Source organism: Hydrogenophaga sp. NFH-34, assembly GCF_021401345.1.
Classification (GTDB): domain Bacteria; phylum Pseudomonadota; class Gammaproteobacteria; order Burkholderiales; family Burkholderiaceae_C; genus Hydrogenophaga; species Hydrogenophaga electricum.
Genome location: NZ_JACBGE010000019.1, coordinates 1 through 108,418, shown reverse-complemented (window position 1 = coordinate 108,418; position 108,418 = coordinate 1). Strand labels below are relative to the sequence as shown.

Below are 108,418 nucleotides of genomic sequence, written 5' to 3'. Positions count from 1 at the left end.
GTGGCGGTGGGTGCCGAAAACGAAGGGCACGTCGGCCGCGTGCGGCGTGCTGGGGCGGTCACCGGGCAGGGGGTAGGCGAATTCGTAGGCCCACGCGGGCTGGCCGTGGGCGGCCTGGCGGTTTATCAGTTGCAGGATGGGGGCGCGGAACACCAGGTCGGTGTAGAGGTCGCGCCAGCGCTGCGGCACACCGCCGCTGGCCGTGTAGGCGTCGAGCACGGCCGCGGTGTCGGGTGCCGGGGTGAAGGCGTAGTGCTGCGCCATCAGGCGTTGCACCCGGGGGGCCAGTTCGGCCGCGTCGTCCGGCTCGCGCAGCGGGGCCAGCGAGTGGCCTTGGCCATCCTGGAGGTGGAACCAGAAGTCGGCCTCGTGGCGCGTCCAGCCGGCCAGCAGGGGCACGCCGATGGCGGGCGCGTCGAACGGCCAGTGGCGCAGCAGGCGGCCGTCGCGCACCGGGGCCGTGTGCGGGCGCCGGCCCTCGGCGGTCAGGGTGCGGGCCAGCGCCTGCTCTTCGGTCTGCAGCACGCTGCCAGCCACCTGGCGCAGCGCGGGCACGGCCACGCCCAGGCGGCGCGCCAGGGCTTCGGTGTAAGCGGCAGCGTCGGCCAGTTCAGCGAACATCGGCGGCCGGAACAGGGGCGGGCTCTGCGCGATGAGCGCGTGGAAGTGCCCGCTGGCCAGGCTGTTCTGCGCCAGCATCACGGCGTTGGCGGCGCCGGAGGACTGGCCGGCGAGGGTGACGCGGCCCGGGTCGCCGCCGAAGGCGCCGATGTGCTCGGCCACCCAGGCCAGCGCCGCCAGCTTGTCTTGCAGGCCCCAGTTGGCGCAGAAGCCGGTGGCGGGGTCCTCCAGCCCGGGGTGCGCGAGGCCGCCCAGGGCCCCGAGGCGGTAGTTGATCGTCACGACCACCACGCCGAGCGCGGCCAGGGCCTGGCCGTCGCTGGCGGGCGAGGCCCCGTGCCCGTTGCGGGTCTGGCCGCCATGGATCCACACCATCACCGGGTGCCGGCCGGTGAGCGAGGGCGTCCAGACGTTGAGGAACAGGCAGTCTTCGGACAGGTGTTCGATGGGGGCGTTCAACCACTGCTGCTGGCCGGCCAGGGTCTGCAGGCTGGCGGCACCGGCGTCGTGCGCCGGCCGGATACCGGTCCAGGGCAAAGGGGGCTGGGGTGACCGCAGCCGCAGCGGCCCGACCGGGGGCCGAGCGTAGGGCACCCCCAGAAAACGGTGGATGCCTCCGGTGCAGAGGCCGGACAGCCGGCCCAGCGGGGTGGTGACGAGGGAAGGGTTCATGAAGCAGCTTTTCGGTGGCCGGGCGCGATGACCGGGAGACGGTGAAAAGATGCTAGGCGGGCTGGCGGCCTACCGGGCCGCCCTTTGTTTTGCGCGCAGGCGCTTTTGATTTGCCAGCCGGCCGCTCAGGGCGCGGGCGCTCGGATCGACGCGAACTGTTTGGGCGGGCGGCCGAAGTGGCGGGCGAAGGCGGTGCTGAAATTGGCCGGGTGCCGGTAGCCCACCTGCCAGGCGGCCTGGGCCACCTGGCAGCCGCCTTGTAGCAGGCGCAGGGCCTGTTCCATGCGGGCTTGCAGCAGCATCTGGCCGGGTGATGTGCCAAAGCATTCGCGAAAGCCCCGCTTCAGCCGCGTTTCGCTCATGCCGGTGGCCTGGCAGAGCTCGGCCAGCCGCAGGTCGCGGTGCCACTGGCTGTGGATCAGGTCCCGCGCTTGCTGGAGCCGCTCGCTGTCGCGGTGTGGGGGCACGGGTGGGGCCTCGGGCGGTACCCAGCCGAGCGTGCGCAGCTGTTCGGTCAGCAGGCCCAGCGCCAGGGCCTGGCCGTCCAGGTGGTCGAGGGCGCTGGCGCAGCGGTGGCGGTAGAGCGCGAGCGCGCGGGCGGCGCACGCGGGCGGGGTGGGCAGCAGGGCCAGCGCGCGCACCCCGTGCCGCGGCAGCAGCCGGGCCAGCGCGGCCGGGCCGATGAGGCGCTCGGCCAGCGGGCCGTCCACACGCAGGCGCAGTTGGGCCACGGGCCGGTCGCCCGGAAAGCGCCGTTCGCCCTCGCTGCCGCGCAGCGTGGCCACCGTGGTGTGGCCGGCGCGGAACTGCAGGTGCTCGCCGTCGCGGCTGCGGTATTCGGACGCCCCGGCCAGGCCGAAGGTCAGCACCAGGGCGGTGGCGTCGCCTGGGTGGGTGTGGCGTTCGTGCTGGCGGCCCGGGCTGCGCGAGCGGATCGCGCTGAACCCCGGCACGATGTCCAGGCGTTCGCTGACCGGGCCGGCCGTCGCCGCCGGTGGCGTGAGCGGTTGCCAGCCACCGGGGCCCGGTTCCGCCAGCGGGGACGCGAAGGCCTCAGTCATAGCGCCGGGTGAAGATCAGGTCGACCGCGTTTTCTTCGCCGGCGCGTCCGCGCAGCGTCAGCGAGCGCGTGAGGTCGTAGAACAGCGACACGGTGCCCAGCGTGCCGATGAGGCTGCGCTCGTAGCTGATGTAGAGCTGGCTCGACAGGCGTTTGCCCACCGAGACGGCCGCAGCGTTCACGGTGCCGTCGGTGTTCTGCGTCTGGCCGCGCAGCCCGATGTCGTCCAGCCCCAGGCTCTGGGCGAGCTGGGTGCCCCGGTCTTCGCCCCGGCTGGACAGCAGCGCCAGCGCGGCCTGCTGGAGGATGGCGGCTTCGGCGCCGGTGCCCGTGGCGGGCCGGCCCAGCACCAGCCAGGCGAGCTTTTCGCTGTCGGGCATGTCGGGGTCGGCGAACAGGCGCACCGTGGGCGACTGGGCACTGCCCGAGACGCGCACGCCCACGCGCTGGTCGCTGCTGCCCTGCGGCCGGATGGCCACGATCTCCAGCGTCGGGTCGTCGTACGGGCCGCTGAAGCGCAGCGCGCCGGATTCGATGGTGAGCTGCTGGGCGTAGGCGCGGTAACTGCCGCTGGTGGTGCGCACCTCGCCCAGCACGCGGGGCGTGGGTTCGGCGGGGGTGCTGCGCACTTCGAGCTTGCCGCCCAGGCGGGCCTGCAGGCCGCGCCCGCGCACGTCGAAGCGTTCGCCGAGGTCGATCTCCAGCCGGGCATCGGTGTGGACCTGCCGCCCGGGTTCGGTGGGGGTGGTGGCCTGCCGGCCACCGCGCACCACCACGTCGGTGTCGAGGCTGGGGGTGAACTCGTCGGGCAGCACGAACAGGGCTTCGTCGGCGCGCAGGTTGCCACGCACTTCCAGCTGGTCGCCCTGCAGGCGGGCCTGGGTCTGGCCACTGAGCACCAGGCGCCGGTCGGGCCGGTTGGACACGCGCAGGCGGTCGGCCTTGGCCTGCAGCGTGATCGCCGGCCAGAGCGCACCGCCGGCGGGCTGGGTCTGCCAGCGCGCTTCGCCCGAGGCTTCGAGCGTGCCGCCTTCGGCCGCCCCACGCGGGCCTTCGAGCCGCAGGCTGTCGATCGCCAGGTGTTCGCCGTCGGCGGTGATCCGCAGGCGGCCGTTGCTGAAGGCGATGCCTTCGATGAGCGAGATCACCGCCACGTCGTCGGCCTGCAACTGGCCGCGCCAGTCGGGTTGGCCGCGTGTGCCGGCGATCTGCACCTGGGCCGCCAGCGAACCGCGCACGCGCCAGCCGGGTGGCGCCAGCGCCGACCACACGCCGACCTGGGGCATGCGCGCTTCCAGCGAACCCTGCAGCGGTGCCGACGCGGGCCAGCCCGCGGCCAGCCCGTCGGCAGCCGGGTCGATGCGGGTGCCGATGTCGGCACTGGCCTGGCCGAGCCGTTCGCTGTCCCAGCGCAGCGTGGCCTGGGCGCGGTCGCCCTGCACGTTCAGGTCGAGGCGGGCTTCCCGCACCTGCGCGGGCACCGGCGCGCTGGCGCGGCGCTCGGTGTTGCCGGTCACGGCATCGGCCTGCAGCAGCAGGTCGCCGCCGGTGCGGTGCAGCGAGGCGGCCACTTTCCAGGGCGCGCGCGTGGCCACGGGCAGGCTGACGTCCCAGTCGGCGCCGAGCTGCAGATCGCCGCTGATGCCGGCGCGGGCGAGCGCACCGACCGGCTGGCCGGCGGCGATGGCCAGCGCTTCCATCCAGGCCAGCGACAGGCCTTCGAGCCGGCCCTGGGTGGTGAGCAGGCCGGCGTCCCAGCGCAGGGCATCCCAGGCGATGCGGGCCGGTGCCAGCGCAGTGCTGCCCGCCGGGTTGCGGCCCAGCCACGCCCAGTTCAGCTGGCCCGGGTCGGCCGCCACGCTGAGCGCGGCGTTGGCGCCCGTCTGCCAGCGCACGGCCAGCGGGGCGGCCAGTTGCCAGGCCGTGGCCGGCAGTCCCGCGGTCGACGCGCTGGCGTCCGCCGGGGGCGCCCCGGGAGCGTGTTCGATGCGCAGGCGTTCGATGCCCACCTGGCCCGCCGCAGGCGGCCAGGTGGCCGGGGAGCGCGTGCCGGTTTCCAGCGGCCAGCGGGCCTGGCCGGCCGCGGACAGCGTCCAGGGCCCTTGGCCGCCGCTGCCTGTCCATTGCAGTTGCAGGCGGTCGAGCGGGCCTTGCGCCCGGACGCGCAGGTCCTGGAGCGACGCCTGCGTGCCTTGTGGGTCGCGCAGCCGCAGGCCGGGAATGCGCAGTTCACCGTCCAGACGCGGCCAGGCCGGGCGCGCACCAGCGGGTTGCCAGGCGGCCAGTTCGGCGGGCAGGGGCCAGGCTCCTTGCCAGGCCAGTTGCAGCTGGCCCGCGCCTTCGAGCTGGCTGGCCGACCACGGGGTGGCCGCAGCCAGGGCCGAGCGCACGGGCGGGCCGATCAGGGGCAGGTCGCCGAGGCTGTTCACCCAGGTTTGCAGGGCCCGGGCGTCGGACAAGTTCATCGCCAGTTGCCCACGGTCGGCGGGCTGGCCCTGGCTGCCGGCCAGGGTGATCGCCAGGCCCGGAGCCTGCACGCGGGCGTCGATGCGCAGGCGGTGGGCGCCCAGGTCGACCTCGCCCTGCGCGTCCAGCTGGGCACCGGCCACGGTGGTGCGGGCGCGGTCGAGTTGCAGGATCTGGCGCTCCGCCTGCCACTGCCCTTGCACCTGGGTCGGCCCGAGCAGCAGTGCCCGGCTGGCCGCTGCGCGCGCAGCGCCTTGCGGTCGCAGGTCGGCGTCGAACGCGAGTGTCGTGCCGGCCGGCGCATCGGCCTTCAGGCGGCCGTCGATGCGTTGCGGGGCGAGCGTGTGCCAGAGGCGCGAAGGGTCGATGCCGCTGAGTCGCGCTTCGCCCTGCCCGCGCCAGGGGGCGCCGGCGGTGCCCGGGTCGAGCTGGCCCTCGGCCTGGAGCCGGCCACCACCGAGCGCGGCGTCCAGTTGCGCCAGCGTCCAGCGGCCGTCTTGCAGCACCACCTGGGCCTGCAGGGCTTCGAGCGGCAGCGCGCCGGTGTCCCACGGTCCGGGCTGGGTGTTGCGCAGATGGGCGCTGGCGCGCCAGGCCGCCCCATCGGGCCGCGCCGTCACGGTGCCGCTGAGCGCGCTGCGCGGTGCGCCCGGCCAGAGCAGGGCGAGGTCCAGGCCGCGTGCGTTCAGGTCCAGCGTCTGCACCGGCTGCGGGAGCGGGGCCCACGGCAGGATCTCGGCCCGGGCGTCGAGGCCGATGTCCTGGCTGCCATCGGCCGTCGCGAGGGCCGCGGTCACCTGCAGCTGGGCGGCAGCGCCGGCCAGCGTGCCCGTCGCCTGGGCCTGGGCGTTCAGCGCCAGCGGTGGGGCGTCCGGGCGGTCGAGCGTGGCGAGCCCGGTCAGTTGCAGCGCCAGGGGCATGGGGGCTTGCGCGCCCAGCACGGCGGTGGCCTGGTATTGCCCCTGGGCGAGGTGCACCTGCTCGATGTGCAGGGCGTGCGCAGGCTGGCCGGCGGCCAGGCCTTCGGTGGGCAGGTCCGCATCGGGCGTGAAAGCGCCGTAGCGGTAGCGGCCGCGCAGGTCCTGCAGACTGACGCTGGGCGCGACCGGATCGCTGCCGTAGCTGAATTGCCCCACCTGCCAGGCCAGGCTCACGGGCAAGGGCAGTTCCAGGGCCTGCAGCGGCTCGGTCGGGGTGGCGGTGGGCGGGCGCTGGTCCACGATGCGCAACGTGCCGATGCTGAGCGGCGGCAGGTGCAGGCCCTGGCCGGTCAGGGCGTCGAGCCAGAGCGCGCTGTGCCAGGGCGCCAGCACCCGCTCGGCCTGCACGTCGAGCCCGTTCTGCGACCAGTGCAGGCGCCCGATGTGGCCGCCGCCGCGCAGGCTGCCTTGGGCATCGCTCACGGTCAGCGTGCCGAAGGTGTCGGGGTGGTTCTGGCTCCAGTCGGCCACCCATTCCAGCGCCTGGGGCAGCGAGCCGTCGCGGCCGGCCCAGAGCCACAGCGCGAGCAGGCTGGCCAGCAGCAGGCCGGCCAGGGGGCCGAAAATGCCCAGTACCCGCAGCGCCCACCGGCCGCGTGGGCGGCGGGCGGGCGGCGGCGGGGGCTGCGTGGCGGGGGGCGGTGCGGCGTGCGTGGGGTCCATGGTCAGAAGTTGAAGCCCACGTTCAGATGCAGGCGCCAAGCGCGCGTGCGCTCACCCCAGGCCAGGTCCACCTGCAGCGGGCCGACCGGGCTGTTGTAGCGGATGCCGGTGCCGATGCCGCGGTCGATGCGCCAGTCTTTCACGCTGTCGGTGATGGAGCCGGCGTCGATGAACACCACGTGTTCCCAGTTGCCGCCCGGGGCGCCGACGGGGCGCTGCCATTCCACGCTGGCCACGGCCTTGTAGCGGCCTGGCGAGACGCCACCGTCGCTTTGCGGGATGCCGATGGCGCGCAGGCTGTAGCCCCGCACCGTGGTGTCGCCGCCGGTGAGGAACAGCAGGGTTTGCGGAATGCGCGCATCCTCGGCGGCCCAGACCGCTCCGCCTTCGAGCCGCAGCACCACCCGGCCGGCGCGGCTGCTGGCCTCGTCGGACAGCGGCCAGTAGCCCAGCCAGCGGGCCTCGCCGCGTGTGAAGGGCTGGCGTTCGCTGCCCAGCGTGGTGCCCACGCCCAGCTCGAACCCCAGGCCGTACCCGGCACGCGGGAAGGGCAGGGCATCGAAACGGCGCTGGGTCCAGGCCATGTTGGCCGACACGGACGCGTCGTAGCCGTCGGTGCCCAGGGCGCGGGTGGTTTCGTGTTCGGTGCGGGCGCGGTCGTATTGCAGGTAGTAGCTGCGGTCGAGCGACTGGCCGTCCTGCGAGCGGCCCCAGCGCAGCCGCTGGCTGGTGGTGGTTTCCAGACCGTCCAGCTGGCGGGCGGCCTGCGCGCTGGTGATCCAGCGCCAGCCGTTTTCGGCCAGCGGCGACGACCATTCGGAGCGGAACACGCTGTCCTTGCGCTCCAGCTTCAGCGTGAGCTGGCTGCGCCAGTCCAGATAGGGCACGCGGTGGTGGGTGTGTTCGAGCGTGAAGCGCGCGCCGTTGTCGGTGCTGGCACCGATACCGACCGACAGCTGCTGCTTGCGCGCTTCGCGCAACTGCACCAGCACGGTCGCGGGCTCGCCGCTGGCCGAAGGCTCGACGGTGACGTAGGCGGCTTCGTAGTAGCCGGTTTCCGACAGGCGCTGTTGCGCGGTCTGCAGCACGGCGAGGTCGTAGACGCTGCCCTCGCGCAGGCCCGCCAGCGCCAGCACGTGGCGGACGGTGGCGGGGTCGTAGCGCTCGGCGCCTTCGATGCGCAGGGCGCCCAGTTGCACCGGCGGACCGGAGTCGAATTCGACCGACAGGTGCGCGGCGTGCTGGGTCGGGTCGATGTCGGCCAGGCTGTTGTAGACCCGGGCCAACGGGTAGCGGCGGGTGGTCAGGCTGCGCAGCGCGTCGGCCTTGGCGCTCGACCAGGCCGACTGCGTGAAACGCTCGCCAGTCTGCAGTGACCAGTTCGCCGTGATGCCTTCACGCTGGGCCGCGGCATCCGTGCGGTGGGCAATGTCGCCCCGGAAGTAGACGTTCACGTCGGCCACGCGCGTGGCCGGACCGGGCTGCACCCGCAGCCGCACCGTGCCCATTGGCGCAGAACCCGCCACCGGCGGTTCGATGTGGATGTCGGGCGCGAAATAGCCCTGGGTGCCGAGCAGGCCTTCGATGTCGGTGCGCGCCTGCGCCAGCAGGCGGTCCAGCTCTTCGGCGTCCAGGTCGGGCAGCGTGCGGAAACGCTGCAGGGCCATGTGGCGCAGCAGCAGGTCGCGCAACTCGTCGGGAGCCTCCAGGTCGATGTCGAAGCGCGGGCGCGTCTCGGCGTCGCCTTCCGGGGCGGTCGGGGTGTCCGCAGCGGCGGCCTCGACCGGCGCCTCAGACGCCGGGTCTTGGGCCTGGGCGGGCGCAGGGAACTGCCCCAGGCAGACGCCCGCCAGCAGCATGCCCCACGCCCGGCCCACGGCGCGTGGGGTGAGCAAGGTCATCGGTGGTTCATTTCGACAGCAGACGCATCGCTTCTTCCAGGCCCTTGAGGGTCAGCGGGTACATGCGCTGGCCCATGAGCTGCTGGACGATGCTGATGCTCTGTCGATACTGCCACACGCCCTGAGGTTCCGGATTGATCCACGCGAATTTCGGGAAGGCATGTGTAAGCCGTTGCAACCACTCGGCGCCGGCCTCTTCGTTGTTGTATTCCACGCTGCCGCCGGGCTGCAGGATTTCGTACGGGCTCATGGTGGCGTCGCCCACGAAGATCAGCTTGTAGTCCTTGTTGTACTTGCGGATGATGTCCCAGGTCGGGAATTTTTCCGCGTAGCGGCGCTTGTTGTTCTTCCACATGTAGTCATACACGCAGTTGTGGAAGTAATAGAACTCCAGGTGCTTGAACTCGCCCTTGACGGCCGAGAACAGCTCCTCCACGCGCTGGATGTGTTCGTCCATGGTGCCGCCCACGTCCATCAGCAGCAGCACTTTCACGTTGTTGTGCCGCTCCGGAATCATCTTGATGTCCAGATAGCCGGCATTGGCGGCCGTCGCGCGGATGGTGTCGGGCAGGTCGAGTTCGAGGTCGTTGCCTTCGCGCGCGAACTTGCGCAGCCGCCGCAGCGCCACCTTGATGTTGCGCGTGCCCAGCTCCTGCGTGTCGTCGTAGTCGCGGTAGGCGCGCTGGTCCCACACCTTCACCGCCGACTTGTTGCCGCCCTTGCCGCCGATGCGGATGCCCTGCGGGTTGTGGCCGCCGTGGCCAAAGGGCGAGGTGCCGCCCGTGCCGATCCACTTGCTGCCGCCTTCGTGGCGCTCCTTCTGCTCTTCGAGGCGCTTCTTCAGCGTCTCCATCAGCTCGTCCCAGTCCATCTTGGGCGCGTTGGCCTTCTGCTCCGCGGAGAGGATGCGCTCCATCTCCTGGCGCAGCCAGTCGGCGGGAATGGGCTTGGTGAAGTCGGCGATCATCTCGACGCCCTTGAAATAGGCGGCGAAGGCGCGGTCGAACTTGTCGTAGTGCTTCTCGTCCTTGACCAGCGCGGTGCGGCTGAGGAAGTAGAAGTCGTCCATGCTGCAGGCGTCCGGGTTGGTCGGCCCGACCACGTCGGCCTTCAAGGCTTCCAGCAGCGTCAGGTATTCCTTGACCGACACCGGCAGCTTGGCCGCGCGCAGGGTGTAGAAGAAGTCGATCAGCATGGCAATGCTCCGTTCAGCCGTGCCGCCCACGCAGGTACAGCAACTGCGCCCGGGCCTCGGGCCATTCGCCGGCGGTCATGCTGTACATGACGGTGTCGCGGATGGTGCCGTCGCGGCGCAGCGCGTGGCCGCGCAGCACGCCGTCTTTTTGGGCCCCCAGACGTTCGATGGCGCGCTGGCTGGCGAAGTTGTAGTTGTCGGTGCGCCAGCCCACCACGCGGCAGCCCAGGGTGTCGAAGGCGTGGCCCATCATGAGCAGCTTGGCGGTGGTGTTGACGTGACTGCGCTGCACGCTGCGGGCGTACCAGGTCCAGCCGATTTCGACCCGCTGCACGGCCGGCACGATGTCGTGGTAGCTGGTGCTGCCGAGCACGCGGTCGCTGGCGTCGTCGATCACGGCGAACGCGAAGCGGTGGCCTTCTGCGCGCATCTTCAGCGCGGTTTCGATGTAGGCGCGGGTGTTCTCGGGCTCGGGCACCGAGGTGATCCGCAGGGTCCAGAGCTCGCCGTCGGCCGCAGCGGCGCGCAGGCCATCTTCGTGCGCCAGCGCCAGGGGCTCCAGGCGCAGGCCGTGGTCGCGGAGGGTGACGGGCTGGACGAACATCACCGGTTGCGCTGGTTCATGAACACCAGCTTTTCGAACAGTGTGGTGTCCTGTTCGTTCTTGAGCAGGGCGCCCACCAGCGGCGGGATGCTGACCTTGCTGTCGGCACTTTGCAGCGCTTCGACCGGGATGTCTTCGGCCATCAGCAGCTTGAGCCAGTCGATCAGTTCGGAGGTAGAGGGCTTCTTCTTGAGGCCGGGCAGGTTGCGCACGTCGTAGAAGGTCTTCATGGCCGCCGTCAGCAGGTCCTGCTTGAGGTCGGGGAAGTGCACGTCCACGATCTTCTTCATCGTGTCGGCCTCGGGGAACTTGATGTAGTGGAAGAAGCAGCGGCGCAGGAATGCGTCGGGCAGTTCCTTCTCGTTGTTCGAGGTGATGAACACCAGGGGGCGGTGCTTGGCCTTGATGAGTTCGTGCGTTTCGTAGCAGTAGAACTCCATGCGGTCGAGCTCGCGCAGCAAGTCGTTGGGGAACTCGATGTCGGCCTTGTCGATTTCGTCGATCAGCAGCGCCACCGGCTGGTCGGCGGTGAAGGCCTGCCACAGCACGCCCTGCACGATGTAGTTGCGGATGTCCTGCACGCGCTGGGCACTGTCGGCGGTGTTGAGCTGGCTGTCGCGCAGACGGTTCACCGCGTCGTATTCGTACAGACCCTGCTGCGCCTTGGTGGTGCTCTTGATGTGCCACTGCAGCAGCGGCATGTTCAGCGCCTGCGCCACTTCTTCCGCCAGCATGGTCTTGCCGGTGCCGGGCTCGCCCTTGACGAGCAGGGGACGCTTGAGCGTGATGGCGGCGTTGACGGCCAGCATCAGATCCTGGGTGGCGACGTAGTTTTCAGAGCCTTGGAATTTCATGGATGGGCAGGTGACGCGAAGGGGACTGGAGGGGTCTGGCTCAGGGTTATCAATAAGCTTGAGCTGATAACCTAGTCTATATAATCGACTGTTGATTTTTATCAATCGACCATTTCATTGTGCTTGCAAAATGAATTCACTGTTGCCCACGATCGTCCGTACCGTTGTCGCCGTTGCGACCCTTTCCGCGGCAACGCTCACTGCGCATGCCCAGGGCGTGACCGGTGATGTGCAGGCAGGTCACAAGAAGGCCGAGATGTGCATCGGGTGCCACGGCATCCCCGGCTACCAGAACAGCTTCCCCGAGATCCACAAGGTACCGAAGATTTCGGGTCAGAACGGTGCGTACATCGTGTCCGCGCTGAATGCCTACAAGAAGGGTGACCGCAAGCACCCGACCATGCGCGGCATCGCCGGCTCGCTGTCCGAGCAGGACATGGCCGACCTGGCGGCGTTCTACGCCAGCCAGGCCGGTCAGACGCCGGCCGACACGCCCAAGACGGCCAGTGCCACGGCCGCGGCGCTGATCGAAAAGGGCGCCTGCGCGTCCTGCCACGGGGCCAACTTCGCCAAGCCGATCGACCCGAGCTACCCCAAGATCGCCGGCCAGCACGCCGACTACCTCTACGTCGCGCTCAAGGCCTACACGGTCGAAGGCAACAACGTGGTGGGCCGCTCCAACGGCGTCATGGCGGGCATTGCCAAGCAGTTCAAGCCGGCCGAAATGCGCGAGATCACCAAGTACCTGAGCACACTCGACGGCGACCTGCAGACGGTGCCGCAATCGCGTTTCCGCTGAACGCGTGCGGGCCGGTTTGCCGGCACGCTGCATGAAAAAGCCACCTCATGGGTGGCTTTTTTTGTGCCTCAGTCGCGTGTGGCGCGGCGGCGGACTTCGTCGATATAGGCCTGTCCGTCCGGCGGACGCCCGGCGCGCTGGCTTTCCCAGATCATGCGGCCCAGGCATTCCATCACCTCGTGATGCGCCACGTGGAGGTCGCCCCGGCGCGCGGCCAGCAGTTCCACGGCCTGGCGGATGCCCGGAGGCTGGTCGATGCTGCACTGCTCGCTGATCGACAGGTGCATGGACAGGTGCAGGAAGGGGTTGTCCTGCGTGCCGTCGCCCGGCTGGCCCAGTTGCGCCAGGGCGGCGTCCACATCGGCCAGTGTGGCGTGGTATTCGGGGTGCTCACCGATCCATTGGCCGGCCAGCACTTCGATGGCCTCCATGGTTTCGCCAGCCAACTGCTTGGCGTGGACCGCGCAAAAGAAGCGCCGGACATCGGCTTGAGAGGGGCTGAACATGGGATGCATTATCCTGCATGTTTTCGAGGAGACATTGCATGCCCCCAGCCTTCATCTGCGACGCGATCCGCACCCCCTTCGGCCGCTACGGCGGCGCCCTCAGCAGCGTGCGCACCGACGACCTCGGCGCCATCCCGCTCAAAGCCCTCATGGCCCGCAACCCCGGCGTGGACTGGGCCGCCCTGAGCGACGTCATCTACGGCTGTGCCAACCAGGCCGGCGAAGACAACCGCAACGTCGCGCGCATGAGCGCGCTGCTCGCCGGCCTGCCGCTGCAGGTGCCCGGCGCCACCGTCAACCGCCTGTGCGGCTCCGGCCTGGATGCCGTGGGCACCGCCGCGCGCGCCATCAAGGCCGGTGAAGCCGGCCTCATGATCGCCGGCGGTGTCGAAAGCATGAGCCGCGCCCCCTTCGTCATGCCCAAGGCCGAAACCGCCTTCAGCCGCACCAACGCGGTCTACGACACCACCATCGGCTGGCGCTTCGTCAACAAGCTGATGAAAGCCCAGTACGGCGTCGATTCGATGCCCGAGACGGCCGAGAACGTGGCCACGGACTACCGGATCGAGCGCGAAGCCCAGGACCGCATGGCCCTGGCCAGCCAGCTCAAAGCCGTGGCCGCCCAGAAGGCCGGTCACCTGGCGCGCGAGATCACGCCCGTCACCATCCCCCAGAAAAAGGGCGAGGCGCTCGTGGTGGACACCGACGAACACCCGCGCGAGACCAGCCTGGACAAGCTGGCAGCGCTCAAAGGCGTGGTCCGCCCCGACGGCACGGTGACCGCGGGCAACGCCAGCGGCGTCAACGACGGCGCCTGCGCGCTGCTGCTGGCCGATGAAGCCACGGCCGCTCGCTACGGCCTGACGCCCAGGGCCCGGGTCGTGGGCATGGCCACGGCCGGGGTGGCCCCGCGTGTGATGGGCATCGGCCCGGCACCGGCGACCGAAAAGGTGCTGGCGCTGACCGGGTTGTCCCTGGCGCAGATGAACGTGATCGAACTCAACGAAGCCTTTGCGGCGCAAGGGCTGGCGGTGCTGCGCCTGCTGGGGCTGGCGGACGATGATGAGCGGGTCAACGCCTGGGGCGGTGCCATCGCGCTGGGCCACCCGCTGGGGGCCAGTGGCGCGCGGCTGGCGACGACGGCGGTCAACCGGCTGCACACCACGGGCGGGCGCTACGCGCTGTGCACCATGTGCATCGGGGTCGGGCAGGGCATTGCGCTGGTCATCGAGCGGGTCTGAGCTTGAGCGGCGAAGCGCGGGGATCAAAAACCTGCCCCAAGGCAACTGCAGCCTCATTGGGAACAGCGACCCGCGCAGCGGCGGAGCGTGGGGGCCCGGGATTCAAGCGCCGGGCCGCCCCAAGCTGAATCCGCACTCCCTCGGGGAATAGCGACCCGCGCAGCGGCGGAGCGAGGGGGCCCGGGATTCAAGCGCCGGGCCGCCCCAAGCTGAATCCGCACCCCCTCGGGGGGCAGCGACCCGCGCAGCGGTGGAGCGTGGGGGCTCTATGTTTTCCAGGCAGGCAACTGCCAGTTGCGCCACAGGCTCAATGCCCGCAGCCCGGCGGTGACACCCACACACGACACCAAGGCGACCCAGCCCGGGGCGTCTGCTTGCCACAGGCCCACATAAACCCAGCCGCCGGCAAAGGCGCAGACCGCGTAGGGGCGGTGGTCGTGGAAGGCGGCGGGAATCTGGTTGCAGACCACGTCGCGCAGCACGCCGCCAAACACGCCGGTGATCAGGCCCATGAGCACGGCCACCAGGGCCGGCAATTCGAGCAGCAGGGCCTGGTGCACGCCGGTGGCGGCAAACAGGCCCAGGCCCAGCGCGTCGGGCCACTGGATGGCGCGTTCGGTCAGGGCAAAATGGCGCGTCCGCAGGAACAGCATGGCCAGCACGCACAGCGCCAGCACGCCCCAGAGCATCTCCACATGGCGCACCCAGAAGAAGGGGCGCTGGTCGAGCAGCAGGTCGCGCAGCGTGCCCCCGCCGAATGCGGCCAGAAAGCCCACCACGCACACCCCCACCGCATCCAGCCGCTTGCGCGCCGCCTCCATGATCCCGGAGAGGGCAAAGGCGGCGGTGGCGGCCATTTCCACCAGCAAGCGCAGGGTTTCGCCCCAGACCTGAACGTTTTGCATCGCCCGATTGTCCATGCCCGCCCTGCCGCTGATCACCGATCCGTTTTTTTATGCCGTGGCGATCCCGGCCGTGCTGCTGCTGGGCGTGAGCAAGAGCGGCTTTGGCGCCGGCTTCGGGTCGCTGGCGGTGCCGCTGATGGCGCTGGCGATCAGCGTGCCGCAGGCAGCGGCCATCCTGATGCCGGTGCTGCTGGTGATGGACCTGATGGGCATCGCCGCCTTCCGGCGCCACGTGGATGTCCGGCTGTTCCGCTTTCTGCTGCCGTTCGGTCTGCTGGGCATTGTGGTCGGCACCCTGGCCTTCCGCCTGTTGGACGCGCGCATGGTGGCCGGCATCGTGGGCGTCGCGACGTTGCTGTTCCTGGCGCAGCGCCTGCTGTTCCCGCCCCGTCCCGACAGCCCGCCGCCACCGCGCTGGCTGGGTGGTTTTCTGGCCATGACGTCCGGCTTCACCAGCTTCATCGCTCACGCTGGCGGGCCACCGATCAACGCCTACGTGATTCCGCTGAAACTGCCGCCCCTGCTGTTCACCGGCACGATGGCCTTTTTCTTTTTCTTCGTGAACCTGGCCAAATGGCTGCCTTACGCCTGGCTCGGCCTGCTGGACTGGCGCAACATGGCCACGTCGCTGGCGCTGCTGCCGTTCGCGCCGATCGGGGTCTGGGTCGGGGTGCGCATCGCGCACCGCATCAACCCGGTGCTGTTCTACCGCCTGGTGTACGCGGGCATGCTGCTGACCGGGTTGAAGCTGGTTTGGGACGCATGGCGATAACATAGCCTCCGGTTCAAGCAACAGGAGGTCGGTATGCCGGTGGTGGTGGTGGCCAATCCCAAGGGCGGTGTGGGCAAGTCCACGCTGTCGACCAACGTGGCGGGGTATTTCGCCAGCCAGGGGCATGCGGTCATGCTCGGTGACGCTGACCGCCAGCAATCGTCCCTCCTGTGGCTGGGGTTGCGCCCGCCCGCGGCCCGCCCGATCCAGACTTGGGAGATTTCCAGCGATTTCATCGCCCGGCCGCCGCGCGACGTTTCGCATGTGGTGCTGGACACCCCGGCGGGCCTGCACGGCTGGCGCTTCAAGGACGTGCTCAAGCTGGCCGACAAGGTGCTTGTGCCGCTGCAGCCAAGCATCTTCGACATCTACGCCACGCGGGCTTTCCTGGACGAACTGGCCGAGTCCAAGCGCGGCCAGACGCTGGAGGTGGGCATCGTCGGCATGCGGGTGGACGAGCGCACCATCGCCGCGGACAAGCTGCGCGAGTTTGTCGAGGGCCTGGGGCTGCCGGTGCTGGCATACCTGCGCGACACGCAGAACTACATCCATCTGGCTGCGCGCGGGCTCACCCTGTTCGACATCGCGCCCAGCCGGGTCGAGAAGGATCTGGGCCAGTGGGCCGGTCTGTGCCGCTGGCTGGCCGACTGACGCGGCCTGTCGGGCCTGAGTCTGCGGGAATACCCGGAGTTGTCCCGGGCCTGACACGTTCGACGGGCCCGCGGTCGCCAGAATGGCCAGCATGAAAGTCTTTGAAACCCTGGCCGATCTGGCCGCTTGCGTGGGACAGGAAGTCGCGGTCAGCGACTGGTTCACCATCACCCAGGAACAGGTCAACCTGTTCGCCCAGGCCACGGGTGACCACCAGTGGATCCACGTGGACGTCGAGCGCGCCCGCCAGGGACCGTTTGGTGCGCCGATCGCCCATGGTTTCCTGACGCTGTCGCTGCTGCCGCTGTTCTTCGAGTCCAGCTTCGTGGTGCGCCAGACCCGCATGGGCGTCAACTATGGTCTGAACAAGGTGCGGTTCACGGCGCCGGTGCCGGTGGGCAGCCGCTTGCGTGGGCGCATGACCCTGCTGTCGGCCGACCCGATCGAGAACCAGGGGCTGCAGATGACCTGGCAGATGCTCGTGGAGCGCGAGGGCAGCGACAAGCCGGTTTGCGTGGCCGAGGCGCTGGTGCGGCAATACCCTTGAAAGGGGGGCTGACGGGGTGGTCGCCGGCTATTTGATGCGCAGCAGCTGCTTGGCGTCGACCCAGCCTTCGAAGACCGGCATCAGGGCGTTGATGCGCTGGGCCGCTTCCGACTGGCTGTGCCGCTGGGAGACGAGCTGGTAGATGTCGTTGCGCAGCAGCCAGAGCTCCTGCGGCGCCCTGGCCTGGTAGAGGCGCTGGCGCAGACGGTCGGCCCCGCTGCTTTCGCAGTCGTTCATGGCCGAGAGCATGGCTTCACGGATCTGGTACATGTCCCGGGCGGTGGGGAAACGCCGGGGCTTCTGGGCGCGCTGGAAGCGCGCACGCAGCAGACGGGTCAGCGTGCGGATCATGGCTTTCACGATCCCATGCCGGCAAAGCCCTGTTGGCGCCAGGCTTCAAAAACCAGCACCGCCACGGCGTTCGATAGGTTGAGGCTGCGCTGGCCTGGGCGCATCGGCAGGCGCAGCCGCTGCGAGGCCGGAAACGATTCGCGCAGGGTTTCCGGCAGACCGCGGGTTTCGGCCCCGAAGACCAGCCAGTCGCCGGGCTGGAAACGCTGCTCGAAGGCGTTGTGGCTGCCTCGGGTGGTCAGCGCGAACAGGCGGGACGGGTCGGGTTGGGCCTGCTGCACGAAGTCGGGCCAGCTGGCGTGGCGTTGCACGCTGGCGTATTCGTGATAGTCGAGGCCGGCGCGCCGCATCTGCTTGTCTTCCATCGAAAAACCCAGCGGTTCGATCAGGTGGAGTGTGCAGCCGGTGTTCGCGCTCAGGCGGATCACGTTCCCGGTGTTGGGCGGGATCTCCGGTTCAACGAGGACGATGTGAAACATGCCGGCGTGCCGAACCCTGGGGCTGCATGGCCCTTGTGCAACCAGTGAACTGGTTTTTTTGCTCTCCCTGTGCAGCCGATGATAGCCGCGCGGGCGAAGCCCTCCTCACAGGGTATCGCGTGTTTCGTGAGCTTCGGCGCGCAGGCCCCGATCATCGGGTGTGCGGGCAAAGACGCAGGCGCGCACCGACCGGGCGCCGGCTGCACGCAGGGCCTGCGCGGCGGCTTCCAGGGTGGCGCCGGTGGTGCAGACGTCGTCCACCAGCAACACCCGCCGGCCATGCAGGCGCGCTGCGTGTTCCGGGTGCGCGGCCAGGGTGCCCCGGGCATTGCGCAGGCGCTCGGCGCGCGGCAGGTCGTGCTGGGCGCGGGGCGTGCCCAGACGGACCAGACCCATGGGCAGCGTGTCGATGGCCGGCGAGGGGCTGCCGCGACGCAGCGCCTTGGCCAGGTTCCAGGCCGGGTTGTAGCCCCGGGTGGCCAGGCGTTGCGGATCGGCGGGAATGGGTACCAGCAGGTCGTCCTCCTGCAGCCAGGTGTTCAGCCGTGCTGATCGGCGCAGGAGCCGGGCGAAGGTGCCGGCCCAGGCCGGCTCGCCCCGGAATTTGAAGCGCGCGACCAGGCCGTCCCAGGGATAGGCGTAGTCCACGGCGGCTTCACAGGCGTCCAGGCCATCGTGGGCTGCGCAGGCAAGGCATTCGCCGCAGAGGGGGCCGGCCTTGGGCGGGAGCGGCAGGGCGCAGCGCTCGCAGCGCGGCCGGGGTATGGCAAAACGGTGTTCGCAGGCGGCGCAAACCGGCGCGGCGGGCCAGCGGCCGCAGACCTGGCAAGTGCCGGCCAGGGCTTCCCGGGCGGGTGTCCACATCCTCCACATGGGGCCAATATACTGGCCGGCCGGCGTTGCCGTTCCGTTCGTTTTCCTTCTTCCTCTGCCCTGCGCCGTGTCCACCCCGTCTGTTTCTGAAATGCCCGTGTCGGAGGTGCCTGGTCTGGATGCGCTTGCCGCTCACCGCTGGTTGCGGCGCCCGGCCGAGGGCAGTGCCTGGCTGCACGAAGAGGTGGCCCGGCGCATGATGGACCGGCTGGGGTGGTTCCGCACCCTGCCGGACAGCTGGTTGCACTGGGAGCCGGTGCTGGGGGGGCTGCGGGCGCATGCGGCACTGGTCGAGCGCTTGCCGCAGGCGCAGGCGCTGGTCTGGGCCGAACACCTGGATGCCGCGCTCGCGGCCACAGGCGCACGCCGGCCGGGGCCGGCCTGGCACCCTTCGCAGTGGCTGCGCCGGGACACGCGCACGCGCGCCTGGGTGCCCGACGAGACGGTGGGCATGCTCTGGTCCAACCTGGCGTTGCACGCCGAACCGCAGCCTCAGGCGCTGTTGCGCCGTTGGCAGGGGCTGATCCGGACCGACGGTTTCCTCATGTTTTCCTGTCTGGGGCCGGACACGCTGCGCGAGTTGCGCGCGCTGTACGCGGCCCGGGGCTGGCGTCCGCCGGCCCAGGCCTTCACCGACATGCACGACTGGGGCGACATGCTGGTGCAAAGCGGCTTCGCCGAGCCCGTGATGGACATGGAGCGCATCGTGCTCACCTATTCCAGCGGCGCCGCGCTGCTGGATGAGTTGCGCACCCTGGGCCGCAACCTGTCCACGGATCGCGCTCCCCGTTTGCAGGCGCCGGGCGGACGGGCAGCGCTGGTGGAGGCGCTGGAGTCGGGGTTGCCGCGGGGCGATGACGGCCGTCTGCAGATGACCTTTGAAATCGTCTACGGCCACGCCTACAAGCCGGTGCCCAAGGACCGTGGCACCCAGACCGTCTCGCTCGACGAGATGCGCAACCAGTTGCGCCAGCGTCCGCCGCGCTGAGCCCGCATCCCTCGCGGGTGGCAGCGTCGCCCAGGTGTCCGGCCGGGCCGGCACCCGCTTCGGACGCCGCTACAATTGATATAAATCAAACTTTCGAGGTTGACTTCTGCTTCACCGGTCACAGCCGGTGTTTTTCTGGGTGGTGTCAGCAATGGGTGTCGGGCAGCTGGAGGCTTCTGCAGCGCCCGCCGGTGCGGCCGGCGGATGCTGGCTCATGCGGCGCAACTGCTCGGCAACACCCGCGCAGTTGGGGGCGGGGCTGGCGGTTGTCGGGCTGTCTTCGTTGCTGGTGGCCAGTCTGTTCTGGTGGCAGGGGGCGGTGCTGGTATTGCCGTTCGCGTTGCTCGAAGTGCTGGTGCTCGGGACGGCCTTTGTGGTGCACGCCCGCCATGCCACCGATTTCGAGCGCATCTGGCTGGATGGCCAGCGCTTGGTGGTGGAGCAGGAAAGTGCCGGTCGCATGCGTCGGGCCGAGTTCGTGAGGGAATGGGTTCGCCTGAGGGCTGCCGAAGGCGAAGGGCGGCTGGTGGAGGTCGCAGCCGGCGCCCAGATCGTGCGGGTGGGGCGTTTTCTGCGCCCGGACCAGCGCGCGGTGTTGCTCAATGAGATGCGCCAAGCATTGCGGATGGCCTGAATGTGGGTTATCCCTGAAGGGCGATTCGGGGAAAGTTTGTTCTAATCGGTTGATATAAATCAATACTTATATTTGAGGCGGTGAACGTGAGTATGACGAAGACAACAGCTGGTTCCCTGCGTGGGCGACTGTCGGGCCTGCACGGGATGGTTTCGGGGGCTGTGCTCGGTTTTGGTGCCTGGGCGGGAGCGACCGCCCACGCCCGGGTCAATGACCTTCCGGGCGGCCCGGCCGTCAACCAGCTGAACTTCGCGCCGCCCGCCACCCGCATCGCCGAAGAGCAGCACTGGCTGCACTGGTTCATGCTGGTGATCTGTACCGTCATCTTCGTGCTGGTGTTCGGGGTGATGTTCTATTCCATCGTCAAGCACCGCAAGTCGGTGGGGCACAAGGCGCAGGAGCTGCCCGAACCGATCTGGGTGGAGCTGGGCTGGACCATCGTGCCGCTGCTGATCGTGATCGGCATGGCCCTGCCGGCCACCAAGGTGCTGGTGGCGCAGAAGGACACCACCGCCAGCGATATCACCATCAAGGCCACCGGCATGCAGTGGAAGTGGGGCTACGACTACCTCAAGGGGGAAGGCGAGGGCATCGGCTTCCTGTCCACGCTCGACGTGACCCACCGCGAAATGTCCAACAGCGGCAAACCCGCCCCGACCGACGACTACCTGCTCAAGGTCGACAACCCGCTGGTGGTGCCGGTGGGCAAGAAGATCCGCGTCATCACCACGGCCAACGACGTGATTCATGCCTGGATGGTGCCGGCCTTTGGCGTCAAGCAGGACGCGATCCCCGGCTTCGTGCGCGATACCTGGTTCCGTGCCGAAAAGACCGGTGACTTCTACGGCCAGTGCGCTGAGCTGTGTGGCAAGGAACACGCTTACATGCCCATCCACGTGAAGGTGCTGTCGGCCGAGGACTATTCCGCCTGGGTTGATGGCGAGAAGAAGAAGATGGCTGCCGCCGCAGACGATCCGAACAAGGTCTGGGTGCTGAGCGATCTGGTCAAGCGAGGCGAATCGGTGTACGCCGCCAACTGCGCAGCTTGCCACCAGGCCAACGGCAAGGGCGCCGGCCCGATCAAGCCGCTCGACGGCTCGGCCATCGTGACCGATACCGATCACGCCAAGATGATTCAGGTGCTGCTGCACGGCGCGGCCGGAGGGGCGATGCCTTCCTGGAAACAGCTGTCCGATACCGAACTGGCGGCGGTGATGACCTACGCCAAGAACAGCTGGTCCAACCAGACCGAGCAGATCGTGCAGCCCGCCGAAGTGGTCGCCGCCCGCCAGTGAGCGCGCCGCACCCAGGAATTTGAGCATCAAAGGAAAACGACATGAGTGCAGTGCTTGACCACCACGACGCGCACGACCACGATCACCACCATGCGCCCGCCGGCTGGCGGCGCTGGGTGTTCGCGACCAACCACAAGGACATCGGCACCCTGTACCTGCTGTTCTCGTTCACCATGCTGATGGTGGGCGGCGTGCTGGCGCTGGGCATCCGGGCCGAACTGTTCCAGCCCGGCCTGCAACTGGTCAACCCCGAGCTGTTCAACCAGCTCACGACCATGCACGGCATCATCATGGTGTTCGGGGCCATCATGCCGGCCTTCGTGGGCTTCGCGAACTGGATGCTGCCGCTGCAGATCGGCGCTTCCGACATGGCTTTCGCCCGCATGAACAACTTCAGCTTCTGGCTGATGATTCCGGCGGCCGTGATCATCGTGCTGTCGTTCTTCATGCCTGGTGGTGCTCCCGCCGCCGGCTGGACGCTGTACGCGCCGCTGACGCTGCAGATGGGGCCGTCGATGGACGCGGCGATTTTCGCCATGCACATCCTGGGCGCCTCTTCCATCATGGGCTCGATCAACATCATCGTGACCATCCTGAACATGCGCGCACCTGGCATGACGCTGATGAAGATGCCCATGTTCGCCTGGACCTGGCTGATCACCGCCTACCTGCTGATCGCCGTGATGCCCGTGCTGGCTGGCGCCATCACCATGACGCTGACCGACCGCCACTTCGGCACCAGCTTCTTCAATCCCGCCGGTGGCGGCGACCCGGTGATGTACCAGCACATCTTCTGGTTCTTCGGCCACCCCGAGGTCTACATCATGATCTTGCCGGCTTTCGGCATCGTGAGCCATGTGGTGTCGACCTTCTCGCGCAAGAAGCTGTTCGGCTACGCCTCCATGGTGTATGCCACCGGCTCCATCGCCATCCTGTCCTTCGTCGTGTGGGCGCACCACATGTTCACCACCGGCATGCCGGTGACGGGCCAACTGTTCTTCATGTATTCGACCATGCTGATCGCCGTGCCCACGGGCGTGAAGATCTTCAACTGGATCGCGACCATGTGGAAGGGTTCGATGACCTTCGAGACCCCGATGATGTGGGCCGTGGGCTTCATCTTCGTGTTCACCATGGGTGGCTTCACCGGCCTGATCCTGTCGATGGCGCCCATCGACATCAACTTCCAGGACACCTACTACGTGGTGGCCCACTTCCACTACGTGTTGGTGGCCGGTTCCCTGTTCGCCATGTTTGCGGGCGTCTACTACTGGCTGCCCAAGTGGACCGGCGTGATGTACAGCGAAACGCGCGGCAAGATCCATTTCTGGTGGTCGATGATCTCGTTCAACATCACCTTCTTCCCGATGCACTTCCTGGGGCTGGCCGGCATGCCTCGCCGGTACGCCGACTACCCCATGCAGTTCGCCGACTTCAACATGATCGCGTCGGTGGGGGCCTTCTTCTTCGGTTTCGCACAGGTTTACTTCTTCCTGTTCGTGGTCGTTCCGGCCATGCGCGGCAAGGGTGAAAAGGCCCCGCAGAAGCCCTGGGAGGGCGCTGTGGGCCTCGAATGGGAAGTGCCGTCGCCGGCGCCTCATCACACCTTCGAAAACCCGCCCAAGCTGGACGCCACCGCCACCCGCGTGGTGGGCTGACCCGGATCGGACACCTCGTTATGGACAACGACCTGCGCCGCAAGAATGTTCGCCTCGGGCTGATCCTGGCCTCGGTGGCGCTCATCTTCCTGCTGGGCTTCATGGGCAAGATGGCCCTGCTCGGCGGCTGACGCCGGCGACCACCTCGGACGGACATGGCACTGCACCGCGAAAACTGGAAGATGCTCGGCAAGCTCGGCGTGATCACGCTGGGCATGTTCGGCTTCGGTTACGCATTGGTGCCGATGTACCGTGCGATCTGCGATGCCCTGGGCATCAACGTGCTGGCGGTGGCCGAGCGCCAGATTCCTGGCGTGGCCCGAGGTCTGCCGGCCAATACCCAGGTGGATACCTCGCGCACCGTGACGGTGGAGTTCGACGTCAATGTCCGTGGTCCGTGGCATTTCAAACCCGAAATGCGGTCGATCGACGTGCACCCGGGTGAGCTCAAGACCGTGATGTACGAGTTCCAGAACATCCAGAACCGCACCATGGCGGCGCAGGCCATTCCGAGCTATGCCCCCAAGCAGTCGGAGGCCCATTTCAACAAGCTGGAGTGTTTCTGTTTTTCGCAGTACACCCTGGCGCCGGGCGAGAAAAAGTCGTGGCCGGTGGCTTTTGTGATTGATCCGAAGCTGCCCAAGGACGTGCGGACCATCACGCTGTCCTACACCTTCTTCGAAGTCGGCATGCAGACGCCGCCGGCGCCGCAGGCCACGTTGACCCGCCCGCCAGTTCCGGCCGCACAGGGGGCTGTATGAGCACACAACAGCCCACGCCGCCGGCACGCAAAGGCAGCCTGAAAGACACGGTCAAGGCCGTGCTCTGGGGCTTCCTGGGCGTGCGCCGTCAGGCCGACTACCAAAAAGACATTGCCCGCCTCAACCCGCTGCACATCATGGCGGTGGGGGTGGTTCTGGCTTTCCTGTTCGTGCTCCTGCTCATGGGCATCGTCAACTGGGTGGCCGGCGGGTGACGCCACGGATCTCAGACCTTATTTCTCACAGACCATAAAAGCGAAGGCATTCAGGAGCGAGCATGACCGCAGCATCCCACGGCACCACACCTTATTACTTTGTTCCTGGACTCTCCCGCCATCCGGCGCTCGCTGCCCTGGGGCTGTTCTTCGTGATCCTGGGCGCGGGGCAGTGGATCAACGGCGCGCAATGGGGCATGTACTCGCTGGTCTTCGGCCTGGCGTTCTGGCTGATCGTGCTGTTCCAGTGGTTCCGCGACGCCGTGGGTGAGAGCGAGGGCGGCCTCTACGGTCGCAAGATCGACATCTCGTTCCGCTGGAGCATGAGCTGGTTCATCTTCTCCGAAGTGATGTTCTTCGGCGCCTTCTTCACCGCGCTGTGGTGGGCACGGGTGCAGGCGATTCCCAATCTGGGCAACATCGAAAACGCGCTGCTCTGGCCCGACTTTTCGGCCATCTGGCCCAGCGCGCAGGCGGGCGCCACGGCATCGCCGGGCGGCATCGTCGAGCCCTTCCAGACCGTCGGTCCGTTCTGGTTGCCGACCATCAACACCGCGCTTCTGCTGACCTCGGGCGTCACGCTGACCATCGCTCACCACGCGCTGCAGGCTGGCAACCGCGCCAAGACCATCGCCTTCATGTGGATGACGGTGCTGCTCGGTGTGATCTTCCTGTTCGTGCAGGGCTATGAATATGCGCACGCCTATGCCGACCTGAACCTCAAGCTCAGCTCGGGCATCTTCGGCTCCACGTTCTTCATGCTGACCGGCTTCCACGGCTTCCACGTTTTCGTGGGCATGCTGATGCTGCTGTTCATCACGCTGCGTCTGCAGAAGGGCCACTTCACCCCGCAACGCCATTTCGGCTTCGAAGGGGCGGCCTGGTACTGGCACTTTGTGGACGTGGTCTGGCTGGGTCTTTACATCCTGGTCTACTGGATGTGACCGCCGCGTGATCCATTTCCAACAAGGCGCCTTCAGGGCGCCTTGTTGCTTCTGGCGGGAGGTGGCGCGGTGTCAGCGCAAGGGCAGGCCCGTCGGCTGGATCCAGCCGAGCAGGTAGCTGACCAGCACCGCGACGAAGAGCAGCACGGAGAAGGCGACCCGCAGTGCCAGCGCCCGTGCCATGCGGCGATTGGGGGCGGGCGCTTCACCGCCTTCACCCTCGGCCGGTGGCGCATGGCCTTTCATCATGAACACGAGCGCGGCTCCCAGGCTGGCAAGGATGGCCACGAATGCCACAATGACGAGGTACTTCATGGCCGCCATTATCGATCGCTTGTCTTCCCCAACGCTGTCCCGCCATGCCTGAACCGACCGCTCCGTCTGCGCGTTTTCGCAGTGCCCGTTTCTGGCTGATCACACTGGCGGCGCTGGTCGTGATGGTGGTGACCGCCTCGCTCGGGCGCTGGCAGTTGGGGCGGGCGCAGCTCAAGCTGGATCTGCAGGCGTCGATCGAGGCGCGTGGTGCGCAGCCCGCGCTGGATACGCCGGCGGTGTTGGCGGTCGCGTCGACCGAGGCGCTGTTGCACCGGCAGGCGCAGTTGCAGGGGCAGTGGGTGGCCGCGGCCACGGTCTGGCTGGAGAACCGGCCGATGGCCGGGCGGAGTGGATTCATCGTGGTCACCCCGTTGCGCCTGGAAGGCTCCGAGCGCACGGTTCTGGTCCAACGTGGCTGGGTGCCGCGTGATTTCCAGGACCGCACGCGGTTGCCGGCACTGGACACACCGCAGGGTATGGTGCAGGTGCGCGGCCGCCTTGCCCCGCCGCCATCGAGGCTGTTCGAGCCGGGAGCGGCGGCGCCGGGGCCGATCCGGCAAAATATCGAGTTGGCCGCTTATGCCCGGGAGACGGGACTGGCGTTGCTCGACCTCTCTCTCTTGCAGACCGGTGACGCAGGCGATGGCCTGCTGCGGGACTGGCCGCGCTTCGCGGCCGATGTGTCCAAGCACCACGGTTATGCCTTCCAGTGGTTTGGTTTGTGTGCCCTCACGGGCTTGCTGTATGTCTGGTTCCAATTCATCGCCCCCCGCCGACAACGGCACCGCCCCGCCCCGTGACGAACCGCTGACGCTGACCGTGCACTCGCTGCCGGCGGCCGATGCGCAGACGGTGCGCTCGGCAGTCGACACGCGTGCCGGGCGTTGGAAGATGGTGCTGCTGCTGTTGGTCAGCGCGGCGCCGGTGATCGCCTCCTACTTCACCTATTACGTGATCCGGCCGCAGGGGCGGACCAACTATGGCGAACTGGTCGATCCCCAACGCCCCTTGCCCGCCTGGACCGGCCGCGATGCGGCAGGTGCCGAAGTGCCGCTGACGGCGTTGCGCGGTCAATGGCTGTTGCTGAGCGTTGCGGACTCTTCCTGCGCCCAGGTCTGTCAGGACCATCTTTATCTGCAGCGCCAGTTGCGCGAAAGCCTGGGCAAAGACAAGGACCGCATGGACTGGGTCTGGCTGCGCACCGGCGAAGCGGCCGTGCCGGAAGCCCTGCGCGCCGGGGTCGCTTCGGCCACCGTGCTGCAGGTCGATGCTGCGGCGGTGGCGCAGTGGCTGCAGCCTGCCCAAGGCCAGCGCCTGGAAGACCACCTGTACGTGATCGACCCCCTGGGCAACTGGATGATGCGGTTTCCGGCGAACGTCGAGCCCAAGCGTGCCCGCCGTGACCTGGAGCGGCTGATGCGCGCGTCCTCGTCGTGGGACCGTGCCGGCCGTGAAAGCGCGGCGGGCCACTGAGCCGGTCCGGAGCGCTTGCCATGGAAGCTTCGATGGACGTCCCGCTGTACGACCTGGCCCCGGTCGCCCGGATGATGTTGCTCGGCGTGGTGCTCGCCCTGGGCCCGCTGACCTGGGTCTGGTTGCGCAACCGCCAGGCGCCCGTGGCACGTCGGCTGCAGGTGCTGACCCTGGTGACCTTGTTCCTCACCTTCGACCTCGTGCTGTTCGGCGCCTTCACGCGCCTGACCGATTCGGGGCTGGGCTGTCCGGACTGGCCTGGCTGTTATGGCAGTGCGAGCCCGGTGGGCGCCAAGGCCGAGATCGCGGCCGCCCAGTCCGCCATGCCGACCGGGCCGGTGACGCTGTCCAAAGCCTGGATCGAAATGGTTCACCGCTATCTCGCGACCGGCGTCGGGGTCCTGATCCTGGTGCTGACGGCCGTGAGTTGGGTCGAGCGCCGGCGCCTGTCGGTCTCGCCCTGGTGGCCGACGGTCACCTTGTTATGGGTGAGCCTGCAAGGGGCCTTCGGGGCCCTGACGGTGACCATGAAGCTGTTCCCCGCCATCGTCACGCTGCACCTGCTCGGGGGGCTGGGGTTGCTGGCGCTGCTGCGCTGGCAGGCATCGCGCTACGCGCAGGCGGCCCGCCCGGCAGCGCCGGTGCCGGCGCGTCTGTGGTGGGCCGCGCTGGCCGTCTGGGGGCTGCTGTGGCTGCAGATCGCGCTGGGTGGCTGGGTGAGCACCAACTATGCGGTACTGGCCTGCACGGAATTTCCGACCTGCCAGGGCCAGTGGTGGCCGACGATGGACTGGCACGAGGGCTTTGCGCTCTGGCGCGAACTGGGTCAGGGCCGTTCGGGCGCCTCGATCCCGTTTGCGGCTCTCACGGCCATCCATTACGCCCACCGCCTGGCCGCCTATGCCGTGCTGGCAGCGCTGCTGGCGCTGGTGTGGGCCCTGTGGCGGCAGCCGCCGCTGCGCGGGGTGGCCCGCTGGCTCGCGGCACTGGCCGCCTGGCAACTGCTGACCGGCCTGTCCAACGTGTTGCTTGACTGGCCCCTGCTGTCCGCCGTGGGCCACACCGGTGGCGCCGCCGCGCTGGTGCTGGTGCTGACCGGCCTGCTGGGCGATGCGCGCCCCGCCGCGACCGCCCGCCGCACTTTTTCCGCCTCTCCTTCCCGTGCCCGCCGATGAGTGACGCCGCCCCTTCCCCCGCTGCCGCCCTGCCGTCCACCTGGCGGCAGTTTCATGCGCTGACCAAGCCCCGGGTCATTCAGCTCATCGTGTTCTGCGCGCTCATCGGCATGGTGCTGGCCGTGCCGGGTCTGCCGCGCTGGGCCGATGTCCGGCTCGCCGCCATCGCCTGCCTGGGCATCTGGCTGGTGGCCGGTGCCGCCGCGGCGTTCAACTGCGTGGTCGAACAGCGCATCGACGCGCGCATGAAGCGCACCGCCTGGCGCCCCACGGCCAAGGGCGAACTGACCAACCTCCAGACCCTGAGTTTCTCGGCCGTCCTGTGTGCCATCGGCTCGGCCATTCTGTACGTTTGGGTCAACCCACTGACCATGTGGCTGACCTTCGCCACCTTCGTCGGCTACGCGGTGATCTACACGGTGGTGCTCAAGCCGCTGACGCCGCAGAACATCGTGATTGGCGGGGCTTCGGGCGCCATGCCGCCGGTGCTGGGCTGGGCGGCGATGACGGGCGAGGTCGCGCCCGAGGCACTGATCCTGTTCCTCATCATCTTCCTGTGGACGCCGCCGCACTTCTGGGCGCTGGCGCTGTACCGGGTGGAGGACTATCGCAAGTCGGGGCTGCCCATGCTGCCGGTCACCCATGGCTCCGAGTTCACGCGTCTGCAGATCCTGCTCTATACCTTCGTGCTGTTCGCGGCCTGTCTCATGCCCTTCGTGATGCGCATGAGCGGCTGGTTCTACCTGGCGGCGGCCGTGGTGCTGTCGATCGGCTTCTGTGGCTACGCGGTGGCGCTCTGGCGCCAGTATTCCGACGCGCTGGCCCGCAAGACCTTCCGTTTTTCGCTGATCCACCTGTCGCTGCTGTTCGCGGCCCTGCTGGTGGACCATTACCTCTGATTTTTCTGGGAGCGCGCACCGTTATGAACCGCCGACATCTTCTGGCCCTGGGCGTGAGCGGCCTGTTTCTGGGCGCCTGTTCGGACAAGGCCGCCGAGGCACCGGCCTCGGCCTTCAAGGGCATCGACATCACGGGTGCCCCGTACGCGGACGACTTCCGGCTCGCCGACCACAACGGCCAGATGCGCACCCTGGCCGATTTTCGCGGCAAGGTGGTGGTGATCTTTTTTGGCTACACGCAGTGCCCCGATGTCTGCCCGACCTCGATGGCCGAACTGGCGCAGGCCAAACAGCTGCTGGGTGCCGACGGGGACCGGCTGCAAGGCCTGTTCATCAGCGTGGACCCGGAGCGCGACACGCCCGCGATCATGAAGGAATACATGGCCAGCTTCGACCCGAGCTTTCTGGCGCTGCACGCCTCGCCGGAAGAACTGCCCGAGCTGGCCAAGCGTTTCAAGATCTACTACAAGAAGGTCGACGGCCAGACGCCCACCAGCTACACCATGGACCACTCCGCAGGCAGCTACCTCTACGACCCGCAGGGCCGGGTGCGGGTGTACCACCGCTATGCCAGCGGCGCCCCTTCGTTGGCGGACGACGCCCGGATACTGCTGGCCGAGCCGGCTGCTGGTGGCTGAAAACGCTGCAGATCCACAAAAAAGCCCCACGCAGACGGTACTGCGCGGGGCTTTTTTCATGAGGGCGGTTGTGGCCCGCCCGAACGCGGCTTCAGTCCACCTTGGCGCCGCTGATCTTGACCACGCGCTGGTATTTCGCGCGTTCGCGGGTCATGAAGGCGGCAAAGGCGTCGGGCGTGTTGGGAGCCGGATCGGCCATCAGGGCTGCGAAGCGGTTCTTCACCTCGGGCGTGGCCAGCGCCTGGGTGAAGGCGGTGTTCAGGCGCGCGGCGGTGTCTGCCGGGATACCGGCCGGGGCGACGAGGCCCCACCAGGTGTCGATCTCGAAGTCAGGCAGGGTTTCGGCCAGTGCCGGCACGTCGGGCATCACCGGGCTGCGCCGCGCGGTGGTCACCGCCAGGGCCTTGAGTTTGCCGGCGCGGATGTTGGTGGCGGCGGCAGCGAGGTTGTCGAAGTTGAAGTCGACCTGGCCGGACAGCAGGCCGAGCTGGGCCGGGTTGGCGCCGTTGTAGGGAATGTGCAGGGCGAACACGCCGGCCTGGAACTTTAACAGCTCGCCAGCCAGGTGCCCGGCGCTGCCGTTGCCGCCGGAGCCGTAGTTCAACACGCCCGGGTGGGCCTTGGCGTAGCGGATCAGGTCGGTCACGGTGCGGATGCCCAGGCGCTGCGCCGTGTCCGCGTTCATGACCAGCACGTTGGGCACGCGCAGCATCTGGGTGATGGGCGTGAAGTCTTTCTGTGGGTCGTAGGGCAGCTTGCTGAACAGCCAGGGGTTGATGGCGTGCGAAGCGGTGGTGGCGATGCCGATGGTGTGCCCGTCGGGGGCCGACTTGGCGACCGCGCTGATGCCGATGTTGCCGCCCGCACCAGGCCGGTTTTCCACGATCACGGTACCCAGGCTGTCCTTCACCGCTTCGGCCAGGATGCGCGCGGTCACGTCGATCGGCCCGCCCGCGGCGAACGGGACGACGATGCGGGTGACCTTGTCAGCCTGGGCCAGGGCAATACCGGGAGCAGCCAGCGAGGCGGCGGCGAGCGCTCCGAGGACTTGGCGGCGTGCAATCATGAAGGGTCTCCTGTCAGGTTTTGTCGGCCGCGCTGGTGAAGGCGTCGGCATAAAAGGCTTCTTCCGGCAAGCCGGCCGCGACGTAGTCGCGCCGGGCGGATTCCACCACGATGGGCGCACCGCAGGCGTAGACCTCGTGGCCCGAGAGATCGGGAATGTCCTGCAGCACCGCCTGGTGGACGAAGCCGGTGCGGCCTGACCAGGCGTCTTCGGGCTGGGCGTCCGAAACCACCGGGACGTAGTGCAACTGGGGCAGCGTGGCCTGCTGGGCAGCGATCCAGTCCGACTGGTACAGGTCGGCCGGGCGGCGCCCGCCCCAGTACAGCGCCACAGGGCGGGTGATGCCCTGGTGAGCCATGTGTTCCAGAATGGCCTTGATCGGGGCGAAGCCCGTTCCCGAGGCCAGCAGGACGATGGGCTTGTCCGAGTCCTCGCGCAGGAAGAAGCTGCCGTAAGGCCCTTCGATGCGCAGGATCTCCTTTTCTTTCATCGCGCCGAAAACGTGGTCGGTGAATTTGCCGCCGGGCATGTGCCGGATGTGCAGTTCGATGTGCGGGCCGCTCGCCTGGGTGTGCGGCGCATTGGCCATCGAATAGCTGCGGCGGTCGCCGTCGCGCAGCAGGAATTCCACGTACTGGCCGGCGTGGTACTGGAAGGTGTCGGCGGCCGGCAACTGGAGCTTGAGCACGATCACGTCGTGCGACGCACGCGCCATCGTGTTCACGCGCACCGGCATCTTCTTGATGGGGAAGGCGCCGGCCTCGGTGACCTGGCGCGACTCGATCACCACGTCGCTGTGCGCGGTGCCGCAGCAGGTCAGCACGTAACCGGCGGCCTCTTCTTCGGCGCTCAGCGCTTTGGCCTGGTGCGGGCCATGGGTCACGCTGCCGCTGACCAGCTTGCACTTGCAGGAACCGCAGGCGCCGTCCTTGCAGCCATAGGGGAGCCCGATGCCCTGCCGGATGCCGGCGGCCAGGAGGGTTTCGGTGGGTTCGGCGGCGAACGCACGCACGCTGGGCGTGACGGTGATGGTGAATGTCATACTGTGAGGCTTGTCTGGCGGGCTCGACACGTGGGCGCGGACCGGTGTCCGGGTCGGCCAGCCGCCATTCTCTCAAATACCCCATGGGCATCATCTTTCAGGGCGCATTGCCCGCGCGCTTCCGCCGCGAGCGGGTGCTGATCGTCGGTTGTGGCGATGTCGGCCTGCGCGCCGCGCGCGAACTGGGTGCGGGCCGCCGCGCCCGGCTGCTGGCGCTGACCTCCAGCCCGGAGCGCCACGACGCCTTGCGCAGTGCCGGCATCGTGCCGCTGGCGGGCAACCTAGACGCGCCCGCCAGTCTGCGCCGCCTGGCCGGTCTGGCGTCGCGCGTGCTGCATCTGGCGCCGCCGCCAGCCGGCGAAACCGGGAACTGGTGGCTGGATGGGCGCACACGCGCGCTGACGCGGGTACTGGCGTTGCGGGGGCGACCGCTGTCGCTTGTGTACGGATCGACCAGTGGGGTCTATGGTGACCGGGCGGGTGCCTGGGTGCGCGAAACCGATGCCCTGCAGGCGCAGTCGCCCCGCGCGCTGCGCCGGGTCGATGCCGAGGCGGCAGTGCGCTGGCTCGGCCGGGCGTTCGGCGTGCGCTGCACCACGCTGCGCATTCCCGGCATCTATGCCCATGACCGCGCCGGTGGTCCGCGCGACCGCCTGTTGCGCGGTACACCCGTGCTGCGCGTGGAAGATGATGTGTTCACCAGCCACATCCATGCCGACGACCTCGCGCGGGCCTGCGTGCGGGCGTTGTGGCAGGGGCGCGCCCAGCGTTGCCTGAACGTGGCAGACGACACCGAACTGCGCATGGGCGACTACTTCGATGTTGCCGCCGACCTGTTCGGGCTGCCCCGGCCGCCGCGCCTGGCGCGGGATGCGGCACGCGAGCAACTGCCGGTGTCGCTGCTGAGCTTCATGAACGAATCGCGCCGGCTGCGCAACGATCGCCTGAAAGCCGAATTGCGCCTGCGCCTGCGCTACCCCACGGTGGCCGAGGGCCTGTGCGCACAGGCGGCCGGCAGGACTCAGGTGCCGCCGCCGGGCACCAGGGTCGCCAGCAGCCAGGCCAGATAGGCCCCATAGGCGAACAGCAGGGTCAGGGCCTCGGGGCGGCGCAGCAGGCCTTCGCCGCGCCGCCGGGCGAGCACGAACAGCGCGAGGGTCATGCCGGCCAGTACCGGCAGGTCGCGCGTGAGGGCCTGGGGTTCGATGTCGGCGGGCGCAATGGCTGCGGTCAGGCCGACCACGGCCAGCAGGTTGAACAGGGCCGCACCCAGCACCGTGCCCAGCACGACATCGTCGTCACCCTGGCGCGCCGCAGCCACACAGGCGGCCAGCTCGGGCAGGGCGCAGCCCAGGGCGATCACGCTCAGGCCCATGGCCAGATCGCTGATGCCCAGCAGCCAGGCTGCGGCCGCAGTGCCCCAGACCAGCAGGGCCGAACCACCGGCCAGCACGGCGGCGGCCACCAGGCTTTGCAGCAGCGCTGCGCCGAGGGAGCGGGTGGGGGCGGGGGCATCGTTGGCCGCGATTTCCCGGGCCAGGGCATCGTCGGCATGCCGCCGCGGCTGCCGCACCGTCCAGACCAGCAACGCGCCCATGGCCGCCAGCAGCACGAAGGCGTCGGCTCTGGAGAGTGTGCTGTCGGCCACCAGCACGGCGGTCAGAGCGGTCGCTGCCAGCAGCATTGGCGCTTCCCGGCGCAGCACCTGCGAGCGCAGGCGCACCGGCGCCAGCAGTGCTGTCACTGCCAGGATGAGGCCAATGTTCACGATATGGGCGCCCCAGGCATTGCCAAGGGCCAGGCCCGGGCGTTCCAGCCAGGCCGACCAGATCGCCACCGCCAGCTCGGGCACCGAATGGCCAAAGCCGACCACCACCAGTCCCACCAGCAAGGGCGGCATGCGCCCGTGGCGGGCCAAGGCCCGCGCGCCCAGGACGAACTGCTCGCCGCTCCAGGCCAGCATCAGCAGTCCGGCAAGCAGGGCGGCGATGGGCAACAGCATGGTAACAACTTGGGCATTCGGGCTGGAGGACAATGGCATTGTGTCAGTGCCCGGGGCCCGTTTCGGCGCCAGGGCCCCCTGGGATCAAGACTTTGCCGGACCATCCTCCCCCGCACGCATTGCGGCACGCCCCTTCCCGTCAGCGCGATTTCTGGAGCCTGCCCTGGCTGGCGCGGGGGGCGCTGACCGCTGTCGGGGTGCTGCTGCTGCTCGGGCTGATCTGGTGGTGGCGTCCGGCGTTTCTGCTGCCGGGCACCCAGTCGCTGGTGATGGAGGGGGGCGACCCTTATATCCGGGCGCTCATGCGCACGATCTCGGCCAGCGAATCCAATGTGCTGCGCCCTTATCACGTCTTGCATGGCGGTGAACTGGTGGGCACGCTGGACCGCCACCCCAACCGGTGCGAGGCCATCGGCAAGGGGCCCAACAAGGGCAATTGCTCCACGGCCGCAGGCCGCTACCAACTGCTGTATGGCACCTGGGTCGAGCTGGCGGCCAAGTACCACCCGCAGCGGACCAGCGATCCCCTGGATGCCACCGAACTGAGTTTTGCGCCGATCTACCAGGATCTGGTGGTGCACGCCTGGCTGAGCGAGCCGCGCTGGGGCGGCAGCCTGGCGACCCAGCTCCAGCAGGGGCGCATCCAGGTCGTGCTCCGGCGCCTTTCCGGTACCTGGACCAGTCTGGGTTATGGGATCGAAAACAACACAATGAGCCGTGAGCTGCCGCGTATCTACCGCCAGTTGGTGGAAGAAGAATTGCAGCGCGCCGGGGTTGCTCGCCCGGCCGGTTGAAGACCGGCCGGCCTGCGCCATCGGGCACTCATTCCAGCGGCAGGGCGGTGGTGCACTTGAGTTCGTCGAGGCAGATGCTGGAACGCACGCTGCTGACACCAGGCAACTGGGCCAGGGTGCGGAGCAGGAAGTCCGACAGCGCCTTGAGATCGCGCGCCACCACCTTGCACACGTAGTCGAAGTCGCCCGTGACGGCGTAGCACTCCAGCACCTCGGGCATCTTGCCCACGGTGCGCTGGAACTTCACCAGTTCCCTGTGCTGCCCCCGCTCCATCGAGACGTGCACGAAAGCCATCACGCCCAGGCCCAGGCGCTGCGGATCGAGCCGGGCTTCGTAACCGCGGATGTAGCCCGCGCTTTCCAGCCGGCGGTGGCGGCGGTTGCTCTGCGCGGGAGACAGGTGCACGGTCTGCGCCAGTTCCTGGTTGCTGATGCGGCCGTTGGCCTGCAAGGCCGCCAGCAGGCGCCGGTCCAGGCGGTCGAGTGTCTCGCTGTGCAACGAAATTCCGCTGTTGTCGGCATTCATGAAAGGGTCTCTCGGTGTTTGCCCGGAGTGTGGCCGAAAACGAGAGCAAATTGTCCGAATCGTGCCGCAAACTCTGCGGCATCAAACGACAGGAGACACCCCATGCCCGCTCTGACCCCCGAGGCCGTGCGCGAACAACTGGCCGCCTTGCCCCACTGGACCCCCGAACCTCTGGGTGACGCCATCTGCCGCAGCTTTCTGTTTCCGGACTTTGCCCACGCCTTCGGTTTCATGGCCGAGATGGCCCTGGTGTCGGAGAAGATGGATCACCACCCGGAGTGGAGCAATGTGTACAACCGGGTCGAGGTGCGGCTGACCACCCACGATGTGCACGGGCTGTCGGCGCGCGACATCGCCTGGGCGCAGCGGGCCGACGCGGCCTTTGAGCGGCGGAGCGCCTGACATGGCGGCCGCCTCGAAAGACGCGGCGCCGGCGCTGCACGGCTTGGCGGCTGGCGAAGCCGGTCGCCCCGAGCGCGCCGACTGGACCATCGACCAGGGCTGGGAGCGCTACTCCGACGCCGACCATGCCACCTGGAAGACCCTGTTCGAGCGCCAGACCCGCCTTTTGCCCGGGCGGGCTTGCCGGGAGTTCGTGCAAGGCATGCAGGATCTGCCCATTGGTGCCGATCAGATTCCGGACTTTCGCCGCCTGTCCGAGGTGCTGATGCCGCGCACCGGCTGGCAGATCGTGGCTGTGCCAGGCCTGGTGCCCGACGACGTGTTCTTCGAGCACCTGGCGCACCGGCGCTTCCCGGCCGGCAACTTCATCCGTCGGCCGCAGGAACTGGACTACCTGCAGGAGCCCGACGTGTTTCACGACGTGTTCGGCCACGTACCGCTGCTGCTCAACCCCGCCATGGCCGACTTCATCCAGGCCTATGGTGAAGGCGGGCTGCGGGCGCAACGTCTGGGCCACCTGTCCCATTTGGCCCGGGTCTATTGGTACACGGTCGAGTTCGGCCTGCTGCGCCAGGACGATGGGTTGCGGCTCTATGGCGCCGGCATCGCATCGTCTTTCACGGAGACGCGTTTCTGTCTGGAGAGCCCGTCGCCGAACCGGGTGCGCTTCGAGCTCGAACGGGTGATGCGCACCGATTACCGCATCGACGACTTCCAGGAAACCTATTTCGTCATTCGCGACCTGGACGAGTTGCTGGAGTTCACCCGGATCGACTTTGCGCCGCTGTACGACCGCACGGGAGCGGCGCCCGTCATCGCACCGGGTGAACTGCTCGCATCGGACGGTGTGATCGACCGGGGTGACGGCGCCTACCACCGGGCCCGTCAGTCTGCGGGCGTGGTTTGACCGGCGCCGGTCTTGGCATACTCGGGCGCCAGGCGCGCCGTGTGGATCGGGTGCCAACCACCCTTTGTTCCGCCCACCCGCCTTGGCCCGACTGCCCCGACTCACCCTGCCCGGTTTGCCGCACCATGTGATCCAGTGGGGCAACAACCGGTGCGCCATCGTCCAGGACGACGAAGATCGGCAGCAATGGCTCGATCTGGTGGCGGAAAACGCGGGCCGGCACCGGGTGGCCTTGCACGCCTGGGTGTTGATGGATGACCACTTCCACCTGCTGCTGACACCGGAGACCGCCGATGGGCTGCCGCTGATGCTGCAGGCCGTCGGGCGGCGCTATGTGCGCTATTTCAACGACCGGCATGGTCGCAGCGGCACGCTGTGGGAAGGGCGCTACCGCGCCACCGTGCTGCAGCCCGAGCGGTTCGTGTTGCCGTGCATGGTGGGTATGGACCTCAACCCGGTGCGCCGCGGGTGGGTGGTCGAGCCCCAGCAGTATCCCTGGTCGAGCCACCGCCACTACATCGGTCAGTCGGTGGACCGGCGCCTGGTGCCGCCCGCGCCGGTCTGGGCACTGGGCAACACCCCATTCGCCCGGGAAGCGGCGTACGCCGAAATGGTGCATGCCGGGTTGCCCGCCGGCCAGATCGACACGCTCATGCAGGCCACGCTGCACGGCTGGGCTCTGGGAGACGAGGCGTTTGTGGCCGATCTGCAAAAGCAGACCGACCGCCGAATTTCGCCCCGTCGTCCTGGGCGACCGGCGAAAAATCCCCTCTGATGCCGTAATGCATTGATATATCAAGATTTTTTGGCTTTCATTGATGTGTCCCCAATTTATTCCGTATAGGTTCTGTGATTTTTTAAATTGTATCTGACCCCTATTTATTGGCTTGGCATTCTTGTTGCAATGCACTAAGCTTTGCTCCCCGCGTAATTTTGCGAGCCCACGTTCCAGAAAAGGATATGCCATGACCACGGCAGCCGAACAGCAGCAACTCCAGCAACAAGGTTTGTACGATCCCGCTCACGAGCACGACGCCTGCGGCGTGGGTTTCGTGGCCCATATCAAGGGCGAAAAGCGGCACGACATCGTGGCGCAGGCGCTGAAGATTCTGGAGAACATCGACCACCGCGGTGCCGTTGGCGCCGACAAGCTGATGGGCGATGGTGCCGGTATCCTGATCCAGATCCCGGACGAGCTCTACCGCGAAGAAATGGCCAAGCAGGGCGTGGCGCTGCCGCCGGCCGGCGAGTACGGCGTCGGCATGATCTTCCTGCCCAAGGAGCACGCTTCGCGCCTGGCCTGTGAGCAGGAAATGGAGCGCGCCATCAAGGCCGAAGGCCAGGTGTTGCTGGGCTGGCGCGACGTGCCGGTCAACCTCGACATGCCGATGTCGCCCACCGTGCGCGAGAAGGAGCCGGTGCTGCGCCAGGTCTTCATCGGGCGCGGTTCCGACGTGATCGTGCAGGACGCGCTGGAGCGCAAGCTGTACGTGATCCGCAAGACGGCGAGCGCCAACATCCAGCGCCTCAAGCTCAAGCACAGCAAGGAATACTACGTGCCCAGCATGTCCAGCCGCACGGTGGTCTACAAGGGCCTGCTGCTGGCGGATCAGGTCGGCACCTACTACTACGACCTGCAGGATCCGCGCTGTGTGTCGGCCATCGGTCTGGTGCACCAGCGTTTTTCGACCAACACCTTCCCGGAGTGGCCGCTGGCCCACCCGTACCGTTATGTCGCCCACAACGGCGAAATCAACACGGTGCGCGGCAACTACAACTGGATGCTGGCCCGCGAAGGCGTGATGTCCTCGCCGGTGCTGGGTGCCGACCTCAAGAAGCTCTACCCGATCAGCTTCGCCGGCCAGTCCGACACAGCGACCTTCGACAACTGCCTCGAACTGCTGACGATGGCGGGGTACCCCATCAGCCAGGCCGTCATGATGATGATGCCCGAGCCCTGGGAGCAGCACGAAGGCATGGATTCGCGCCGCCGCGCCTTCTATGAATACCACGCGGCGATGATGGAGCCGTGGGACGGCCCGGCGGCGGTGGTGTTCACCGACGGCCGCCAGATCGGCGCCACGCTGGACCGCAACGGCCTGCGCCCGGCGCGCTTCTGCGTCACCGACGACGATCTGGTGATCCTGGGCTCCGAATCGGGCGTGCTGCCCATTGCCGAAAGCCGCATCGTGCGCAAGTGGCGCCTGCAGCCGGGCAAGATGCTGCTGATCGACCTCGAACTCGGCCGCATGATCGACGACGAGGAAGTCAAGGCCAACCTGGCCAACGGCAAGCCCTACAAGCAGTGGATCGAAAACCTGCGCATCAAGCTGGAAAACGTGCCGTCGCCCGCGACAGATGCGGTGGCGCAGCAGGCCACGCCCGATGCGGTCAGCCTGCTTGACCGCCAGCAGGCTTTCGGCTTCACGCAGGAAGACGTCAAGTTCCTGCTGTCGCCGATGGCGGCGAATGGCGAAGAGGGCATCGGCTCCATGGGCAACGACAGCCCGCTGGCCGTGCTGTCGAGCAAGAACAAGCCGCTGTACAACTACTTCAAGCAGATGTTCGCCCAGGTGACGAACCCGCCGATCGACCCGATCCGCGAGGCCATCGTCATGTCGCTGGTGTCGTTCATCGGTCCGAAGCCGAACCTGCTGGACATCAACCAGGTCAACCCGCCGCTGCGTCTGGAAGTGCCGCAGCCGATCCTGGACTTCGAGGCCATGGCCAAGCTCAACGGCATCGAGGCCGCCACGCAAGGCAAGTTCAAGAGCCACCGGCTGGACATCACCTATCCGCTGGCCTGGGGCCATGAAGGGGTGGAAGCCAAGCTGGCGTCGCTGTGTGCCGAAGCGGTCGACGCGATCAAGAGCGGCCACAACATCCTGATCATCAGCGACCGGGCCGTCAGCCCGACGCAGGTGGCGATCCCGGCGCTGCTGGCGCTGTCGACCATCCACCAGCACCTGATCCGCGAAGGCCTGCGCACCAGCGCCGGCCTGGTGGTGGCGACCGGGTCTGCGCGCGAAGTGCACCACTTCGCGGTGCTGGCCGGCTATGGCGCCGAGGCGGTGCATCCGTACCTGGCGCTGGAAACGCTGGCCGAGATGCACAAAGACCTGCCGGGCGAGCTGTCGGCCGAGAAGGCGATCTACAACTACATCAAGGCGATCGGCAAGGGCCTGTCCAAGATCATGTCCAAGATGGGCGTGAGCACGTACATGAGCTACTGCGGCGCGCAGCTGTTCGAGGCGATCGGCCTGAACGGCGAAACCGTGGCCAAGTACTTCACCGGTACTGCCAGCCGGGTGGAAGGCATCGGCGTGTTCGAGATCGCCGAAGAGGCCATCCGCATGCACAAGGCGGCTTTCGGCGATGACCCGGTGCTGGCGAACATGCTGGATGCCGGTGGCGAATACGCCTGGCGCGCGCGTGGCGAAGAACACATGTGGACGCCCGATGCCATCGCCAAGCTGCAACACAGCACCCGGGCCAACAACTGGAACACCTACAAGGAATACGCGCAGATCATCAACGACCAGAGCCGCCGTCACATGACGCTGCGTGGCCTGTTCGAGTTCAAGGTCGATCCGGCCCAGGCGATTCCGGTCGAGGAGGTCGAGCCGGCGAAGGAAATCGTCAAGCGCTTCGCCACGGGTGCCATGTCGCTGGGCTCGATTTCGACCGAAGCGCATGCCACGCTGGCCGTGGCCATGAACCGCATCGGCGGCAAGAGCAACACCGGTGAAGGGGGTGAGGATCCTGCGCGCTACCGCAACGAGCTCAAGGGCATCAAGATCACCAAGGGGGAAACGCTCAAGTCGGTCATCGGCGACGACGTGGTCGAGGTGGACCTGCCGCTGGAAGACGGCGACAGCCTGCGCTCGCGCATCAAGCAGGTGGCTTCAGGCCGCTTTGGTGTGACGGCGGAATACCTGTTCAGCGCCGACCAGATCCAGATCAAGATGGCCCAGGGTGCGAAGCCGGGCGAGGGTGGCCAACTGCCGGGTGGCAAGGTGTCCGAGTACATCGGCAAGCAGCGTTACTCGGTGCCGGGCGTGGGCCTGATCAGCCCGCCGCCGCACCACGACATCTATTCGATCGAAGACCTGGCCCAGCTCATCCACGACCTCAAGAACGTGGCGCCGCACAGCTCCATCAGCGTCAAGCTGGTGTCGGAAGTGGGGGTGGGCACCATCGCGGCGGGCGTGGCCAAGTGCAAGGCCGATCACGTGGTGATCGCCGGTCACGACGGTGGCACCGGGGCGTCGCCCTGGTCGTCCATCAAGCACGCCGGTGGCCCGTGGGAAATCGGCCTGGCCGAAACCCAGCAGACCCTGGTGCTCAACCGCCTGCGCGGTCGCATCCGTGTGCAGGCCGATGGCCAGATGAAGACCGGCCGTGACGTGGTGATCGGTGCACTGCTCGGCGCCGACGAATTCGGCTTTGCCACCGCGCCGCTGGTGGTCGAGGGTTGCATCATGATGCGCAAGTGCCACCTCAACACCTGCCCGGTGGGTGTGGCCACGCAGGACCCGGAGCTGCGCAAGAAGTTCTCGGGCAAGCCCGAGCACGTCGTCAACTACTTCTTCTTCATCGCCGAAGAAGCGCGCCAGATCATGGCGCAGCTGGGCATCCGCAAGTTCGACGACCTGGTCGGCCGGGCCGACCTGCTGGACATGAAGAAGGGCGTCGAGCATTGGAAAGCCAAGGGTCTCGACTTCAGCCGCCTGCTGGCCACGCCGGCGGTGCCGGCCGATGTGCCGCGCCTGCACGTCGAAGCTCAGGAGCACGGTCTGGAAAAGGCGCTCGACAACGTGCTGATCGCCAAGGCCAAGCCGGCCATTGAAAAGGGCGAGCGCGTGCAGTTCATCGAAGTGGCGCGCAACGTCAACCGCTCTGTGGGCGCGATGCTGTCCGGCGCGGTGACCCAGGTGCACCCGGAAGGCCTGCCGGACGACACGATCCGCATCCAGCTGGAAGGCACGGGCGGTCAGTCGTTTGGTGCCTTCCTGGCGCGCGGCATCACGCTGTACCTGATCGGCGATGCCAACGACTACACCGGCAAGGGGCTTTCGGGCGGGCGCGTGATCGTGCGTCCGAGCATCGATTTCCGCGGCGACGCGACGCGCAACATCATCGTTGGCAACACCGTGATGTACGGCGCCACCACGGGTGAGGCCTTCTTCAGCGGCGTGGCCGGCGAACGCTTCGCGGTGCGCCTGTCGGGTGCCACGGCGGTGGTGGAGGGCACGGGCGATCATGGGTGCGAATACATGACGGGCGGTACCGTCGTCGTGCTCGGCAAGACCGGTCGCAACTTCGCTGCTGGCATGAGCGGTGGCGTGGCCTACGTGTACGACGAAGATGGCCAGTTCGCCACGCGCTGCAACCCCGCCATGGTGAGTCTGGACAAAGTGCTGTCGGCCGCCGAACAGGAAGCCTCGGTCGACAAGGCCGTCTGGCACCGGGATCAGACCGACGAAGCGCAGTTGCGCAAGCTGCTGGAAGACCACAGCCGCTGGACCGGCAGCCGCCGTGCCCGCGAGCTGCTGGACAACTGGGCGGTGGCGCGCGCCAAGTTCGTGAAGGTGTTCCCGAACGAGTACAAGCGTGCGCTGGGCGAGATCAACGCCAAGAAGGCGGCCTCGGCCGTCACGGCCAAGGCCCAGACCAGCGCGAAGAAGTCGGCTGTGCCGGCCAAGTAAACAGAACGACAGAACCACCCACGAAGGATCAGAGATCATGGGAAAAGTCACCGGCTTCATGGAATACGAGCGCCTGGAAGAAGGCTACAAGCCCGTAGCCGAGCGCCTGAAGCATTACAAGGAGTTCGTCGTCGGTCTTGATGACGGCCAGGCCAAGATCCAGGGCGCGCGCTGCATGGACTGCGGCACGCCTTTCTGCAACAACGGCTGCCCGGTCAACAACATCATTCCGGATTTCAACGACCTGGTGTACCAGGGCGACTGGCAGAACGCCATTGCCGTGCTGCACAGCACGAACAACTTCCCGGAATTCACTGGCCGCATCTGCCCGGCGCCGTGCGAAGCGGCTTGCACGATCAACGTCAATGGCGACGCGGTGGGCATCAAGTCCATCGAGCACGCCATCATCGACAAGGCCTGGGAAAACGGCTGGGTCCAGCCGCAACCGGCCAAGCACAAGACCGGCAAGAAAGTGGCCGTGGTCGGCTCCGGCCCGGCCGGTCTGGCGGCTGCACAGCAGCTGGCACGCGCCGGCCACGACGTGACGGTGTTCGAGAAGAACAGCCGCCTCGGCGGCCTGCTGCGTTACGGCATTCCCGACTTCAAGATGGAGAAGTCGCATATCGACCGCCGCGTGGCGCAGATGGAAGCCGAGGGCGTGGTGTTCAAGACCAGCACGCTGGTGGGTGCCATGCCCGAGGGCAGCAAGATCACCAACGATGCCAAGACCGTGATCAGCGCCGAGGAGCTGAAGGCGCAGTTCGATGCCGTGCTGCTGACCGGTGGTTCGGAGCAGAGCCGCGATCTGTCGGTGCCCGGCCGGGAACTGGATGGCGTGCACTTCGCCATGGAGTTCCTGCCGCAGCAGAACAAGGTCAACGCGGGCGACAAGCTGAAGAACCAGTTGCGCGCGGACGGCAAGCACGTCATCGTGATCGGTGGCGGGGATACCGGCTCCGACTGCGTGGGCACCAGCACCCGCCACGGCGCCCTGAGCGTGACCCAGTTCGAGGTCATGCCCCAGCCGCCGGAGCACGAAAACAAGCCCCTGGTCTGGCCTTACTGGCCGCTGAAGCTGCGCACCAGTTCCAGCCACGACGAAAGCGCCGAAAAGGGCATCCTGGCGCGCGAGTTCGCCATCTCCACCAAGGCGTTTGTCGGGAAGAACGGCAAGCTGACCGGCCTGAAGACCGTGAACGTCGAGTTCAAGGACGGCAAGCTGGTGGAAATCGCCGGTACCGAAAAGGAATACCAGGCGGATCTGGTGCTGCTGGCCATGGGGTTCGTGAACCCGGTGGCCACCGTGCTCGATGCCTTCGGCGTCGAAAAGGATGCCCGTGGCAACGCCAAGGCTTCGACGGAATTCACGGGCGGCTACGCGACCAGCGCGGACAAGGTGTTCGCGGCCGGCGACATGCGTCGCGGCCAGTCGCTGGTGGTCTGGGCGATTCGCGAAGGCCGGCAGGCCGCGCGCGCGGTCGACGAGTTCCTGATGGGGTATTCCGACCTGCCGCGCTGATGGCCGAAGAGGGCCGGCAAGTGCTGCCGGCCCTGTTTGATCGCTCGGGGCGAAAGCGCCTTGTAACAAATAAGGGTACTTCGTGCATGAGACAATCCGGGTTTTTCCCGGCCCCATGAACGACAGTCACCGTCCTTTCATCGAGATTGATCACGTGACGTTCGGCTACGACAGCCGGCGCACGATCCTCAACGACATTTCCTTGCGTTTTGCCCGTGGCAAAGTGACGGCGGTGCTGGGTGGCTCCGGGTGCGGGAAAACCACCTTGCTGCGCCTGATCGGCGGCGTGCATGCGCCCGGCAGTGGGCGGGTGGTGTTTGACGGTGAGGTGGTGAACATCCGCGACAAGGCGCAGCTCCAGCGCCTGCGGCGTCGCCTGGGCATGCTGTTCCAGTTCGGCGCCCTGTTCACCGATCTCAATGTGTTCGACAACGTGGCGTTCCCGCTGCGCGAGATGACGGACCTGCCCGAGCCGCTGATCCGCGACATCGTCCTCATGAAGCTGCAGGCCGTGGGCCTGCGCGGAGCTTCCGGTCTGCGCATCAGCGAGGTGTCGGGCGGCATGGCCCGGCGCATTGCCTTGGCCCGCGCGATTGCGCTGGACCCCGAACTCATCATGTACGACGAACCGTTCGCCGGGCTGGATCTGGTGTCGATGGGCGTGACGGCCCGCTTGATCCGGACCCTGACCGATGTGACCGGGGCCACCACCTTGCTCATTTCCCACGACATTCCGCAATGCATGGCGATCAGTGACTGGGTGGTCCTGCTGGCCACCGGTGGCCGTGTGGTGGCGCAGGGCACCCCCGCAGAACTGATGGCGAGTGCCGACCCCGAAGTGCGCCAGTTCGTGCGCGGAGAGCCGGACGGTCCGGTGAAGTTTCACTATCCCGCGGCCTCGGTCGAGCAGGATTTCGGCGTGGGAGCCGCGTCATGAACCTGTTGCAGCAATTGGGCCAGCGCACGCTGGCCATCATTTCGGCATGGGGGCGCGGCGCGCTCTTTTTCCTGGAACTGCTCAAGGCCCTGCCGGCCGCCTTCGGCCGGTTCGGGCTGGTGGTGCAGCAGATCCGTGCCATCGGCAACCGCTCGCTGGTGATCATTCTGGCCTCAGGCACGGCCGTGGGCTTTGTGCTGGCGTTGCAGATGTACTACGCGCTGGTGACGTTTGGCGCCACGGGCACGTTGGGCCTGATCGTCAACCTGGCCCTGGTGCGCGAACTCGGGCCGGTGGTCACGGCGCTGCTGTTCGCCGGTCGGGCGGGCACCTCGCTGACGGCCGAAATCGGGTTGATGAAAGCCGGCGAGCAGATCGCCGCGATGGAGCTGATGGCCATCGACCCGCGTCGCCGGGTGCTGGCGCCGCGCTTCCTGGCCGGCATCATCGCCATGCCCCTGCTGGCCGCGCTTTTCTCCGCGGTGGGTATTCTGGGTGCCTGGGTGGTCGCGGTCGGCCTCATCGGCATCGATGCCGGCAATTTCTGGGCAATCCAGCAAAGCAGTGTCGACGTCTGGCGCGACGTGGGCAATGGCGTGGTCAAGAGCGCCGTGTTCGGCGTGATCTGTACCGCAGTCGCGCTCTACCAAGGCTATGAAACCGAAGCCACGCCCGAAGGGGTGGCCTATGCGACGACCCGGACGGTGGTCATCGCTTCGCTGGGCACCCTGGCCATGGATTTCCTGCTGACCGCCCTGATGTTCTCCACCCCCTGATTTCCGGTATCCATCCATGACCAAAAAAAGCACTGAAATCCTGGTCGGCCTGTTTGTCCTGCTGGGCGCACTGGCGCTGGTATTCCTGGCCTTGAAGGCCGCCAACCTGGGCAGCTTCAGCCGGGGTGGCGACACCTACACCGTGCAGGCGCGGTTTGACAACATCGGCGGCCTCAAGAACCGCTCGCCGGTGCGTTCGGCCGGGGTGACCGTGGGGCGCGTGTCGTCGATCACGCTGGACCCGCACACCTACCAGGGCCTGGTGACGCTGGAACTCAACAAAGGGGTGGTCTTTCCCAAGGACTCTTCCGCGAAGATCCTGACGGCGGGCCTGCTGGGCGAGCAGTACATCGGCATCGAGCCCGGCGCCGATGAAAAGAATCTGGCCGCCGGCGACATGATCAACCAGACGCAGTCGGCGGTGGTGCTGGAAAACCTCATTGGTCAGTTCCTCTTCAGCAAGGCGGCTGAAGGCGGCGAGAAGCCTGCGCCCTGAGTGCGGGCGCGGCCGAAAACCATCTCATACCAAATCCATGACCCACGACGGAGTTACACGCATGATGGCAGGGTGGATTCGCAAAGCGCTGGCCGTGGGGCTGGGCGTGGTTTTGCTGGCAGGGTGTGCGAGCGCGCCGGATGCGCACCCGGCCGACCCCTGGGAGGGCTTCAACCGCCAGGTTTCCGGGTTCAATGATGCGGTCGACACCGCGGTGCTCAAGCCGGTGGCCACCACCTACCGCGATGTGGTGCCGAGTTCGGTTCGCACGGGGGTGAACAATTTTTTTGGCAACCTGGGGGACGTCTGGTCGGCCGTCAATGCCATGCTGCAGTTGCGGCCGCGTGAAGCGACGGAGAACCTCCTGCGCTTCAATGTCAACACCATTCTGGGCCTGGGCGGTTTGCTGGACATCGCCAGCGAAATGGGCATTCCCCGCACCAAGCTGGATCTGGGGCTGACGCTGGGACGCTGGGGTGTGCCTTCCGGGCCCTATCTGGTGTTGCCGATTTTTGGTCCCTCGTCGGTGCGGGATGCGGGTGGGTTCGTGGTCGACCTGACGGCAGACCCGCTGTCGCAGGTGTCCGACGTGCCCGTGCGCAACTCGCTGACAGTGCTGCGCGTGGTCGATACCCGTGCGGGGCTGTTGCGGGCCACCTCCATGCTGGGTGACGTGGCGCTGGATCCGTACAGCTTTACGCGTGATGTGTATCTCCAGCGCCGGCAGACGCTGATCGAAGACATCGTCGACCAGGGCATTGGCGTGCCCCCCATCGACCGGGAGTGATCCCGTTGACGGCTACAGGCCGTCACATTTTGACGGCAAGCCCTTACCGTCCCGAAACAAAACCGGCGGTTGAGGGTCTTACAGTGACACCGTGTCAGGCGCGCCAACCGGGCGGGCGCTGACCAAGCTCAGAAAGGAACTGCAACATGAAACGACGTCAATGGCTCTCCCAGGCAATGGCCACGGTGGTGCTGGCCGTGGCCCCTCTGGGGTACGCCGTCGCTGCGGACGAGGCGCCGGATGCCCTGATCAAGCGGGTTTCTACCGAAGTGCTCGAAGCGGTCAAGGCCGACGCCGCCATCCAGAAGGGCGACGTCAGCCGGATTTCCTCGCTGGTGGATACCAAAATCATGCCGAACGTGAACTTCACGCGCATGACCTCGTCGGCTGTCGGGCGCTTCTGGCGCCAGGCCACGCCCGAGCAGCAAAAGCAGCTGCAGGACGAGTTCAAGACTCTGCTGCTGCGCACCTATTCCGGTGCGCTGGCCGAAGTGAAGGACCAGTCGCTCAGTTTCAAGCCGTTCCGGGCGGCACCCAACGACACCGAGGTGGTGGTGCGCTCCGAAGTCCGGGGCAAGGGCGATCCCATCCAGTTGGATTACCGCCTCGAAAAGACGGCTGACGGCTGGAAGATCTACGACTTGAACGTGCTGGGTGTCTGGCTGGTGGAAACCTACCGCGCGCAGTTTGCGCAGGAAATCAATGCCAAAGGCATTGACGGACTGATCGCCACGCTGGCGCAGCGCAACAAGTCGGCGGGCAAGGGCTGAGCATGGGCGAATCCGTTGCCGATGCCCAGTTGCCGGAAAAGCTGACGCTGGAGGTGGCGGCTGCCACGCTCACCCAGTTGCAGCCGGTCCTGTCCAGCCGTTCTGGGGAAGAAGTCACCCTGGATGCGGGAGGGCTCAAGGAGTTCGATTCGTCGGCGGTGGCGGTGCTGCTGGAGTTGCGTCGCGAGCTGTTGCGTCAGGGGCGCCGGCTCAAGGTGCTCAATTGGCCGTCCCGTTTGCGGGAGCTGATTGCGCTGTACGGCGTGGCCGAGTTGCTGCCCGCCTGAGCGGGCTGGCCGCCTGTAGCCCACCGGGCAGCAGGCCCATGGGCTTCCCCTTAAAATACCCGGTTCTCCCGCCGGCCGCAGCCGTGCTGCGGCCGGCGGCTGTCTTTCTGGGTTGCCCTTTTCATGCCCGCAGTTTCCTTTCAGAACGTCTCCAAGAGCTACCGCACCGCGCGTGGCGAGCTGCAGGCGCTCAAGGGTGTCAGCTTCGACATCGAGCCCGGTGAGTTTTTCGGTCTGCTGGGGCCGAACGGTGCTGGCAAGACCACCCTCATCAGCATCCTGGCCGGCTTGGCAAGAGCCTCTTCGGGCGCTGTCCGTGTGCATGGGCACGATGTGCGCCAGGACTACGCGGCGGCGCGCCGCCACCTGGGGGTGGTGCCCCAGGAACTGGTGTTCGATCCGTTTTTCAGCGTGCGCGAAACCTTGCGCATCCAGTCGGGCTATTTCGGGATCCGTCACAACGACGCATGGATCGACGAGTTGCTCGACGGTCTGGGGCTGGCCGACAAGGCCGGGGCGAACATGCGCCAGCTTTCGGGCGGCATGAAGCGCCGGGTGCTGGTGGCGCAGGCACTGGTGCACAAGCCGCCGGTGATCGTGCTGGACGAACCGACGGCCGGGGTCGACGTGGAGCTGCGCCAGACCCTCTGGCAGTTTGTGTCCCAGCTCAACCGCCAGGGGAGCACGGTGCTGCTGACGACGCATTACCTGGAAGAGGCCGAGGCTCTGTGCGGCCGCATCGCGATGCTCAAGCAAGGGCAGGTGGTGGCGCTGGCTACCACGTCCGATCTGCTGCGTGGTGCTTCGTCCAATGTGCTGCGTTTCAAGACCGACGACGCACTGCCACCCGACCTGGCCGCCCAGGCGCGCGTGACCGGCCGCGTGGTGCAACTGCCGGCGCAGAACGCGCTGGACGTCGAGCGCATTCTGGCGCGGGTGCGCGAAGCCGGTGCGACGGCGGAGGACATCGAGATCCGCAAGGCCGACCTGGAAGACGTGTTTCTGGAGGTTATGACGGGTGCGGCCGCATCGACGGCCGCCGTGGCTTCCCCTCTGCCCACCGAGGAGCTGAAGGCATGACCGGCTGGCAGACCCTGTTCTACAAAGAGGTGCTGCGCTTCTGGAAGGTTGGCTTCCAGACCGTGGCGGCGCCGGTGATCACGGCCATCCTCTACATGATGATCTTCGGCCATGTGCTGGACGGCAGCCAGAAGGTGTATGGCCAGGTGAACTACACCGCCTTCCTGCTGCCGGGCCTGGTGATGATGAGCGTGCTGCAGAACGCTTTTGCGAACAGCAGTTCATCGCTCATCCAGAGCAAGATCATGGGCAATCTGGTGTTTCTGCTGCTGACGCCGCTGTCGCACCGCGCCTGGTTCGTGGCCTATGTGGGCTCGTCCATCGTGCGCGGGCTGGCGGTCGGTGCCGGGGTCATGGCGGTGACCTGGTGGTACGCCCGTCCGGCCATGGTGGCGCCGCAGTGGATCGTGCTGTTTGCGCTGCTCGGCGCCGGTCTGCTGGGGTCGCTGGGCCTGATCGCCGGGCTCTGGGCCGAGAAGTTCGACCAGATGGCCGCTTTCCAGAACTTCATCATCATGCCCATGACCTTCCTCTCGGGCGTGTTCTACTCGATCCATTCGCTGCCGGCCTTCTGGCAGCAGGTGAGCCACCTCAACCCGTTCTTCTACATGATCGATGGGTTCCGCTACGGCTTCTTCGGCGTCAGCGACGTCTCGCCGTGGTTGAGCCTGACGATCGTGGGGGGGGCGTTCGCTGGGGTGAGCGCCCTGGCGCTGCACCTGCTCAAGACCGGCTACAAGATCCGCCACTGACTTCTCCCCCCCCCATGTCCATGACCGCCGAACAACTCCAGGCCCTCATCAGCGCCGGCCTGCGCTGCGACCACATCGAGGTCACCGGTGACGGCCGCCACTGGGCAGCCGTGATCGTCTCGCCGGAGTTCGAGGGCCTGCGCCCCATTGCCCGGCACCAGCGCGTCTACGCCACGCTGGGCGAGAAGATCCGGACCGATGAGGTGCATGCCTTGTCGATGAAGACCCACACCCCCGCCGAATGGGCGGCCAACCAGGCCTGAGAACCCGCCCCATGGACAAGCTTCGCATCATCGGTGGCCAGCCCCTGCACGGGGAAGTGGTCATTTCCGGCGCCAAGAACGCGGCCCTGCCCGAGCTTTGCGCGACGCTGCTCACCGCGGATGCGGTGACGCTGACCAATGTGCCGCGCTTGCGCGACATTGCGACCATGCGTTCGCTGCTCGATCACATGGGGGTGCAGACGCAAACCCATGGCGAACGCGGAGGCATGGGTTTCCAGGCGCCCGATACGCTCAACCCCGAGGCACCCTACGAACTGGTCAAGACCATGCGCGCTTCGGTGCTGGTGCTCGGCCCGCTGCTGGCCCGTTTCGGGCGCGCCCGCGTGTCCTTGCCCGGCGGGTGTGCGATCGGGGCCCGCCCGGTGGATCAGCACATCAAAGGGCTGCAGGCCATGGGGGCCGAGATCGGTGTCGAACACGGGTACATGGAAGCGCGCCTGCCTGCCGGCCGCACGCGGCTGAAAGGCGCCCGCATCACCACCGACATGGTCACGGTGACGGGTACCGAGAATTTTCTGATGGCTGCCGCACTGGCCGAGGGCGAGACGGTGCTGGAAAACGCTGCCCAGGAGCCCGAGATTCCCGATCTGGCCGAGATGCTGATCGCGATGGGGGCACAGATCGAAGGTCACGGCACCAGCCGCATCCGCATCCAGGGGGTCGAGCGGCTGCACGGTTGCAGCCACCAGGTGGTGGCCGACCGCATCGAGGCGGGCACCTTCCTGTGCGCGGTGGCGGCCACCAGCGGTGATGTGGTGCTGCACCACGCCCGCGCTGACCATCTGGACGCGGTGATCGACAAACTGCGCGAAGCCGGCGCCAGCATCGAAGCCGGTGAAGGCTTCATCCGCGTCAAGAGCCAGGGGCGTCTGAAGGCCCAGAGCTTTCGCACCACCGAATACCCGGGCTTCCCGACCGACATGCAGGCCCAGTTCATGGCCCTCAACTGCGTGGCGCAGGGCAACAGCACGGCCACCGAGACCATCTTCGAAAACCGCTTCATGCACGTGAGCGAGCTCATGCGCCTGGGCGCCAAGATCCAGATCGACGGCAAGGTGGCCGTGGTCGAAGGTGTGGAGAAGCTCTCGGGCGCCACCGTCATGGCCACCGATCTGCGGGCGTCGGCCAGCCTGGTGATCGCCGGGCTGGTGGCCGACGGCGAGACCATCGTCGACCGTATCTACCACCTGGACCGTGGCTACGACCAGATGGAAGCCAAGCTGCGCACGATCGGCGCGAACATCGAGCGGGTGAAATGAACACCCCCGCCGCTCTGCGCGCGACCCCTTCAAGGGGGCAACACCTGCGGTCTGGCAAAACCAGTCCCGCGGTGTTCCCGGTCTGCGGGTACACCGCTTTTGGAGTGAAGTCTTGATTACCTTAGCCCTGTCCAAAGGCCGCATCTTCGACGAAACCCTGCCGCTGCTCGCGGCCGCAGGGATTGAGGTGCTGGAAGATCCCGAAACCTCGCGCAAGCTCATCCTGCCGACCAATCAACCCGGCGTGCGCGTGGTGCTGGTGCGGGCCACCGACGTCCCCACCTATGTGGAGCACGGCGGCGCCGACCTGGGCGTGACCGGCAAGGACACACTGATCGAGCACGGCGGCCAGGGCCTGTACCAGCCGCTGGACCTGCAGATTGCCAAATGCCGCATGAGCGTGGCGGTGCCGGCCGATTTCGACTACGCCTCGGCCGTGCGCCAGGGCTCGCGCCTGACGGTGGCGACCAAGTACACCACCATCGCGCGCGAGTTCTTTGCTGGCAAGGGTGTGCACGTGGACCTGATCAAGCTCTACGGCTCCATGGAGCTGGCGCCGCTGACCGGCATGGCCGATGCCATCGTCGACCTGGTGTCCACCGGCAAGACGCTCAAGGCCAACAACCTGGTCGAGGTCGAGCGCATCATGGACATCAGCTCGCGTCTGGTGGTCAACCAGGCCGCGCTGAAGATCAAGCGCGAAGCCCTTCGCCCCATCATCGACGCCTTCGCTGGCGCCATCACACCCGTTGCATCATGAGCCTGTCTGCAGCCCCGCTTCGCCTGAGTACCGCTTCGTCCGACTTCGAGACGCAGTTTGCGGCGCGGCTGCATTGGTCTTCCGATACCGATCACGCGATCGAGCAGCGCGTGGCCGACATCCTGCGGGACGTGCGGACCCGGGGTGATGCGGCCGTGCTGGAATACACCGCGCGGTTCGATGGCCTGCAGGTGGCGTCGATGGCGGCGCTGGAGTTGACGCAGGCTGATTTCAAGGCGGCTTTTGACGGTTTGCCCGCCGCCCAGCGCGAAGCGCTGCAGAGCGCGGCACGCCGTGTGCGCAGCTACCACGAGGCGCAGAAAAAGGCGTCCGGCGAGAGCTGGACCTACCGCGATGAAGACGGCACCCTGCTGGGCCAGAAGGTCACCCCGCTGGATCGCGTCGGCATCTACGTGCCCGGCGGCAAGGCCGCCTACCCGTCAAGCCTGATCATGAACGCCGTGCCGGCGCACGTGGCAGGCGTGAGCGAAATCATCATGGTGGTGCCGACGCCGGTGCGTGGCAGCGTGGCCACCGGTGGCAGCGGCGCCGCGACGGCCGCGCGTGGCGAGCGCAACGAACTGGTGCTGGCCGCTGCTCACGTGGCTGGCGTCACCCGTGCCTTCACCATCGGCGGCGCCCAGGCCGTGGCCGCACTGGCGTATGGCACCGCCACCGTGCCCAAGGTGGACAAGATCACCGGCCCCGGCAACGCCTACGTCGCCAGCGCCAAGAAACACGTCTTCGGGACCGTGGGCATCGACATGATCGCGGGCCCGAGCGAGATCCTGGTGCTGGCCGACGGCACCACGCCGCCCGAATGGGTCGCCATGGACCTGTTCAGCCAGGCCGAACACGACGAACTGGCGCAGTCGATCCTGCTGTGCCCCGATGCGGCCTACATCGACGCTGTGCAGGCCGAGATTCAGCGCCTGCTGCCGACCATGCCGCGCGCGGCCATCATCGCCAAGAGCCTGAACGACCGCGGTGCGCTGATCCACACGCGCGACATGGAAGAGGCCTGCGCCATCAGCAACCGCATCGCGCCCGAACACTTGGAGGTCTCCAGCCGCGATCCGCACCGCTGGGAGCCGCTGCTCAAGCATGCGGGGGCCATCTTCCTTGGCGCCTACACCAGCGAAAGCCTGGGCGACTACTGCGCTGGCCCCAACCACGTGTTGCCCACCAGCGGCACGGCGCGTTTTTCGTCGCCGCTGGGCGTGTACGACTTCCAGAAACGCTCCAGCCTGATCGAGGTCAGTGAGGTCGGCGCCCAGGGACTGGGCGCCGTGGCCGCAGAGCTGGCCTATGGTGAGGGGCTGCAAGCCCACGCCCGCGCAGCCGAGCTGCGCCTGTCCACCGTGCCGCCGATGCGGTCGCCGACATGAACGCACCGCTCGACCCGAACCCGCTGCGGCACATCCGTGAGGACGTGCAGTCCCTGCATGCCTACGCGATCCAGGATGCGACCGGCCTGATCAAGCTGGACGCGATGGAAAACCCGTTCTCGCTGCCGCCGGCCTTGCAGGCCGCGCTGGGCGAGCGTCTGGGGCGGGTGGCCATCAACCGCTACCCGGGGGATCGCATTGAGGATCTCAGGCAGGCCCTGGCCCGGCACATCGATCTGCCCGCCGGGCAGGCGCTGATGCTGGGCAACGGCTCCGACGAGCTGATCTCGCTGCTGGCCATGGCTTGCGACCGCCCGGGTGCGGCCATCGTGGCGCCGGTGCCGGGCTTCGTGATGTACGCCATGAGTGCCCAGTTGCAGGGCCTGGCGTTTCAGGGCGTGCCGCTCACGGCCGCATTCGAACTGGATGAGGCGGCGATGGTGGCGGCTTTGCGCGCGCACCGTCCGGCCATCACCTACCTGGCTTATCCGAACAACCCCACCGCCAACCTTTGGGACGCGGCCGTGATTCGGCGCCTGATTGCCGAAGCGGCCCGCTTCGGGGGGCTGGTGGTGATGGACGAGGCCTACCAGCCCTTTTCCAGCCGCAGCTGGCTGGATGAGATGCGGGCGGACCCGGTGGCCAATGCGAACGTGCTGCTCATGCGCACGCTGTCCAAGTTCGGCTTGGCCGGCGTGCGTCTGGGTTACCTGGTCGGTCCATCGGCGCTCGTGCACGAGATCGACAAGCTGCGCCCGCCCTACAACGTGAGCGTGCTCAATGCGGAGTGTGCGCTGTTCGCGCTGGAGCACGCCGACGTGTTCGCCCGGCAGGCGGTGGAGATCCGCAGCGAACGCGACCGGCTGGCTTCCGCCCTGGCGGCCATGCCAGGCGTGCACCCGTTCCCGAGTGAAGCCAACATGCTGCTGGTGCGCGTGCCCGACGCCGACCGTGCCTTTGCCGGTCTCAAGGCGCGTGGCGTGCTGGTCAAGAATGTTTCTAAAATGCACCCGTTGCTGGGCCAATGCCTGCGCCTGACGGTGGGCACACCGGAAGAGAACACGCAGATGCTGAACGCCCTGCCTCCCAGCTTATGACTACCCCGACCCCCCTCAGCGCCGCCGCATCCGCTGCCGCCCGCATTGCCGACGTTCAGCGCCACACCGCCGAGACGAAGATCCGTGTTCGTGTGAACCTCGATGGCACCGGTGAGGCGCGCCTGTCTACTGGCATCGGCTTCTTCGATCACATGCTCGACCAGATCGCCCGCCATGGCCTGATCGATCTGGAGATCGACTGCCAGGGCGATTTGCACATCGACGGCCACCACACGGTGGAAGACGTGGGCATCACCCTGGGCCAGGCCTTTGCCAAGGCCGTGGGCGACAAGAAAGGCCTGCGCCGCTACGGCCATGCCTATGTGCCGCTGGACGAGGCGCTTTCGCGCGTGGTGGTCGATTTTTCCGGCCGTCCGGGTCTGCACATGCAGGTGCCGTTCAAGGCCGGCATGATCGGGGCCTTCGACACCCAGCTCACGTTCGAGTTCTTCCAGGGCTTTGTCAACCATGCGGGGGTGACCCTGCACATCGACAACCTCAAGGGGGAAAACGCCCACCACCAGGCCGAGACCGTGTTCAAGGCGTTCGCCCGGGCACTGCGCATGGCCCTGGAGCGGGACGCCCGCTTGGGAGATGCGATTCCCTCGACCAAAGGTTCGCTCTGATTCTTTCTGCCTTTTTCTGGCCGGTTCGATGACATCCAAGACAGTCGCCGTGGTGGACTACGGCAGTGGCAACCTGCGCTCCGTGTCGCAGGCGGTGGCGCACGTGGCCGCCGCCGAGGGGTTTGTGGTGCAAGTCACTTCGGACCCGAATGTGGTGCGCGGCGCCGACCGCGTCGTGCTGCCCGGACAAGGCCACATGGGCGACTGCATGCGCGAGCTGGCCGCCTCCGGCCTTAAGGGCGCGGTGCTTCACGCGGCCGCGAACAAGCCTTTGTTCGGTGTGTGTGTGGGCATGCAGATGCTGCTGCAGCGCAGTGAAGAAGGGCCCACCGATGGCCTGGGCCTGTTCCCGGGCGAGGTGGTGCGCTTTCGGCTCGAAGGCCGGCTGCAGCCCGACGGTAGCCGCTTCAAGGTGCCGCAGATGGGGTGGAACCGTGTTCACCACGCCCTTGGGCGCGGGCCGGCGCACCCGGTGTGGGCCGGCGTGCCCGACGGTGCCTGGTTCTATTTCGTGCACAGCTATTACGCCCGCCCGGCAGAGCCCTCCCACACCACGGGAGAGACGGACTACGGTGGTCGGTTTGCGGCCGCCATCGCCCGCGATAATATTTTTGCCACCCAGTTCCACCCCGAAAAGAGCGCCGACCAGGGTCTGGCGCTCTACCGCAATTTCCTCCTCTGGAAACCCTGAGGACTTTCTGCCTTTCCTGGCTTCTTCATCATGCTGCTGATTCCCGCCATTGACCTCAAAGACGGCCAGTGCGTTCGCCTCAAGCAGGGCGACATGGATCAATCCACCGTATTCGGCGAAGACCCGGCCGCCATCGCCCGGCAATGGGTGGACAAGGGCGCGCGTCGCGTGCACCTGGTCGACCTCAACGGGGCATTCGCCGGCAAGCCCAAGAACGAGGCCGCCATCCGCGCCATCCTGCAGGAGGTGGGCGACGAGGTCGACGTGCAGCTGGGCGGCGGCATCCGCGACCTGGACACCATCGAGCGTTATCTCGATGCAGGCCTGCGTTACGTCATCATCGGCACGGCTGCGGTCAAGAACCCGGGCTTCCTGCAGGATGCCTGCACCGCTTTTGGCGGCCACATCATCGTCGGCCTCGATGCCAAGGATGGCAAGGTGGCGACCGATGGCTGGAGCAAGCTCACCGGCCACGAAGTGGTCGATCTGGCGCGCAAGTTCGAGGACTACGGCGTCGAAGGCATCATCTACACCGACATCGGCCGCGACGGCATGCTCACCGGCATCAACATCGACGCTACCGTGAAGCTGGCCCAGGCCCTGTCGATCCCGGTCATCGCGTCGGGTGGTCTGTCGAACATCGACGACATCCGCCGGCTCTGTGCGGTCGAGAGCGAGGGGGTCGAAGGCGTGATCTGCGGCCGCTCCATCTACAGCGGCGATCTGGACTTCGAAGCCGCGCAGCGGCTGGCCGACGAGCTCAACGGATGAAACCCGCCGGAGCCACCCCGGTGCATGAGCGGGTGGCCCTGCAGCAGCTCGCCTGCCACCGTCTGTACTGGCCCGGCGGTGATGCGGTCTGCGTGGCCGAACACGGTGCCCAGGTGCTGTCGTGGATGGCCGGGGGCAGCGAGCGTCTCTACCTCAGCCCACGTGCCGTGCTCGATGGCAGCGCGGCCATCCGCGGTGGCATTCCGGTGTGCTGGCCACAGTTTTCGGATCGGGGCCCGTTGCCACGCCATGGCTGGGTCCGCCAGGTGCCGTGGCGTTTCGCGCGGGCAGAACTCGGTGTGGCCGAGGCCAGCCTGCGCTTCGAAATCGACCCGGCGGCGTGCCGCCCGGCGGGTGTCGACTGGCAGCACCGGTGCCGGCTGGCGCTGACCGTGACGCTGTCATCGGGCTGTCTCACCGTTTCTTTGGCCATCCACAACGAAGGCCCTACGGTGCTCCCGTTCACCGGCGCATTGCACACCTATCTGGCGCTTGATGACGCCAACAGGGCTTCCGTTTCCGGCTGGCCGGACGGTGGCCGTGGTTGGGATTCGGTGCGTGGCGCGCCCTGTCCGGTGCTGCCGGCGCTGCCCCTGCAGGGTGAGATTGACCGTATCCTGCCCGCCGCCCCCGAGGGCCTGGGCGTGGACGATGGCACGAAGCGCCTAGCCGTCACCCAGGTGGGGTGGTCCGACACCGTGGTCTGGAATCCGGGGCCCGACAAGGCGGCGGCCATGGCCGATCTGCCCCCGGGTGGTGAGCGGCGTCTGGCTTGCGTGGAGGCCGCGCAGGCACTCGCTGTCGCCGAAGTGGCACCTGGCGCGACCTGGGTGGGCCACCAACGGCTGGTGCTGGCCTGAGTGGCCGGCTTTTTCAATCGCTGACACAAGGTTTTCCATGCTGGCGAAACGCATCATCCCCTGCCTGGACGTGACCGGCGGTCGCGTCGTCAAAGGCGTCAACTTCGTCGAACTGCGCGATGCCGGTGATCCGGTCGAGATCGCGGCGCGCTACAACGAGCAAGGTGCCGACGAACTCACGTTCCTGGACATCACCGCAACCAGCGATGGCCGCGATCTGATCCTGCACATCATTGAAGCGGTGGCCTCGCAGGTCTTCATCCCGCTGACGGTGGGGGGCGGTGTCCGCACGGTGGAAGACGTGCGCCGCCTGCTCAATGCCGGCGCCGACAAGACCAGCTTCAACTCGGCCGCCATCGCCAACCCGCAGGTGATTCGCGAGGCGTCCGACAAATATGGTGCCCAGTGCATCGTGGTGGCCATCGACGCCAAACGCCGTCAAGGGGATGACGTGGCAACGCGCGGCGAGGGCTGGGATGTCTACAGCCACGGCGGGCGCAAAAACACCGGACTGGATGCCGTGGCCTGGGCCCGGCAGATGGCCGAATTCGGTGCGGGCGAAATTCTGCTGACCAGCATGGACCGCGATGGCACCAAGTCGGGCTTCGATCTGGCGCTGACGCGGGCGGTGTCCGACGCGGTGAGCGTGCCCGTCATCGCTTCCGGCGGGGTGGGTGATCTCGACCATCTGGCCGACGGGGTGCAGCAGGGTGGCGCCGACGCGGTGCTGGCCGCCAGCATCTTCCACTATGGCGAATACACCGTGGCCCAGGCCAAGCAACGCATGGCCGAGAGAGGCATTCCCGTCAGGCTCTGAGCAGGCGGCTCAGGCGCCCGGTGGCGGGGCCAGCCGCTCCTGGCGCTCCAGCCGGTCTTCCAGTTCGCCGAGGCTGGCGCTCAGACCGTTGCTGGTCTGCTCGAACAGGCGGGCGAGTTCGGCGTGTGATCGCTCGATCTGCTGCTGCAGCGCGTTGGCTTGGGTCTGCTGCTGGTTCTCGAGATGCGCCACCTGCGACCGCAGATCGTCCCTCAGTTCGGCAATGCGGGAGGCCTCGGCCTTGTCGGCCAGTTGCCGCTGTTCGGCCGCCTCGCGGCTGATGCGGCGCACCTCCATCAGGTGGGTGGTCTGGTTGAACACCAGAGCCAGCAGAAAGACCACGAGCACCAGGGCCAGCAGGCCCAGCAGCACCAGACCCATCGGGGCCTGCACTTCGGTGACGGCGAAGTTCAGGGTGGTCGGCCGGAAGATCTCGTCCAGATTGAGGGCCACGAAACCTGCCACGAGCAGCAGGCAGGCAACGAGGATGAGGGTGCGGGCTTTCATGGGCGTCTCCGGAAATGCAAGGCCGGACCATGGTACCCCGAAGGCCCGCGGCGATGGGGGAGGACGCGTGATAGATTCACGGGATGAACTGGTTGGATGACGTGAAATGGGATGCGCAGGGCCTGGTGCCCGTGATCGCGCAGGAACAAGGCAGTGGCGACGTGCTCATGTTTGCCTGGATGAACCGCGAAGCGCTGCAGAAAACGGCCGAGCTCGGGCGGGCGGTGTACTTCAGCCGCTCGCGCAGCAAGCTCTGGTTCAAGGGCGAAGAGTCCGGGCACGTGCAGACCGTGCACGAAATCCGGCTCGACTGCGACAACGATGTGGTGCTGCTGAAGGTGACCCAGCTCGGGCACGAACCCGGTATTGCCTGCCATACCGGGCGGCACAGCTGTTTCTACAGCGTGCTGCGCGATGGCGCCTGGACGCCGGTGGACCCGGTGCTCAAGGATCCCGAATCCATCTACCAATGAACGCATGACTTCTACCGACTCGCTGGACCGCCTCGCTGCGGTCATCGAAAGCCGCAAGCCCGCCCATGGCGGTGACCCGGAGAAAAGCTATGTGGCGCGTCTGCTCCACAAAGGGCCGGATGCCTTTCTGAAAAAAATCGGTGAAGAGGCCACGGAATCGGTCATGGCCGCCAAGGACATTGACCACGGCGGCGATCCGCAAAAGCTGGTGAACGAAGTGGCCGATCTCTGGTTCCATTGCATGGTGGCGCTGGCCCATTACGGCAAGTCGCCAGCTGATGTGGTGGCCGAACTGGCGCGGCGCGAAGGCCTCAGTGGCCTGGAAGAAAAAGCGCTGCGCAAGGCACAAACCCGGGAGGCCGGGGAGTGAGCCAGCACCCTTTTCTGGAGAGATCGTGATGAACGACCCGCGTAATGTGATCGATGTGCAGGACAAGAGCGACGAGGCAGCAGAATCGCTGCGCACGATCGGCTGGGTGAGTTACCTGTTGCACCTGGTCGTGGCCATTGCGGCCGTCGTGCCGGGCGCCCAGGTGGGGATCGGTATTCTGCTGGTGGCCCTGGTCATCGATTTGGTCAAACAGTCCGACGCTGCGGGCACCTGGCAGGCCAGCCATTTTTCATGGCGGATCCGGTCGGTGCTGTGGGCGGGCATCCTGTACCTCGTCACCTTGCCATTGTGGCTGCTGTTTTTGCTGCCAGGCATGCTTGCCTGGGTGGTGATTTCCGTCTGGTTCCTCTACCGCATCGTCAAAGGCATGGTGCGGATGAACGCCGGGCAGGCCATGCCCGATTGATACCTCTTTTGTGCCCACCATGAGTGCCCACGACCCCGACTGCATTTTCTGCAAGATCATTGCTGGCCAGATCCCCTCGCGCAAGGTGCACGAGGACGACGAACTCTACGCCTTTCACGACATTGCGCCCTGGGCGCCCGTGCACTTCCTGATTGTGCCGAAGCAGCACATCCCTTCCATGGCGCAGCTGACGGTTGAGCACGAGCGCTTGCTGGGTCGGATCATGGTGCTGGCGCCCAAGCTGGCCATGGAGCAGGGCTGCAACCCGTATCCTGAAGGCGGGTTCCGCATCGTGTGCAACACCGGCACAGAAGGGGGGCAGGAAGTCCACCACCTGCACGTCCATGTCATGGGTGGCCCCCGCCCCTGGGCGCGCGGTTGAATCCGTGCGCGCTGAACTCCGGGGCGGCGCGTAGAATCCCAGCAACGGTACCCGTAGCTCGGGTACGACCTGAATCAAATATTGTTGGAGAGCGACATGGGTTCCTTTTCGATCTGGCATTGGTTGATCGTGCTGCTGATCGTGGTCATGGTGTTTGGCACCAAGAAGCTGAAGAACATCGGCTCCGATCTCGGCGGGGCGGTGAAGGGCTTCAAGGACGGGATGAAAGAAGGGGGTGCCGATGCACCACCGGCTGCCGGCCAGGTCACCCAGGACGCTTCGCGTGCCGACAAGGCCGCGATCGATGTCGAGGCCAAGCAAAAAAGCTGACCGAAAACGATGGCCTCCCTGCCGGGAGGCGATGGCGGTCTGGGCTTCTGATGCCGGGCTGCGGCTTTCCCACGGGTAATCTTGCATGATTGATCTGGGCATTTCCAAGCTCGCGCTTATTGGCGCAGTGGCGCTGATCGTCATCGGCCCCGAAAAGCTTCCGCGCGTGGCCCGCACTGTGGGGACCTTGCTGGGCAAGGCACAGCGGTATGTGGCCGACGTCAAGGCCGAAGTCAATCGGTCGATGGAACTTGACGAGCTGCGCAAGATGAAAGAGTCGGTCGAAAGCGCGGCCCGCGACGTCGAGACTTCGGTCGGCAGTGGCGTCAATGATTTTGAAAAATCGTGGTCGGAAGCGACGGCTGGGCTGGATGGTCAGGCTTCTTCCGGCATGGACGACGCCCTGAGCGCGTTGGGCGCGCCGGTCTACCCGGCCTACAAGCACCCCGGCAAAAACTGGCGCATCAAACAGACCGCCATGCCCCAGTGGTACAAGGCCCGTTCTGGCGTGCGCACGCGCGCCCTGTCTGGTGCGGCTCGTGTGGCGCGCTATCGCCCACGCTCATCTTCTGCGTCCCGCTGATGTCCGACTCCAAAGACCCCGCCGACGAACTGGCCGGCACCGAGCAGCCCTTTGTCCAGCACCTGATGGAGTTGCGTGATCGCCTGCTCTACGGCATGGCGGGATTGGGCATTTGCATGGCATTGCTGGCGATCTGGCCAGGGCCCAGTGGTCTGATCGATCTGATCGCCGTGCCCATCCTGTCGCACATGCCTGCCGGCACGGAGAAATTGATCGCGGTGGGCGTGTTCTCGCCGTTCTTTGTGCCCCTCAAGGTGTTGGCCATGGCGGCTTTGCTGATGTCGCTGCCCTGGTGGATGTACCAGATATGGGCGTTTGTGGCGCCAGGCCTGTACAGCCATGAGAAGCGCTTTGCCGTGCCTCTGATCATCGTGGGCAGCCTGCTGGCTTACATGGGCATCGCCTTTGTGCAGTTTTTTGTCCTGGACAAGATGTTCGGCTTCATTCAGCAGTTCACGCCCAAAAGCGTGGCGGCCACGCCAGACATCGCTTCCTATGTCGAGGCCATTCTGTCGCTGTACCTCGCCTTTGGCCTGGCTTTCCAGGTGCCGATCGTGGTGGTGCTGCTGGTCAAGATGGATCTGGTCACCGTGGAAAAGCTCAAGGAATTCCGGGGTTATTTTGTCGTGCTGGCCTTCATCATCGCGGCGGTGGTCACGCCGCCCGATGTGATTTCCCAGCTGGCGCTGGCCGTTCCCATGTGCCTGCTGTACGAGCTGGGCATCTGGGGTTCGCAGTGGTTTGTCCGGAGCACCCAGGCACCGGCCACGCCCGAAGATTCAGCTTCCTAAGGCGTCGCAGGCGGTGCGGTGGCAAGAGCCACAACACCGCTCCTCCCCAAAGCTTCAGCGCTGGCCGTTGGTTTGCCGGGGCAGATTGCGCCTACCCGGGACCACTTGCAGGTGCTGCGCGCCTTCTTTGCGGACCACCTCCAGAGATGCCGGCTGACCCGGCGGAAGGGCCGCGACTGCCGACAGCAGCTGGGCGACGTTGTTGACCGACTTGCCTGCCACCTGGGTGATGACGTCTCCCGGGCGGAGGCCGGCCTGTGCGGCAGGGCCGTTCTGGAGCACGCCCGTGATGATGACGCCGGTACCCGGCGGCACACCGAAGTTCTCGGCAAGTTCGGAAGTGAGGTCCTGGGGTTCCACGCCGATCCATCCCCGGGTGACTTGGCCGTCCCGCACGATGGCCTCCATGACGCTGCGGGCGGTGGAGGTGGGGATGGCAAACCCAATGCCCATTGATCCGCCTGAGCGGGAATAAATGGCCGTATTGATGCCCATCAGGTGGCCGTTGGTGTCTACCAGTGCGCCACCGGAGTTGCCGGGGTTGATGGCCGCGTCGGTCTGGATGAAGTTCTCAAAGGTGTTGATGCCCAGTTGCGTGCGTCCCAGGGCGCTGACGATGCCGCTGGTGACGGTCTGCCCCACACCAAAGGGGTTGCCGATGGCCAGGACAGCATCGCCGATGGCCAGTGCGTCCGAATCACCCAGCGTGATCACGGGCAGCGATTGAAGGTCGACCTTGAGCACGGCCAGGTCGGTGTCCGGGTCGGTACCGATGACCTGGGCGGGACTGCGTCGGCCGTCATTGAGCAGAACCTCGATCTGGTCGGCTTCCTCGATCACATGGTTATTGGTGAGGATGTAGCCGGCGGGACTGACGATGACGCCTGAACCGAGGCCGCTTTGCCGCTGGGATTGGCCCTGGTCGCCAAAAAAGAAACGAAACCAGGGGTCAGAGGCCTGAGGATTGGTTTCCGTGGCTTTGCTGGTGTTGATGCTGACCACGGCGGGCGAAGCGGCCTGGGCTGCCGAGCGGAATCCCGCCGTCGTGGCCTGGGCGCCATCTCCCGGAGGGGTCGAAGACTCCAGAACCGGCACGATCATGGGCAGAGAGGGCTTGCGGTTGAGCCATTCGGGCCGCAAGGTGGCGACCACAAAATAAGCTGCCAGCAGCACGGTGACGGATTGGGCGAAGACCAGCCAGAGTCGTTTCATGAGAAGCGCAGCAAAGTTCTGTTGGCGAAGAGACGCAAACGTGATGCGCATTGTCCTGCATCTGCATTCTGTTTCACGGGTTCATGCGAATTGATGCAGATCAACGCACCTGAACAGGGCATGGCTTGCAATGGTGCTCCCCTCAGTATCTCTAAGGAGAGAAGACGATGAAAGCATTGGTGGATCTGTTCTCGACCGACTACGGCCTCTTCAGCATTGCCGGCATCATTTTCATGATCGGTATGGCAATCTGGTTCATCCGATTTTTTCTGCGCAAGGTGAATGAGGCGCCGCGCAGCGAGGGGTAAGGTTCCGACGCGGGCGAGTGCGTCCCGCACGCTGTCAGAATGCGGGCATGCAAGCACCCGCTGATCGCACGCTTTTGTTGCAAACCCTCGATACGCTGCTGCAGCCAGCCCAGTTTCGCGACTACGGTCCCAACGGCCTCCAGGTCGAGGGCCGGGCTCGGATCAGGAAGCTGGTGTCTGGTGTGACGGCCAGTCTGGCACTGATCGATGCCGCTATCGCCGAAGGGGCCGACGCCATTCTGGTGCACCATGGCCTTTTCTGGCGGGGGCAAGATGGCCGGGTCGTCGGGTGGATGAAACAACGCCTGTCCCGTCTATTGGCGCACGACATCAGTTTGTTCGCCTATCACCTTCCGCTGGATGCCCACCCCACGCTCGGAAACAATGCCCAACTGGCCGCCCGGTTGGGTCTGGAGCGGTTCGGTGGCTTGGAGGGCTGCTTCGGGGACCAGGCGCTGGGCTGGTTGGGGTGCACCGCTCCCGTCACCGCGCAGGCCTTGGCGGATCGGATCGAAGGCTCTTTGGGACGTGCGGTGACTTTGGTGGCCAATGAGGCCAGCCGGCCGGTGGAGCGGGTGGCGCTCTGCACCGGCGGTGCGCAAGGCTACTTCGAGGCGGCGATTGCGGCCGGCGCAGACCTGTTCATCACGGGCGAAATATCCGAGCCACAAGCCCACTACGCTCGCGAAAGCGGCGTGGCCTACGTCGCCTGCGGCCATCACGCTTCGGAGCGCTATGGGGCGCCGGCGGTGGGCGCGCATGTGGCCGGGGAGCTCGGCATGGAGCATGTGTTCATCGATATTCCCAATCCTGCCTGAAGGGGTTGCGCATGCAGTCCGAACGCCCTTCCCGCCCCATCGTCCTCACCATGGGCGATCCGGCCGGTGTGGGGCCGGAAATCATTGCCAAGGCCTTGATGCAACGGCCGGAATGGGGTCAGCGTGTTCTGGTGGCGGGCGATGTGCCCTCGCTGAAGCGGGCGCAGGCCTTGCTGGGGGCTGGGCCGGAATGGGTGGAGGTGTCCGATCTGAATGCGTGGCTGCATGTGCCGGTAGGGGCTCCGGTGGTGATACAGGCATGCGCTTTGCATGAGCCTGTGTCCTGGGGGGGGATTTCTGCCTCTGCGGGGCGGGCTGCAGCGGATTGCATCGCCTGGGGTGCAACGGCGGTGCTGGCCGGGCGGGCGAGGGCTTTGGTGACCGCGCCCATCCACAAAGAGGCCTTGCATGCGGCAGGTGTTCCTTATCCCGGGCACACGGAAATGCTGCAGGCGCTGTCAGCGGCTTATGCGGGGGTCTCGTCGGATCGTATGCCGGTTCGCATGATGCTCAGCGCGCCAGGGCTGCGTACTGTGCTGGTGAGCATCCATGTGGCGTTGCGGGAGGCCATAGCGGCGGTGACGTTCGATCAGGTGTTGGAGACGTTGCGCATTACGGCCGACTATTTTGCGCGCCATGGTCTGCCGCAGGCACGCATTGCGGTGGCTGGACTGAACCCCCACGCCGGAGAGGGGGGGCTGTTCGGACGAGAGGAACTGGAAGTGATTGCGCCAGCAATCGCGGCTGGCAGGGATCGCGGCTGGAACGTGTCAGGTCCGTATGCACCTGATACGGTGTTCATGCGGGCCCGGCAAGGGGCGTTCGATGCCGTGGTGGCGATGTACCACGACCAAGGGCTCATTCCGGTCAAGCTGATGGGGTTGGAGCACGGCGTCAACACCACGTTGGGCCTGCCTCTGATTCGCACCAGCCCTGATCACGGTACGGCCTTCGATCTGGCAGGGACAGGTCAAGCCAGTGCGGCGAGCCTTTTGGCTGCGCTTGACGAAGCCTGGCAGACCGCTGCCCGGTCGCCTGGGCCTGGCGAGCTCTGAGGCAGTCGCAAAAAAAGCTGCCGACTCCGGCAGCGGCCATGGATGTCCGAGGGGTTTATTTGCGCAGGCTATCGCGGATGTCTCGCAGCAACTGCACCTCCTCCGTCGGGCCTGCTGGCGGCGGCGGAGGGGTCTCGCGCTTGAGGCGGTTGACCTGCTTGACCATCACGAAGATGACAAACGCCAGGATGATGAAGTTGAGTGCGATGGTGATGAAGTTGCCGTAGGCGAGCACTGCGCCAGCTTCCTTGGCCTTGGCCAAAGGCAAGCCCGCAGCCTGTCCCGCCAGAGGGACGTAGTAGCTGGAAAAATCCAGCCCGCCAAAAATCTTGCTGACCACCGGCATGATCACGTCATCCACCAGAGAGCTGACGATCTTGCCAAACGCCCCCCCAATGATGACGCCAACTGCCAAGTCCATCACATTGCCCTTCAGGGCGAATTCTTTGAATTCACTCGCTATGCTCATCATCGCGCTCCGCGGCGAGGGCTGCACCGTGCAGCCCTCTTGTTTTCATTTTCTCACAGAGCACCTTGGTATTAACGGAGGGGCTCTTTTGCCGAAGGCAAGGGGCTGACCCTGGCTGGTGCTGTGTCCCGAAAGGTTCGGGAGGCGGTTTTGGGCTTCGGTACAATGCAATGTTGACCTTGGTATTGCCCCGTTTCGAAACGTCATTGAAAGTTCCCCATGAGTGAAGCAACCGTCGATGCGACTGTGGACAGCAGTCGCCGAACCTGGCTGATCACTTCCTGCGCCATGGGTGGCGTGGGAGCCGCAGCCGTTGCCGTGCCTTTCGTGAGCACCTTCCAGCCGTCGGAGCGGGCCAAGGCCGCTGGCGCTGCGGTCGAGGTCGATATTTCGGCCGTCCAGCCTGGCGAGAAAATCGTTGTGGAGTGGCGAGGCAAGCCAGTGTGGATCATGAAGCGCACGGCCGAGCAGCTCAAGTCGCTGGAAGAGGACGAGGCGCAACTGGCCGACCCGAATTCCGATCGCAAGGCGTATCCCACGCCGGAGTACGCCAAGAACCGCCACCGCTCCATCAAGCCCGAGGTGTTTGTGGGCGTGGGCATCTGTTCGCACCTGGGGTGTTCGCCTATCGACAAGTTCGCCGTTGGTGCGCAGCCTTCGTTGCCTGAAGACTGGAAGGGCGGTTTCCTCTGCCCTTGCCATGGTTCCACTTTCGACCTGGCGGGCCGGGTGTTCAAGAACAAGCCGGCTCCGGACAATCTGGAAGTGCCGCCGCACTACTACGTGTCGGACACGGTGCTGCTCATCGGCGAAGACAAGAAGGCCTGACAGGCCCTGGCGCACCGACCAACAGAGGCTGACATGGCTGAATTCAAAGAACTCCCCCCCGATGCTCCCGCTGGCCAGAAGGTCGTGAACTGGTTCGAGAACCGGTTTCCTACCGCTTTCTCGGCTTACCGCGTTCACATGTCGGAGTACTATGCTCCGAAGAACTTCAACTTCTGGTACATCTTCGGTTCGCTGGCGTTGCTGGTGCTCGTGATCCAGATCGTCACTGGCATTTTTCTGGTGATGCACTACAAGCCCGACGCCAACCTGGCGTTTGCCTCTGTCGAGTACATCATGCGCGATGTGCCCTGGGGCTGGCTGATTCGCTACATGCACTCCACCGGGGCATCGGCCTTCTTTGTGGTGGTGTATCTGCACATGTACCGTGGCCTGATCTACGGCTCCTACCGCAAGCCGCGTGAGTTGGTCTGGGTTTTCGGTTGTGCCATCTTCCTGGCACTGATGGCCGAGGCCTTCATGGGTTATCTGCTTCCCTGGGGCCAGATGTCCTACTGGGGCGCGCAGGTGATCGTGAACCTGTTTTCCGCCATCCCCTTTGTCGGCCCTGATCTGGCCATCCTGATCCGTGGCGACTTCGTGGTGGGCGATGCCACGCTCAACCGCTTCTTCAGCTTCCACGTGATTGCTGTGCCCCTGGTTTTGCTGGGTCTGGTGGTGGCGCACTTGCTGGCGCTGCACGATGTGGGTTCCAACAATCCGGATGGTGTGGAAATCAAGGCCGGTCCGAAGGGCAACCGCTGGTCCAAGGATGCACCGGCCGATGGCGTGCCGTTCCATCCCTACTACACCGTGCACGATGTGTTTGGTGTGGCTGTGTTCCTGATGGTGTTCTCGGCCATCGTGTTCTTCGCGCCTGAGTTTGGCGGCTACTTCTTGGAGTACAACAACTTCATCCCGGCCGATCCGCTGAAGACCCCGCCGCATATTGCACCGGTCTGGTACTTCACACCGTTCTACTCCATGCTGCGTGCGATAACGACCGAAATGATGTACGCCCTCATGGCTTGTGTGTTGGCTGGCGCCGTTCTGGGCGTCGTCAAGACCAAGCTCGGCGGTTTGGCCAAGGGCGTGGTTGTCGGCGCTGCGCTGGTGCTGATTGCCCTGATGTGGGCGATCGATGCCAAGTTCTGGGGTGTGGTGGCCATGGGTGGTGCGGTCATCATCCTCTTCTTCCTCCCTTGGCTGGACCACAGCCCGGTCAAGTCGATCCGCTACCGTCCGAGCTGGAACAAATGGCTCTACGCCGTCTTCGTGATCAATTTCCTGATCCTCGGCTACCTGGGTATTTTGCCGCCGTCGCCTATCGGTGAGCGTGTGTCCCAGGTGGGTACGCTGTTCTATTTCGGCTTCTTCCTGCTGATGCCCTGGTGGTCGCGTCTGGGTGAATTCAAGCCCGTGCCCGCGCGCGTGAACTTCACGGCCCATTGAGTCAAAAGTCCCAGCGGAGAAATATCCCCATGAAAAAGATGCTTCTGGGCTTTGTGCTCACCTTGGGTCTTGCCGGTGCCGCGCAGGCTGCGGGTGGTGGCTTCCCGATCGACAAGGCTCCCAACCGAACCAACGACATGGCGGCGCTGCAAAACGGCGCCAAGATCTTTGTCAATTACTGCCTGAGCTGCCATTCCGCGGCGTTCATGCGCTTCAACCGCTTGCGCGATATTGGGCTGGATGACAAGCAGATTGCTGAAAACCTGACCTTCACTACCGACAAGATCGGTGAGACGATGAAGGCGGCTATTGATCCCAAGCAGGCCAAGGAGTGGTTCGGCGCCAACCCGCCCGACCTGACGGTGATCGCACGGTCGCGTTCGGGCCCGGGCTACACCGGTGCCGACTACATTTACACCTTGCTGCGGACTTACTACCGCGATGACACCAAGGCGACCGGCTGGAACAACATGGTGTTCCCCAGCATCGGCATGCCCAACCCACTTTGGGAGCTGCAGGGCGAGCGCGCCCCGGTTCAGGAAAAAGTGGGGAGCCATGGCCATGAGGTCGACGTTCTCAAGGGCTGGCAAGATGTAAAGCCTGGCAAGATGACGCAGGCCGAGTTCGATCAGAACGTAGGCGATCTGGTGGCGTACCTGCAGTGGATGGGGGAGCCGGCCCAGAACAGCCGTGTGCGCATCGGCGTCTGGGTCATGATCTTCCTGGCGGCCTTTGCCCTTGTGGCTTGGCGCCTGAACGCAGCGTTCTGGAAAGACGTCAAGTAATTTTCCTCTGGAGCCGGCCTGCCGCCGTCAAGGCGTCGGGGTTGGCTGCCCACAGTGGCAGGGCCGTGTCGAGCAAATGCTCTCCAGGTCCTCCACTGTTTTTTGCATTAAGGAGTCTCTCACATGATGGTCTTGTACTCGGGCACCACCTGCCCTTACTCCCACCGTTGCCGCTTCGTGCTGTTCGAGAAGGGCATGGATTTCGAGATCCGCGATGTGGATCTGTACAACAAGCCCGAAGACATCAGCGTGATGAATCCTTACGGGCAGGTGCCGATTCTGGTCGAACGTGATCTCATCCTGTACGAGTCGAACATCATCAACGAGTACATCGACGAGCGCTTTCCGCATCCTCAGCTGATGCCGGGCGACCCGGTGGACCGTGCGCGCGTGCGCCTCTTTCTGCTGAACTTCGAGAAAGAGCTGTTCACCCATGTGTCCGTGCTGGAATCGCGTGCAGCGAAGGGCAATGACAAGGCGCTGGAAAAAGCGCGAGCGCATATCCGTGACCGTCTGACCCAACTGGCGCCGGTGTTCCTGAAGAACAAGTACATGCTGGGTGACAACTTCTCGATGCTGGACGTGGCCATTGCGCCGCTGCTGTGGCGCCTCGATTTCTATGGCATCGAGTTGAGCAAGAATGCGGCGCCGTTGCTGAAGTACGCGGAGCGCATTTTTTCCCGTCCGGCTTACATCGAGGCGCTCACGCCCTCGGAAAAGGTCATGCGCAAGTAACAAGGTTGTGGCACCCGGCCAATCTGGGTGCCCATCTGATGGATTCCATGAGTCTGAGTCAACAGGAACTCCCTTCTACGCGTCCCTATCTGCTGCGTGCGCTGCACGAGTGGTGCACCGATCACGGGTTTTCTCCGTACATCGCTGTACAGGTCGATGCGTCGGTGCAGGTTCCGCAGGAATACGTGAAAAACGGCGAGATCGTTTTGAACGTGAGTTTTGACGCCACCAACGGCTTGCGTCTGGGCAACGATTACATCGAGTTCAAGGCGCGATTCGGAGGGGTTGCCCGCGAGATCATCATTCCCGTGGGCCATGTGATCGCCATCTACGCCCGTGAGAACGGGCAAGGCATGGCCTTTCCTCCGCCGGCTGTCTCCGAGGTCCTGCCCACAGCGGCGGCCGATGCGGAGCGGACGCCCTTGCGTGCGGTTCCCAGTGATGAAGGGGCGGTGTCGGATGAGGCTGGTGAGCTACCACCGGATGGCCCGACTTCGGGTGGTGGCGGGCGATCGCACCTCAAGCGCGTCAAGTAGAATTCTTAACCTCGGAAACGGGGTTGTGGCCGCTTTAGCTCAGTTGGTAGAGCACTCGCCTTGTAAGCGATAGGTCGTCTGTTCGAGTCAGACAAGCGGCACCACGGTCTGCCCACCGAGCGTTGAGATGCGGCGGGAGTCAATTTCCCGTTCCGTGGGGCCTCACTCACCGCGATGCCGCTTGGATTTTGATGCGGATCGAGGTAACCTTTGCCCCCTTTTGGTTCAGTTCCTGCTGGATGGCGGGGACAAGCTGTCTCAGTTTGGATGCGGCGGTGGCATTGCCGACCAACAGACACCAGTCGTCGTCTTGCAGGGGCCCCGCTTTGACATGGCGCCGCAAGGGTGCGGGAATCAGCTGCTGGATCATGGTCAAGTGGCGGCTGGATTCCTGGATTCGTTGCTGAAGGCTGGCCAGGGTCGGAGCGTGGGTGACGGCTTCTTCGAGGCTCACCATGCCGCTGCGACGAGGTGTTGCGTTCATGGGCAGCAAGTGCGGTCGTTGGGAAAGGTTCAAGCGTGCACATCATTATCACGGATGCTTGGTTGGCTCAGAGCCGGGCTCTGCATCTCAATGGGTGGAAATTGCTGGGTGCTGCAGCGTTGGGCTCTCTGATGTTGATGCTCGGAGCGGTCGCGGCATACCACTGGGTTTTTCTGGAAGGGGTGCGCAAAGGCTGGCCGGGTTTTGCTTCGGTGGCGCGTATCGTGACGCAGGGGGAGCTCGATGCCCGGTCGCTGTATATGCGAGAAAACCTGGACGTGATGGCGCGCCGGCTGGGTGAAATGCAGGCCCGCATGATGCAGATCGAGTCGCTGGGGGAGCGAGTGGCCGGTTTGGCGGGCTTGAATCCGGCGGACTTCAAGACCTTGCCCGGAGCTGGCGGCATGCTGATCGGCGAGCGCGCGCTGACCGTGGACGAACTCGGACAGGCGATGGATCAACTGGATGTGTCGAGCGGCTCCCGTATTGACTGGCTGACAGCGGTGGAGTCGCGGCTGTTTGACCAGAAGATCCAGCGCAGTCTGGTGCCCACACAGGAACCCGTGACGGGGGGGCGTGTCGGTTCTCCGTTCGGATTCCGGATCGACCCCTTCACGGGGCGTTCGGCGCTGCACACCGGCCTTGATTTCCCCTCGGACGTCGGGACGCCGATCTTGGCCGCTGCCGGCGGCGTGGTGGTGGTGCAGGAGTACCACCCGGCTTACGGGAACATGGTGGAGATCGACCATGGCAACAACCTGATTACCCGCTATGCCCACACCTCGAAGGTACACGTCAAAAAAGGTGATCTGGTCAAGAGGGGTCAGCGAATTGCGGACGTGGGGTCCACGGGCCGTTCCACCGGCCCGCACCTCCATTTTGAGGTGTGGGTTTCGGGGGTTCCGCAGGATCCGCGCCGTTTTCTGGATGCGGGGGAAAACATGGCGGCAGCCGAAGTGTCCAGCAAGGCGTCGGTGGTCCGGCGTTGACCTCGTGGGCGAGCAGCAGGAGCGGCAGCTAAAATGCCTGTTTGCTCTTGAATATCTTGCGTCGGCGGGCATCTGAGTCGTTTCTGGCTTTCCGACAGCCCTTTTCGGGACTTCCGATCTTTCTTGCCCTGGCAGCGCGCATTCGGTGCGCCTGCGGGCCCGCACTATGGCCACAAACTTCCTCACCAAGATCTTCGGTAGCCGCAACGACCGCCTGATCAAGACCTACCGCAAGACTGTTGAGCGCATCAACGCACTGGAGCCGAAGTTCGAAAAGCTCAGCGATGCCGAACTGCAGGCACAGACCGGTACGCTCCGCCAGCGTGTGGCCGCTGGCGAGACTCTGGATGCCCTGTTGCCGGAAGCCTTTGCGGTGGTGCGTGAGGCCAGCAAGCGCGTGATGAAGATGCGGCACTTCGACGTGCAGCTCATCGGGGGCATTGCCCTGCACTCGGGCAAGGTCGCTGAAATGCGTACCGGTGAAGGCAAGACCCTGACGGCGACACTGCCGGTGTACCTGAATGCCCTGGCAGGCAAGGGCGTGCACGTGGTGACGGTGAACGATTACCTGGCCACGCGCGATGCCCAATGGATGGGGCGCCTGTACAACTTTCTGGGCTTGTCGGTCGGGGTCAACCTGCCCCAGATGCCTCGTGAAGACAAGCAGGCAGCCTACCAGGCGGACATCACGTACGGGACGAACAATGAGTACGGCTTCGATTACCTGCGGGACAACATGGTCTACGAGTCGGGTGACCGGGTGCAGCGCCCGCTGCACTACGCCATCGTCGACGAGGTGGACTCGATCCTCATCGATGAAGCTCGCACTCCCCTGATCATCAGCGGCCAGGCCGAAGACCAGACGCCCGTTTATGTGACCATCAACAAGCTGGTGCCCCATCTGGTGCGCCAGGAAGGCGAAGCCGACCCGCGAACGGGTGAGGGCGTGATCAAGCCCGGCGATTTCACGGTCGACGAAAAATCGCACCAGATCCACTTGACCGAACAGGGACATGAAAATGCCGAGCGCCTGCTGGCGCAGGCGGGCCTGCTGCCCGAAGGGGCATCGCTGTACGACCCGGCCAACATTGCGTTGCTGCACCATCTGGTGACGTCGCTCAAGGCCCATCACATCTATCACCGCGACCAGCATTACGTGAACCAGAACGGCGAGATCGTCATCGTCGACGAGTTCACTGGCCGCCTCATGGCGGGCCGCCGCTGGAGCGATGGTCTGCACCAGGCGGTGGAGGCCAAGGAAGGCGTGGCGATCCAGCCCGAGAACCAGACACTGGCATCGATCACATTCCAGAACTACTTCCGCCTTTACACGAAGCTTTCCGGCATGACCGGTACGGCCGATACCGAGGCGTATGAATTCCAGGAAATCTATGGCCTGGAAACGGTGGTGATTCCGCCCAACCGGCCGAGTCAGCGCGATGACCAGCTCGATCGCGTCTACAAGACCACCAAGGAGAAATACGAAGCGGCCATCGCCGATATCCGTGAATGCCATGAGCGCGGTCAGCCCGTGCTGGTGGGGACTTCGTCGATCGAGAACTCCGAAATCATTGCGCAGTTGCTGGTGGCGGCCAAGCTGCCGCACGAAGTGCTCAATGCCAAACAGCACGCACGCGAAGCCGACATCATCGTGCAGGCGGGACGGCCCGGTGCCATCACCATTGCGACCAACATGGCTGGTCGTGGCACCGACATCGTGCTAGGTGGCAATCTGGAAAAAATGCTGGCCGCTGTCGAGGCGGATGCGTCACTTGATGAGGCGACCAAGGCCACGCGCATGGAGACGCTGCGTCAGCAGTGGCAGCAGGATCATGACAAGGTCAAGGCATTGGGTGGTTTGCGCATCATCGCGACCGAGCGTCACGAAAGCCGTCGCATCGACAACCAGTTGCGCGGCCGGTCCGGGCGTCAGGGCGACCCCGGTTCGTCGCGTTTCTATCTGAGTCTGGACGATCCGCTGATGCGGATCTTTGCGGGTGACAAGGTCCGCGCCATCATGGACCGGCTCAAGATGCCGGAGGGCGAGGCCATCGAGGCCGGTATCGTCACTCGAAGCATCGAGGGCGCACAGCGCAAGGTGGAGGCGCGCAACTTCGACGTACGCAAGCAGCTGCTGGAGTACGACGACGTGGCCAACGACCAGCGCAAGGTGATTTACCAGCAGCGCAACGACATTCTGGATGCCGCCAGCCTGCGTGCCCAGATCGATGGCTTGCGCGACGGCTGTATGGCCGACGTGGTAAGCCAGTATGTGCCCGAGGGCAGTGTGGAAGAGCAATGGGATCTGCCCGCTCTCGAACGCGTCCTGCGTGGGGAATGGGCGCTGGAGGCCCCGGTCGCGAACTGGGTGGCAGAAGCGGAGGCGATCGATGCCGACGATATCGTTATCCGTGTGCAGGCGGTGGCCAAGGAGGCATTTGATGCCAAGGTCGCCCTGGTGGGTGAAGAGAACTTCACCCAGTTCGAGCGCATGGTGCTTTTGCAGACACTGGACAGCCAGTGGCGGGACCACATCGCGGCTCTCGATTACCTCCGGCAGGGCATCCACCTGCGTGGCTACGCCCAGAAGCAGCCCAAGCAGGAATATAAGCGCGAGGCCTTTGCGCTGTTCGGTCAATTGCTCGACAGCGTTCGCAATGACGTGAGCCGTGTCCTGCTGAATGTGCGTGTGCAGACGCCTGAACAGGTGAGCGAAGCGGCACAGCAGATGGAACAGCGTGCCGAAAGCATTGCCAACGTGACCTACACCGCCCCGACCGAGACGGGTGAGGCCGAGTCGCAGGTGGATGAGGCCACGGTGGCCTCGGCGGTGCCGCGCGTAGGCCGCAACGACCCTTGCCCTTGTGGCAGCGGCAAGAAGTACAAGCACTGCCACGGTGCATTGAGCTGACAGCGCATCCCGTGCGGGGCACGGGGGCATGATCGGTTACCGAACGGGGCCCGGGTGGTTCCCGCAGGGTGTACGACGAGTTTCTTTGATCGGAGATTGTTGCCATGGCCGTGAACTACAACGCGCCGCTCGCCCAGGATCTGTTGCCCGTTGCGGGCGTGCGTATCGGTGTGGCGGAAGCGGGCATCCGCAAAGCCCACCGCAAAGACCTGACGGTGTTTCTGCTGGACGAGGGGGCGTGCGTGGGGGCCGTTTTTACGCGCAACCGCTATGCCGCCGCGCCCGTGCAGGTCTGCCGCGAGCATTTGTCGAGCCAGGCCGGCGTGCGCGCCATGGTCATCAATACCGGCAATGCGAATGCGGGTACTGGCGAGCCCGGTCTGCACCATGCCCGCCAGACAGCGAGTGCGCTGGCATTGGCGCTGGGTGTGCAGCATGAACAAGTGCTGCCGTTTTCCACCGGTGTGATCATGGAACCCCTGCCGGTGGACCGCTTGCTGGCGGGCCTGCCTGCTGCCCTGGCCGATGCGGGGGGCGTGGATGGCGCTTCGGGGGCGCAGTGGCTCAAAGCGGCCGAAGGCATCATGACCACGGACACCGTGCCCAAAGCCATGAGTTCCCAGGCCACGGTTGACGGACAGACCATCACGGCCAGCGGTATTGCCAAAGGGGCAGGGATGATCAGGCCCAACATGGCCACCATGCTGGGCTTTCTGGCGACCGATGCGGTGGTGGCGTCGGGGGTGATGAACGATCTGGCGCGCCGACTCGCCGACGCTTCGTTCAACCGCGTCACTGTGGATGGGGACACCTCCACCAACGATTCCTTCGTGGTCGTGGCCACCGGCAAGGCTGGCCATGCAGCGGTGACGGATCTGGACAGCCCGCAAGGGCAGGCCTTGCTGGCGGCACTGCTGCCCGTGGCGCGTTTCTTGGCCCATGCCATCGTGCGCGATGGCGAAGGGGCCACCAAGTTCATCACTGTGCAGGTGGAGGGCGGGCGCGATGCGCAGGAGTGTCTGAAGGCTGCGTATGCCGTGGCGCACTCGCCGCTGGTCAAGACTGCCTTCTTCGCCAGCGATCCCAATCTGGGCCGCATTCTGGCTGCGGTGGGCTACGCGGGTATCGACGATCTCGATGTCGCTGGCATCGATCTGCATCTGGGGGATGTGCACGTGGTGCACCAGGGCGGGCGCCATCCAGCTTATCAGGAGGCGGACGGCCAGCGTGTGATGAAAGCCGCTGAGATTCTGGTGCGCATCGGGTTGGGTCGGGGTGAGGCCACTGAAACCGTCTGGACCTGCGACTTCAGCCACGATTACGTGTCGATCAACGCCGACTACCGCTCGTGAAATCTCTCGCCGACTGCGGCGTGTCTTTGGTGCCGCCCGCGCAGGCTGCAGACCTGCGGGGTGATCTGGCAGAAAATCCATGAACGAAAAATTCGAACGCCTGATCGAGCGGGCTGAACAACTGATCGGCCGCATCGAGGCTGTGTTGCCCCGCCCGATGGGTGCCCCCGACTGGAATGCATCGGTTGCGTTTCGTTATCGCAAGCGCGCGGGGGGACATGGCTGGCTGGAGCCGGTGCGCCATGTGGCGCAGATGCGCTTGGTCGACCTGCAGGAAATCGACGGCCAGAAGGCCAAAATCCAGCGCAACACCCAGCAATTCGTTCAAGGCCTGCCTGCCAACAACGTGCTTCTTACAGGGGCGCGTGGCACCGGCAAATCGTCGTTGGTCAAGGCTTGCCTGAATGAATACGCGCCGCACGGCTTGCGCCTGATCGAAGTGGACAAGGCCGATCTGGTGGACCTGCCCGACATCGTCGACGTGGTCGCGGGGCGGCCGGAGCGGTTTGTCGTGTTCTGCGATGACCTGAGTTTCGAAGATGGCGAAGCGGGGTACAAGGCGCTCAAGTCCATCCTGGACGGATCGGTGTCGGCAGCCAGCCAGAACGTGCTCATCTACGCCACGAGCAACCGTCGGCACCTGTTGCCCGAATACATGAAGGAAAACCTCAGCTACACGCACACGGCGGATGGAGAGGTTCATCCGGGCGAAGTGGTGGAGGAAAAAATTTCCCTGTCGGAGCGTTTCGGGCTGTGGGTGAGTTTCTACCCCTTCAGCCAGGACGAATACCTGGCGATCGTCGGTCAGTGGTTGGCATCGTTCGGCGTGTCGCCTGAGGATATCGAAACCGCCCGGCCGCAGGCACTGGTGTGGGCGCTGGAGCGGGGTTCACGCAGTGGACGGGTGGCCTATCAGTTTGCGCGGGACTACGCGGGTTCGCACGGTGTGCAAGGCTGACGGGTGGCGCGCATGACCTCAGAAACACTCGTGGTCGATGGCGGTGGCGCGGCCCAAGGGCAACCGGTTCGTCCGGTGACGGAAGTGGCTGTGGGTGTGCTGGTCGGGCGCGATGGCCGATTTTTGCTGACCTCACGGCCGCCTGGCAAAGTCTATGCAGGGTACTGGGAGTTTCCGGGCGGCAAACTCGAAGCCGGGGAGACGGTGGAGCAGGCGCTTCGACGCGAACTGCAGGAAGAGCTTGGGATCAGCATTGGGCCGGCGCACCCCTGGCGCGACACGCTGGTGGATTATCCGCATGCGCTGGTGCGTCTGCATTTCTGCAAGGTATTCGACTGGGTCGGCGAGCTGCAAATGCGGGAAGGCCAGCAGCACGTCTGGGAGCACTTGCCCGTGGGGTGTGAGCCGGTGCTGCCTGGCGCGATCCCGGTACTGGCGTGGTTGACCGAAGAGGCTGCCGCGCGCGATTGAGGCAGTCCCGAGGGTCGGGTGCCTCAGCTCAGTGCGCGGGCGTGGGCCAAGGGGCGGTATCGGGATCTGAGGGCGGCTCGGCCTGCACCCTGAACTGTTCGCTTGCCCACGCCCCCAGATCGATCTGTTTGCAGCGGGCGCTGCAGAAGGGACGGTAGGGGTTGCTCGCCGCGTAGTGGCTGTCGCCGCTGCACGCAGGGCAGGCGACGATCTTGGTCGTCTCGTTGGAACGGCTTTCACTCATGCGCAGAGCGTCAGTTCAAAGGTCGCGTCTTCGCCTGCAGGGTGCAGGCGCAGGTCTTCACCGGTGCGCATCAGCCGCACCGACACCAGCAGGCGGTTGCCACTGATCTCGGGAATCAACCCCGTCGAAGGATCGAGTCGCAACCGCAGCAGTTGAAAGGTGCGTCCCTGGGGCAGGTTTTGCTGGAACTGCCCGCCTGGAGCCACCACACGCTGTGCAGCACCTGAGTCGCGCAGCATTTTCAACAGCAGCACGATGGACTCTGCCAGCGGCGCCAGCGTTTGCGCCCAGCTTTGCAGGTCGGCCTGTCGATGATTGGTGTCGAGGTGTTGCCAGTGAAAGTAAGCGGGAAGGTCGAATTCGCAAGTACCACCCGGAATGCCGATGCGGCTGCGGATCCCCATGAGCCAGTCGTTTTCGGTGAGTGACTGTCCAGCCTTGCCGTTCGAGGCATTCAGCCCTTCGAAACAGGCATCCAACTGGGCCACGACGCCATCAAGGGCTCGCTCAGAAATGGCTGGATTACCGCGGTAGCTGTTGAGGATCTGCTTCTGCTTGTCGAGATCCTTCAGCACATCGGACTTCATGTCCACGCGTGAGGCGACATCCATGATTTCGAAAATCGTCTGGATGGCAAAGTGGTGGTCCAGCGGCTGGTCGCGAGCCATGAGTTCGGCAAGGCGCCGGAACAGTTGTTCGAGCCGCAGGTAGGTGCGAATGCGTTCGTTGAATGGGTATTCGTACAGGATCACGGCGGCGGATGGGACGAGGGGCGGGCCATCGGGCGGGGGCTCGGGCATCATAGCCCGAACCGGGCCCCCAACTGAAGGACCAGCGCGCGCAGTTGCACCAAATCGTGTCCATCATTGTGGACGACAAGGTCGGCCGCCGCCAACCTTTGAAGCCGAGGGCTTTGTGTGCGCATCACCGCCTCGATGGTGTCGTCATCCCAGGCATTGCGCTGGCGCACCCGCGCTCGCTGGGTGGCTTCGGAGCAATCCACCACGATGACGCGATCCAGTTGCGGGCGCCAGCGTGGTGACTCGACCAACAGTGGAATGTCGAGCACGACGCAGGCGGCAGGCCTCGCCGCTTCGAGCTGGCGCTGGATCTCTTGGCCCACGAGTGGATGGACAATGGTTTCCAACTGCTGGCGCGCTTCAGGATGCCGAAAGACGTGTTCGCGCATGCGCTGGCGGTCCAGCGCGCCAGTGGCATCAATGAAGTCGGGGCCGAACTCTCGCCGGATGGGGGCAATGGCGCTGCCGTTCGATTGGGTGCTGGCGCGCGAGATGGCATCGGCATCTATAAGCACGGCACCTTGCTGCTGGAGCACGCTGGCTACCGTGCTCTTGCCGCTACCGATGCCCCCTGTCAGCCCGAGCCGCCACTGCGCCATCAGAGGCCGAACAGACGGAGGATGGCCATGGGACCAAAGATCATGGCGGTCAGTCCGGCGAGAGCCAGAAACGGCCCGAAGGGGACGTAGCCCCCCTCGCGCAACTGTCCAACGAACTTGATGCCGATGCCGATGCCGGCGCCAATGATGGAGGCCATCAAAATAATGGGAATCAGCGCTTGCCACCCGAACCAAGCACCCAGGGCGGCAAACAGCTTGAAGTCGCCGTAGCCCATGCCTTCCTTGCCGGTCAGAAGCTTGAAGCCCCAGTACACCAGCCAGAGCGAAAGGTATCCACCCACCGCACCCCAGAGGGCATCGGGCAGTGCGGTACCGGAGAACCCCAGGGCCGCGGCACACAGACCCGCCCAGAGCAGGGGCAGGGTGATGTCGTCGGGCAGCAGCGTGGTGTCCCAATCGATGAAGGCCAGGGTCACGATGGCAGCGGCAAAGCCACACCACACGGCGGCAGCTGCGGTCAAGCCCCATTGCCAGCCACACCAGGCAAACAGCCCGCCAGTCAGGATCTCCACCAGAGGGTAACGGGGACTGATGCATGCCCGGCATTCCGAGCAGCGACCGCGCAGCACCAGATAGCTGATCACGGGAACGTTTTCATACCAACGGATCGCGTGGCCGCAATGGGGGCAGCGCGAACGAGGGGTGGTCAGGCTCAGCGGTGGCTGAACCGGGGGCTGCTCGCCTTGCAGCTCGGCGCATTCTGCAGCCCAGCGCCGTTCGAGCATCAAGGGCAGCCGGTGGATCACCACATTGAGAAAGCTGCCGATGAGCAACCCCAGCAAACCCAGCAACAGCGTGCTGGTCAAGACGTCATCGGGCATCAGACGACCTGGCCGAGCTTGAAGATGGGCAGATACATCGACACCACGATACCGCCGATGATCACGCCCAACACCACGATGATGATGGGCTCCATGAGGCTGGACAGGCCAGCGACCATGTCGTCGACCTCGGCCTCGTAAAAATCTGCCGCCTTGCCCAGCATGTGGTCGATCGAGCCGGACTCCTCGCCAATGGCGCACATTTGCAGCACCATGGACGGGAAGATGTTGGCATTGGTCATGGCATTGGTCAGGCTGGTGCCGGTAGACACCTCCTGCTGGATCTTGTCGGTGGCGCGTGCGTAGACGGAATTGCCGGAGGCACCTCCCACGGAATCCAAAGCTTCCACCAACGGAACGCCGGCGGCGAACATGGTGGACAGCGTGCGGGTCCAGCGCGCGACAACGGCCTTTTCCACCAGCGGACCAAAGATTGGCACTCGCAGCAGCAATCGGTCCATGAACATCTGGACTTTTTCACTGCGCCGCCAAGCTTGCATGAAGAAGTAAGCGCCGCCGCCGATGAGCCCAAAGATGAGCCACCAATACGCGACAAAGAACTCACTCATCGCGATCACGAAGAGGGTGGGCGCTGGAAGGTCGGCGCCGAAAGACGTGAATACCTCCTTGAAAGAGGGAATCACGAAGATCATGATGATGGTCACCACCACGCAAGCGACGATAAGCACCGAGGTCGGGTACATCAAAGCCGAGCGGACCTTGGACTTGATGGCCTCGGTTTTCTCCATGTAGGTGGCCAGCCGGTCCAGCAATTCTTCCAGGATACCCGCAGCCTCACCGGCTTCGACCAGGTTGCAGTAGAGGCTGTCAAAGTACAGAGGGTGCTTGCGGAAGGCCGAACTCAGCGAGGTACCCGTCTCGACGTCAGAACGAATGTTGTTCAGCAGCCGGGTGACATTGGGGTTGGGGTTGCCACGGCCGACGATATCGAAAGCCTGCAACAGTGGGACGCCGGCCTTCATCATCGTGGCCAGTTGCCGGGTGAAGATGGCAATGTCCTTGGGCTTGATGCGCTTGCCGGAGGACATCCGGCGTTTTTTGATCTTGTTGAGGACAATGCCCTGACGGCGCAGCGAGGCGAGCACCTGGTTCTCGCCGCCGGCGCGGGTTTCTCCGCGCACGGTCTTGCCGTTGCGGTCCTTGCCTTCCCATTCGAAGACGAATTCCTTGGCGCTTTTGGTAGCTGCAGTGGCCATCTTGTCCCTGTGTCCGGTTGCGGGTTACCCCGTCATTCGTTGGTCACGCTGAGGACTTCCTCCAGGGAAGTCATGCCTTGCTTGACCTTGAGCAGGCCCGATTCGCGCAGCGTGCGCACGCCTTCCAGGCTGGCTTGTTTGGCGATGTCCAAGGCACTGCCGCCGCGCAGGATGATCCGCTGGATCTCTTCCGAGATCGGCATCACCTGGTAAATGCCGAGCCGCCCCTTGTACCCATTGTTGCATGCAGAACAACCGACAGGCCGGTAAGGCGTCCAGGTGCCGTCAAGCTCCTCGGCTTGAAATCCCGCATCCAGCAGGGCTTTGCGCGGGGCTTCCAGTGGGGCCTTGCAGACAGGGCACAGCCGCCGTGCCAAGCGCTGGGCGGTGATGAGAATCACGCTGGAGGCGATGTTGAACGTGGGGATGCCCATGTTCATCATCCGTGTGAGCGTGGTGGGGGCGTCGTTGGTGTGCAGCGTCGAGAGCACCATGTGGCCCGTCTGGGCGGCCTTGATGGCAATGTCGGCGGTTTCCAGATCACGGATTTCACCCACCATGATCACATCGGGATCCTGGCGCAGGAACGCTTTGAGCGCCGCCGCGAAAGTCAGCCCGGCCTTTTCGTTGACGTTGACCTGATTCACGCCGGGAAGGTTGATTTCCGACGGGTCTTCGGCCGTGGAAATGTTGACGCCCGCCTTGTTCAGCAGATTCAGGCAGGTGTAGAGCGACACCGTTTTGCCCGAGCCTGTCGGGCCGGTGACCAGAACCATGCCATAAGGCCGCTCGATCGCTTCCAGCAGGCGCTCTTTTTCTTCGGGTTCGTACCCGAGGGCGTCAATGCCAAGTTTGGCGCTGCTCGGGTCGAGAATCCGGATCACGATCTTTTCGCCGAACAGCGTGGGCAGCGAACTTACCCGGAAGTCGATCACCCGGTCGGGTCCGACCTTGAGCTTCATCCTGCCGTCCTGCGGTACCCGTTTCTCGGAGATGTCCATCCGAGAGATGACCTTGATGCGGGAAGCCAGCTTGTCCTTGATGGCCACAGGTGGCGAGGCGATTTCCCGCAACTCGCCATCGATGCGGAAGCGCACCCGGTAGTTGTGCTCGTAGGGTTCGAAGTGCAGGTCGGATGCGCGCATGTTGAACGCGTCCAGCAGCATCTTGTGCAGGAATTTGACGACCGGCGCATCGTCAACCTCGGAGGCTGCTTTGTCGTTGCCACTGTCCGAGATGGCCGCCTCTGCCGCCATTTCGTCGAATTCGAACTCGCCACCGATGATGTTGTCCATCGTGTCGTTGGCGGAGGTCGCCTGCGCGTCGACCAGCTTGCTCAACTTGTCGAATTCGGCAATGACCCAGTCCACCCCCATCTGGGTGGCGAACTTGATTTTCTCGGCAGCCTGGAGGTCGGCGGGATCGGCCGTGGCCACCATCAGGCGGTTGTTGCGCTTGCTCAGAACGACGATGCGGTAGTCTGCGCAGATCTTGGTGTCCAGCAGGCCTTTGGGCAAACGCTGGGTGTCGATGGCATCCAGGTCGAGCAGCGGCGCGCCAAACGCCACCGACATGGTATGAGCCAGATCGTAGGGGGAGACCGCTCCGGAGCCGGTGAGCTCGGCAATGAAGCTGGTGCGGCTGCTCTGGGCTTTTTTATAGAGGTCTTCCGCCGCCCGTTGCCCCAGCATGCCGGCGGATACCAGCGCACGTCCCAAGCCGGGCAGAGCCATGGAAGACGGTTCCTGGGTGGGCGTGTCGACAGAAGCCATAACGTCTAATTTATCTTAAATCAACGACTTGCGAATCATTATTGACAGACTTTGTGTCTCGCGGCGTGTCGTGCCGTGCATTTGCACCGGTCATGTTGTATTCAGCCCCCACGGTGCTCACCACCAACAAAAAAACCCGCAGAGGCCAAGCCTGTGCGGGTTCTCTCATGGCGATGTCCAAAGCTGGTGCCCGGGGTCGGACTCGAACCGACACGCCTTGCGGCGAGGGATTTTGAATCCCTTGCGTCTACCGATTTCGCCACCCGGGCCACGGTCATGCCAAGCTTCAAATTATGGCACAGTGAGGCCCATGAACTACGCGACCATCGAAGACGCGATCGGCAACACCCCCCTGGTGGCATTGCAGCGGATCGGCGCAGAAGACAACCGGGCCCGGGGCAACGTGGTGCTGGGCAAGCTTGAAGGTAACAACCCCGCGGGTTCGGTCAAGGATCGGCCGGCAGTGTCGATGATCAAGCGGGCTGAGGAGCGGGGGGATATTCGGCCCGGTGACACGCTGATCGAAGCCACTTCGGGCAACACCGGTATCGCGCTGGCGATGGCCGCTGCGATCAAGGGCTATCGCATGGTGCTGATCATGCCGGAGGACCTTTCCATCGAACGCGCCCAGACCATGAAAGCCTTTGGCGCCGAGTTGGTGCTGACCCCCAAAAGTGGCGGCATGGAGTACGCGCGCGACTTGGCCGACAAGATGGAGAAAGAGGGCAAGGGGCGGGTGTTGGACCAGTTTGCCAACGCCGACAATCCGCGCATCCATTACGAAACCACTGGTCCCGAACTCTGGGAGCAGACTGGCGGGCGCATCACGCATTTCGTGAGTGCCATGGGGACCACGGGCACCATCACTGGTGTTTCGCGCTTCCTCAAAGAAAAGAACCCAGGCATCAGTGTCATCGGGGCGCAGCCCAGTGAGGGTTCGCGCATTCCGGGCATACGCAAATGGCCGCAGGAATATTTGCCCAAGATTTATGACCCTTCGGGCGTCGATGAGCTGGTCTACGTGAGCCAGTCCGACGCCGAAGACATGTGCCGGCGCCTGGCGCGCGAGGAGGGCATTTTTGCCGGTATTTCCGCGGCGGGGGCCTGCTGGGTGGCTCAGCAGATCGCCCGCAGTGTGGAAAACGCCACCATCGTGTTTGTGGTCTGCGATCGGGGTGACCGGTACCTGTCGACCGGCGTTTTTCCGGCTTGATCGGTACGCCCCATGGACACCGCTGCCTACCGGTTCTGCCCAGCTTGTGCCACCGCGCTCGCTCCCATCACCCAGATGGAAGATGGGGGAGCGAAGGAGCGCTGGCGTTGTCCGGCCTGCGGGTTCACCCACTGGAACAACCCGACGCCTGTGCTGGCCGCCATCGTCGAGCTGGATGGGAAGGTGCTGCTCGCCCGCAATGCGGCCTGGCAGCACCGGATGTTTGCGCTGATCACCGGATTCATGGAGGCCGGTGAATCGCCGGAGGAGGGTATCCGGCGGGAAATCCGTGAAGAAACCGGGCTGGAGACGCTGTCGCTGTCGCTGGTCGGGGTGCACGACTTCCAGCGGATGAACCAGGTGATCATCACTTACCACGCCCAGACGCAGGGCCAGGTCCAGCTCTCGCCCGAGCTGGCCGAATACAAGCTGCTGGCCCCCGAGCAGGTGCGCTGCTGGCGTGCGGGTACCGGGTTGGCGCTGGCGCAATGGCTGCGCGGGCGTGGTTTGGAGCCGGTTTTCATGGACCCGCCAGCCGCTTGATCTTAAAATCCTCCCCATCCTGGGACCTTGCCATGCACACAGACAAAGAACTTGACGCCCGCGGGCTGAACTGCCCCCTGCCTATTCTCAAGGCCAAAAAAGCCCTGGCCGAGATGACCAGTGGCCAGACCTTGCGCGTCATTGCGACCGACGCCGGTTCGGTCCGGGATTTCCAGGCCTTCGCCAAGCAGACGGGCAACGAACTGGTCGAGCAGCAGACTGTCGGGGCTGACCACATCTCCATCCTCAAGCGCCGCTGAGTCTGTCGCCAGCGGTCGGGCAGCCCAGCCATGGAAATCCTGCTGATCGATCCGCTGGTGCCGGAGGCGCTCAACTGGCTGCAGGAGCGCTACGACGTCAGTTATCACCCGGAACTGGGGGACGACCCCGTGGCCCTGCGCAAGGCCATGTACAAGACGCGGGCCATCGTGCTGCCGCCGCACGTCATCGTCTCCAAGGAGTTTCTGGATTTTTCGCCCAAACTGCAGGTGGTGGCCCGCATGCAGATGTCGAGCGACAACACCGATCTTGACGCCTGTGCGCGGCGGCGAGTGCGTGTGGTTCAGGCACGCAGTGCCACGGTGCGCTCCAATGCCGAGTACCTGCTTTACGGCTTGTTGATGCTGTATCGGCGAGGCATGGTCAGTGCGTTGCTGGGGCGCAAGCTGGCCCAGGTTCGCATGGGGCGGGAACTGGCGGGCAGCACCGTCGGCCTGGTCGGGCTGGCGCCCGTGGCGCACACGCTGGCGCCCATGCTCCGGGGGCTGGGTGTCCGGCTGGTGGGATACGACCCCGCTGTGCACCATGCGGCTGCCATCTGGAGCAAACTGGGCGTCGAGCCGATGCCGATCCAGAACCTGCTGGCACGCGCCGACGCGGTGTCGCTCCAGATGGTCTATGCCTCGCGATTCAAAGGCTGGCTCAACGACCACCTGCTCAGCCGCTGCCGCCCTGGGCAACTGTGGGTCGGTGTCAGCCGCAGTTCGCTGTTCGATCCGGATGCGCTGGCGACGGCGTTGACCGATGGGCGGATCGACGCCTGCCTGCTCGACGGGGCCAATCCCCAATTCGCGGCGGAGGGCACGCCGCTGTATGGCATTCCGAATCTTCACCTGACACCCCGGCTCGGGGCGCACACCCGGGAGGCCAAACTGCGCGCCAGCTGGTACGTGGCCTACCGCATCCACGAAACGCTGTCACCCCAGCAGGCACACGGGGAGGCCCGGCCGCGCGACTTTGCGTCCACCCTCGATGGCATGGACAGCGGTGGCCAGGAGGTGCTGGACGGGGAGGATCCCCAGGTCATTTCGCCCTCGCAGTGGGGCTCGATCCAGTCTTATCAGCACTGAGCGGTCTGGATCGCCCCGCTTCGGTGTGACTGCGGCGGCTTCCGCCGCCGATGCTCAGCCCAGCCGACTCAACTGTTCGCGCACCTTGACCAGCGTGGCGCCGAAGTCGGCAACACGCTTCTTTTCCTGCTCGATCACGGCCGGCGGCGCCTTGGCCACGAAGGCTTCGTTGGACAGCTTGCCGCTGGCCTTGGCGATCTCGCCTTCCAGTCGGGTTGCTTCCTTGGCCAGGCGGGCCTTTTCGGCGGCGACGTCGATCTCCATGAACAGGCACAAGCGGGCCTCGCCGACCACGGCCACCGGCGCAGCCTGCGCGGCCGCTGCCCAGGCCGCCTCGTCGTCGAACACCTTGACCTCGGCCAGCTTGGCCAGGCCCTGCAGCACGGCGGCGTTCTCGCGCATGAAGTCGGCGTCGCCGACCACGAACATCGGCAGTCGGGTGGCGGGTGAGACGCCCAGCTCGCCGCGCAGCGTGCGGCAGGCGTCCACCAGACTCTTGAGCTTGGCGACCTGGGCCTCGGCGTTTTCGTCGATGCGTTCGGGCTGGCTGACCGGGTAGGCGGCGATGCTGACCGATGCGCCGACGCGGCCGGTGTCATCGGATGTGGCCGGCCAGCGGCCGGCCACGGGCGCGACCTTCTGCCACAGCTCTTCGGTGATGAAGGGCGTGATCGGGTGCGCCAGGCGGAGGATGGTCTCCAGCGTGCGGATCAGGGTGCGGCGGGTGGCGCGCTGCTGCGCTTCATTGCCGGTCTGGATCTGCACCTTGGCGATTTCCAGGTACCAGTCGCAGAACTCGTTCCAGACGAAGTCGTAGATGGCGTTGGCCACGTTGTCCAGGCGGTACTCCGCGAAGCCTTGCGCGACCTCGGCCTCGACACGCTGCAGGCGCGAGACGATCCAGCGGTCGGCGTGGCTGAAGCTCATGTAGCCGTGCGCTTTGCCTCCCACGGCGCAGTCGGCCTTGGTGTGTTCCATCAGGCCGCAGTCCTGGCCCTCGCAGTTCATCAGCACGAAGCGGGTGGCGTTCCAGAGCTTGTTGCAGAAGTTGCGGTAACCCTCGCAGCGCTTGCTGTCGAAGTTGATGCTGCGGCCCAGCGAGGCGAGTGCCGCGAAGGTGAAGCGCAGGGCGTCGGCGCCGTAGGCCGGGATGCCGTCGGGGAATTCCTTCTCGGTCTGCTTGCGCACCTTGGGCGCGGTCTCGGGCTTGCGCAGACCTGTCGTGCGTTTGTCCAGCAGCGGGGCGAGCGAGATGCCGTCGATCAGGTCCACCGGGTCGAGCACGTTGCCTTCGGACTTGCTCATTTTCTGGCCCTGCGCGTCGCGCACCAGGCCGTGGATGTAGACGTCCTTGAACGGCACGCGGCCGGTGAAGTGCGTGGTCATCATGATCATCCGGGCGACCCAGAAGAAGATGATGTCGTAACCCGTGACGAGCACGGTCGAGGGCAGGTAGAGGTCGTAGTCCTTGAGGGTGTCGTCGTCTTCCAGTGCCTGCGGCCAGCCCAGCGACGAGAACGGCACCAGGGCCGAGGAGTACCAGGTGTCGAGCACGTCGGCGTCGCGCGTCAGTTCGACGTCGGCACCGGCTTGCAGCTGGGCTTCCTCCTGGTTGCGGGCCACGTAGACCTTGCCGTCCTTGTCGTACCAGGCGGGGATCTGGTGGCCCCACCAGAGCTGGCGGCTGATGCACCAGTCCTGGATGTTGTTCATCCACTGGTTGTAGGTGTTGACCCAGTTTTCGGGCACGAAGCGCACCTGGCCCGACTGCACGGCATCGATGGCCTTCTGGGCGATGCTCTTGCCGGTCGGGTCCTGGTCGCTGACCTTGCTCATGGCGACGAACCACTGGTCGGTCAGCATGGGCTCGATCACCTGGCCGGTGCGCGCGCAACGCGGCACCATGAGCCTGTGTTTCTTGATCTCCACCAGCAGGCCTTCGGCTTCGAGCTGCGCCACGATCTGCTTGCGCGCGACGAAGCGGTCGAGACCGACATAGGCATCGGGAATGTCGTCGGCCTCGTCGCAGCAGACCTTGGCCGACAGGTCGAAGATGGTCAGCATCGGCAGGCCATGGCGCAGGCCAACCTGGTAGTCGTTCTGGTCGTGCGCGGGCGTGACCTTGACCACACCGGTGCCGAAGGCCTTGTCCACGTAGGCGTCGGCGATCACGGGCACCAGACGGCCGGTGATGGGCAGCTTGACCTGTTTGCCGATCAGGTGGGTGTAGCGCTCGTCCTCCGGATGCACCATGACGGCGGTGTCACCCAGCATGGTTTCGGGCCGGGTGGTGGCCACCACCAGCGATTCGGCGCTGCCGTCCACCGGGTAACGGATGTGCCAGAGGTGGCCGTCTTCCTCCTCGCTCTCCACCTCCAGGTCGGACACGGCGGACTTGAGGATCGGGTCCCAGCTCACCAGGCGCTTGCCGCGGTAGATCAGGCCCTGTTCGTACAGGCGCACGAAGGTCTCGGTCACCACGGTGGACAGCTTGTCGTCCATGGTGAAGTACTCGCGGCTCCAGTCCACGCTGTCGCCCATGCGGCGCATCTGGGTGGTGATGGTGTTGCCGCTCTTTTCCTTCCATTCCCAGACCTTGGCGACGAAGTTCTTGCGCGCTTCGGGCGGGGTGGGGCCCATGTCGTGGCGGCTGATGCCCTGTTCCTGCAACTGGCGTTCCACCACGATCTGGGTGGCGATGCCGGCGTGGTCGGTGCCTGGCACCCAGACGGTGTTGAAGCCGCTCATGCGGTGATAGCGCGTCAGCGAGTCCATGATGGTCTGGTTGAACGCGTGGCCCATGTGCAGCGTGCCGGTCACGTTGGGCGGCGGCAGCTGGATGGCGAACGAGGGTGTTTCGGCCTGCGGTACGCCGGTGCCCTGGAAGCCCGCGACGCCGTAGCCCCGCTTTTCCCACTCGGGGCCCCAGTGGGCTTCGAGCGCGGCGGGCTCGAAGGACTTGGACAGGCTGTTCAGACCGGGTTGCTGCAGGGTGTCGGACATGGTGGGACCAAAAGTGCAACGGCGCCCCGCAGGGCGCCGTCAGGGTGTGCTCGGGAAACTCCCGATTTTATTCGACCGCCTCGCGCGCTGCGTCGATGCAGTGGGCCAGCACCTGGGCGTTGCCGACCTGATTGGCCAGCAGCAGGATCAGGCGGGCGTTGAGCAGTTCGGACTGCTCGCGCGACAGGCCCTGGTGGGCGTCGAGCAGGCGCTCGTAGAAGCCGTCGGCGTCCTGGAAGTTCGGGGTGGTGTTCATGCAGGTCTCCAGGGGACTCAGCGCAGGCCGAGTGAACGTTCGAGTGCGGCGATCAGTCGGCCGTCGATGCGGGCGCCGGTGGCGGCCAGGTAGCCGTCGGGCCGGACCAGCGCCCAGCCGGTGGGGAGGACCTGGCAGGCCGCGCGCAGATGGCCTTCGGGGTCGCGCACATGTTCGGCGGCCTGAGCGCGTTCGCGCCCGGCCGCTACCTGCACCGCACGCAGCGGCGCACCGGCGGTCAGCGTTCTCAGCCGGCCCAGGTCGGCCCGGGTCAGTGGCCCGAAGGCCAGCAGTAGCAGGTCACCACCGGCCCACCGGAGCAGGTCATTGGCGCAACCGGTCGCGCCGTCGGCCCAGCGCAGCGCCACGTTCTGCACCGACTGCCCCGCAGCCGATCCCTCGGCGTAGCTGCAGGCGCGCGAGCGGCTGTAGGGGTTGGCCACCGCCATGCGGCCGGTGTTCATCAAGGTGCGGGCGAACGGGTACTTTTTCGCCAGGCCGATGGCGGCGTGGCGGAACAGGCGTTCCACACCGTCGGCCGGGCGCAGGAAGCGCGCGGTGCGGCTGGTCACCAGCACGTTCTGCTGCGCGGCTTCGAGGCGCTCGTCGCCGTAGCTGTCCAGCAGCGCAGGGTGGGCTCGGCCGCGCTGCACGGCGGCGAGTTTCCAGGCCAGGTTGTCCGCGTCGGACACCCCGGTATTGCCGCCGCGCGCGCCAAAGGGGCTGACCACTTTGGCCGAGTCGCCCATGAAGAACACGCGGCCCTCACGCATCCGGTGCACGCACTCGCTGCGGTAGGCATAAGGGCCGACCCAGACGATCTGCACCTCGGTGTCGGGGCCGAACTGGCGCGTCAGGCGCTCGCGCACCACGTCTTCGCGGCTCACGTAGGCCGGGTCGCTGTCGGGCGCCATCTGGTAGTCGATGCGCCAGACATCGTCGGCCATCAGGTGCTGCCAGACGGCGCGGTTGTCGTTGAAGGGCGCTTCGACCCAGGTGTGGCGCTCGACCGGCGGGTGTTTCGTGAAGCGCACGTCGGCGATGCACCAGCGGTCGTCGCCGCGTTTGGCGGTGAAGGGCACTTGCAGCCATTGGCGCAGCGGGCTGTTCGAGCCGGTGGCGTCGATGACATGGTCGGCCTCAATGGTGTAGCGCCCCGCCGGGGTCTCGACGGTCAGGGTGGCGGTGTCCTCGCCCTGCTCGAAGGCCACCAGCCGGTTCTGCCAGCGCAGCTCGACATGGCCGAGTTCGGCGATGCGCTCGACCAGAAAGCCTTCGATGTAGAACTGCTGGATGTTGATGAAGGGTGGTTGCTGCGAGAGGTTGTAGGCGCCTTGCTGGCGCAGGTCGAAGCTGTAGACCTCGTCGTCGCCGGCGAAGGTGCGGCCCACACTCCACTGGATACCTTTGGCGGCGATGCGCTCGTAGATGCCGAGGCGCTGGAAGATTTCGAGCGATTTCTGGGTGTAGCAGATGCCGCGCGAGGAGGCGCCCTTGACGCCGACGGTGTTGTCTTCGTCGAGCAGGATGGCGGGCACGCCCAGGTTCGCCAGGGAGCACGCGAGGGTCAGGCCGGTGATGCCGCCGCCGACGATGACGATGGGGTGCCTTCTGGTGCGTGTTTCGCCGAGTTCGGGCGGGGGGACAAAGGGGTACTCGGGCAGTTGGTAGCCGCTGCCTTGGGTGAACTCGTAGCTGTTGGTGTGGGCGGCTTGTTTGTAGCTGTTCTCGTTCATCTGCAGTCTCCGGGTGCTCTGTCTGTTGTCTGTTTTCTCTCATCGACCTCGCGGGCTCGGAAGCGACGGGTGCACTGTTCCGCTCATGTCCCCCGGCCCGGCTGCGCCGGGCCTCCTCCTTTACTTCGCTGCACAGTACACCCATCACTTCCGGCCTGAGGCATTGCGGGTGCTTGATGTTGGCGCGCCAACGAGTGTGGTTAGGGCTGGGGTGACCGGCGCAGCGAGGTAAAAGGAGGAACCAGCGGCGCAGCCGCTGGCGGGGGACACGAGCGGAGCCGGTCGCCCCAGCCCTCACCACACGGAACTGCGCCAACGCCAGCACCGACCAAGCCGAACTCAGGCGGAGGGAGGCACAAACTCCGGCCGATCATTCGCCTGCGGCTTCAGCGGTACAGAAGATTGACCCGACGCCCGCTCCTGGCGCCACTGTTCCTTGCGCGCATTCCACTCCGCCAGCCGCACATGCGCCGTCTTGCTCTCCTGCAGCATCTGGAACTCGTCCGCCAGCTGCGCCGTCAGCTCCAGCCGGATGCCGTTCGGATCAAAGAAATAGATGCTCTTGAAGATGTGGTGGTCGGTCACGCCCAACACCTCGATGCCGTGCGCCTGCAACCGCGCTTTCGTGTTCTCCAGTTCCTGCACCGTGTTCACGCGGAAGCTGATGTGGTTCACCCACTTCGGCGTGTTCGGCGACGGCTCGGCCGCCACGTCGTCGCCCAGGTCGAAGAAGGCAATGAACGAACCGTCCTGCAGACGGAAGAAGAAGTGCGTGTACGGGCAGTACTCGCCCGTGCTTGGCACGTAGTCGCTCTGGATGATGTGGTACAGCGGCAGGCCCAGGATGTCCTCGTAGAAATGCCGCGTTTCTTCGGCGTCGCGGGCCCGGTAGGCGTAGTGGTGCAACTGCTGAACCGGGGCGGGTGGGGGCAGGGGGGTATTCATGGCGTCTCCTGTTCTTCAATGCGTAATGCATTTAACCAAACGGAATGGTATCCGGGGATCGAAACCCGGCCACCGGCAGGGTCTCCGCCGTGCCTCTGCCGTGTGTACCCGGGGCGGCGGGCGATAGGCGGGGGCAATGTGATGCATAGCGTCGAACAATTAGACGCTGCCCGGCGACGGGGGTATGTTGGAGGCCGACTCGACGGGGCGCGCCACCCGTTTGGCGCCTGCTGGTCGGTCGATCACCCACGATACACCACAAGGAGACCCCCATGTCCGCGCTCAAAGGTTCCAAGACCGAACAGTGCCTGAAGGACGCCTTCTCCGGCGAATCCCAGGCCAACCGCCGCTACCTGTACTTCGCCAACAAGGCCGACGTGGAGGGCCAGAACGACGTGGCGGCGCTGTTCCGCTCCACCGCCGAAGGCGAGACCGGTCACGCACATGGGCATCTGGAGTTTCTGGAGCAGTCGGGCGATCCGGCCACCGGCCTGCCCATTGGCAACACGCGCCAGAACCTGGCGTCCGCCGTGGCCGGCGAAACCCACGAGTACACCGACATGTACCCCGGCATGGCCAAGACCGCGCGCGAAGAAGGTTTCGACGAAATCGCCGACTGGTTCGAGACCCTGGCCAAGGCCGAACGCTCGCACGCGAACCGCTACCAGAAAGCCCTGAACGAGCTGGTGGACTGAACGGGTCACCCCCTGCGCCGCTGACGCGGCTTCCCCCTGACAGGGGGACGACACCTGCGGCCCGGCAAAGCCGGTTCCGCGGTGTCCCTGGAAGGGGAGCCTTTCGCTCCGGGCGCCGTTTTGAATGCGCTTTGCCGAGCGCTTTCAAAAAACCACGAGCCAGCCCGCACAGACGAGGACCCGAGACATGGCCACCGAAGGCAACCTGCAGGCGCCGACGCGCCACCCGCTGGATTGGCAGAGCCCCGATTTCTACGACGAAGCGAAGTGCTTCCACGAGCTGGAGCGCATCTTCGACATCTGCCACGGTTGCCGCCGCTGCGTGAGCCTGTGCGGCTCATTCCCGACGTTGTTCGATCTGGTCGACGAAGGCCCGAGCGGCGAGGTCGACGGCGTGCAAAAGGCCGACTATTGGAAGGTGGTGGACCAGTGCTACATGTGCGACCTCTGCTACATGACCAAGTGCCCGTACACCCCGCCGCACGAATGGAACCTGGACTTCCCGCACACCATGCTGCGGGCCAAGGCGATCAAGTTCAAGAAGGGTGAGGTCAAGACCAGCGAAAAGCTGCTCGCCTCCACCGACGTGCACGGCCAGTTCGCCGGGATTCCGATCGTGGTGCAGGTGGTCAACGCGGTGAACAGGACCAAGGCCGCTCGCGGCGTGATGGAAAACGTGATGGGCGTGGACAAGGACGCCTGGCTGCCCGATCTGGCGACCCAACGCTTCCGCTGGGCCGCGCCCGACGCCAAGGCCACCCAGGTGGTGGACGGCGAGAAGACGCCCGGCAAGGTGGCGATCTTCTCCACCTGCTACATCAACCACAACGAACCCGGTATCGGCCTGGACCTGCTCAAGATCCTCGACCACAATCACATCCCCTACACCCTCGTCGAGAAGGAAAAGTGCTGCGGCATGCCCAAGCTGGAGCTGGGCGACCTGGACTCGGTGCAGGCCAGCAAAGAGGCCAACATTCCGGTGCTGGCGAAGTACGCCCGCGACGGCTACGCCATCCTCGCTGCCGTGCCGAGTTGCGCGCTGATGTTCAAGCAGGAAATCCCGCTCATGTTCCCCGACGACGCCGACACGCAGCTCGTCAAGGAACACATGTGGGACCCGTTCGAGTACCTGATGGCGCGCAAGCGCGATGGTCTTCTGAAGACCGAGTTTCCGCAGAAGCTGGGCAACATCAGCTACCAGATCCCCTGCCACGGCCGGGTGCAGAACATCGGCCGCAAGACCGAAGAGATGCTCAAGATGGTCCCGGACACCACGGTGAACACCATCGAACGCTGCTCGGGCCACGCCGGCACCTTCGGTGTCAAGAAGGGCTCGCACCAGCAGGCCATGAAGATCGGCAAGCCGGTGTTCAAGGCCATGGCGACCATGAAGGATGGCAGCCAACCCGACTACATCAGCTCCGACTGCCCGTTGGGCGGCCACCACATCGCGCAGGGTTTTGACGTGAACGGCCACGGCGCACCCGAACTGAACCACCCGCTGACCCTGGTCCGCAAGGCCTATGGACTGGAGTGACCCCCACGCTCCACCGCTGCGCGGGTCGCTGCCCCCCATGGGGGCGCGTTTGCCTTGGGGCGGCCCGGCGGCAAAACCATGAAGGACCACACCATGCAACTGACCGGACACATCACCGCCGACAGCCTGATGAGCCTGGAGGCCTACAGCAAGTGGCGCAAAGTGCACAAGGCCGAGGTCATGGCGCACCGCAAACGGCGCACCGTGCATCTGGGCGAGCACATCACGCTGAACTTCGAGTCCGAAACGACCATGCGCTACCAGATCCAGGAGATGCTGCGCATCGAAAAGATCTTCGAGGAAGAAGGCACCCAGAGCGAAATCGAGGCCTACGCGCCGCTGGTGCCCGACGGCAGCAACTGGAAGGCGACGATGATGATCGCGTACACCGACATCCCCGAGCGCCAGCGCGAACTCGCGCGCCTGATCGGCGTGGAGGACCGCATGTTTGTCGAGGTCGAGGGCCACCATCGGGTCTACGCCATCGCCGACGAAGACCTGGACCGCGAAACCGCGGAAAAGACCAGCGCCGTGCATTTCCTGCGCTTCGAGTTCACGCCCGCGATGCGCGCCGCCATCCGCGCTGGCGCCGCGGTCAAGCTCGGCTGCGACCACACGCACTACCCGGCGCATGTGCAGGTGCCGGCGGAGGCGCTGGCCAGTCTGGCGGGGGACCTGGCGTAGCGCTCAGGCGGCCGGCCAGCGGGCCCAGTCGTCGTCGCGGGGCGCCTCGATGCGCAGCGCGTGCCCGCTGACGGGGTGCGCCAGCGCCAGACCGCTCGCATGCAGCCACAGCCGCTGCACCCCCAGCCACGCAGCCACCGCCCGGTTCAGCGGCCCTTTGCCGTGCGTGGCGTCGCCGATGATCGGGTGGGCGATGTGCTTCAGGTGGCGCCGCAACTGGTGCCGCCGGCCGGTCAACGGTTGCAGTTCGACCAGCGCGCAGCGCGTGGCGGGAAAGCCGCCATACGGCAGCGGCAGGGCGTAGCGCGCCAGCGTGGCAAACCGGGTCTGCGCGGCCTGCACCTCCTCGCGGTCGGTGCGCATGTCGTCGGGCATGCGCCGCAGCGGGTGGTCGATCAGGCCCCCGTCGGCCGGCCAGCCGCGCACGATGGCGTGGTAGGTTTTCTGCAGGCCCTGGCCCGCTTCGAACGCCCGGCCGAGCTGGCCTGCTGTCGTGGCATCCAGCGCGAACAGCAGCACGCCGCTGGTGCCCTTGTCGAGCCGGTGCGCCGGCCAGACCGGCTGGCCGATCTGGTCGCGCAGCCACTGCACCGCAAAGCGCGTTTCGCCCGCGTCCAGTCCGGTGCGGTGCACCAGCAGGCCGGGAGGCTTGTGGATGGCGATCAGGTGCGCGTCGCGGTACAAGATCGTCAGGGGGGCATCGGCGTTCACGCGGCGCATTGTCCGCCAGGGCACCGCGGCCCGCGGGCCGCACGGGTAAACTTTCCGCGCCGCTGGCGGGCGTGCCCGTCTTCTCCACTTTTTTCTTCTGCTCTGAACATGGTCTGGGTTCCCCCAACTTTCCGGATGGCGTGCGGGCTGCTCCTGTGTGCGGTGCTGGGCCTGGCTGGCTGCGGCAAACAGGGCGTGGAGCTGGGCGAAGGGGGCTCGGTGGTCCAGGGTTCGGCCGGCCCGCAAGGGGCGCACAACGCCGCCACCGACCTGCGTACCTGTCCCGCGCCGGTGGCGGTGGTCGCGCTCATGGAGAACCCCGGCGGGTACGTGGGCATTGGACAAGGCGGGCTGCCGAATTCCCCTTTGCCGCTGGTGCGGGTGCTGATGCAGCAAAGCGGCTGCTTCCGGGTGGTGGACCGCCACTCGGGCCTGAAGGCCACGGTGCGCGAACAGGAACTGAAGGAAGACGGTGTCCTGCGCCAGGACGACACCACGGTGCAGAAGGGGCGCGGTATCGTGGCCCAGTACACGCTGGTGCCGAGCCTGACGTTTTCCGAGCAGGATGCGGGCCGGCAGATCGGCGGCATCCTGGCGCGCATTCCCGGGCTGGACATGCTGGCCGGCGCGGCCGAACAGGTCAAGTTCAAGGAGGCGCAGGTGGTGCTGCTGCTGACCGACAACGAAACCACCGAACAGCTGTCGGCCGCCACCGGCGCCGCGCGCAGCACCGACCTCGGGCTGGGCGGGCTGACTTTCGGCAAGGGCGGCGGCCTGGGTGGGCTGGGGTGGAGCAATACCCATGAAGGCAAGGTCATCGCTGCGGCATTCCTGGACGCGCACAATCAACTGGTTGCCGAGCTGTCGCAGCTCGTGGCCAAACCCCTGCCCGCCCCCGTGCCCACCCGTTCGCCGGGGTGAGCTGGGCGCGGCGCCTGCTTTCTGACGACCGACATGCTGTTTTTGATTTCTCCCGCGAAGGCCCTGGACTACGAGACGCCCCCGCACGTGGCCACCCACACCCAGCCGCTGTTCGTGAAGGACGCAACCGAGCTGATCACCGTGTTGCGCGACAAGAGCCCGCAGCAGGTGGCCGAGCTGATGGACCTGTCCGACCAGCTTGCCGGCCTGAATGTGGCGCGTTACCAGGCCTGGCGGCCGAAGTTCACGGCCCGCAATGCCAAGCAGGCGGTGCTGGCCTTCGATGGTGACGTGTACGGCGGGCTGGACGCGTGTTCGCTGGGCGAGCCCGAACTCGACTGGCTGCAGCAGCATCTGTGCATTCTCAGCGGCCTCTACGGGGTGCTGCGGCCGCTCGACTGGATGCAGCCCTACCGGCTGGAGATGGGCACCCGTCTGGTCACGCCCCGGGGCAAGAACCTCTACCAGTTCTGGGGTACCCGGATCGCCGACTACCTCAATCAACGGGCCCGGGCCGACAAGACGCCGGTGGTGGTCAACCTCGCCAGCGAGGAGTACTTCAAGGCGGTCGACCGCCGCGCGCTGCAGCCGCGTGTGGTGACCTGCGTGTTCGAAGAGCGCAAGGGCGACGCGTACAAGGTGATCAGTTTCATGGCCAAGCGTGCGCGCGGGCTGATGGTGCGCCACGCCGTGCAGCACCGCATCACCCGGGTCGAGCAGCTCCAGAGCTTTGATCGGGAGGGTTACCGCTTTGTGCCGGCCGCGTCCGAGGCCGACCGGCTGGTGTTCCGCCGCGACGCCAAGGCTTGAGAGGCTTGCCGTGAAAGACACCTTGAGTCAGGCGATCACCCCGGAGCTGCGCCAGTGGATCGTCGAGCAGGCGTCGGCCGGTTTCCCGCCCGACGCCGTGCTGCAGGCCATGATCGCGGCCGGCTGGCGTGAGGACGTGGCGGGGCAGGCGCTGGAAGCGACCCTGCGCGAACACCTGCGCACCCGCACGGAGGGGCGGCCGGTGCCGGTTGTGCCCAGCCAGCCGGTGCAGGCCGGGGCGCTGTCCCCGGCCGTCGAGCCGGGGGCCTTGCCCGAAGTCCGGCTCGGCGGGTCGCCGCGACAGATCGATCTGGGCGACCGCGTGGTCGAGGTGCTCGCGACGCTGCAACTGCCGCGGGTCGTGGTGCTGGGCGGGCTGCTCAGTGCCGAGGAGTGCGAAGGCCTCATCGAGGCGGCGCAGCCGCGCATGGCGCGTTCGCGCACGGTGCAGACCCGCACCGGTGGCGAAGAGCTCAACCCCGACCGCACCAGCGACGGGATGTTTTTCAACCGGGGTGAAAGCGCGCTGCTCGAACGCATCGAGGCGCGCATCGCCCGCCTGGTGGCCTGGCCGGTCGAAAACGGCGAAGGCATGCAGGTGCTCAACTACCGCGTGGGCGCCGAGTACAAGGCGCACTACGACTACTTCGATCCCGCCGAACCCGGCACCCCCACCATCCTGCGCCGCGGCGGCCAGCGTGTGGCCACCCTGGTGATGTACCTGAACGAGCCGGTGCGCGGCGGCGGCACCACCTTCCCCGACGTGGGGCTGGAGGTGGCGCCGCAGCGCGGCAACGCGGTGTTCTTCAGCTACGACCGTCCCCACCCGGCCACCCGCACGCTGCACGGCGGCGCGCCGGTGCTGGAGGGCGAAAAATGGGTCGCCACCAAGTGGCTGCGCGAGCGGGTGTTCGTCTGACCCCGCCACCGCATTCCCGGCGCTGCCCGAGTCCTCCCTTCTGCTGTTTTTCATGAGCCTGCACACCCCCGAACAATCCCAGTTGGGCAAGGCGTCGGCCTATGCCGACCAATACGACCCGGCGCTGCTGTTTCCGTTGCCGCGCGCGCCCAAGCGGCAGGAAATCGGTATCCACGGCAGCGTGCCTTTTCTGGGGGCCGATCTCTGGACGGCCTTCGAGCTGTCGTGGCTGAACCCGCGGGGCAAACCGCAGGTGGCCATTGCCCACATCACGGTTCCCTGCGAAAGCACGCACATCGTCGAAAGCAAGTCGTTCAAGCTCTACCTCAACAGCTTCAACAACACGCGCTTCGAGGACGCGGACGCGGTGCGCGACCGCCTTCGCAGCGACGTGAGTGCGGCCATCTGGCACGGCGATCCGGTGCGTTCGAGCGCCGGGGTGCGCCTGCTGACGCCACCGCTGTTCGAGTGCGAGCCGGTGCGAGAACTCGAAGGCCTGTCGATCGACCGGCTCGACGTGGAGTGCACGCGCTACCAGCCCGCGCCCGACCTGCTGACGGCCGCGCTGGATGAAAAACCCGTGACCGAAATCCTCACCAGCGACCTGCTCAAAAGCAACTGCCTGGTGACCGGTCAGCCCGACTGGGGCAGCGTGCAGATCAGCTACACCGGGCCGCAGATCGATCAGGCCGGGCTGCTGCAGTACATCGTGAGCTTTCGCAACCACAACGAATTCCACGAGCAGTGCGTCGAGCGCATCTACATGGACATCTGGGCGCGCTGCCGGCCGGCCAGGCTGTCGGTGTACGCGCGCTACACCCGCCGCGGCGGGCTGGACATCAACCCCTGGCGCACCAGCCACCCCCAGCTGCCGCCGGCCAATGTGCGCACGGCGCGCCAGTGACCGGGGCGCGTAGCCTGGCGGCGCTCAGAGCATTTTTTCGATCAGCGCGCCCTGGAACAGCACCGGGCCCGTCGGGCCGCCCTCGCCGGGCACGCCGCCCTGGGGCTCCAGGCTGATGGCCAGCGCCGGCACCTGGCGCACCTGGCCTTCGCCGGCCGTGAGGTGGAGCAGGGGATCGCGCCCCAGCACGCCGAGCGAGCGGGGCGCGCCGCCCGGCGGCAGGGCCCAGAGTTGCAGCGACTTGTCGGCCGCTTCCTGATAACCGCCCACGCGCTGCAGGGTCAGCGTCTGGCGCTGGGGGTCGAAGGTGACCAGCATGGCCGGGTGCGCGCTGTCGTCGTTGAGCACCGCGACGTAGGCCACCTGGGGTGTGGCGGCCAGGCGGGCCTGCAGGTTGAGCACCTGGCCGCCCAGATCGTTCTTCACGCCGACCGTGGTCACCACCGCCAGCACGGTGGCCAGGGCGCCCGCGCCAGCGGCGCCGCGCCACAACGGCAGGCTGGACCACCAACTGCGCCGTGCCGGTGTGGGCGTGGCGCGCGCGGCGGCCATGGCCTGGCGTTCGCGCTCGGCCTGCACCAGGTTGTGCACGCGGGGCCACACGCTGGCCGGTGCTGCGACCGGCGCTTGCAGCTCGTTGAGGCTGGCGACGCGGCTCTGCCAGATCAGCGCGGCGGCCCGCACGGGGGCGCGCTCGCGCGCCAGGGCTTCGAAGCGCCGGCGTGCCGCGCCGCGCAGGGTGCCCAGCGCGTAGGCGGCGGCCAGGCGGTCCAGCAGGTCGGGGTGGCGATGGATGTCCATGGTCCGCTCCGGCTTCAGGCAAAGCGGGCCATGCAGGCCCGCAACTGGTCGAGCCCGCGCCGGATCCAGGTCTTGACCGTGCCCAGCGGCAGTTGCAGGTGCTGGGCCAGTTCGCCGTGGCTGAGGTCGCGCAGGTAGGCCAGGTTCACCACCTGGCGCTGCTTGTGTTCCAGCCGGCCCAGGCACTGGTGCAGGGCCCAGGCCTGCTGGCTCGCCAGGCTGGTGTCCAGCGGGTTGGGGGCATCGCCTTCGAGCGTCTCGACCAGGGCCTCGTCATCGAGGTCCGTGCGCAGGTGTTCGCGTTCGGCCTTGCGCCGGCGCAGCAGATCGAGGGAGCGGCTGCGCACCATCAGGCCGAGCCAGGCCATCGGGGGGCTGAGGCTGGCCTGGTAGTCGCCCGCCGAGCGCCACACCTGCAGAAAGGTCTCCTGCAAGGCGTCTTCGGCGCCTTCCGCGTGGCCCAGGACGCGCAGGGCCAGACCGTAGAGCTTGCCGGAGGTGTGGTCGTACAGCGCTTTGAGGGCGGCTTCGTCCTGTGCCGCCACGCGGCCGATCAGGTGGATCAGGTGGTCGTCGGTGGCGTCGGGCATGGCCGCATTGTGGGCCATTTCGAGCCGGCGCCACCGTGCCGACGGGTGCACACCCACCATCGTCCGCAGGGTGGCGGCGGTGGCTGCCGGCGGGTGCCAGGCGGGCAAGGGAGGGTGGGTCAGAACGGGCATCGCGGGATTCGGCAAAGGGTATGGGCAGGTACGCACAGCAGCCCCGGATGGATGCCGGCAACCAATACCCCTTCGATTTTTGGGTGTTTGTGAATCCGGGGGTGGTGGTGCCGGCGTATTGGGGACACCAGCGCGCTGTGGCGGCTGGCGATGACCCCCACGAACCTTTCAGACCTGAGGAAACACCATGCAAACAACCACCGCTCCCCTGTCTTCCATCGCTTCGCGCCGCCGCTTCATGGGCCAGGGCGCCACGCTGTCTGCCGTCGCGGTCGCCCTGCTGGCCGGCAAGGACGCGCTGGCCCAGGGCCAGAAGGCCGACACGTCCAAGGATGTGGGCATCCTCAACGTGGCCCTGGGCCTGGAGCACGAGGCGATCAACGCCTACCAGCTGGGCGCCGCCAGCGGCCTGCTGCAAAAGCCCGTGCTCGACGTGGCCGTGCAGTTCCAGGGTCACCACAAGACCCACCGCGACGCGCTGATCGCCACCATCCAAAAGCTCGGCGGCACGCCGGTGGCCGAAAAGAAGCTGGACGACTACGCCAAGGCGCTGAACGCGGGTGCGCTCAAGGGCCAGGCCGATGTGCTGGACCTGGCGGCCCGGCTGGAGCTGGGCGCCACCAACGCCTACCTGAGCGTCATCCCTGCGCTGGGCGATCGCGAGCTGGCCAAGGTGGCGGCCCGCCTGGCCGCCGACGAAACCATGCACTTCACGGTGCTGAACGGCGCGCTGGGCCGCCCGCTGCCGCCCGGGGCGCTGTCGTTCGGCGCCTGATGCCGCCGTTGCCCAGCCCTTCGCTGCCCATTGCCTTGTCTTTTCCCCCACTTCACAGGAGTCTCTCCATGTTCTTCCAAACCGCTTCCGTCGCCGTCGCCGCTCTGGCCCTGTCGGCCTGCGCCAGCCCGATGGGCGGCATGTCCACCCCGTTTTCGCAGGCCGGTCTGCCGGCTGCCGTGCAGGTGCCGGCCGGCCACCAGGTGGCCATGGAAACCGTGGGGGTGGGCCGCATCACCTACGAATGCCGCGCCAAGAAGGACATGGCCGGCCAGTTCGAGTGGGTGTTCGTTGGCCCCGATGCGAAGCTGATGGACCGCGCCGGCAAGACCGTGGGCAAGTACTACGGCCCGCCCGCCACCTGGGAGAGCATGGACGGCTCCAAGCTCACCGCGACGCAACTCGCGGTGGCACCGGGGGGCGCCGGCAACATTCCGCTGCAACTGGTCAAGGCCAACCCGGCCATGGGCATGGGCGCGATGCAGGGCGTGGCCTACATCCAGCGTGTGGCCACGCAGGGCGGTGTGGCACCGGCCGCGCCCTGCGGCGCGGGCAACACCGGCAGCCAGCAGGTCGTCAACTACCGTGCCGACTACATCTTCTGGAAGGCGGCCTGATCAGACGGCGCGGCCGAAGCCTTCGAGCAGGTTGACGGCATTGATGCCTACTTCGGCGACCGCATAACCGCCTTCGAAGGTGAACACCGTGGGCAGTCCGGCACCCGCCAGGGCCTGGCCCACGGTGGCGTAGTCGGCGCTGCGCAGGTGGAAGCCGGAGATGGGATCGCCCTCGAAGGTGTCCAGGCCCATCGGCACCACCAGCGCGCTGGCACCGAAGTTGGTCACGGCCTGCAGGGCCGTGTCGAGCGCCACTCGCCAGTCGGTAAAACCGGTGCCCCGTGGTAGCGGCAGGTTGAGGTTGGCGCCTTCGCCGGCGCCGGCACCGCGCTCGTCGGCGTGGCCGAGGAAAAACGGGTATTCGGTGCGCGGGTCGCCATGGATCGACACCGTCAGCACGTCGGCTCGCTCGTAGAAGATGGTCTGTGTGCCGTTGCCGTGGTGGTAGTCCACATCGAGCACGGCCACCCGGTGGTGACCGCCGTCGCGCAGTGCCTGGGCTGCGAGGGCGGCGTTGTTCAGGAAACAGTAGCCGCCGAAGAAGTCGGGGCCGGCGTGGTGGCCCGGCGGGCGGGTGAGCGCAAAGGCGCTGCGGGCGCCGCCGAGCACCTCGCCCGCGGCAGCCAGCGCGCAGGCTGCTCCGCTGCGCGCGGCGGCCCAGGTGCCCGCCATCAGAGGCGAGCCCGCATCGAAGCCGTACAGGCCCAGCCGGGCCGCGAAGTTGGCTGGCGGCGTGTCGGTGCGAAAGCCGTGGCGGCTGGGCAGCGGCCAGACCGAAGGCAGCACGTCGCGCTCGGCGTTGGCCGGGTCCATGGCCACCCAGTCGGCCCAGGCGGTGGCCAGGAACTGCAGGTAGTCCGGGCGGTGCACGCGGGCCAGGGCCGCGTCGAGCGTGGCGTCGCCGATGGCAGGCGAGAGCAGTTCGCCCTGGGGCCGGCGACCGAGTTCGGCCAGCACGTGGTCGAGCCGCGCGGGCACCTCGTGGCAGGGCACCATCCGGCCCCGGAACATTTCCTGCCGCCCAGCGTGGCGGTGGTGGTCGGCGTTCAGAAAGATCTTCATCCCGCCAGTGTCGCACCGCGCGGCGCGGGTGCCGGCGCGGCAGGGGGAAAAGCCTCTTGTGAGGCGGTGGTGGGCCTGCTAGGGTGGCCTGACTGCCCCGGCAGTGCCCAGGCAGTGCGTGCGTTCTCCGTGACTTTGCAGAAAGCGAGTGAGCCGTGAACACCCAGCCCCTTCACACCTTCCATTTCCCCGAGGGCACCTGCATCGCCCAGGCCCAGCCCCCCACGGGCGTGCCGGTGACGCTGTCGTCGCCCGGCCGCGCGGTGATGACCGACCTGACGCATGCGCGCGCCGCCACCATCGCGCCCGACATGCCGCTGGCTGAGGCCCGCCAGACCATGATCCACCAGGGCGTGCGGCTGCTCTTCGTGGTGGGTGCGATGCCCTGTGTCGATGGTTTGATCACGGCCAACGACCTCGAAGGCGAACGGCCGATGCAGGTCATCAGCCGGCGCCAGGTGCGCTACGAAGACCTGACGGTGGCCGACGTCATGGCGCCGCTGGCGGCGCTCGACGCGATCGGTCTGGAAGACCTGTCGCACGCCAACGTGGCGCAGGTGGTGGCCACGCTCAAGCAGGTCGGGCGGCGCCACCTGATCGTGGTGCAGAAGGCCGGGAACGGCCACGGTGCGCGGGTGCGCGGCGTGATCTCGCAGACGCAGGTGGAGCGGCAGCTCGGCCAGCCCATCGCGCTGATCGAGACGGCCAACAGCTTCGCCGAAATCCGCAGCACGCTGGCCGCCTGAGCGCAGGCGCGCAGCCCTGACCGGTGCCGGGGCTCAGCCCAGCGTCTTGAACGATTGCAGGGGCGACAGCGGCGGGAACTGGCCCTCGCGCCGCGCCTTCTGCGCGGTGATGGATTCGCGCACGTGGGCGTTGCTCCAGATCGCGCCCTGCAGCCAGCCCATCTGGCGCAGGCTGTCTTCCACGCTGTGGTCGCGCGCGTAGGCCACTGCCTGTTTGGTGCCCCAGATGGCGATGGGCGGCTTGGCGGCGATCTCGCGGGCGCATTGCAGCGCGGCGGCCAGCGTGGCTTCGGCGGTGTCGAAGACCTCGTTGACCAGCCCGTACTGCGCGGCGCGGTCCGCCGGCAGGCGGCGGCCGGTGTAGGCCAGTTCCTTGACCACGGCGAAAGGCACCAGCTTGGGCAGGCGCTGCAGCGTGCCCACGTCGGCCACCATGCCAATGTTGATTTCCTGGATGCAGAAGAAGGCATCGGCGCTGGCGTAGCGGATGCAGCCGCAGGTGACCATGTCCACCGCGCCGCCGATGCAGCCGCCGTGGATCGCGAAGATCACCGGGATGCGCAGCGCCTCGATCTTGGTGAAGGTCGCCTGCATGTCGGTCAGCAGGTCGAAGATGGCCGCGCGCCCTTCGGGGCTCTGGTCGTCCATCTGGATCGCCCCGGCAAAGGTCTCCAGCGCCATGCCGGCGCTGAAGTGCTTGCCGGTGGAACTGATCACCAGGGCCCGGGCCTTGCCCTCGGTGTGCAGCTGCGTGAGCAGGTCGTCCAGCTCGCGCCAGAAGGTCGGGTGCATGGTGTTCATCGCCTCGGGGCGGTTGAGCACCAGGTGGGCGACGTGGGTGTCAACCCAGTTCAGGGAAAAGCAGGTCGGTGTGGTCATCGGAGGCCTTGTCTCGGGGCGGGCGGGTGTGCGCGGACCCACTGTAGGGGGACTCGGTGCGGCTTTCTGTCCCGGGTTTGACGAGTTTGCCCACCCGCACCCCCAGCAGCCGGATGCGGCGGCTCAGATCGACGCGCTTGAGGCACAGGCCGGCCTGGCGCCGGATGGTGGCCGCGTCGGCGGTGGCCATGTCGATGGTGGTGTCGCGCGTGGCGATCTGGAAGTTGTCGTAGCGGATCTTGATGCCGATGGTGCGGCCGGTGTAGCCCTTGCGCTGCAGATCGGCCGCCACCTGTTCGCACAGCCGCGTGAAGATGGCGCCGAGCTCGGCCTTGTCGCGCACGGCATGCAGGTCGCGGTCAAACGTGGTTTCGCGGCTCATGCTCACGGGCTCGCTCTCGGTCTCCACGGGCCGGTCGTCGCGGCCCCAGGCCGCTTCGTGCAGCCAGGCGCCGTAGCTCTTGCCGAAATGCGCGATCAGCCAGGGCGGTTCGCGCGCCGCCAGTTCGCCGATGGTGTGGATGCCGAAGCCCTGCAGCTTGGCGTCGGCCTTGGGCCCGATGCCGTTGATCTTGCGGCAGGGCAGGGGCCAGATCAGCGCCTGCAGGTCGTCCGGCATCACGATGCTGATGCCGTTGGGCTTGTTGAACTCGCTCGCCATCTTGGCCAGCAGCTTGTTGGGCGCCACGCCGATGGAGCAGGTCAGGCCCGTGGCCTGGAAGATGCTTTTCTGGATCAGCCGCGCCAGCACGCGACCGCCTTCGCGCTGCCCGCCGGGCACGTCGGTGAAGTCGATATAGACCTCGTCCACGCCACGGTCCTGCATCACCGGCGCAATCTCCAGGATGGTCTGCTTGAACAGGCGCGAGAGGCGCTTGACCTCGTCGAAATCCACCGGCAGCAGGATCGCGTCGGGGCACAGCTTGGCCGCTTTCATCAGCCCCATGGCCGAGCCGACGCCGAACTGGCGCGCCGCGTAGGTGGCGGTGGTGGCCACGCCCCGACCGGCGTAGTCCTTCAGGCGCGGAAAGAAATCGGGCGGGATGCGGTCGAGCGTGTCCGGCCCCCACTCGCGTTTGGGATAGGTGGCGCGCAGGCGTTCGAACATCTCGGTCTCGCGCCGCCGCCCACCGCCGATCACCATCGGCAGGCCCTTGAGCTGCGGGTAGCGCAGCAGCTCGACCGACGCGTAGAAAGCGTCCATGTCGAGGTGGGCGATGCGCCGCGGGCGAGACGCCGGCGGGGTGGGTGTGGCAGGGTTCACGCGGCCAAGCATAGCGCTGTGCCGGCACGCCGGTGCGGGGGCTAAGATGCGCCGATCGGGCTGGCGACACGGCGCCGCCAGCCGGCTTTCAAGGAGAACGTTTCATGGCCAATGGGGCATCGCGCCTGATCGTGGCGCTCATCGTGGGCGGCGGCATTGCTGTCGCGGGATTTTTTGTCAGTGGCGGCCTGGAGCGCTTTCGCATGGCCGACCGCACCATCGCCGTCAAAGGCCTGGCCGAAAAGGACGTGGAGGCCGACTTCGCCATCTGGACGCTCAGCTTCCGCCGTGCCGGCAACGAATTCGCGGGCGTGCAGCAGGCGCTGGCCGCCGACCGTGAAAAGGTGCTGGCGTTCCTCAAGGCACAAGGCTTCAAGGACGACGAGCTGGAGGCCCGGCCGCTGGCGGTGCAGGACCTGCTGGCGCGCGACTACGCGCAGGGCAACGTGCCGTTCCGCTTCAATGGCAGCGGCCAGGTGCTGATCCGCTCGGCGCGGGTGACCGAGGTGGCGCAGGCCGCGCTGGCGCTGGACCCGCTGATCCAGTCCGGCGTGCAGTTCAGCGGTGATGGCGAAGGCGCGGCCGGGCCGCGTTACCAGTTGCGTGGTTTCAATGACATCAAGGCGCCGCTGCTGGCCGAAGCCACCCGCAACGCGCGCGAGCAGGCCGAGAAGTTCGCCACCGAAGCCGGGGCAAAACTGGGGCCGCTCAAGAGCGCCAACCAGGGCGTGATCCGCATCACCGGCGACGATGGCAACGACTTCGACGACGGCAGCTCGCGCAGCAAGCGGCTGCGGGTGGTCAGCTCGTTCGAGTACGAGTTGCGCTGAGCGTCGGCCCGACCCGCGAGGCCTCATCACCATGTTTTCGCATGTCTTTGTCGGGGTGAGTGACTTTGAACGTGCGCTCGCCTTCTACGGCCCGGTGATGGCCGCGCTGGGGCTGGTGCCCCGCTTCTGCGAGCGCGACCGCCCCTGGGCCGGCTGGCAACCTGCTGAAGGTGGTCGGCCGCTGTTCCTGATCGGCCAGCCTTTCGATGGCGCCGCGCACCAGCCCGGCAATGGCCAGATGGTGGCGTTCGGCGCCACCTCGCGGGAACAGGTGCGGGCGGTGTACGGCGCGGCGCTCGCGCACGGTGGCACGGGTGAAGGGGCGCCGGGCCTGCGACCCCATTACCACCCCGATTACTACGGCGCGTATTTCCGCGATCCCGATGGCAACAAACTGGCGGTCGCCTGCCACACGCCACAAGACCCGGCGCGGTCTTGAGAAGGCCGGGATGCGCCCTGGCTCAGAGGCTCTTCTGCACCAACCAGCCCTTGAACAGCCAGGGCAGGCTGGGCGGTTGACCCGCCGCCACGCCGCCCTTGTTCTCGGCGCTGATGGCCAGTTCGGTGACGCCTTGCAGGTCGGCTTCGGCCACGGGCATCTGCAGCGTCCGGTATTTGCTTTCGATGACGCCCAGCGAACGCGGAATGCCCTCGGCCGGCACCGCCCAGACCTGCATGCTGTCCTCGCGCCCTTCCTTGACGTCGTTGAGACGCTGCAGCGTCAGCTTGCCTTCCTGCGGGTCCATGGTGGCCAGCATGGCCGGCAGGCCCTGGGCGTCCAGCAGCACGCTCACATGGCGCACCTGCGGCACCTGCGCCAGACGACCTTGCAGGTGGCTGATCTGCGCCTTGAGCTGCTCGTACAGGCTGGCGCTGGCGGCCCAGCCCAGCAGCATGGCCAGCACGAGCACGATGGTCAGGGCGCGCCACCAGGGCGACACGCTGCGGGTGGTGGGGCGGGCTACAGTTTGGTCGGAATCTGCCGAAGACATGATGGTGAAAGTGGTTATTCCCGCCGTTGAAGCGGGGGCAGATGCGGCGCACAATAGGGCGCCTCGCTGCACGTCGAACGAGAGCGATTGTCCCATGAGCGTGTCGGAGCATGAACCCGAAAGTACCCGTTGGCCCGACTCTGGCAACGAGGTGCCGCTGCTGCCTGTAGGCCGGCTGATCTACGCCAGCGTCAGCCAGGTCAAGGGGTCCGCGCTCGACGAAATGCGGCGCATCCGGGAACACGCCATCGCCAACAACCAGGGGCATGGCATCCGCGTGGCGCTGCTCAACATGTGCGGGTGGTTCGTGCAGTGGATCGAAGGGCCGGAGCCGGCCATCGAACGCCTGGTCACCCGGGTGGCCCAGGACACGCGCCACCACGGCCTGACCGTCATCCACCGCAGCCACGGCAAGGCCCGTCTGATGCGGCCCTGGATCGGCTCCATCGTGCAGACCACCGAGACCTCGGCCGACTTCGCCCAGCGTGTGTTCGCGCTCAAGGAGCGGCACGAGATGGGCGACGTGATGGAGCCCGCCTCGGTCTGGCTGAGCCTGTGCTCACCGTCCGACCCCGACATGCCGGCGGCCGGCGGCGCCTACCCGCGCGTGATGCTGCTGCCGGCGCGGCGGGCGGTGTCGTTCGACCTGATCAACTGGCTGGCCCGCGAAACCTCGCGCCCGCTCATCCGCCGCCGGTTTGCCGGCAGTTCGGAAGATGCGCTCGACGTGGAAAGCGATTACCTCGACCTGCCGGGCCTGGGGCCGTGCGGCGTGCGCATCGTCGCCAACGCCCGCAAGGGGCTGGCCATGGGCATGACCCATGCGTTCCTGCCGAACTACGAAGCGGTCGTGATCCTGCTCGATGACGACGCCGAGCAGAACCACCGCATCGTCGGCAAGGTGCTGAGCGCCTGCCGCCAGGTGCACCACACGCCCACCATCATCGGGCTGGGCACGCACCTCAGCGTCACGCCCGATCTCCAGACCGAGGTGGAGCGCCAGGGCCATGCCTGGCTCGGCATCACCAGCCCCATGAGCCGGCCGGACCTGGCCGACTACTGGGAAGTGCTCGAACCCGTGCTGGACCGGATCGGTCGCTGAGCCGCCCCCGAACGCTGGCCTCAGGCGGTAGGAAAAGTGCCCGGTAGGAGCACGGAGGCATCGACGTTGTCGATCTGCGTGTGACCGCAGAAGGCCATGGTCAGGTCCAGCTCCTTGTGGATGATCTCCAGACAGCGCGAGACCCCGGCCTCGCCCATGGCGCCCA

General features: G+C 66.2%; 119 protein-coding genes and 2 tRNA genes (1 of these 121 cut by a window edge). 81 read left to right on the top strand and 40 right to left on the bottom strand.

Going from position 1 to position 108,418, the window contains the following annotated elements; genetic code table 11:
* The 7 genes from L0977_RS18070 to L0977_RS18040 all read right to left on the bottom strand — a co-directional run.
* Positions 1-1,293 carry the 5' portion of a carboxylesterase/lipase family protein gene (locus tag L0977_RS18070; protein ID WP_234266248.1) on the bottom strand. It extends 282 nt beyond the left edge of the window, so the window shows 1,293 of its 1,575 coding nt (coding positions 1-1,293); its start codon is at positions 1,291-1,293; the stop codon falls past the left edge of the window.
* 125 nt (positions 1,294-1,418) lie between these two features.
* Entirely contained in the window at positions 1,419-2,354 is a 936-nt protein-coding gene (locus tag L0977_RS18065; protein WP_234266247.1) for a helix-turn-helix transcriptional regulator, read from the bottom strand.
* Positions 2,347-6,462, bottom strand: a complete 4,116-nt coding sequence (locus L0977_RS18060) for a translocation/assembly module TamB domain-containing protein (protein ID WP_234266246.1) — start codon at positions 6,460-6,462, stop codon at positions 2,347-2,349. The genes L0977_RS18065 and L0977_RS18060 overlap by 8 nt, the downstream gene beginning before the upstream one ends.
* A 2-nt stretch (positions 6,463-6,464) precedes the next feature.
* Entirely contained in the window at positions 6,465-8,363 is a 1,899-nt protein-coding gene (locus L0977_RS18055) for an autotransporter assembly complex protein TamA (protein WP_234266245.1), read from the bottom strand.
* Positions 8,364-8,370: 7 nt separating this feature from the next.
* Positions 8,371-9,558: a vWA domain-containing protein gene (locus L0977_RS18050; RefSeq protein WP_234266244.1), complete on the bottom strand. Its 1,188-nt coding sequence runs from the start codon at positions 9,556-9,558 to the stop codon at positions 8,371-8,373.
* 13 nt (positions 9,559-9,571) lie between these two features.
* Entirely contained in the window at positions 9,572-10,165 is a 594-nt protein-coding gene (locus tag L0977_RS18045) for a GNAT family N-acetyltransferase (RefSeq protein WP_234266243.1), read from the bottom strand.
* Entirely contained in the window at positions 10,162-11,016 is an 855-nt protein-coding gene (locus L0977_RS18040) for an AAA family ATPase (protein WP_234266242.1), read from the bottom strand. Before L0977_RS18040 ends, L0977_RS18045 begins: the two co-directional genes overlap by 4 nt.
* Before the next feature lie 130 nt (positions 11,017-11,146).
* On the opposite strand from L0977_RS18040, the gene L0977_RS18035 reads away from it, so the two are divergent.
* Positions 11,147-11,815 (top strand): c-type cytochrome, encoded by a 669-nt coding sequence (locus L0977_RS18035; RefSeq protein WP_234266241.1) that lies wholly within the window; start codon positions 11,147-11,149, stop codon positions 11,813-11,815.
* A 68-nt stretch (positions 11,816-11,883) separates the two neighbouring features.
* Here L0977_RS18035 and L0977_RS18030 read toward each other — a convergent pair whose 3' ends face one another.
* Complete coding sequence (locus L0977_RS18030) at positions 11,884-12,321, bottom strand: DUF1841 family protein (RefSeq protein ID WP_234266240.1); 438 nt, start codon at positions 12,319-12,321, stop codon at positions 11,884-11,886.
* Between the two features lie 38 nt (positions 12,322-12,359).
* On the opposite strand from L0977_RS18030, the gene pcaF reads away from it, so the two are divergent.
* The gene (gene pcaF, locus L0977_RS18025) at positions 12,360-13,562 is read left to right on the top strand and encodes a 3-oxoadipyl-CoA thiolase (protein ID WP_234266239.1); all 1,203 of its coding nucleotides are present in this window, start codon (positions 12,360-12,362) and stop codon (positions 13,560-13,562) included.
* 266 nt (positions 13,563-13,828) lie between these two features.
* Here pcaF and L0977_RS18020 read toward each other — a convergent pair whose 3' ends face one another.
* Positions 13,829-14,467, bottom strand: a complete 639-nt coding sequence (locus tag L0977_RS18020; protein ID WP_234266238.1) for a trimeric intracellular cation channel family protein — start codon at positions 14,465-14,467, stop codon at positions 13,829-13,831.
* A gap of 13 nt (positions 14,468-14,480) precedes the next feature.
* Between L0977_RS18020 and L0977_RS18015 the strand changes: the two genes are divergently transcribed.
* The 3 genes from L0977_RS18015 to L0977_RS18005 all read left to right on the top strand — a co-directional run bounded on the left by L0977_RS18015 (position 14,481) and on the right by L0977_RS18005 (position 16,437).
* Positions 14,481-15,239 carry a sulfite exporter TauE/SafE family protein gene (locus L0977_RS18015; protein WP_234266237.1) on the top strand — a complete coding sequence of 253 codons (759 nt, stop codon included), beginning with the start codon at positions 14,481-14,483 and terminating at the stop codon, positions 15,237-15,239.
* A gap of 33 nt (positions 15,240-15,272) precedes the next feature.
* Entirely contained in the window at positions 15,273-15,890 is a 618-nt protein-coding gene (locus tag L0977_RS18010) for a ParA family protein (RefSeq protein WP_234266236.1), read from the top strand.
* Between the two features lie 91 nt (positions 15,891-15,981).
* Positions 15,982-16,437: a MaoC family dehydratase gene (locus tag L0977_RS18005; protein ID WP_234266235.1), complete on the top strand. Its 456-nt coding sequence runs from the start codon at positions 15,982-15,984 to the stop codon at positions 16,435-16,437.
* Positions 16,438-16,464: 27 nt separating this feature from the next.
* Here L0977_RS18005 and L0977_RS18000 read toward each other — a convergent pair whose 3' ends face one another.
* The 3 genes from L0977_RS18000 to L0977_RS17990 all read right to left on the bottom strand — a co-directional run bounded on the left by L0977_RS18000 (position 16,465) and on the right by L0977_RS17990 (position 18,131).
* Positions 16,465-16,797, bottom strand: a complete 333-nt coding sequence (locus tag L0977_RS18000; protein WP_234266234.1) for a hypothetical protein — start codon at positions 16,795-16,797, stop codon at positions 16,465-16,467.
* Positions 16,794-17,267 carry a tRNA (uridine(34)/cytosine(34)/5-carboxymethylaminomethyluridine(34)-2'-O)-methyltransferase TrmL gene (gene trmL / locus L0977_RS17995; RefSeq protein ID WP_234266233.1) on the bottom strand — a complete coding sequence of 158 codons (474 nt, stop codon included), beginning with the start codon at positions 17,265-17,267 and terminating at the stop codon, positions 16,794-16,796. The genes L0977_RS18000 and trmL overlap by 4 nt, the downstream gene beginning before the upstream one ends.
* A 105-nt stretch (positions 17,268-17,372) precedes the next feature.
* The gene (locus tag L0977_RS17990) at positions 17,373-18,131 is read right to left on the bottom strand and encodes a ComF family protein (RefSeq protein ID WP_234266232.1); all 759 of its coding nucleotides are present in this window, start codon (positions 18,129-18,131) and stop codon (positions 17,373-17,375) included.
* Between the two features lie 100 nt (positions 18,132-18,231).
* Here L0977_RS17990 and L0977_RS17985 point away from each other — a divergent pair, with 100 nt between their 5' ends.
* The 8 genes from L0977_RS17985 (at position 18,232) to L0977_RS17950 (ending at position 24,635) form a co-directional block, all read left to right on the top strand.
* Positions 18,232-19,128 carry a biotin synthase gene (locus tag L0977_RS17985; RefSeq protein ID WP_234266263.1) on the top strand — a complete coding sequence of 299 codons (897 nt, stop codon included), beginning with the start codon at positions 18,232-18,234 and terminating at the stop codon, positions 19,126-19,128.
* 214 nt (positions 19,129-19,342) lie between these two features.
* Complete coding sequence (locus L0977_RS17980) at positions 19,343-19,762, top strand: DUF2244 domain-containing protein (protein ID WP_234266231.1); 420 nt, start codon at positions 19,343-19,345, stop codon at positions 19,760-19,762.
* Between the two features lie 146 nt (positions 19,763-19,908).
* Complete coding sequence (coxB, locus tag L0977_RS17975; RefSeq protein WP_234266262.1) at positions 19,909-21,057, top strand: cytochrome c oxidase subunit II; 1,149 nt, start codon at positions 19,909-19,911, stop codon at positions 21,055-21,057.
* Between the two features lie 41 nt (positions 21,058-21,098).
* Positions 21,099-22,715, top strand: coding sequence for a cytochrome c oxidase subunit I (ctaD, locus tag L0977_RS17970; protein WP_234266230.1), 1,617 nt, complete (start codon positions 21,099-21,101; stop codon positions 22,713-22,715).
* 20 nt (positions 22,716-22,735) lie between these two features.
* Entirely contained in the window at positions 22,736-22,846 is a 111-nt protein-coding gene (locus tag L0977_RS17965; protein WP_234266229.1) for a cytochrome oxidase small assembly protein, read from the top strand.
* Positions 22,847-22,870: 24 nt separating this feature from the next.
* Positions 22,871-23,476, top strand: coding sequence for a cytochrome c oxidase assembly protein (locus tag L0977_RS17960; RefSeq protein ID WP_234266228.1), 606 nt, complete (start codon positions 22,871-22,873; stop codon positions 23,474-23,476).
* Complete coding sequence (locus L0977_RS17955) at positions 23,473-23,691, top strand: DUF2970 domain-containing protein (protein WP_234266227.1); 219 nt, start codon at positions 23,473-23,475, stop codon at positions 23,689-23,691. The genes L0977_RS17960 and L0977_RS17955 overlap by 4 nt, the downstream gene beginning before the upstream one ends.
* A 62-nt stretch (positions 23,692-23,753) precedes the next feature.
* Positions 23,754-24,635 carry a cytochrome c oxidase subunit 3 gene (locus tag L0977_RS17950; RefSeq protein ID WP_234266226.1) on the top strand — a complete coding sequence of 294 codons (882 nt, stop codon included), beginning with the start codon at positions 23,754-23,756 and terminating at the stop codon, positions 24,633-24,635.
* A 72-nt stretch (positions 24,636-24,707) separates the two neighbouring features.
* On the opposite strand, the gene L0977_RS17945 is transcribed toward L0977_RS17950, so the two are convergent.
* The gene (locus tag L0977_RS17945; protein ID WP_234266225.1) at positions 24,708-24,950 is read right to left on the bottom strand and encodes a twin transmembrane helix small protein; all 243 of its coding nucleotides are present in this window, start codon (positions 24,948-24,950) and stop codon (positions 24,708-24,710) included.
* A gap of 44 nt (positions 24,951-24,994) precedes the next feature.
* Between L0977_RS17945 and L0977_RS17940 the strand changes: the two genes are divergently transcribed.
* From L0977_RS17940 to L0977_RS17920, 5 genes are read left to right on the top strand one after another with little or no spacing between them, the layout of a single operon-like run.
* A complete protein-coding gene (locus L0977_RS17940) occupies positions 24,995-25,750 on the top strand; it encodes an SURF1 family protein (protein WP_234266224.1) in 756 nt (251 codons plus the stop codon).
* Positions 25,695-26,423: an SCO family protein gene (locus L0977_RS17935; RefSeq protein WP_234266223.1), complete on the top strand. Its 729-nt coding sequence runs from the start codon at positions 25,695-25,697 to the stop codon at positions 26,421-26,423. The genes L0977_RS17940 and L0977_RS17935 overlap by 56 nt, the downstream gene beginning before the upstream one ends.
* A gap of 20 nt (positions 26,424-26,443) precedes the next feature.
* Positions 26,444-27,598: a COX15/CtaA family protein gene (locus tag L0977_RS17930; RefSeq protein ID WP_234266222.1), complete on the top strand. Its 1,155-nt coding sequence runs from the start codon at positions 26,444-26,446 to the stop codon at positions 27,596-27,598.
* On the top strand, positions 27,595-28,497 hold the full coding sequence (gene cyoE / locus L0977_RS17925) for a heme o synthase (RefSeq protein WP_234266221.1): 903 nt from the start codon (positions 27,595-27,597) through the stop codon (positions 28,495-28,497). Before L0977_RS17930 ends, cyoE begins: the two co-directional genes overlap by 4 nt.
* Before the next feature lie 23 nt (positions 28,498-28,520).
* Positions 28,521-29,135: an SCO family protein gene (locus L0977_RS17920; protein WP_234266220.1), complete on the top strand. Its 615-nt coding sequence runs from the start codon at positions 28,521-28,523 to the stop codon at positions 29,133-29,135.
* A gap of 91 nt (positions 29,136-29,226) precedes the next feature.
* Here L0977_RS17920 and L0977_RS17915 read toward each other — a convergent pair whose 3' ends face one another.
* Positions 29,227-30,201, bottom strand: coding sequence for a Bug family tripartite tricarboxylate transporter substrate binding protein (locus tag L0977_RS17915; RefSeq protein ID WP_234266219.1), 975 nt, complete (start codon positions 30,199-30,201; stop codon positions 29,227-29,229).
* Between the two features lie 13 nt (positions 30,202-30,214).
* Positions 30,215-31,243, bottom strand: a complete 1,029-nt coding sequence (locus L0977_RS17910) for a CDP-6-deoxy-delta-3,4-glucoseen reductase (protein ID WP_234266218.1) — start codon at positions 31,241-31,243, stop codon at positions 30,215-30,217.
* 83 nt (positions 31,244-31,326) lie between these two features.
* On the opposite strand from L0977_RS17910, the gene L0977_RS17905 reads away from it, so the two are divergent.
* On the top strand, positions 31,327-32,313 hold the full coding sequence (locus tag L0977_RS17905; RefSeq protein ID WP_234266217.1) for an NAD-dependent epimerase/dehydratase family protein: 987 nt from the start codon (positions 31,327-31,329) through the stop codon (positions 32,311-32,313).
* Here L0977_RS17905 and L0977_RS17900 read toward each other — a convergent pair.
* The gene (locus tag L0977_RS17900) at positions 32,265-33,245 is read right to left on the bottom strand and encodes a calcium/sodium antiporter (RefSeq protein WP_234266216.1); all 981 of its coding nucleotides are present in this window, start codon (positions 33,243-33,245) and stop codon (positions 32,265-32,267) included. The genes L0977_RS17905 and L0977_RS17900 overlap by 49 nt on opposite strands.
* Before the next feature lie 92 nt (positions 33,246-33,337).
* On the opposite strand from L0977_RS17900, the gene L0977_RS17895 reads away from it, so the two are divergent.
* Positions 33,338-34,039 (top strand): glycoside hydrolase family 24 protein, encoded by a 702-nt coding sequence (locus tag L0977_RS17895; RefSeq protein ID WP_234266215.1) that lies wholly within the window; start codon positions 33,338-33,340, stop codon positions 34,037-34,039.
* Between the two features lie 28 nt (positions 34,040-34,067).
* Here the strand turns inward: L0977_RS17895 and L0977_RS17890 are convergent, their stop codons facing one another.
* Positions 34,068-34,565: an Lrp/AsnC family transcriptional regulator gene (locus tag L0977_RS17890; RefSeq protein WP_442786650.1), complete on the bottom strand. Its 498-nt coding sequence runs from the start codon at positions 34,563-34,565 to the stop codon at positions 34,068-34,070.
* 102 nt (positions 34,566-34,667) lie between these two features.
* Between L0977_RS17890 and L0977_RS17885 the strand changes: the two genes are divergently transcribed.
* From L0977_RS17885 to hisF, 23 genes are all read left to right on the top strand, one after another.
* Positions 34,668-34,967, top strand: coding sequence for a 4a-hydroxytetrahydrobiopterin dehydratase (locus L0977_RS17885; protein WP_234266214.1), 300 nt, complete (start codon positions 34,668-34,670; stop codon positions 34,965-34,967).
* Position 34,968: 1 nt separating this feature from the next.
* Positions 34,969-35,874, top strand: coding sequence for a phenylalanine 4-monooxygenase (gene phhA, locus L0977_RS17880; protein WP_234266213.1), 906 nt, complete (start codon positions 34,969-34,971; stop codon positions 35,872-35,874).
* Between the two features lie 82 nt (positions 35,875-35,956).
* Positions 35,957-36,649, top strand: a complete 693-nt coding sequence (locus L0977_RS17875) for a transposase (RefSeq protein WP_234266212.1) — start codon at positions 35,957-35,959, stop codon at positions 36,647-36,649.
* A 190-nt stretch (positions 36,650-36,839) separates the two neighbouring features.
* A complete protein-coding gene (locus L0977_RS17870; protein WP_234266211.1) occupies positions 36,840-41,582 on the top strand; it encodes a glutamate synthase-related protein in 4,743 nt (1,580 codons plus the stop codon).
* A 37-nt stretch (positions 41,583-41,619) separates the two neighbouring features.
* On the top strand, positions 41,620-43,101 hold the full coding sequence (locus L0977_RS17865; protein WP_234266210.1) for a glutamate synthase subunit beta: 1,482 nt from the start codon (positions 41,620-41,622) through the stop codon (positions 43,099-43,101).
* 115 nt (positions 43,102-43,216) lie between these two features.
* A complete protein-coding gene (locus L0977_RS17860; protein WP_234266209.1) occupies positions 43,217-44,038 on the top strand; it encodes an ABC transporter ATP-binding protein in 822 nt (273 codons plus the stop codon).
* Positions 44,035-44,814, top strand: coding sequence for a lipid asymmetry maintenance ABC transporter permease subunit MlaE (mlaE, locus tag L0977_RS17855; protein WP_234266208.1), 780 nt, complete (start codon positions 44,035-44,037; stop codon positions 44,812-44,814). The genes L0977_RS17860 and mlaE overlap by 4 nt, the downstream gene beginning before the upstream one ends.
* A 16-nt stretch (positions 44,815-44,830) precedes the next feature.
* Positions 44,831-45,310: an outer membrane lipid asymmetry maintenance protein MlaD gene (gene mlaD, locus L0977_RS17850; protein WP_234266207.1), complete on the top strand. Its 480-nt coding sequence runs from the start codon at positions 44,831-44,833 to the stop codon at positions 45,308-45,310.
* Positions 45,311-45,371: 61 nt separating this feature from the next.
* Positions 45,372-46,097, top strand: coding sequence for an MlaA family lipoprotein (locus L0977_RS17845; RefSeq protein WP_234266206.1), 726 nt, complete (start codon positions 45,372-45,374; stop codon positions 46,095-46,097).
* Positions 46,098-46,243: 146 nt separating this feature from the next.
* Entirely contained in the window at positions 46,244-46,867 is a 624-nt protein-coding gene (locus L0977_RS17840; protein WP_234266205.1) for an MlaC/ttg2D family ABC transporter substrate-binding protein, read from the top strand.
* A 2-nt stretch (positions 46,868-46,869) separates the two neighbouring features.
* Complete coding sequence (locus tag L0977_RS17835) at positions 46,870-47,154, top strand: STAS domain-containing protein (RefSeq protein ID WP_234266204.1); 285 nt, start codon at positions 46,870-46,872, stop codon at positions 47,152-47,154.
* A 123-nt stretch (positions 47,155-47,277) separates the two neighbouring features.
* A complete protein-coding gene (locus tag L0977_RS17830) occupies positions 47,278-48,234 on the top strand; it encodes an ABC transporter ATP-binding protein (RefSeq protein WP_234266203.1) in 957 nt (318 codons plus the stop codon).
* On the top strand, positions 48,231-48,986 hold the full coding sequence (locus L0977_RS17825; protein WP_234266202.1) for an ABC transporter permease: 756 nt from the start codon (positions 48,231-48,233) through the stop codon (positions 48,984-48,986). Before L0977_RS17830 ends, L0977_RS17825 begins: the two co-directional genes overlap by 4 nt.
* A gap of 20 nt (positions 48,987-49,006) precedes the next feature.
* The gene (locus tag L0977_RS17820) at positions 49,007-49,249 is read left to right on the top strand and encodes a BolA family protein (protein ID WP_234266260.1); all 243 of its coding nucleotides are present in this window, start codon (positions 49,007-49,009) and stop codon (positions 49,247-49,249) included.
* Positions 49,250-49,260: 11 nt separating this feature from the next.
* Positions 49,261-50,529: a UDP-N-acetylglucosamine 1-carboxyvinyltransferase gene (gene murA / locus L0977_RS17815; protein WP_234266201.1), complete on the top strand. Its 1,269-nt coding sequence runs from the start codon at positions 49,261-49,263 to the stop codon at positions 50,527-50,529.
* A 112-nt stretch (positions 50,530-50,641) separates the two neighbouring features.
* Positions 50,642-51,289 carry an ATP phosphoribosyltransferase gene (hisG, locus tag L0977_RS17810; RefSeq protein WP_234266200.1) on the top strand — a complete coding sequence of 216 codons (648 nt, stop codon included), beginning with the start codon at positions 50,642-50,644 and terminating at the stop codon, positions 51,287-51,289.
* Positions 51,286-52,677, top strand: a complete 1,392-nt coding sequence (gene hisD / locus L0977_RS17805; protein ID WP_234266199.1) for a histidinol dehydrogenase — start codon at positions 51,286-51,288, stop codon at positions 52,675-52,677. Before hisG ends, hisD begins: the two co-directional genes overlap by 4 nt.
* A complete protein-coding gene (hisC, locus tag L0977_RS17800) occupies positions 52,674-53,774 on the top strand; it encodes a histidinol-phosphate transaminase (RefSeq protein WP_234266198.1) in 1,101 nt (366 codons plus the stop codon). The genes hisD and hisC overlap by 4 nt, the downstream gene beginning before the upstream one ends.
* Positions 53,771-54,400, top strand: coding sequence for an imidazoleglycerol-phosphate dehydratase HisB (hisB, locus tag L0977_RS17795; RefSeq protein WP_234266197.1), 630 nt, complete (start codon positions 53,771-53,773; stop codon positions 54,398-54,400). Before hisC ends, hisB begins: the two co-directional genes overlap by 4 nt.
* A 28-nt stretch (positions 54,401-54,428) precedes the next feature.
* Positions 54,429-55,091 (top strand): imidazole glycerol phosphate synthase subunit HisH, encoded by a 663-nt coding sequence (hisH, locus tag L0977_RS17790; protein WP_234266196.1) that lies wholly within the window; start codon positions 54,429-54,431, stop codon positions 55,089-55,091.
* A gap of 30 nt (positions 55,092-55,121) precedes the next feature.
* The gene (gene hisA / locus L0977_RS17785; RefSeq protein ID WP_234266195.1) at positions 55,122-55,862 is read left to right on the top strand and encodes a 1-(5-phosphoribosyl)-5-[(5-phosphoribosylamino)methylideneamino]imidazole-4-carboxamide isomerase; all 741 of its coding nucleotides are present in this window, start codon (positions 55,122-55,124) and stop codon (positions 55,860-55,862) included.
* The gene (locus L0977_RS17780; RefSeq protein WP_234266194.1) at positions 55,859-56,722 is read left to right on the top strand and encodes a D-hexose-6-phosphate mutarotase; all 864 of its coding nucleotides are present in this window, start codon (positions 55,859-55,861) and stop codon (positions 56,720-56,722) included. Before hisA ends, L0977_RS17780 begins: the two co-directional genes overlap by 4 nt.
* A gap of 37 nt (positions 56,723-56,759) precedes the next feature.
* The gene (gene hisF / locus L0977_RS17775) at positions 56,760-57,539 is read left to right on the top strand and encodes an imidazole glycerol phosphate synthase subunit HisF (protein ID WP_234266193.1); all 780 of its coding nucleotides are present in this window, start codon (positions 56,760-56,762) and stop codon (positions 57,537-57,539) included.
* A gap of 9 nt (positions 57,540-57,548) precedes the next feature.
* Here hisF and L0977_RS17770 read toward each other — a convergent pair whose 3' ends face one another.
* The gene (locus L0977_RS17770) at positions 57,549-58,046 is read right to left on the bottom strand and encodes a hypothetical protein (protein ID WP_234266192.1); all 498 of its coding nucleotides are present in this window, start codon (positions 58,044-58,046) and stop codon (positions 57,549-57,551) included.
* Between the two features lie 74 nt (positions 58,047-58,120).
* On the opposite strand from L0977_RS17770, the gene hisI reads away from it, so the two are divergent.
* The 7 genes from hisI to tatC all read left to right on the top strand — a co-directional run bounded on the left by hisI (position 58,121) and on the right by tatC (position 61,402).
* On the top strand, positions 58,121-58,519 hold the full coding sequence (gene hisI, locus L0977_RS17765; protein WP_234266259.1) for a phosphoribosyl-AMP cyclohydrolase: 399 nt from the start codon (positions 58,121-58,123) through the stop codon (positions 58,517-58,519).
* A 4-nt stretch (positions 58,520-58,523) separates the two neighbouring features.
* On the top strand, positions 58,524-58,889 hold the full coding sequence (locus L0977_RS17760; protein ID WP_234266191.1) for a phosphoribosyl-ATP diphosphatase: 366 nt from the start codon (positions 58,524-58,526) through the stop codon (positions 58,887-58,889).
* A 28-nt stretch (positions 58,890-58,917) separates the two neighbouring features.
* Positions 58,918-59,316 carry a DUF4870 family protein gene (locus tag L0977_RS17755; protein ID WP_234266258.1) on the top strand — a complete coding sequence of 133 codons (399 nt, stop codon included), beginning with the start codon at positions 58,918-58,920 and terminating at the stop codon, positions 59,314-59,316.
* Between the two features lie 19 nt (positions 59,317-59,335).
* Entirely contained in the window at positions 59,336-59,698 is a 363-nt protein-coding gene (locus L0977_RS17750) for a histidine triad nucleotide-binding protein (protein ID WP_234266190.1), read from the top strand.
* Positions 59,699-59,794: 96 nt separating this feature from the next.
* Positions 59,795-60,028: a Sec-independent protein translocase subunit TatA gene (tatA, locus tag L0977_RS17745; protein WP_234266189.1), complete on the top strand. Its 234-nt coding sequence runs from the start codon at positions 59,795-59,797 to the stop codon at positions 60,026-60,028.
* Positions 60,029-60,113: 85 nt separating this feature from the next.
* Positions 60,114-60,611 (top strand): Sec-independent protein translocase protein TatB, encoded by a 498-nt coding sequence (gene tatB, locus L0977_RS17740; RefSeq protein ID WP_234266188.1) that lies wholly within the window; start codon positions 60,114-60,116, stop codon positions 60,609-60,611.
* A complete protein-coding gene (tatC, locus tag L0977_RS17735; RefSeq protein WP_234266187.1) occupies positions 60,611-61,402 on the top strand; it encodes a twin-arginine translocase subunit TatC in 792 nt (263 codons plus the stop codon). The genes tatB and tatC overlap by 1 nt, the downstream gene beginning before the upstream one ends.
* Before the next feature lie 54 nt (positions 61,403-61,456).
* Here the strand turns inward: tatC and L0977_RS17730 are convergent, their stop codons facing one another.
* Positions 61,457-62,614: a Do family serine endopeptidase gene (locus L0977_RS17730; RefSeq protein ID WP_234266186.1), complete on the bottom strand. Its 1,158-nt coding sequence runs from the start codon at positions 62,612-62,614 to the stop codon at positions 61,457-61,459.
* Between the two features lie 167 nt (positions 62,615-62,781).
* Here L0977_RS17730 and L0977_RS17725 point away from each other — a divergent pair, with 167 nt between their 5' ends.
* The 3 genes from L0977_RS17725 to pdxA are packed head-to-tail and all read left to right on the top strand — an operon-like array spanning position 62,782 to position 64,795.
* Complete coding sequence (locus L0977_RS17725; RefSeq protein WP_234266185.1) at positions 62,782-62,922, top strand: DUF3149 domain-containing protein; 141 nt, start codon at positions 62,782-62,784, stop codon at positions 62,920-62,922.
* A 47-nt stretch (positions 62,923-62,969) separates the two neighbouring features.
* Entirely contained in the window at positions 62,970-63,740 is a 771-nt protein-coding gene (locus L0977_RS17720) for a Nif3-like dinuclear metal center hexameric protein (RefSeq protein ID WP_234266184.1), read from the top strand.
* Positions 63,741-63,751: 11 nt separating this feature from the next.
* Positions 63,752-64,795, top strand: coding sequence for a 4-hydroxythreonine-4-phosphate dehydrogenase PdxA (gene pdxA, locus L0977_RS17715; RefSeq protein WP_234266183.1), 1,044 nt, complete (start codon positions 63,752-63,754; stop codon positions 64,793-64,795).
* Between the two features lie 55 nt (positions 64,796-64,850).
* Here the strand turns inward: pdxA and mscL are convergent, their stop codons facing one another.
* The gene (gene mscL / locus L0977_RS17710) at positions 64,851-65,264 is read right to left on the bottom strand and encodes a large conductance mechanosensitive channel protein MscL (RefSeq protein ID WP_234266257.1); all 414 of its coding nucleotides are present in this window, start codon (positions 65,262-65,264) and stop codon (positions 64,851-64,853) included.
* A gap of 219 nt (positions 65,265-65,483) precedes the next feature.
* Between mscL and petA the strand changes: the two genes are divergently transcribed.
* The 6 genes from petA (at position 65,484) to L0977_RS17680 (ending at position 69,701) form a co-directional block, all read left to right on the top strand.
* Positions 65,484-66,092, top strand: a complete 609-nt coding sequence (petA, locus tag L0977_RS17705) for a ubiquinol-cytochrome c reductase iron-sulfur subunit (RefSeq protein WP_234266182.1) — start codon at positions 65,484-65,486, stop codon at positions 66,090-66,092.
* 33 nt (positions 66,093-66,125) lie between these two features.
* The gene (locus L0977_RS17700; RefSeq protein ID WP_234266181.1) at positions 66,126-67,541 is read left to right on the top strand and encodes a cytochrome b N-terminal domain-containing protein; all 1,416 of its coding nucleotides are present in this window, start codon (positions 66,126-66,128) and stop codon (positions 67,539-67,541) included.
* A 29-nt stretch (positions 67,542-67,570) separates the two neighbouring features.
* A complete protein-coding gene (locus tag L0977_RS17695; RefSeq protein WP_234266180.1) occupies positions 67,571-68,326 on the top strand; it encodes a cytochrome c1 in 756 nt (251 codons plus the stop codon).
* Between the two features lie 123 nt (positions 68,327-68,449).
* Positions 68,450-69,061, top strand: a complete 612-nt coding sequence (locus L0977_RS17690; RefSeq protein ID WP_234266179.1) for a glutathione S-transferase N-terminal domain-containing protein — start codon at positions 68,450-68,452, stop codon at positions 69,059-69,061.
* 47 nt (positions 69,062-69,108) lie between these two features.
* Positions 69,109-69,597 carry a ClpXP protease specificity-enhancing factor gene (locus tag L0977_RS17685; protein WP_234266178.1) on the top strand — a complete coding sequence of 163 codons (489 nt, stop codon included), beginning with the start codon at positions 69,109-69,111 and terminating at the stop codon, positions 69,595-69,597.
* Positions 69,598-69,625: 28 nt separating this feature from the next.
* Positions 69,626-69,701 (top strand) — tRNA-Thr (locus tag L0977_RS17680).
* Positions 69,702-69,763: 62 nt separating this feature from the next.
* Here the strand turns inward: L0977_RS17680 and L0977_RS17675 are convergent.
* Positions 69,764-70,114, bottom strand: coding sequence for a DciA family protein (locus L0977_RS17675; RefSeq protein ID WP_234266177.1), 351 nt, complete (start codon positions 70,112-70,114; stop codon positions 69,764-69,766).
* 2 nt (positions 70,115-70,116) lie between these two features.
* On the opposite strand from L0977_RS17675, the gene L0977_RS17670 reads away from it, so the two are divergent.
* The 5 genes from L0977_RS17670 to L0977_RS17650 all read left to right on the top strand — a co-directional run bounded on the left by L0977_RS17670 (position 70,117) and on the right by L0977_RS17650 (position 76,762).
* Entirely contained in the window at positions 70,117-71,070 is a 954-nt protein-coding gene (locus tag L0977_RS17670) for a M23 family metallopeptidase (RefSeq protein WP_234266176.1), read from the top strand.
* A gap of 166 nt (positions 71,071-71,236) precedes the next feature.
* Positions 71,237-73,981: a preprotein translocase subunit SecA gene (gene secA / locus L0977_RS17665; protein ID WP_234266175.1), complete on the top strand. Its 2,745-nt coding sequence runs from the start codon at positions 71,237-71,239 to the stop codon at positions 73,979-73,981.
* A 104-nt stretch (positions 73,982-74,085) separates the two neighbouring features.
* On the top strand, positions 74,086-75,333 hold the full coding sequence (gene argJ, locus L0977_RS17660; RefSeq protein WP_234266174.1) for a bifunctional glutamate N-acetyltransferase/amino-acid acetyltransferase ArgJ: 1,248 nt from the start codon (positions 74,086-74,088) through the stop codon (positions 75,331-75,333).
* A gap of 79 nt (positions 75,334-75,412) precedes the next feature.
* Positions 75,413-76,291 (top strand): ATP-binding protein, encoded by an 879-nt coding sequence (locus L0977_RS17655; RefSeq protein ID WP_234266173.1) that lies wholly within the window; start codon positions 75,413-75,415, stop codon positions 76,289-76,291.
* Between the two features lie 12 nt (positions 76,292-76,303).
* The gene (locus L0977_RS17650) at positions 76,304-76,762 is read left to right on the top strand and encodes an NUDIX domain-containing protein (RefSeq protein ID WP_234266256.1); all 459 of its coding nucleotides are present in this window, start codon (positions 76,304-76,306) and stop codon (positions 76,760-76,762) included.
* A gap of 28 nt (positions 76,763-76,790) precedes the next feature.
* On the opposite strand, the gene L0977_RS17645 is transcribed toward L0977_RS17650, so the two are convergent.
* The 7 genes from L0977_RS17645 to L0977_RS17615 form a co-directional block, all read right to left on the bottom strand.
* Positions 76,791-77,006: a DNA gyrase inhibitor YacG gene (locus tag L0977_RS17645; RefSeq protein WP_234266172.1), complete on the bottom strand. Its 216-nt coding sequence runs from the start codon at positions 77,004-77,006 to the stop codon at positions 76,791-76,793.
* The gene (zapD, locus tag L0977_RS17640) at positions 77,003-77,758 is read right to left on the bottom strand and encodes a cell division protein ZapD (RefSeq protein WP_234266171.1); all 756 of its coding nucleotides are present in this window, start codon (positions 77,756-77,758) and stop codon (positions 77,003-77,005) included. Before zapD ends, L0977_RS17645 begins: the two co-directional genes overlap by 4 nt.
* 47 nt (positions 77,759-77,805) lie before the next feature.
* Positions 77,806-78,405 carry a dephospho-CoA kinase gene (coaE, locus tag L0977_RS17635; RefSeq protein WP_234266170.1) on the bottom strand — a complete coding sequence of 200 codons (600 nt, stop codon included), beginning with the start codon at positions 78,403-78,405 and terminating at the stop codon, positions 77,806-77,808.
* Positions 78,405-79,247 (bottom strand): prepilin peptidase, encoded by an 843-nt coding sequence (locus tag L0977_RS17630; RefSeq protein ID WP_234266169.1) that lies wholly within the window; start codon positions 79,245-79,247, stop codon positions 78,405-78,407. Before L0977_RS17630 ends, coaE begins: the two co-directional genes overlap by 1 nt.
* Positions 79,247-80,464: a type II secretion system F family protein gene (locus L0977_RS17625; RefSeq protein WP_234266168.1), complete on the bottom strand. Its 1,218-nt coding sequence runs from the start codon at positions 80,462-80,464 to the stop codon at positions 79,247-79,249. The genes L0977_RS17630 and L0977_RS17625 overlap by 1 nt, the downstream gene beginning before the upstream one ends.
* Before the next feature lie 32 nt (positions 80,465-80,496).
* Positions 80,497-82,236: a type IV-A pilus assembly ATPase PilB gene (gene pilB / locus L0977_RS17620; protein ID WP_234266167.1), complete on the bottom strand. Its 1,740-nt coding sequence runs from the start codon at positions 82,234-82,236 to the stop codon at positions 80,497-80,499.
* 184 nt (positions 82,237-82,420) lie between these two features.
* Positions 82,421-82,505: transfer RNA gene (locus tag L0977_RS17615), tRNA-Leu, on the bottom strand.
* Between the two features lie 41 nt (positions 82,506-82,546).
* Here L0977_RS17615 and cysM point away from each other — a divergent pair.
* Genes cysM through L0977_RS17595 form a run of 4 tightly spaced genes read left to right on the top strand, consistent with a single transcriptional unit; the run spans position 82,547 to position 85,341 of the window.
* Positions 82,547-83,449, top strand: coding sequence for a cysteine synthase CysM (cysM, locus tag L0977_RS17610; protein WP_234266166.1), 903 nt, complete (start codon positions 82,547-82,549; stop codon positions 83,447-83,449).
* Between the two features lie 12 nt (positions 83,450-83,461).
* Positions 83,462-83,992 carry an NUDIX hydrolase gene (locus tag L0977_RS17605; protein ID WP_234266165.1) on the top strand — a complete coding sequence of 177 codons (531 nt, stop codon included), beginning with the start codon at positions 83,462-83,464 and terminating at the stop codon, positions 83,990-83,992.
* Between the two features lie 32 nt (positions 83,993-84,024).
* Positions 84,025-84,252: a sulfurtransferase TusA family protein gene (locus tag L0977_RS17600; RefSeq protein ID WP_234266164.1), complete on the top strand. Its 228-nt coding sequence runs from the start codon at positions 84,025-84,027 to the stop codon at positions 84,250-84,252.
* A gap of 30 nt (positions 84,253-84,282) precedes the next feature.
* On the top strand, positions 84,283-85,341 hold the full coding sequence (locus tag L0977_RS17595) for an NAD(P)-dependent oxidoreductase (RefSeq protein WP_234266163.1): 1,059 nt from the start codon (positions 84,283-84,285) through the stop codon (positions 85,339-85,341).
* A gap of 54 nt (positions 85,342-85,395) precedes the next feature.
* Here the strand turns inward: L0977_RS17595 and L0977_RS17590 are convergent, their stop codons facing one another.
* The 4 genes from L0977_RS17590 to L0977_RS17575 all read right to left on the bottom strand — a co-directional run bounded on the left by L0977_RS17590 (position 85,396) and on the right by L0977_RS17575 (position 91,281).
* A complete protein-coding gene (locus L0977_RS17590; RefSeq protein WP_234266162.1) occupies positions 85,396-88,344 on the bottom strand; it encodes a valine--tRNA ligase in 2,949 nt (982 codons plus the stop codon).
* A 67-nt stretch (positions 88,345-88,411) separates the two neighbouring features.
* Positions 88,412-88,600 (bottom strand): DUF2783 domain-containing protein, encoded by a 189-nt coding sequence (locus tag L0977_RS17585; RefSeq protein WP_234266161.1) that lies wholly within the window; start codon positions 88,598-88,600, stop codon positions 88,412-88,414.
* 17 nt (positions 88,601-88,617) lie between these two features.
* Positions 88,618-90,336 carry an FAD-dependent monooxygenase gene (locus L0977_RS17580; protein ID WP_234266160.1) on the bottom strand — a complete coding sequence of 573 codons (1,719 nt, stop codon included), beginning with the start codon at positions 90,334-90,336 and terminating at the stop codon, positions 88,618-88,620.
* Positions 90,337-90,675: 339 nt separating this feature from the next.
* A complete protein-coding gene (locus L0977_RS17575; RefSeq protein ID WP_234266159.1) occupies positions 90,676-91,281 on the bottom strand; it encodes a VOC family protein in 606 nt (201 codons plus the stop codon).
* A gap of 272 nt (positions 91,282-91,553) precedes the next feature.
* Here L0977_RS17575 and L0977_RS17570 point away from each other — a divergent pair, with 272 nt between their 5' ends.
* From L0977_RS17570 to L0977_RS17560, 3 genes are all read left to right on the top strand, one after another.
* On the top strand, positions 91,554-91,976 hold the full coding sequence (locus tag L0977_RS17570) for a rubrerythrin family protein (RefSeq protein ID WP_234266158.1): 423 nt from the start codon (positions 91,554-91,556) through the stop codon (positions 91,974-91,976).
* A 187-nt stretch (positions 91,977-92,163) separates the two neighbouring features.
* The gene (locus L0977_RS17565) at positions 92,164-93,513 is read left to right on the top strand and encodes a (Fe-S)-binding protein (RefSeq protein WP_234266157.1); all 1,350 of its coding nucleotides are present in this window, start codon (positions 92,164-92,166) and stop codon (positions 93,511-93,513) included.
* Positions 93,514-93,606: 93 nt separating this feature from the next.
* On the top strand, positions 93,607-94,197 hold the full coding sequence (locus L0977_RS17560; protein WP_234266156.1) for a DUF3501 family protein: 591 nt from the start codon (positions 93,607-93,609) through the stop codon (positions 94,195-94,197).
* A gap of 3 nt (positions 94,198-94,200) precedes the next feature.
* Here L0977_RS17560 and L0977_RS17555 read toward each other — a convergent pair whose 3' ends face one another.
* Entirely contained in the window at positions 94,201-94,908 is a 708-nt protein-coding gene (locus tag L0977_RS17555) for a pseudouridine synthase (RefSeq protein WP_234266155.1), read from the bottom strand.
* Between the two features lie 108 nt (positions 94,909-95,016).
* Here L0977_RS17555 and L0977_RS17550 point away from each other — a divergent pair, with 108 nt between their 5' ends.
* The 4 genes from L0977_RS17550 to queF are packed head-to-tail and all read left to right on the top strand — an operon-like array spanning position 95,017 to position 98,462.
* Entirely contained in the window at positions 95,017-95,829 is an 813-nt protein-coding gene (locus L0977_RS17550; protein WP_234266154.1) for a CsgG/HfaB family protein, read from the top strand.
* A gap of 33 nt (positions 95,830-95,862) precedes the next feature.
* Positions 95,863-96,639 carry a peroxide stress protein YaaA gene (gene yaaA, locus L0977_RS17545; RefSeq protein ID WP_234266153.1) on the top strand — a complete coding sequence of 259 codons (777 nt, stop codon included), beginning with the start codon at positions 95,863-95,865 and terminating at the stop codon, positions 96,637-96,639.
* A gap of 10 nt (positions 96,640-96,649) precedes the next feature.
* Complete coding sequence (locus L0977_RS17540; RefSeq protein WP_234266152.1) at positions 96,650-97,558, top strand: 2OG-Fe(II) oxygenase; 909 nt, start codon at positions 96,650-96,652, stop codon at positions 97,556-97,558.
* 58 nt (positions 97,559-97,616) lie between these two features.
* Entirely contained in the window at positions 97,617-98,462 is an 846-nt protein-coding gene (gene queF / locus L0977_RS17535) for an NADPH-dependent 7-cyano-7-deazaguanine reductase QueF (RefSeq protein WP_234266255.1), read from the top strand.
* Positions 98,463-98,486: 24 nt separating this feature from the next.
* Here the strand turns inward: queF and L0977_RS17530 are convergent, their stop codons facing one another.
* Together L0977_RS17530 and L0977_RS17525 are read right to left on the bottom strand one after the other, a co-directional pair.
* Positions 98,487-99,263, bottom strand: coding sequence for an anti-sigma factor (locus tag L0977_RS17530; RefSeq protein WP_234266151.1), 777 nt, complete (start codon positions 99,261-99,263; stop codon positions 98,487-98,489).
* Positions 99,264-99,277: 14 nt separating this feature from the next.
* A complete protein-coding gene (locus L0977_RS17525; RefSeq protein WP_234266254.1) occupies positions 99,278-99,871 on the bottom strand; it encodes a sigma-70 family RNA polymerase sigma factor in 594 nt (197 codons plus the stop codon).
* Between the two features lie 301 nt (positions 99,872-100,172).
* Here L0977_RS17525 and L0977_RS17520 point away from each other — a divergent pair, with 301 nt between their 5' ends.
* Together L0977_RS17520 and L0977_RS17515 are read left to right on the top strand one after the other, a co-directional pair.
* Positions 100,173-100,760 carry a ferritin-like domain-containing protein gene (locus tag L0977_RS17520; RefSeq protein ID WP_234266150.1) on the top strand — a complete coding sequence of 196 codons (588 nt, stop codon included), beginning with the start codon at positions 100,173-100,175 and terminating at the stop codon, positions 100,758-100,760.
* A 68-nt stretch (positions 100,761-100,828) separates the two neighbouring features.
* Positions 100,829-101,377, top strand: a complete 549-nt coding sequence (locus L0977_RS17515) for a DUF3455 domain-containing protein (RefSeq protein ID WP_234266149.1) — start codon at positions 100,829-100,831, stop codon at positions 101,375-101,377.
* Here L0977_RS17515 and L0977_RS17510 read toward each other — a convergent pair whose 3' ends face one another.
* Positions 101,378-102,439 (bottom strand): histone deacetylase family protein, encoded by a 1,062-nt coding sequence (locus tag L0977_RS17510; RefSeq protein WP_234266148.1) that lies wholly within the window; start codon positions 102,437-102,439, stop codon positions 101,378-101,380.
* A 155-nt stretch (positions 102,440-102,594) separates the two neighbouring features.
* Between L0977_RS17510 and L0977_RS17505 the strand changes: the two genes are divergently transcribed.
* Positions 102,595-103,185 carry a CBS domain-containing protein gene (locus tag L0977_RS17505; RefSeq protein ID WP_234266147.1) on the top strand — a complete coding sequence of 197 codons (591 nt, stop codon included), beginning with the start codon at positions 102,595-102,597 and terminating at the stop codon, positions 103,183-103,185.
* A gap of 33 nt (positions 103,186-103,218) precedes the next feature.
* Here L0977_RS17505 and L0977_RS17500 read toward each other — a convergent pair whose 3' ends face one another.
* Positions 103,219-104,064 (bottom strand): enoyl-CoA hydratase-related protein, encoded by an 846-nt coding sequence (locus L0977_RS17500; RefSeq protein ID WP_234266146.1) that lies wholly within the window; start codon positions 104,062-104,064, stop codon positions 103,219-103,221.
* Positions 104,027-105,268 (bottom strand): Y-family DNA polymerase, encoded by a 1,242-nt coding sequence (locus L0977_RS17495; RefSeq protein WP_442786651.1) that lies wholly within the window; start codon positions 105,266-105,268, stop codon positions 104,027-104,029. The genes L0977_RS17500 and L0977_RS17495 overlap by 38 nt, the downstream gene beginning before the upstream one ends.
* A 164-nt stretch (positions 105,269-105,432) precedes the next feature.
* Between L0977_RS17495 and L0977_RS17490 the strand changes: the two genes are divergently transcribed.
* Both L0977_RS17490 and L0977_RS17485 read left to right on the top strand, forming a co-directional pair.
* On the top strand, positions 105,433-106,158 hold the full coding sequence (locus tag L0977_RS17490) for an SIMPL domain-containing protein (protein WP_234266144.1): 726 nt from the start codon (positions 105,433-105,435) through the stop codon (positions 106,156-106,158).
* A 31-nt stretch (positions 106,159-106,189) separates the two neighbouring features.
* Complete coding sequence (locus L0977_RS17485; RefSeq protein WP_234266143.1) at positions 106,190-106,597, top strand: VOC family protein; 408 nt, start codon at positions 106,190-106,192, stop codon at positions 106,595-106,597.
* Between the two features lie 22 nt (positions 106,598-106,619).
* Here L0977_RS17485 and L0977_RS17480 read toward each other — a convergent pair whose 3' ends face one another.
* Complete coding sequence (locus L0977_RS17480; protein WP_234266142.1) at positions 106,620-107,150, bottom strand: anti-sigma factor domain-containing protein; 531 nt, start codon at positions 107,148-107,150, stop codon at positions 106,620-106,622.
* A 94-nt stretch (positions 107,151-107,244) separates the two neighbouring features.
* On the opposite strand from L0977_RS17480, the gene L0977_RS17475 reads away from it, so the two are divergent.
* Complete coding sequence (locus L0977_RS17475) at positions 107,245-108,252, top strand: BLUF domain-containing protein (protein WP_234266141.1); 1,008 nt, start codon at positions 107,245-107,247, stop codon at positions 108,250-108,252.
* A gap of 20 nt (positions 108,253-108,272) precedes the next feature.
* Here the strand turns inward: L0977_RS17475 and L0977_RS17470 are convergent.
* The coding region (locus L0977_RS17470) for an alpha-hydroxy-acid oxidizing protein (RefSeq protein ID WP_234266253.1) at positions 108,273-108,418 on the bottom strand (146 nt) is incomplete at its 5' end.

Excerpts from the sequence above, each read along its gene's own strand:
- L0977_RS18065 (WP_234266247.1), bottom strand. The coding sequence starts at position 2,354 with ATGACTGAGGCCTTCGCGTCCCCGCTGGCGGAACCGGGCCCCGGTGGC.
- L0977_RS18060 (WP_234266246.1), bottom strand. The coding sequence starts at position 6,462 with ATGGACCCCACGCACGCCGCACCGCCCCCCGCCACGCAGCCCCCGCCG.
- L0977_RS18055 (WP_234266245.1), bottom strand. The coding sequence starts at position 8,363 with ATGACCTTGCTCACCCCACGCGCCGTGGGCCGGGCGTGGGGCATGCTG.
- L0977_RS18050 (WP_234266244.1), bottom strand. The coding sequence starts at position 9,558 with ATGCTGATCGACTTCTTCTACACCCTGCGCGCGGCCAAGCTGCCGGTG.
- L0977_RS18040 (WP_234266242.1), bottom strand. The coding sequence starts at position 11,016 with ATGAAATTCCAAGGCTCTGAAAACTACGTCGCCACCCAGGATCTGATG.
- L0977_RS18035 (WP_234266241.1), top strand. The coding sequence starts at position 11,147 with ATGAATTCACTGTTGCCCACGATCGTCCGTACCGTTGTCGCCGTTGCG.
- L0977_RS18030 (WP_234266240.1), bottom strand. The coding sequence starts at position 12,321 with ATGTTCAGCCCCTCTCAAGCCGATGTCCGGCGCTTCTTTTGCGCGGTC.
- pcaF (WP_234266239.1), top strand. The coding sequence starts at position 12,360 with ATGCCCCCAGCCTTCATCTGCGACGCGATCCGCACCCCCTTCGGCCGC.
- L0977_RS18020 (WP_234266238.1), bottom strand. The coding sequence starts at position 14,467 with ATGCAAAACGTTCAGGTCTGGGGCGAAACCCTGCGCTTGCTGGTGGAA.
- L0977_RS18015 (WP_234266237.1), top strand. The coding sequence starts at position 14,481 with ATGCCCGCCCTGCCGCTGATCACCGATCCGTTTTTTTATGCCGTGGCG.
- L0977_RS18010 (WP_234266236.1), top strand. The coding sequence starts at position 15,273 with ATGCCGGTGGTGGTGGTGGCCAATCCCAAGGGCGGTGTGGGCAAGTCC.
- L0977_RS18005 (WP_234266235.1), top strand. The coding sequence starts at position 15,982 with ATGAAAGTCTTTGAAACCCTGGCCGATCTGGCCGCTTGCGTGGGACAG.
- trmL (WP_234266233.1), bottom strand. The coding sequence starts at position 17,267 with ATGTTTCACATCGTCCTCGTTGAACCGGAGATCCCGCCCAACACCGGG.
- L0977_RS17990 (WP_234266232.1), bottom strand. The coding sequence starts at position 18,131 with ATGTGGACACCCGCCCGGGAAGCCCTGGCCGGCACTTGCCAGGTCTGC.
- L0977_RS17985 (WP_234266263.1), top strand. The coding sequence starts at position 18,232 with ATGCCCGTGTCGGAGGTGCCTGGTCTGGATGCGCTTGCCGCTCACCGC.
- L0977_RS17980 (WP_234266231.1), top strand. The coding sequence starts at position 19,343 with ATGCGGCGCAACTGCTCGGCAACACCCGCGCAGTTGGGGGCGGGGCTG.
- coxB (WP_234266262.1), top strand. The coding sequence starts at position 19,909 with ATGGTTTCGGGGGCTGTGCTCGGTTTTGGTGCCTGGGCGGGAGCGACC.
- ctaD (WP_234266230.1), top strand. The coding sequence starts at position 21,099 with ATGAGTGCAGTGCTTGACCACCACGACGCGCACGACCACGATCACCAC.
- L0977_RS17965 (WP_234266229.1), top strand. The coding sequence starts at position 22,736 with ATGGACAACGACCTGCGCCGCAAGAATGTTCGCCTCGGGCTGATCCTG.
- L0977_RS17960 (WP_234266228.1), top strand. The coding sequence starts at position 22,871 with ATGGCACTGCACCGCGAAAACTGGAAGATGCTCGGCAAGCTCGGCGTG.
- L0977_RS17955 (WP_234266227.1), top strand. The coding sequence starts at position 23,473 with ATGAGCACACAACAGCCCACGCCGCCGGCACGCAAAGGCAGCCTGAAA.
- L0977_RS17950 (WP_234266226.1), top strand. The coding sequence starts at position 23,754 with ATGACCGCAGCATCCCACGGCACCACACCTTATTACTTTGTTCCTGGA.
- L0977_RS17945 (WP_234266225.1), bottom strand. The coding sequence starts at position 24,950 with ATGAAGTACCTCGTCATTGTGGCATTCGTGGCCATCCTTGCCAGCCTG.
- L0977_RS17940 (WP_234266224.1), top strand. The coding sequence starts at position 24,995 with ATGCCTGAACCGACCGCTCCGTCTGCGCGTTTTCGCAGTGCCCGTTTC.
- L0977_RS17935 (WP_234266223.1), top strand. The coding sequence starts at position 25,695 with ATGTCTGGTTCCAATTCATCGCCCCCCGCCGACAACGGCACCGCCCCG.
- L0977_RS17930 (WP_234266222.1), top strand. The coding sequence starts at position 26,444 with ATGGAAGCTTCGATGGACGTCCCGCTGTACGACCTGGCCCCGGTCGCC.
- cyoE (WP_234266221.1), top strand. The coding sequence starts at position 27,595 with ATGAGTGACGCCGCCCCTTCCCCCGCTGCCGCCCTGCCGTCCACCTGG.
- L0977_RS17920 (WP_234266220.1), top strand. The coding sequence starts at position 28,521 with ATGAACCGCCGACATCTTCTGGCCCTGGGCGTGAGCGGCCTGTTTCTG.
- L0977_RS17915 (WP_234266219.1), bottom strand. The coding sequence starts at position 30,201 with ATGATTGCACGCCGCCAAGTCCTCGGAGCGCTCGCCGCCGCCTCGCTG.
- L0977_RS17910 (WP_234266218.1), bottom strand. The coding sequence starts at position 31,243 with ATGACATTCACCATCACCGTCACGCCCAGCGTGCGTGCGTTCGCCGCC.
- L0977_RS17905 (WP_234266217.1), top strand. The coding sequence starts at position 31,327 with ATGGGCATCATCTTTCAGGGCGCATTGCCCGCGCGCTTCCGCCGCGAG.
- L0977_RS17900 (WP_234266216.1), bottom strand. The coding sequence starts at position 33,245 with ATGCTGTTGCCCATCGCCGCCCTGCTTGCCGGACTGCTGATGCTGGCC.
- L0977_RS17890 (WP_442786650.1), bottom strand. The coding sequence starts at position 34,565 with ATGAATGCCGACAACAGCGGAATTTCGTTGCACAGCGAGACACTCGAC.
- L0977_RS17885 (WP_234266214.1), top strand. The coding sequence starts at position 34,668 with ATGCCCGCTCTGACCCCCGAGGCCGTGCGCGAACAACTGGCCGCCTTG.
- phhA (WP_234266213.1), top strand. The coding sequence starts at position 34,969 with ATGGCGGCCGCCTCGAAAGACGCGGCGCCGGCGCTGCACGGCTTGGCG.
- L0977_RS17870 (WP_234266211.1), top strand. The coding sequence starts at position 36,840 with ATGACCACGGCAGCCGAACAGCAGCAACTCCAGCAACAAGGTTTGTAC.
- L0977_RS17865 (WP_234266210.1), top strand. The coding sequence starts at position 41,620 with ATGGGAAAAGTCACCGGCTTCATGGAATACGAGCGCCTGGAAGAAGGC.
- L0977_RS17860 (WP_234266209.1), top strand. The coding sequence starts at position 43,217 with ATGAACGACAGTCACCGTCCTTTCATCGAGATTGATCACGTGACGTTC.
- mlaE (WP_234266208.1), top strand. The coding sequence starts at position 44,035 with ATGAACCTGTTGCAGCAATTGGGCCAGCGCACGCTGGCCATCATTTCG.
- mlaD (WP_234266207.1), top strand. The coding sequence starts at position 44,831 with ATGACCAAAAAAAGCACTGAAATCCTGGTCGGCCTGTTTGTCCTGCTG.
- L0977_RS17845 (WP_234266206.1), top strand. The coding sequence starts at position 45,372 with ATGATGGCAGGGTGGATTCGCAAAGCGCTGGCCGTGGGGCTGGGCGTG.
- L0977_RS17840 (WP_234266205.1), top strand. The coding sequence starts at position 46,244 with ATGAAACGACGTCAATGGCTCTCCCAGGCAATGGCCACGGTGGTGCTG.
- L0977_RS17835 (WP_234266204.1), top strand. The coding sequence starts at position 46,870 with ATGGGCGAATCCGTTGCCGATGCCCAGTTGCCGGAAAAGCTGACGCTG.
- L0977_RS17830 (WP_234266203.1), top strand. The coding sequence starts at position 47,278 with ATGCCCGCAGTTTCCTTTCAGAACGTCTCCAAGAGCTACCGCACCGCG.
- L0977_RS17825 (WP_234266202.1), top strand. The coding sequence starts at position 48,231 with ATGACCGGCTGGCAGACCCTGTTCTACAAAGAGGTGCTGCGCTTCTGG.
- L0977_RS17820 (WP_234266260.1), top strand. The coding sequence starts at position 49,007 with ATGACCGCCGAACAACTCCAGGCCCTCATCAGCGCCGGCCTGCGCTGC.
- murA (WP_234266201.1), top strand. The coding sequence starts at position 49,261 with ATGGACAAGCTTCGCATCATCGGTGGCCAGCCCCTGCACGGGGAAGTG.
- hisD (WP_234266199.1), top strand. The coding sequence starts at position 51,286 with ATGAGCCTGTCTGCAGCCCCGCTTCGCCTGAGTACCGCTTCGTCCGAC.
- hisC (WP_234266198.1), top strand. The coding sequence starts at position 52,674 with ATGAACGCACCGCTCGACCCGAACCCGCTGCGGCACATCCGTGAGGAC.
- hisB (WP_234266197.1), top strand. The coding sequence starts at position 53,771 with ATGACTACCCCGACCCCCCTCAGCGCCGCCGCATCCGCTGCCGCCCGC.
- hisH (WP_234266196.1), top strand. The coding sequence starts at position 54,429 with ATGACATCCAAGACAGTCGCCGTGGTGGACTACGGCAGTGGCAACCTG.
- hisA (WP_234266195.1), top strand. The coding sequence starts at position 55,122 with ATGCTGCTGATTCCCGCCATTGACCTCAAAGACGGCCAGTGCGTTCGC.
- L0977_RS17780 (WP_234266194.1), top strand. The coding sequence starts at position 55,859 with ATGAAACCCGCCGGAGCCACCCCGGTGCATGAGCGGGTGGCCCTGCAG.
- hisF (WP_234266193.1), top strand. The coding sequence starts at position 56,760 with ATGCTGGCGAAACGCATCATCCCCTGCCTGGACGTGACCGGCGGTCGC.
- L0977_RS17770 (WP_234266192.1), bottom strand. The coding sequence starts at position 58,046 with ATGAAAGCCCGCACCCTCATCCTCGTTGCCTGCCTGCTGCTCGTGGCA.
- L0977_RS17760 (WP_234266191.1), top strand. The coding sequence starts at position 58,524 with ATGACTTCTACCGACTCGCTGGACCGCCTCGCTGCGGTCATCGAAAGC.
- L0977_RS17755 (WP_234266258.1), top strand. The coding sequence starts at position 58,918 with ATGAACGACCCGCGTAATGTGATCGATGTGCAGGACAAGAGCGACGAG.
- L0977_RS17750 (WP_234266190.1), top strand. The coding sequence starts at position 59,336 with ATGAGTGCCCACGACCCCGACTGCATTTTCTGCAAGATCATTGCTGGC.
- tatA (WP_234266189.1), top strand. The coding sequence starts at position 59,795 with ATGGGTTCCTTTTCGATCTGGCATTGGTTGATCGTGCTGCTGATCGTG.
- tatB (WP_234266188.1), top strand. The coding sequence starts at position 60,114 with ATGATTGATCTGGGCATTTCCAAGCTCGCGCTTATTGGCGCAGTGGCG.
- tatC (WP_234266187.1), top strand. The coding sequence starts at position 60,611 with ATGTCCGACTCCAAAGACCCCGCCGACGAACTGGCCGGCACCGAGCAG.
- L0977_RS17730 (WP_234266186.1), bottom strand. The coding sequence starts at position 62,614 with ATGAAACGACTCTGGCTGGTCTTCGCCCAATCCGTCACCGTGCTGCTG.
- L0977_RS17725 (WP_234266185.1), top strand. The coding sequence starts at position 62,782 with ATGAAAGCATTGGTGGATCTGTTCTCGACCGACTACGGCCTCTTCAGC.
- L0977_RS17720 (WP_234266184.1), top strand. The coding sequence starts at position 62,970 with ATGCAAGCACCCGCTGATCGCACGCTTTTGTTGCAAACCCTCGATACG.
- pdxA (WP_234266183.1), top strand. The coding sequence starts at position 63,752 with ATGCAGTCCGAACGCCCTTCCCGCCCCATCGTCCTCACCATGGGCGAT.
- mscL (WP_234266257.1), bottom strand. The coding sequence starts at position 65,264 with ATGAGCATAGCGAGTGAATTCAAAGAATTCGCCCTGAAGGGCAATGTG.
- petA (WP_234266182.1), top strand. The coding sequence starts at position 65,484 with ATGAGTGAAGCAACCGTCGATGCGACTGTGGACAGCAGTCGCCGAACC.
- L0977_RS17700 (WP_234266181.1), top strand. The coding sequence starts at position 66,126 with ATGGCTGAATTCAAAGAACTCCCCCCCGATGCTCCCGCTGGCCAGAAG.
- L0977_RS17695 (WP_234266180.1), top strand. The coding sequence starts at position 67,571 with ATGAAAAAGATGCTTCTGGGCTTTGTGCTCACCTTGGGTCTTGCCGGT.
- L0977_RS17690 (WP_234266179.1), top strand. The coding sequence starts at position 68,450 with ATGATGGTCTTGTACTCGGGCACCACCTGCCCTTACTCCCACCGTTGC.
- L0977_RS17685 (WP_234266178.1), top strand. The coding sequence starts at position 69,109 with ATGAGTCTGAGTCAACAGGAACTCCCTTCTACGCGTCCCTATCTGCTG.
- secA (WP_234266175.1), top strand. The coding sequence starts at position 71,237 with ATGGCCACAAACTTCCTCACCAAGATCTTCGGTAGCCGCAACGACCGC.
- argJ (WP_234266174.1), top strand. The coding sequence starts at position 74,086 with ATGGCCGTGAACTACAACGCGCCGCTCGCCCAGGATCTGTTGCCCGTT.
- L0977_RS17655 (WP_234266173.1), top strand. The coding sequence starts at position 75,413 with ATGAACGAAAAATTCGAACGCCTGATCGAGCGGGCTGAACAACTGATC.
- L0977_RS17650 (WP_234266256.1), top strand. The coding sequence starts at position 76,304 with ATGACCTCAGAAACACTCGTGGTCGATGGCGGTGGCGCGGCCCAAGGG.
- L0977_RS17645 (WP_234266172.1), bottom strand. The coding sequence starts at position 77,006 with ATGAGTGAAAGCCGTTCCAACGAGACGACCAAGATCGTCGCCTGCCCT.
- coaE (WP_234266170.1), bottom strand. The coding sequence starts at position 78,405 with ATGGCGCAGTGGCGGCTCGGGCTGACAGGGGGCATCGGTAGCGGCAAG.
- L0977_RS17630 (WP_234266169.1), bottom strand. The coding sequence starts at position 79,247 with ATGCCCGATGACGTCTTGACCAGCACGCTGTTGCTGGGTTTGCTGGGG.
- L0977_RS17625 (WP_234266168.1), bottom strand. The coding sequence starts at position 80,464 with ATGGCCACTGCAGCTACCAAAAGCGCCAAGGAATTCGTCTTCGAATGG.
- pilB (WP_234266167.1), bottom strand. The coding sequence starts at position 82,236 with ATGGCTTCTGTCGACACGCCCACCCAGGAACCGTCTTCCATGGCTCTG.
- cysM (WP_234266166.1), top strand. The coding sequence starts at position 82,547 with ATGAACTACGCGACCATCGAAGACGCGATCGGCAACACCCCCCTGGTG.
- L0977_RS17605 (WP_234266165.1), top strand. The coding sequence starts at position 83,462 with ATGGACACCGCTGCCTACCGGTTCTGCCCAGCTTGTGCCACCGCGCTC.
- L0977_RS17600 (WP_234266164.1), top strand. The coding sequence starts at position 84,025 with ATGCACACAGACAAAGAACTTGACGCCCGCGGGCTGAACTGCCCCCTG.
- L0977_RS17595 (WP_234266163.1), top strand. The coding sequence starts at position 84,283 with ATGGAAATCCTGCTGATCGATCCGCTGGTGCCGGAGGCGCTCAACTGG.
- L0977_RS17590 (WP_234266162.1), bottom strand. The coding sequence starts at position 88,344 with ATGTCCGACACCCTGCAGCAACCCGGTCTGAACAGCCTGTCCAAGTCC.
- L0977_RS17585 (WP_234266161.1), bottom strand. The coding sequence starts at position 88,600 with ATGAACACCACCCCGAACTTCCAGGACGCCGACGGCTTCTACGAGCGC.
- L0977_RS17580 (WP_234266160.1), bottom strand. The coding sequence starts at position 90,336 with ATGAACGAGAACAGCTACAAACAAGCCGCCCACACCAACAGCTACGAG.
- L0977_RS17575 (WP_234266159.1), bottom strand. The coding sequence starts at position 91,281 with ATGAATACCCCCCTGCCCCCACCCGCCCCGGTTCAGCAGTTGCACCAC.
- L0977_RS17570 (WP_234266158.1), top strand. The coding sequence starts at position 91,554 with ATGTCCGCGCTCAAAGGTTCCAAGACCGAACAGTGCCTGAAGGACGCC.
- L0977_RS17565 (WP_234266157.1), top strand. The coding sequence starts at position 92,164 with ATGGCCACCGAAGGCAACCTGCAGGCGCCGACGCGCCACCCGCTGGAT.
- L0977_RS17560 (WP_234266156.1), top strand. The coding sequence starts at position 93,607 with ATGCAACTGACCGGACACATCACCGCCGACAGCCTGATGAGCCTGGAG.
- L0977_RS17550 (WP_234266154.1), top strand. The coding sequence starts at position 95,017 with ATGGTCTGGGTTCCCCCAACTTTCCGGATGGCGTGCGGGCTGCTCCTG.
- yaaA (WP_234266153.1), top strand. The coding sequence starts at position 95,863 with ATGCTGTTTTTGATTTCTCCCGCGAAGGCCCTGGACTACGAGACGCCC.
- L0977_RS17530 (WP_234266151.1), bottom strand. The coding sequence starts at position 99,263 with ATGGACATCCATCGCCACCCCGACCTGCTGGACCGCCTGGCCGCCGCC.
- L0977_RS17525 (WP_234266254.1), bottom strand. The coding sequence starts at position 99,871 with ATGGCCCACAATGCGGCCATGCCCGACGCCACCGACGACCACCTGATC.
- L0977_RS17520 (WP_234266150.1), top strand. The coding sequence starts at position 100,173 with ATGCAAACAACCACCGCTCCCCTGTCTTCCATCGCTTCGCGCCGCCGC.
- L0977_RS17515 (WP_234266149.1), top strand. The coding sequence starts at position 100,829 with ATGTTCTTCCAAACCGCTTCCGTCGCCGTCGCCGCTCTGGCCCTGTCG.
- L0977_RS17510 (WP_234266148.1), bottom strand. The coding sequence starts at position 102,439 with ATGAAGATCTTTCTGAACGCCGACCACCACCGCCACGCTGGGCGGCAG.
- L0977_RS17500 (WP_234266146.1), bottom strand. The coding sequence starts at position 104,064 with ATGACCACACCGACCTGCTTTTCCCTGAACTGGGTTGACACCCACGTC.
- L0977_RS17495 (WP_442786651.1), bottom strand. The coding sequence starts at position 105,268 with ATGGACGCTTTCTACGCGTCGGTCGAGCTGCTGCGCTACCCGCAGCTC.
- L0977_RS17490 (WP_234266144.1), top strand. The coding sequence starts at position 105,433 with ATGGCCAATGGGGCATCGCGCCTGATCGTGGCGCTCATCGTGGGCGGC.
- L0977_RS17485 (WP_234266143.1), top strand. The coding sequence starts at position 106,190 with ATGTTTTCGCATGTCTTTGTCGGGGTGAGTGACTTTGAACGTGCGCTC.
- L0977_RS17480 (WP_234266142.1), bottom strand. The coding sequence starts at position 107,150 with ATGTCTTCGGCAGATTCCGACCAAACTGTAGCCCGCCCCACCACCCGC.
- L0977_RS17475 (WP_234266141.1), top strand. The coding sequence starts at position 107,245 with ATGAGCGTGTCGGAGCATGAACCCGAAAGTACCCGTTGGCCCGACTCT.